Origin of the sequence: Brevundimonas sp. NPDC046655 (assembly GCF_044901625.1) — a bacterium.
Lineage (GTDB): Bacteria > Pseudomonadota > Alphaproteobacteria > Caulobacterales > Caulobacteraceae > Brevundimonas.
In genome coordinates, this window is the sequence record NZ_JBJDPV010000004.1 from 275,577 (window position 1) to 377,054 (window position 101,478).

Consider the following 101,478-nt stretch of genomic DNA (forward strand, 5'->3'; position numbering starts at 1 on the left):
CCCTCGCGCTCGCTGGGCTCGACGCCCTCGATCGAGTGGCCGTAGAGCTCCAGCTTGTGACCGACCAGTTCGAAGCCCAGACGCTTGGCGATCTCGGTCTTCAGGCGCTCGATCTCGGCGTCGAAGAACTCGATGACCTCGCCGGTCTTGGTGTCGATCAGGTGGTCGTGGTGATCGTCGCCCGCCTCTTCATAGCGGCTGCGGCCGTCGCCGAAGTCGTGCTTCTCGACCACCCCCGCCTCTTCGAACAGGCGCACGGTGCGATAGACGGTGGCGATTGAGATATGCGGATCGATGGCCGAGGCACGGCGATACAGCTCCTCGACGTCAGGGTGATCCTCGGCCTGCGACAGCACGCGGGCGATCACGCGCCGCTGCTCGGTCATACGCATGCCGCGGTCGGCGCAAAGTTTCTCGATCCGGTCCATGGGCCGGAGGATAGGCTGAGCCGTCGCCTTATGGAAGCTATCGAGAAAAGTTCAGCGCCAGCACCAGGGCGTCCTCGCGACTTCCATCCGCACGCGCATAATATCCGCGACGACGCCCCGCCTCGGTGAACCCCGTCCTGGCGTAGAGGGCGCGGGCGGCGACATTGTCCTCGGCCACTTCCAGGAACATGCGCTCGGCCCCCAGCGCCGCCGCTCGGACCACGGCGGCCTCGACCAGACGTCGGCCGAGCCCGCCGCGCCTTGCGGATGGCCGCACGGCCAGGGTCAGGATCTCCGCCTCGTCGGCGACCACGCGGATCAGGATGAAGCCGTCGGGCTCCTCGACCGCAAAGACACCGGGCGAGGCCAGCAGGGCTGACAGTGAGGCGGCGTCCCACGGCGTCTCGAAGGCCTCGGCGTGGAGGGTGGCGAGGGCCTCGATCACGAGGCGCCAGTCATGATGCGGCGGGTGGGCGCGGCTGGCCCGGCAAGCGACTGGGCGGGGTGGCGTCGGGCGCGCGCAGATAGAGCGGGCGGGGCAGGGCCGTCGTCGGATCGGCGGCGGCGGTCAGGCTAGCCAGGGCCTCAGGCGTCGGCGCCGCCAACGGCGTAACCACTGCCCCCGCGAGGCGATCGGGGAAGGCCTCCGCCAACACCGGAGCCCCGGATCCGACCAGGGCCGGCGCATTCCCGGCTGCAGCCTGAAGAATACGGTCCACCGCGACGTCCAGCGGCAGGGCCTCAGCCTCATCCAAGGGGACCCCGTCGCAGAACAGCCGCGCGTAGACCTGCCCTCGACGAGCGTCGATGACCGCAGCGACCAACCCCTCAGTCGGGGCCGAGACGGCCAGAGCGTCCAGGGTCGAGACGCCGACGACCGGACGATCCAGCGCCGCGCCCAGGCCCTGGGCGAAGGCCAGACCGACGCGCAGGCCGGTGAAGGAGCCCGGCCCCACGGTGACGCCGATCCGGTCCAGCGCGCCGAAGCCGCCGCCCGCATCCGCTACAGCGTCGCGGGCCATGCCGGCCAAACGCTCCTGATGGCCCTTGGCCATCAGCTCGGTGCGCAGGCCCAGCACGCGCCCGTCCTCGACCACCCCGGCCGAACAGGCGCCCAGCGCCGTATCCACGATCAGAACTCTCATCGCGGCCTTCCTATCGGGGTGATCAGGCCGACGCCAGCGCCTCGACCACCCGCGTCACCGCCTGACGCAGCGCCGGGTCCGCGATGCGGTGAAAGGCCTGGGCCAGGGCGCGGCCGTCCACCGTCGCGGTCAGGTCGCGCAGACCCCCCACCGGGTCGTCGCCTCGCGTCGGAAAGAATTCGGCGACGGAACAGCCCAGAGCCGTCGCCACCTGATGCAGGCGCGAGGCCGAAACACGGTTGGCGCCCTTTTCGTACTTCTGAACCTGCTGGAAGCTGACCCCTAGTTGGGCGGCCAGCGCCGTCTGCGACAGACCCAGGGCGGATCGGCGCGCCGCCATCCGCGCGCCCACGACGGCGTCGATGTCCTGGGTGCGGCGAGGCATGAACGGCGTCTCCCTGATCCTGAAGGGAGAGTTTCACAGGACGCCATGAAACACAACTGTTTCGTTTCATCACTCATCCAGGCGGGCGACGACCGCGCCGACCGCACGGGTCAGGGCCCGCGGGATCCGCTCGATCGTCAGCAGGGCGCCGGCGCCGCGCACCACCAGCTCGGTCTCGTCCGAGCGCACATAGAGCCGCGCCCGCAGCGAGCCGTCCGCCATCTCGATGACGCAGCCCTGATCGCGGCGCGGCCATCGCCCCGGCGCATATTCCAGCACCGTGCCCGCCGCCGCCCAGGGCGTCAGATCGTCGGTGGACAGTTGAAGCCGCCGCCGCTCCTGCGTCGCCGCCGCCTTGAAGGCGCGCCCGCGAGACTCAAGGCCGGTTGCAGACGGCCCCGGCCGCGGGGCGGGGGCGGCGCCGACCAGAAGGGCCAGATCCTCGGGCGTGGCGTCGAGGGCGGCGGTCAGGCGCCGCTGGACGTCCGGGCGGAACAGGCCGGGGCGCTTGCCCGCCTCGTACAGGCCCCAACCCTGGCTGGTCATGCCGATCCTCGTGCCGGCCTCGACCTGGCTCAGGCCGCGTTCGCGGCGCAGGGCGGACAGGGCTTCGCCGAGGGCGCGCCCCTCGGCTCCGGCGTCATCATCGGATGTGAAACGGGCCATGCGGCGATCATGCCCCACGGCCCGTTCGGACGATAGTGTTTCATGTGAAACAACATCTTTGTGGAGGCGCGGTCAAAAGGCTCCGCCTTCTCGACCCGACGCGGCTTTGTGCAGGGCCGCGGTCGTCGGCCCCTCGGGACCTCCCGACCCGACGCGGCCTGGCGCTTCGCGCGCGCCCCACCTGCGCTCAAGCAGCGAGCCGCCGCGTGGCGAGCGATAGCGCCCCTTGCCTAGATGACCTGCTCCACGCTGGTCACCTCGGGGATGTAGTGGCGCATCATCTGTTCGACGCCCGCCTTCAAGGTGGCCGAGGAGGAGGGACAGCCCGAGCAGGCGCCGCGCATGCGCAGGCGCAGGACGCCGGTCTCTTCGTCGAAATGGTCGAACAGGATGTCGCCGCCGTCCTGGGCCACGGCCGGGCGGATGCGGCTGTCCAGCAGACCCTTGATCTCGGCGACGATCTCGGTGTCCTCGCCGGCGTCCTCCGCCGTCGCCGGGGCGCCGCGCGTCAACGGCGCGCCCGAGACGAAATGATCCATGATGACCGACAGGATGGGCGCCTTCATCGCGCTCCAGTCCGGGGCCTGAACGCCGCGCGTCACCGAGACATAGTCGGCGCCGAAGAAGACGCCCTCGACGCCTTCCAACTGGAACAGGGCCTCGGCCAGGGGCGAGGCCGTCGCTTCGTCGATGGTGCGGTATTCCAGCACGCCTTCCGGCGCCACGTCGCGGCCCGGCAGGAATTTCAGGACATGGGGATTCGGCGTGGGTTCGGTCTGGATGAACATGGCCGGGAGATGGACCTCGACAGAGAAGTTCGCAAGCCTTCTCCCTCCCCTTCATGGGGAGGGTGGTCGGCGCGAAGCGTCGATCGGGTGGGGAGGGCAAGGTGATGCTGGGCGTGGCTTCTGATTTGCCGAGCGCCCCCACCCGGCCTCGCCCTACGGGCTCAGCCACCCTCCCCATGAAGGGGAGGGAGAAACGCAGCATCGTCGCTCAAGCAGCGAGGCTCCGCGAGCCGAGCGATAGCGACCCTTAGAATTATGCCAGGTCTTCGATGTCCGCCTCGGTCAGTTCGCCCGGCACGATGGTCACGGGCAGCTTGCGGCCTGTGAAGGCGCCGCCCTGTTTCAGCACGGCCGAAACCAGGGGGCCTGGCCCGCGCGAGCCGGATCCCGCCGCCAGGACCAGGATCTTGATGTCGGGGTCGGCGCCGACGGTCTTGCGGATGGCGCCCTGGGGGTCGCCTTCCTCAATGATGAAGATGGGCGGGGCGCCGGACTTCTCGGCGGCTTCCTCTCCCAGACGGTTCAGCAGGGCCTCGGCCTCCTCGCGCTGCTGACGGCGGATTTCGTCGCGGACGCCGGACCAGTGTTCATCCGAGCCGCCGGGCAGGGCGCGCAGCAGCACCACGCGCCCGCCGGTCGACTTGGCCCGGCGGGCGGCGTAGCCGAGGGCCGCGCCGAACTCGGGGCTGTCGTCCACGACGACGAGGAACTTCCTGGGCATGAGGTCTTGCGCCTTGCGGATCTCTGAACAGCGGCGACCACCTAACGCCAAGCCGCCCCAAACGCCAAGGCCCGCCCGCCTCGTCGCGAACGACGAAACGAGCGGGCCTCTTCAGGCAGACATCACGCGACTGCGCTCAAGCAGCGAGCCGCCGCACGGCGAGCGATAGCGCCCCTTGGGAAGCCTTAGCTTCCCAGAACCTCTCTGATGGCCCCGTTGGCGATGGTCAGCTTGGCGAAGGTCCAGCCCGTGCCCGAGGTCTCGATCTCGTCGACCGACCCGCGCAGGGATTCGACCTGACCGATGCGGGCGCCGATCCAGGCGTCAACGGCCGTCTCGGCGGCTTCCTCGCTGGCGCCCGCCGTCTCGGCCGAGGCCTTGGCCACGGCGCGGGTCAGCTGCTGCTGCTCGGCCATCAGGTCCTGGATCAGTCGGCGCACGGCCAGACGATCGAAGTGATCGCCCGACGGGATCGAGCCCGCCGCCACGCGCAGGCGGTCGAAGTCGAAGGCGGCGCCGACCTGGTGATAGAGACGCGCCATGGCCGGCGCGCTCCAGCCCAGTTCATTGGCCAGATCGCCGATGTCGGCCGTGGCCACCATGGGCCGCAGCAGGGCGATGTCGCGGGCCAGGTCTTCCGGGGCGCCCAGGCCGACGAAGGTGGCGACGCGGGCTTCGAACTGCTGCTGCTCGAAGCGCGACAGCACAGCCGGACCCGCGGCGCGCAGGGCGTCGGCGGCCGGCTGATAGGCGGCGATCATGCCGCCGACCGTGGTTTCCGTGCGGGCGGCGCGGCGGGCCAGCCAGTAGGTCTGGCGACGCAGGACCTTGGCGATCTCCTGACAGAGGGCCGTCTGGGCCTCGGCCGGGATCTTCAGGTCCAGGGCCGACACCGCCTTCCAGGCCTGATCCAGGCGGAAGACCTGACGCGCCGTCTCGAAGGCCGTGACCATGGCCGCGGTGTCGCATTCCGCCGCCGCCCGCAGGCGGTCAGGGAAGGTCGGCCCGGCCATGTTGACGATCTCATTCGACAGCACGGTGGCGATGATGTCGCGACGCAGGCGGTGGCCCTTCATGTCCTCCTCGAACTTCGCCAGCGGAGCCGGGAAGTAGTGGACCAGCAGGCGCTCGAAGAAGGCGTCGTCCGGCGCCGAGGAGCCGACGATCTCGTCGAACAGCTCCAGCTTGGAATAGGCCGTCAGCACCGCCAGTTCCGGACGGGTCAGGGCCGCGCCCTGCAGCTTCATCTCGGCCATGCGGGCGTCGTCGGGCAGGTATTCCACCGCGCGGTTCAGCTTACCCAGGGCGGTCAGGTGCTGCATGAAGGTCTGCTGGGCGTCCAGCGCCTCGGCGCCTTCGGCCTGTTGCAGGGTCAGGGCCAGGGTCTGGTCATAGTTGTGGGCCAGGACCTTGAGGCCGACCTCGTCGGTCATCGATTTCAGCAGGGCGTTGCGGTCCTCGGCCTTGAGATGACCCGAGGCGATGGCGCCGCCGGTGAGGATCTTGATGTTCACCTCATGGTCGGACGAGTCCACGCCGGCCGAGTTGTCGATGGCGTCGGTGTTCAGGCGCATGCCCGCGCGCGCCGCCTCGATGCGGCCCAGCTGGGTCGCGCCCAGGTTGGCGCCTTCGCCGAGAACCGATGCCCGCACCTCGCCGCCGTTGATGCGGATGGCGTCGTTGGCCTTGTCGCCGGCCTGGGCGTTGGTCTCGCCCGCGCCCTTGATGTAGGTGCCGATGCCGCCGAAGTAGAGCAGCTCTGCGCGCGCCTTGAGGATGGCCTGCATCAGGGTGGTGGGGTCGACCGTGTCGGCCTCGATATCCAGCAGTTCCTTGATCTGCGGCGTCAGGGTGATGGTCTTGGCGGAACGAGAGAAGACGCCGCCGCCTTCCGAAATCAGGCTCTTGTCATAGTCCTGCCAGCTGGTGCGCGGCGTCTCGAACAGGCGCTGGCGCTCGCCGAACGACTTGGCCGTGTCCGGATTGGGGTCGATGAAGATGTCGCGGTGATCGAAGGCGGCGACGAGCTTGATCGCCTTGGACAGCAGCATGCCGTTGCCGAAGACGTCGCCGGACATGTCGCCTACGCCGACCACGGTGAAGGGCTCGGACTGGATGTCCTTGCCCATCTCGCGGAAGTGGCGCTTGACCGCCTCCCAGGCGCCGCGCGCCGTGATGCCCATCTCCTTGTGGTCGTAGCCGGCCGAGCCGCCCGAAGCGAAGGCGTCGTCCAGCCAGAAGCCATAGGACTGGCTCACGCCGTTGGCGATGTCCGAGAAGGTCGCCGTGCCCTTGTCGGCGGCCACGACCAGATAGGGATCGTCGCCTTCCCAGGCCACGACATTGGCCGGACGCACCGGGGCGCCTTCGCCCACGATGTTGTCGGTGATGTCCAGCAGGCCGGACAGGAAGGTCTTGTAGGCGCGGATAGCCTCGGCCTGGACCGCGTCGCGGTCGCCGCCGACCGGCAGCTGCTTGGGATAGAAGCCGCCCTTGGAGCCGACCGGCACGATGACCGAGTTCTTGACCTGCTGGGCCTTCACCAGACCCAGGACCTCGGTGCGGAAGTCGTCGCGACGGTCCGACCAGCGCAGACCGCCGCGCGCGACGGGGCCGAAACGCAGGTGAACGCCCTCGATGTGCGGGGCCCAGACGAAGATTTCGCGGAAGGGCTTGGGCAGGGGCAGATCCTCAAGCTCGCGCGAGGCGATCTTGATCGAGATGTGCGGCTTGGCCACGCCCTCGGCGTCGACCTGATAGAAGTTGGTGCGCTTGACCGCGCCGATCAGCAGGGCGATGCGGCGCAACACCCGGTCGTGATCCAGACTCTTCACGTCCTGCAGCAGGGCGAGGATCTTGTCGTTCAGTTCGGCCACCAGGGCTTCGCGCTCGGCGACCGTGCCGCCGTGGGCCGGATCGAACTTGGCCTTGAACAGCGACAGGATCGCGCGCGCGACGGTCGGATATTCGCGCAGGGCCGTTTCCTGCACCGCCTGCGACGGGTCCAGGCCGGTCTGCTGACGATAGCGGGCGAGGGTGCGGATCAGGGCCGCATCGCGCCAGTCGACGCCCAGCTCCAGCACCAGACGGTTGAAGCCGTCGCTCTCGGTGCGGCCGGTCCAGACCGCCGAGAAGGCGGCCTCGAACGGAGCCTTGATGTCGGCGAAGGTCAGAGCCTCGCCGCGCGGATCTTCCAGCAGGAAGTCGTGGATGTAGATGGGGGCGTCGCCGGTCGTGCGGACGACATGGTCCGACTCCTCCAGCGTCTTCAGGCCCATGTCGGCCAGAATCGGCAGGACGTCCGACAGCGGCACGGCCGAGCCGCGACGATAGAGTTTGAAACGGAACTGCAGCGAGGTCTCGTCCGCCGTGCGGAAGGCGCGGACAGCCACCGGCTCGGAATGGACGCCGTCGCCCATCGAACCGTCGTTCAGGCGGTCGAACTGCTCCAGATCGGCCACGGCCTCGGCGGCGTCGTAGCGATCACGATAGGAGACGCCGAAGCTGTCGGCCCATTTGGCGCTGGTCGGCCCGACAGCGACCTCATCCACGTCGGCGGCGCGCAGGGCGGTCTCGAAGCGGTCGATCCAGCTGCGGCCGGCCTCGGCCACCTCGGCTTCCAGGGCCTTGGGATCGGGGTTCAGGTGGGCGCCCGGCTCGACGCCGATGATGTAGTGGACGCGCGTCAGCGGCTGGTCCGTCAGCTGCGGATACCAGGCCGAGACCCGACCGCCCCAGGCCTTGGCCAGGATGCCGCCGATGCGCTGGCGCAGGCCGGCGTCGAAGCGTTCACGCGGGATGAAGCACAGAACCGAGACGAAACGATCGAACGGATCGCGGCGCGAGAACAGACGGATGCGCGGGCGGTCGTAGAGGTGCAGGATGCCGAGCGCGGTATCCAGCAGCTCGTCCTCGCTGATCTGGAACAGCTCGTCGCGGGGATAGTTCTCGAGGATGTTCTTCAGGCGCTTGTAGTTGTGGCTGCCGGGGGTCTTGCCCGCGCGTTCCAGCGCATTGGCGACCTTGCGCCGGATCAGCGGCACCTCCTTGGCCATCTTGTCATAGGCCTCGGCGGTGAACAGGCCGACGAAGCGCGTCTCGCCCGAGGCCTTGCCGTCCGCGCCGTAACGCTTGACCCCGACGTAGTCCATGTAGGCGCGGCGATGCACGCGCGAGCGCATGTTGGCCTTGGCCACGGTGACCGGCTCGCTCTCATTCAGCTGGCGCTGCATGGCCGGGGTCAGGACGGCGGGCTCGGAAGCGCGGCGCAGCACCCGGCGCTCGGGATCGTTCAGAATGCCCAGGCCCTGATCCGACACCTCCAGCGGGGCCTCGGCCGCATAGCCGCCGTCGGCGCTGCGGGGATAGGCGTAGTCGCGGGCGCCCAGGAAGACGAAGTGGTCGCTCTTGGCCCAACGCAGGAAGGCGATGTTCTCTTCCAGCACGGCCGGATCGACGCCGGCGGGCGGCGCGGCCTCCAACTGCTCGACGGCGTCGCGCATCAGTTGAACCATGGCGGCGTGATCGGTCACGGCGGCGCGCACATCGGCCATGGCCTGGGCCAGGCCTTCGCCCAGGGCGTCGCGGCGCTCCTGGGGCAGGGGGTCGATGACGACGATGATCAGGGAGTCGCGACGGCCAGCCTCAAGCTCGACGATCGGGTGGAAAAGGGCCCGCACCGTTACCCCGGCGTCGGCCAGTTCGCCGAGCACGCTGTCGACAAGGAAGGGGGCGTCGTCCTGCAAGATCAGGACGCTGTCATAACCGGTCGGGGCGCCGTCGGCGCCGACCAGGGGGCTGACGGTGACGCGGGCGGGTTCTCCGGCCTTGCGGGTCAGGGCCGCGCGCCAGGCCGAAGCCAGCAGGGCGGCCAGATCGTCGCCGCCCAGTTCAGGGGTCTCGTCAGCGGCGTAGTCGTCGAAGGCCTGGGCCAGGAACGACTTTTCTGCGGCGCCCGGCGGGCCGTCGACAATCCGCGCGTAAGCCGCTTCCAGCGCCTCCAGTACAGCTGGCGTGGCGGAAACTGTGCGCGGAGCGGCGGACATGGTGTGGTCTCGAACAGCACGGCCTGAGGCCGCAGGGATTTGACCGCGCCACCTTAGCGCCGCTGGCGAAACTGGCTAGGCCGGCTGAGGCGGCTAAGACCCTGAATTTCAGTGTGCAGCGCACCATGTTGCGCCAGAGGCCCACAGTTGGGCGAATTTCGGTCGCTCAAGCCTAAAACACGACAACAACCGCCCCAATTCGGCCCGGATCAGACGAAGCATCATACCGAAAACATGGGCCTGAAAAGAACAAGGCCGTCGAGCGAAACGCTCGACGGCCTGCTTGGGTCCGGCGCAGGAGGGGGAGGGAGCGCCGGTCCTCTGGACTTCGCGGCCGGAGGGGGGAGGGGGGCCGCGTCGTCTGATTGGACAGATAGTCGGCGGTTGTGGCGGATCAAGGGCAGGATCAGCCTTCATTCCGATCTTTTTGGTGCGGCGGCTTGCCACGCCTCCACAGACGCGTGAACCAGGCGTCCTCTCCGTCCGGCCGCGCCACAGCCTTGCGCGGGGCGTAGGGCTCGCCGTCGCCGGACAGCAGGACCGCCATCCAGCGCGAGCCCTTGAACTCGGCCAGGATGGCCATGGCCATGACCGCCAACGGGGTCGACAGGAACATGCCCGGCACGCCCCACATCTTGCCCCACAGGGCCAGGGCCAGCAGGACCACCACGGGGTCGATGTTCTGATTGTCGCCCTGCATGCGCGGCTGGATCATGTTGCCGACCACGAACAGCAGGGCCTGCAGGCCCACCAGCAGGATCAGGGCCGGCCAGTAGCTCTCGAACTGCACCAGGGCGAACAGGGGCGGAGCGCAACCGGCGATGGCGCCGCCCAGCACCGGAATAAAACCGACGATGAAGATGACGAAGGTCCAGAACTCGGCGTTCTGAAGCCCCACGGCCCGCATCAAGGCCCAGGCGACGGCGCAGATCATGGCCCCCGTCACGGCCTGGACCCACAGATAACCCTCGACCCCGCCGCGCACCCGGCTGAACACCTCCAGCGCCTCATTGCGCGCGCCGCGATCGGGGAACATGGCCACGATCTTCTTGCGGAAGCCCGCCTGCGAGGCCAGCAGGAAGCCCAGATAGACCATGACGAAGAAGGCGCCCGAGGCCACGCCCTGGGCCTGCAGGGCCGCCTGGGTCAGCCAGCCACGCAGGTCGATTCCCGCGATCAGCTCGTTCAGCGTCGGCGGATCTGACACCCCGACCAGGCCGCTGACGTCGGCGATGATGTGATCCAGCCGCGGACCGATGCTCGCCGACACCCCTGACGCATCAGTGAAGAAGCTCGCCGCCCCGTCGACGATGATCCAGATCGACAGCAGGAAGCCCAGCACCACGACGGTCAGGGCCGCCGCGCCGGCGAAGCGCGGAGGCACAGGCGTGCGGTGCTCGATGGCCCGCTTCACCCCGTCGATCATGATCAACAGGAAGATGGCCATGGCCAGGGGCGTCAGAATGTCCCTCAGCCAGTAGAGCGCCGCCCCGCCCGCCACGACGGCGATCAGGACCAGGGCGTTGCGCGCGACCGAAGAGGTCGGAACCGTAATGGGCAGTTTCATGAGCGTGACTGTCGGCGGCGTCGGGGAGAGCGTCAATCGCTGTAAAGCCGCACGGTTCCGCCTTGCGGCCCCGCCCCTGTCAGATAACCATGCGGTCAGACGCTGGAGACCGCCCGACATGACCGACGCCCCCGCCGCCCTCTTCCTCGGCCAGTCCTTCGAGGGCGCCGCTGAAAACCTGCTGTTCAAGCGCGCCAACCGCCACGGCGTGGTGGCCGGCACCACCGGCACGGGCAAGACCGTGACCCTGCAGATCATGGCCCAGGGCTTTTCCGACGCGGGCGTCCCCGTCTTCTGCGCCGACGTGAAGGGCGACCTGTCGGGCATCAGCCAGGCGGGCAATGTCGAAAAGTTCGCCGAGCGCGCCGGCAAGATGGGTCTGAGCCTGACCGGCAAGGCGGCGCCGGTCGTCTTCTGGGACCTGTACGGCGTCAAGGGCCACCCGATCCGCGCCACCGTTTCCGACGTCGGTCCGACCCTGCTGGCCCGGATGCTGGAGTTGAATGACGTGCAGGAGGGAGTCCTGACCGTCGCCTTCCACGTCGCCGACAAGGAAGGCCTGCTGCTGCTGGACCTCGAGGACCTGCGCGCCCTGCTGGCCTATGTCGGCGAGAACGCCCAGACCATCGGCCGCGAGGTCGGCAATGTCTCGCCCACCTCCATCGCCGCCATCCAGCGCGCCCTGCTGCAGCTGGAGCAACAGGGCGGGACCGCCTTCTTCGGCGAGCCGGCCCTGCGGCTGGAGGACATGATGCGCACCTCGCTGGACGGGCGGGGCCAGGTCAATGTGCTGGACTCCACCCGGCTGATGAACAGCCCGCGCCTGTATGCCGCCTTCCTGTTGTGGCTGCTGTCGGAGCTGTTCGAGCAGCTGCCCGAGATCGGCGACCCGGAGAAGCCGCGCCTGGTCTTCTTCTTCGACGAGGCCCACCTGCTGTTCAACGACGCGCCCAGGGGCCTGCTGGAAAAAGTCGAGCAGGTGGTGCGCCTGATCCGCTCCAAGGGGGTCGGGGTCTATTTCGTCACCCAGAACCCGGCCGATATTCCTGACACCGTCCTGGCCCAGCTGGGCAACCGGGTGCAGCACGCCCTGCGGGCCTATACCCCGGCCGAACAGAAGGGGCTGCGCGCCGCCGCCCAGAGCTTCCGCACCAATCCCGCCTTCGACACGGCCGAGGCCATTCAGGCCCTGGGGGTGGGCGAGGCCCTAGTCTCGACCCTGGACGACAAGGGCGCCCCGACCGTGGTGGCCCAGACCAGGATCCGTCCGCCGGACTCCCGTCTCGGCCCCGCCACCGACGCCGAACGCGCCGCCGTCATGGCCGCCAGCCCGGTGCGCGGGACCTATGACACGGCGGTCAACCGCGAGTCCGCCGAAGAGGTTCTGAAGGCCCGCCGCGCCCAGGCCGAGCGCATCGAAGCTGAAACCGCCAACGCCGCCGCCGAGGCCAAGGCGGCGGAGAAGGCCGCCCGTTCGGCCCCCGCCCCGGCGCGCGAACGCGCCGCTTCCCGTCCCCGCGCCTCATCCCGCCAGACGCCGATGGAGGCCCTGACCAAGTCCGTCCTGCGCACCGCCGGCTCGACCATCACCCGCGAACTGCTGCGCGGCGTGCTGGGAAGTTTGAAGCGACGGTAGGGACCAACCGACGACCGATCGGATTCGGCCGGAGCCCGCCCCTCCGCCCTCTGTCACCCCGGACGGCCCGAAGGGACGATCCGGGGTCCAGGCGCCGAAACCCATGGCGGGATCGCGGACGCCTCAACCGCCTGGGTTCCGGGCTCGCTGCGCGCCCCGGAATGACGGCTGAGGGTGGAAAGCGGCAACACCGACTCATGAGGCCCCCTCATCAGCCTCATTGGCGTCTCTGAGACGCCTGCGCCTCTGTCTCTCGCGCCGTCGTCGCTCACGAGCTTCGAACCGCTGGATCCAAAAATATCCTCTCCAGCCGAAGAGCAAGCACCAAGGCGCTCCCCAGATCACACTAATGGCGATCGTGGCTGATGTAGCTCCGAAAAGCAGCATTGGCACCAACCCCACTGAGACTATGAGGACGAGCCAGTTTCCCACACGGTAAAACTCATGATCGAACTCTCGGTCCAGCCAGCGAACGATCGGGTGATGGTGGGGTGTAGTTTTGGGCACCTAGAAACGGGACATTGAAAGTAGTCTATCGTCAAGTTCCGCAATGGGTCGTGAAGCGAAGTTCGCTTAAGGGTGGAACGCGGGCGCAGGGTTAGGCGGACTCGAATGCGTCAAAGGCCGCAGCCTCCAGGCTGCCGTCGCCCTCCGATACAGTTTTCCCATCCTCACCAATCAGCCGATAGCTCTGCTGTGTAGCGCCGAGGCTAGCGGCCCCATCGAGGGCTAACAGCATTGTGTAGAAGGCATCCGTCAGAGCTTGTTCCAGAGCGGAAACGACCTTTTCGCGCTGAGCTTCTGAAAGGGCAGCCTCGGCCAAGAGGTAGCCGACCGCCGAGCCTGAATTCGCGGTTGCGTAGCTGAGCGCAAGCGCATCGCGTGTTGCCTTCGCCCCGTTAACAAAATCCACGACCTGCATCGGTCCTCCAATGAAAACGGAACGCCGACCAACACAAAGCAGACGGCACCAACGTCAGCAACGGGTCGATAGCAGACGCTGACCTCCCCGCCTCACCCCTTCGGCGCTAGCCGCCACATCCTGAGCGGATGCCGCACCGCCCCGGCTTCCTGACCCGCCGCGTCGCCGCGGCCGATGTAGAGGTCGGCGCGGACGGGGCCGCGGATGGCCGAGCCGGTGTCGAGGGCCATGACCAGGCCGCGATAGCTGGCGCGGGCGCCGATCAGATTGCCGCCGTCAGCCTCGATCCAGACGGCCTCGCCATAGGTCCAGCGCGACGGGTCCACGGCCACGGAACGGCGCGCGGGCAGGGGGACGCCGGCGGCGCCGGTCGCCTCCTTGCCGTCGTCGGGGCTGACGGTGAAGAAGATATAGCGCGGGTTCAACGCCATGACCGCACGCGCCTCGGCGCCGCGATGGGCTGACAGCCAGCCGCGAATGGCGTCGCCCGAGGTTCCGTTGGCGGACAGCAGGCCCCGCTCGGCCATCGGCCGGGCGATGCCGACGAAGGGCTTGCCGTTGTCGGCGGCGTAGGCGGCGCGCAGGCGGGCGCCGTCCGGGAAGCTCAGGGTCCCCGAGCCCTGGATCTGCAGAAAGAAGAGGTCCTCGGCCTTCATCCAGGCCAGGGCGGTCGACTGGGCGGATCCCGCCTCGATGGCGGCGCGGTCGCCGACCTCGGACAGGTTGGCCGGGCGGCTGAGCACGGGGGCGTCGAACTCGGCGTCCGGCGCGCGGCGGGCCGGATATTCCGGCGCGAAATAGGCCGTCAGCAGGCCGGCGCGGCCGTCGTCGGTGCGGGCTTCGGTGGCGACGAAATTCGTCTCGAGGAAGGCGCGGGCGTCGCTGGGGCTGGCCCGGCGCGCGGCCAGGTCGCGGGCGCGGGCGCAGACCGCTTCGGCCGCCCCGCCCCGGGCGCGGACGCAGCCGGCGACATAGGCGTTGAAGGCGGCCAGGTGGTCTTCTTCGGCCCAGCCGGGCAGGGCGGTCAGGCTCAACCCCTCGACCGAGGCCGGTGGCGTGATCGGTCCCGGGCCAGGAGCGGGTCTCGTCGGCGGCGCGACCGGCGGGGTCGAGGCGCAAGCCGCCGCGAACAGCAGCAGGGACAGAGCGCCCAGCCGGGCCGCGCCCGACCGAGCGAACGGCAGGGCGGGCGGCGCGGCGACGACGTGCATCAGGCGTTGGCCGGCTCGACGCGGGCCAGGGCCCAGTTGGGATCGGCGGCGCCCAGGGCGCGCTCGAAGGTCCACAGTTCGGCGGTGCGGCGCTCGTCGGTCGTCGCCTCGCCCTCGGCGGGGGTCACGATGCTGCGCATCTCGGCCAGGAAGCGGACCTTGGCGACGGCGCGGTCGTCCTTGACCGTGGCCAGTTCCAGATCGGCGCGGGGCGGATGCAGGAACTCGGCCTGCTCGCGCTCGCCGCGCGCTTCACGGGCGGCGATGCCGGCCTCGAACGAGGTCATGACCGAGGGGGTCAGCAGGGGGCGCAGGGCCTCGCGGTCGCCCGAGGCGTAGCCGCGCACGATGGTCTCATAGGCCTGACGCGCGCCCTCGATGAAGCGTGCGGGGTCGAAGCCGGGGTCGCGCGCCTTCAGCCCCGCCACGGCGGCGGCTGTCGCGGCGTCCAGCCCCGGCGCGGCCGGGCTGGGCGCGGCGCCGCTCACGGGCGAGGCCTGAGGCAGGCGGGCGTCTTCCTGCGGCTGGCGCCCGACCTTCTTGCCCAGGACGTTATAGAGCATGAACAGCAGCACCGCGGCGACGATGGCGAACATGACGATCTGGAATTGGACGGGCACGGGCTTCACCTGATTGGCGCGCGCCCATCAGGGGGCGAGGGGCGCGCATCTGTTGCTGTGAGGATTAGGGGGCGATCCCGCCGGGCGCAAGGCGGGCGGCGTCCGGAACGCCGGTCTCGCCGTTGCGGCCAATAGCCTCGCCGTGGTAGTCGCGGGGCCCTTCACCCCGGGCCCGGAGCGGTCCGGCGTCCCACGATTTCAGACTGACGGCTTACCTTCATGACCGACGCCACCGCCCCCGCCGACACCGCCGCCAACGGCCAGACCGAGCCGATGGAAGGTCAGGGCCAGCCCGCCGGTCCCGGCTTCCGCATCCTGGCGCAATACGTCCGCGACCTGTCCTTCGAAAACCCGCGCGCGCCCGACAGCCTGCGCATCGAGGGCAAGCCCGCCATCGACATGGGCGTGGAAATGAACGCCGCCGGTCGCCCGGACGGCCTGTTCGAGCTGGACCTCAAGCTGTCGGTCAAGGCCACGGGCGAGGACAAGGCTCCGGTGTTTCACGTGGAACTCGTCTACGGCGGCCTGTTCGCCCTGAGCGGCGTCTCGCCCCAGGATATCGAACCCATGCTGCTGATCGAGTGCCCGCGCTACCTCTTCCCCTTCGCGCGCCAGGTCATCGCCCAGGCCACCTCGGACGGCGGCTTCTACCCGCCCTTCATGGTCGACCCGATCGACTTCGCCGCCATCTATGTCGCCCGCCAGCAGCAGATCGCCAGCGGCCCGGCCGACGCCGGCCAGGCATGATAACTTTAAGGCCGCTAACGCGAGGCGCGCGGCGCCTCGCTGCTTGAGCGGAAGATTTGGGGGCGTCCTGAGGGGCGTCCCCTTTTCTATGCGGAAAGGGGACTGTGATGCTGAAAGTCATCGCCGAGGACTTCATCAAGCCCGAGCACGTCGAGGCGGTCATGCCGCTGTATCGCGAACTGGTGCGGCTGACGCGCGCGGAACCGCTCTGCGTCGCCTATGATCTGTTTACGGATCGGCGCCAGCCCGGCCACTTCGTCTTCATCGAGGAATGGCCCGATCAGGCGGCGCTGGACGCCCACTGCGCCAGCGAGCATTTCCGCCGCCTTGTGCCGCAGATCGACGCCTTCCAGGAAAAACCCGGGACCTATATCCTGATGGACCCGGCGGTTTAGGCCGCCGCCTCGTCCCTGGCTTCGACCTCGACGGTCACGCCGTAACCGGCCCACAGGCTGTGGTCCTTCAGCGTCGACTTCAGGAAGGCCAGATGCGCCGCCTGCTCAGCCTCGGTTGAGCGGAAGGGCAGGGGGTTGGGCCTTGCGCCGTGACTGACCGAGGCGGCCGCCGCCATCGCCTGCGGGCTGCGGGCTGTGGTCAGGTCCAGCGCCCGCTCCTTGCCGCCGCGCAGCTCCAGATAGACCTCGGCCAACAGGCGGGAGTCGATCAGGGCGCCGTGCAGGGTGCGGTCGACCAACGAGATCTTGAACCGCTTGCACAGGGCGTCCAGCGAGTTGGGCATGCCCGGAAACCGCTTCTGCGCCAACTGAAGCGTGTCGATCCAGCGTTCCTGGGCCGGCGGCTTCTGACCGATGCGGCTGTATTCAAAATCGATGAAGTTGCGGTCGAAGTTGGCGTTGTGCGCGATCAGGGGCGCGTCGCCGATGAACTCCAGCAGATCAGCCGCGATCTCGTGGAATTTCGGCGCGTCCTTGACGTGTTCGTCGGTGATGCCGTGAACCCGGATGGCGTCCGGCGGGATCAGGCGCTCGGGATTGACCAGACGGTGGAAGGTGCGCCCCGTCGGCAGCAGGTCGTGGATCTCGATGCAGCCGACCTCGATCAGACGATCGCCCGTCTTGGGATCGAAGCCGGTGGTTTCGGTGTCGAGAACGATTTCGCGGGCCATGACCCCTTAATGAGGCAAGCCGCATCGCAACGGAAGGGCGGCCTCAGCCTCGGCGCGGAGGCGTCCACGCGGGATCAAGAACTGTCCCCACGATTTGAGCCACCTGTTCGCGGGCCGCGTCCAGACCTCGACCGGTATCGACCAGGAAGTCGGCGCGGCGGCGTTTCTCGGCGTCTGGCGTCTGGCGAGACAGGATGGCTTCGAAACGCTCGCGGGTCATGCCGGGGCGGGCCAGGACGCGCGCCGCCTGAACTTCAGGATCGGCGGTGACCACGACCACGGCGTCGACAAAGGCCTCGCCGCCGGTCTCGAACAGCAGGGGAATGTCGAGCACGGCCAGCCGCACCCCTTCGGCCCGCGCCGCCCCCAGATCCTGAGCCCGGTCCTGGGCCACAAGGGGATGAACAATGGCCTCCAGACGTTTGAAGGCGGTCTCGTCACGACCCAGCGCCTCGGCCAGACGGGCGCGGTCCACGGCGCCGTCGACAACCACGCCGGGGAAGGCCTGACCCAGAGGCTCGACCGCCGCCCCGCCGCGCGCATAAAGGCGATGGACGGCGGCGTCGGCGTCCCACAGCAGGGCGCCTTCATCGGCGAACATCCGCCCCGTGGTGGACTTGCCCATGCCGATCGAGCCGGTCAGGCCGAGGATGATCACGCCGCCTCTCCCAGATGGGCCAGCAGCAAGGCGCGCAGATCCATCGGCGGCGGCGGACGGCGGAACAGGGCGGTGAACGAGGGCGCCGCCTGACCGATCAACATGGCCAGACCGTCCACCGTGGTCAGACCGCGCGCTCGCGCCGCCGCCAGGAAGTCGGTGACGACGGGCTTGTAGGTCATGTCCATGACCACGGTGCCTGACTTTAACGCCGACAGGTCGATGCTCGGCTGAACGCTGAGGGCGTTGATGACCAGATCGGCGGTGGCCAGAGCGGTCTCGTCGGCCACGCTCACCGAGACCCCAAGATCGACGGCCAGAGCCTCGGCCCGGTCGCGCGAACGGTTGAGGATGCGGATGGTGGCGCCGGCCTCGATCAGGGCGCCTGCTCCGGCGCGGGCGGCGCCCCCGGCGCCCAGCATGACCACGACGGCGTCTTTCAGGTTCAGCTCCGGCGCCTGCTCGGCCAGGGCGTAAAGGACGCCGACGCCGTCCGAGCTGTCGGCGCGAACATGGCCATTGTCGAACACGAGGATGTTGGCCGAGCCGGTCGCCTTGGCGGCGTCGCTGACCTCGTCGGCGAGGGCGAAGGCCTGTTCCTTGAAGGGGGCGGTGACATTCAGGCCCTGCACCAGACCGGCGCGCCCGGCGGCGACCAGGACGTCGAACCCGGCGGCGTCTTTCGGCGCGAACGGCACATAGGCGCCGTCGATATCGCCGGCCTCCAGCCAGGCGTTGTGGATCACCGGGCTGAGCGAATGGGTCACCGGCTGGCCGGCGATGCCCGCCAGCATGGCGGCGCCGGTGATGCGGTTCGAGCGGGAAGCGGAAAGGCTCACGAGACGATCACTCCGGCGCGTCGCAGTTCGGCCAGAACCGGCCATAGCGGCAGGCCCAGGACGGTGAAATAGTCGCCCTCGACCGCCTCGAACAGCTGCGAGCCGAGGCCTTCCAGCCGGTAGGAGCCGACACAGGCCAGCAGGGCCTCGCCCTCTGCCGCCAGATAGGCGTCGAGGAAGGCGTCGGAAAAGTCGCGCATCCTCATCTCGACCGTGTCCACGCCCGACCAGACCACCTGACCGTTGCGGGCCAGGGCCGCGCCGGAATGCAGTTGGTGGGTGCGCCCGCGCATGGCGATCAGGCGCTCGCGCGCCGCCGCCAGCGTCGGCGCCTTGGAGATCAGTCCGCCGTCGAAGGCCAGGGTCTGATCGGCGCCCAGAACCCAGGCGTCGGCGTCGTGGCGCGACACGGCCAGGGCCTTGGTCCGGGCCAGTTCGACCGCCAGGGCGACCGGATCGACACCCGGCGTCTTCAGCGCCTCCTCGTCCACATCGGCCACCTGAACCGTGAAGGGCACGCCCGCATCGGTCAGGACCGCGCGTCGCGCCGCGCTCTTGGAGGCCAGGATCAGCCGTTCGCCGTCGTTGTTCACCAGGCAGTCCCCACGCGACGCGTCCGCCGCTCGCTCAGAAGGTTGATGATGGCCGCGGCGGTCTCCTCGACCGAGCGGCGGGTCACGTCGATGGTCGGCCAGCCGCGTCGCTCGAAGGCGCGCCGCGCCTTGACGGTTTCCTCGCGCACGGCGTCGTGGTCGACATAGTCGGAGGCGTGGTGGGCGTTCAGCCCCTCCAGTCGGTTGCGGCGGATCTGAACCAGTCGATCCGGCGACACGGTCAGGCCGATGACCAGGGGATTCTTCAAATTCGTTAGTCGCTCGCCGTCTTCCTGACCCGGAACCAGAGGCACATTGGCGGCGCGGATGCCGCGATTGGCCAGATAGATACAGGTCGGGGTCTTGGACGTCCGGCTGACGCCGCACAGAACCACGTCAGCGTGCTCCAGCTGTTCCAGCGTGCCCTGGCCGTCGTCGTGGGCGATAGCGAAATCCAGGGCGCCGATGCGGTTGAAATAGCCGTGGTCCAGGGCGTGCTGGGCCCCGACGCGGGTCGAGATGTTCGTTCCCAGATAGCCCGACAGGGCGCCGACCAAAGGATCCAGGGCCCCGATCTGCGGCGTCTGCAGGCGACGACAGCCTTCTTCCAGCTGTTCGCGCAGTTCGCGGTCGACCAGGGTGTGCAGCACCACGCCGGGCGCCCCGGCGACTTCCTCCAGCACCCGCTCCATCTGCTTGGACGAGCGAACCAGGGCGTAGATGTGTTCGATGGGAATGACGCCGTCGAACCGGGCGATCACGGCCTTGGCCATGGCGTTCAGGGTCTCGCCGGTGGAATCCGAGACCAGGTGAACGTGGAAATAGGTGGCGAGGCGCGGCGACGGGCGGGCGGGGCTCATGGCTCTGATCGTCTCCTCATCCTTCGGGCCCGGATCGCGTCGGACTCTGTCCCCGAAGCCTGTGCAAAAGCCGGGGCGCCGTTCGACATCGCCTGGGCGCCGACAGGGCGCCGATTGGGCGCCGAATCCTCTAGCAAGCTCCAACGCCGGTCGCGAGCGGGGATCGCGGGCGCCGATCGCGAAACGGCGCCTGGAGTCGTTCATACAGGCGCCGAATTTCTATCCTCACCAGGGGATAAGGCGCCTTGTCCAAATTTGGCGCCCGGCGCCTTTCCCACAACGGCGCCCAGAAGGGACTCCCGTCATACCGGGCCTGAAGCGGGTTATCCCCGCTATGAACACCCCATCGGGCCCTCCCCGGGATTCATTCTTTCGAAAACGGGGAGAAACCTGTCGATCGAAGGGGAATCCGAATTCTATCCCCGCAGTTCAGCGCCCTGCTTCCATCCTCCAATTTTCTATCAATTCTTATTCTTGAATAGGGATTGAGGCTTGGGGGTGTGCATCCTAAAGCCCAGAGCATGAGCACTCCTCTTCTGATCCAGGCTCTCCAGGGCCAGACTACGACCCGACCGCCCGTGTGGTTCATGCGTCAGGCCGGGCGCTACCTGCCGGAGTACCGCGAGCTGCGAGCCAGGGCGCCGGACTTCATCGCCTTCTGCATGAACCCGGAGATGGCGGCCGAGGCGACGCTTCAGCCCATGCGCCGGTTCGGTTTCGACGCCGCCATCGTCTTCGCTGACATCCTGTTGATCCCCGGCGCTCTGGGACAGAAGGTTTGGTTCGAAACCGGCGAAGGTCCGCGCCTGGGCGCCCTGCCGTCGGTGGAACAGATGCGGGAGCTGGCCTCCGGGGCGGGGGAGGCCCTGAAGTCGGTGGGCCAGACCCTTAGCCTGGTGCGCGCTGAACTGGACCCGTCAAAGGCCCTGATCGGGTTCGCCGGGGCGCCCTGGACCGTGGCCACCTATATGCTGGACGGCGAAGCCCGCAGCATCGGCAAGGGCGAACGGGCTCAGGCTCGGACCTACGCCTATGCCGAACCCGAAAAGGTCGAGGCGCTTCTGGAGGTTCTGGTCGAAGCCACCGCCCACTATCTGAAGATGCAGCAGGACTCCGGCGCCCAGGTGCTGAAGATCTTCGAGAGCTGGGCCGAGGGCCTGCCCGACGATCTGTTCGAAAGTCTGGTCCTGAAGCCTCACCAGGCGCTCGTGGCCCGCGCCCGGGCCCTGGGGGTCACCGTGCCGCTCATTGGCTTCCCAAGAGGCTCTGCGGCGCTTGCGGAGCGTTATGCGAGCAGTTGCGACGTTCAGGCCGTGGCGCTGGACACCGCCTGTCCTCTGGAAGTCGGCAAACGGGTTCAGGCCATCAAGCCGATCCAGGGCGCGCTCGATCCCCTCTTGCTGCGCGCGGGCGGTTCCTTGCTGGATCGCCGCGTCGATCAGCTGATGGAGGCCTGGGGCCAGGGTCCTTGGATCTTCAACCTGGGTCACGGCATCCTGCCGGACGTGCCGATCGCCCATGTCGAGCAGGTCCTGCGTCGGATCGGAGCCCAGTGAACATGACCGCCGAGACCCGTCGTCCGAACCGGCGCGTGGCCGTCGTCCTGACCAATCTCGGCGGTCCGGACGGGCCTGACGCGGTCAAACCCTTCCTGTTCAACCTGTTCAACGACCCGGCCATCATCGGTTTGCCGGGCGTCGTCCGCACGCCTCTGGCCCGGCTGATCTCGTCGCGACGCGAGAAGTCGGCCCAGGCCAACTACGCCCGGATGGGCGGCGGCTCGCCTCTGCTGCCCGAGACGCTGAAACAGGCGGCGGCCCTGTCTGAGGCCCTGACCGACGCGGCGCCGGGCGACGAGACCGAGGTCTTCATCGCCATGCGTTACTGGCACCCCTTCACGGAGGATACAGCCAAGGCGGTGGCGGAGTTCCAGCCCGACCATGTCGTCCTGCTGCCCCTCTATCCGCAGTTCTCGACCACCACGACGGCCTCGTCGCTGAAGGCCTGGCGCGAGGCCTACAAGGGGCCGGGCGAGGTCCACGCCGTCTGCTGCTATCCCGACGCCGAGGGCCTGATCGAGGCCCAGGTCCGCCTGATCCGCGAGACCATGGACAAGGCCCAAGGCCGGCCGGTCCGCGTGCTGTTCTCGGCCCACGGCATCCCGGAAAAGCTGGTCGCGGCCGGCGATCCCTATCAGGCCCAGGTCGAGGCCACCGTGGCCGCCGTCGTCGCCCGCATGGGTCTGACCGACTGGGCCATCTGCTATCAGAGCCGGGTCGGGCCGCTGAAATGGCTGGGGCCGTCGACGCCAGAGGCGGTCGAACAGGCGGGCCGGGACGCGGTCGGGGCCGTGGTCGTGCCCATCGCCTTCGTGTCTGAGCATATCGAGACCCTGGTCGAACTGGATCACGAGTACGCCGAACTGGCCGAACAGGTCGGTTGCGCCCCCTATCTGCGCGCGCCCGCCGTGGGGGTGGAGCCCGCCTTCATCGCCGCCCTGGCCCAGGCCGTCGAGGCGGCGCTGGAAACCTCGGGCACAGCGCCGCAGGGCGCGTCCAGGGGTGGACCATGCGCCCACTTGAAAGCCTGCCCAGGCGGTTGTTCAAAGGCGGCCTGACCGGTCGAGGGGGAGCCTCATGGACTATTACAACCTCGCGCGCGGGCTTCACATCCTGGCGGTGATCGCCTGGATGGCCGGGATGCTCTTCCTGCCGCGCCTGTTCGCCTATGACGCCGAGCAGAACGCCAGGCCCGAGCCGCTGCGGGGCGAGATGCAGGCCTTGCTGCGCACCTGGCAGACGCGCCTGCTGCGCATCATCATCAACCCGGCCATGATCCTGGCCTTCATCTTCGGCGGCTGGCTCTTGTGGCTGCGCAGCGGGGAGGGCGCGGACTGGTCCTTTGCCCACCAGCCCTGGATGGTGACCAAGCTGACGGGGGTCGTCCTGCTGGCGGCCTGGCACGGCTTCCTCGCCGGTCAGAGGAAGAAGATCGCCGCCGGGACCTCGAAATATTCGGGTCGTTTCTGGCGCATGACCAACGAGATTCCCTTTGTTCTGGCCATCATCATGGTTCTGTCCGTGACCTTGGAGTGGACGTTTTAGAGCGCTAGCGTTCGCGACGCGGTCGCTTGCTGTTTGAGCGCGAGTTCTTTTGAAAGGGCTGTGCTTGACGCGGTCGGCCCTTTCGTGGTTCCGCTCATGGTGAACCGTTCGGCGTGATCCCATTGCGATCCGCAGGGCGGTCCCTCTCTTCTTGCGACGCCTGCCGGTTTGTTCCTGCGGGACCCCGTCGCCCTCCCTCTGGCCGCAAGGCCGCGACATCGACAGACGAACCGCCCTCGACGCCTCTCGCGTCCGAGCGCGTGAGCGAGCACGCCATGACCGACACGCCCGAAAACAACGACCAGGCTCCGGAAGTCGTTGAAACTGTTGCGGAACGTCCGCGCAAGACGCTGACCCTGGGCGGCTCGAAGGCCGCTGCAGAGCCCGCGCCGGAACCCGAAGTCGAGATCGAAGCGGTCGCGGAAATCGTCAACGACGACACCGGCGTCGACACCACGGCCGACGACGAGGACGAGGACGGCGAGCCGATTGTCCCCAACGGCCGCATCACCCTGCAGGAACTGAATGAGAAGACGCCGGAAGACCTGGTCGCCTTCGCCGAGGGCCTGGACATCGAGAACGCCGGCAACCTGCGCAAGCAGGACCTGTTGTTCGCCATCCTGAAGACCCTGGCCGACGAAGAGGTCGAGATCATCGCCTCAGGCGTGCTGGAGATCCTGCCGGACGGCTTCGGCTTCCTGCGCAGCCCCGACGCCAACTACCTGCCGGGTCCGGACGACGTCTATGTCTCGCCGTCGCAGATCCGCCGCTTCGGTCTGCGCTCGGGCGATACGGTCCACGGCGCCGTGCGCGGCCCGCGTGAGGGCGAGCGCTACTTCGCCCTGCTCAAGGTCGATACGATCAACTTCGAAGATCCGGAGATGGTTAAGACCAAGGTCCTGTTCGACAACCTGACGCCGCTCTATCCCGAAGAGCGCCTGCACATGGAAATCCAGGACCCGACGCTGAAGGACCGTTCGGGCCGGGTCATCGACATCGTCGCCCCGCTCGGCAAGGGCCAGCGTTGCCTGATCGTCGCCCCGCCGCGCGTCGGCAAGACGGTCATGCTGCAGAACATCGCCAAGTCGATCGAGAAGAACCATCCGGAGGTCTTCCTGATCGTCCTGCTGATCGACGAACGGCCCGAAGAAGTCACCGACATGCAGCGCACGGTGAAGGGCGAGGTCGTCGCCTCGACCTTCGACGAGCCGGCCACCCGCCACGTCGCCGTGGCCGAAATGGTCATTGAGAAGGCCAAGCGTCTGGTCGAGCACAAGAAGGATGTCGTCATCCTGCTGGACTCCATCACCCGCCTGGGCCGCGCCTACAACGCCACCGTCCCGTCGTCGGGCAAGGTCCTGACCGGCGGCGTCGACGCCAACGCCCTGCAACGGCCCAAGCGCTTCTTCGGCGCCGCGCGCAACGTGGAGCAGGGCGGCTCGCTGACCATCATCGCCACGGCCCTGATCGACACCGGCAGCCGCATGGACGAAGTCATCTTCGAAGAGTTCAAGGGCACGGGCAACTCGGAAATCGTCCTGGACCGCAAGGTGGCGGATAAGCGCATCTTCCCGGCCATCGACGTGCTCAAGTCCGGCACCCGCAAGGAAGACCTCATCACGCCGAAGGATCAGCTGGCCAAGACCTATGTCCTGCGCCGCATCCTCAACCCCATGGGCCCGCAGGACGCGATCGAGTTCCTGCTCGACAAGCTGCGCCAGTCCAAGAACAACGGCGACTTCTTCCAGTCCATGAACACTTAAATTCCGGCCTTACCGCCGCCCGCACGGCGGGCGGCTGCTTGAGGGCATGTTTCACGTGAAACACGCGAGGGCGTCATGAAGCTGAACATCGAGATCGACTGCACCCCGGCCGAGGCCCGCGCCTTCCTCGGTCTGCCGGACGTGACGCCGCTCAACGACCATCTGGTCGCCGAGATGCAGAAGCGGATGGACGCCAACATGGCGGCCATGCAGCCCGACGAACTGATGAAGACTTGGACCAGTTTCGGGGTTCAGGCCCAGGACCAGTTCCGTCGTCTGATGGAAGCCGCTGTCACGGGCGCGCCCAAGGGCTGACGACTTGAGTTCCAACACCGACACCATCTTCGCCCTGGCCACTCCGCCGGGGCGGGGCGCCATCGCCATCCTGCGCCTGTCCGGGCCGGGCGTGGACGGGGCCCTGACCGCGCTCGGGGCAGGGGGGCTGACCCCGCGTCTGGCGTCGCTGCGGACGCTTCGCCACGACGGCGAGATGGTGGATCAGGCCCTGGTCCTGCGCTTCCCCGGCCCCAATTCCTACACCGGCGAGGACTCGGCCGAACTGCATCTGCACGGCGGTCGGGCTGTGATCGAGGCCGCCAGTCGCGCCCTGATCGCCCTGGACGTTCGCCCCGCCGAACCGGGCGAGTTCACCCGTCGCGCCTTCCAGAACGGCCGCATGGACCTGGCCCAGGCCGAGGCCGTGGCCGATCTGATCGACGCGGAGACGACCGCCCAGAAGTCACAGGCCCTGGGCCAACTGGACGGCGCCCTCAGCGCCGCCTACGCCGGTTTCCGCCGCGACCTGCTGAAGGCCCTGTCCCTGGTCGAGACGGAGATCGACTTCCCCGACGAGGAGGTGCCCGACAATCTGGCGCGCACCGCCGGCCCGGTTCTGGACCAGCTGGCCGCCGATCTGCGCGCCGCCCTGGTCGATTCCGATCGCGGCCGGCGGGTGCGCGAGGGCTATCGCATCGTCCTGATCGGCGAGACCAATGCCGGCAAGTCGTCGCTGTTCAACGCCCTGACGGCGCGCGAGGCGGCGATCGTCACCCCCATCGCCGGCACCACCCGCGACGTCCTCGACGCCGAACTGATGATCGGCGGCTACGCCGTCACCCTGTCCGACACCGCCGGTCTGCGCGACAGCGACGACCTGGTCGAGGCCGAGGGCATCCGCCGGGCGCGGCTGCGGGCGCAAGAAGCGGACCTGAGGCTCTGGGTTCGGGCGCCGGGCGTGGGGCAGGATGGGGGGCAGGGGGATGATCCCGCCGCCGCGTTTGCGCGGGCCGACGACCTGCAGATTCTCAACAAGGCCGACCTCGCCGCTGCCGCGCCCGACGACCGCCTCGAAGCCCTGACCGTCAGCACCACAACCGGGCAGGGGCTGTCCGAACTACACGACTGGATCGCCGCTCGGCTCGCTCGCGACCTGTCGGGCGCCGACTTCCCGGCGGTGACGCGCGAGCGCCATCGGCGCCGTCTGGTCGAGGCCCTGGCGGCGGTCGAGGCCGGGCGCCGCGCGCTCGACCTGGCGCCGGAAATGGCGGGCGACGACCTGCGCCGGGCGGCGGACGCTCTGGCCCGCGTCACCGGCGCCATCGGGGTCGAGGACATCCTGGGCGAGGTCTTCTCGACCTTCTGCATCGGTAAGTAGCCGCAGAACTTCGGTGTTTCACGTGAAACATCGGTGTCGGGGCTGTGGCGATATCGGGCTGGATGGACTATGTCCTCGGCCATGACTTCCTCCCCCTCCAACACCTTCGACGTCATTGTCATCGGCGGCGGTCATGCCGGCTGTGAAGCCGCAGCCGCTTCCGCGCGCGCCGGCGCCCGCACCCTGTTGTTGACCCAGAAGCTGGAGACCATCGGCGAGATGAGCTGCAACCCAGCCATCGGCGGCCTGGGCAAGGGCCATCTGGTGCGCGAGATTGACGCCCTCGACGGCGTCATGGGCCTTCTGGCCGACGTCTCGGGCATCCAGTTCCGCCTGCTGAACCGCTCCAAGGGCGCCGCCGTGCGTGGCCCGCGCAGCCAGATCGACCGTCGTCTGTATCGTGAGGCCATGCAGGCCGAACTGGCTCAGACGCCGAACCTGACCCTGATGGCGGGCACGGCCGAGGCTCTGATCCTGAACAGCGACCGCGTGGTCGGCGTGACGACGGGCGAGGGGATTGAGCTGCGCGCCGGGGCCGTGGTTCTGACGACCGGCACCTTCCTCAACGGCGTCATCCATCGTGGCGAGGAACGCATCGCCGCCGGTCGTTTCGGCGAGGCGCCTTCGACGGGTCTGGCCGCCGACCTCTATGGCTCGGGCCTGATGATGGGCCGCCTGAAGACCGGCACGCCCGCGCGTCTGGACGGCCGGACCATCGCCTGGGACCGTCTGGAGATGCAGGCGGCGGACGACGAGCCCGTGCCTTTCAGCTTCATGACCGACAAGATCGAGGTGCCGCAGATCGCCTGTGGCGTCACCCATACGACCGAAGACACCCACCGCATCATCGCCGAAAATCTGGGCGAAAGCGCCGTTTATGGCGGCAGGCTGTCGGGGCGCGGCCCGCGTTACTGCCCCTCGATCGAGGACAAGGTGGTCCGCTTCGCCGACAAGACCAGCCACCAGGTCTTCCTGGAGCCCGAGGGTCTGGACGACCCGACCGTGTATCCCAACGGCATTTCGACCTCGGTGTCCGACGCCACTCAGATGGCCTTCCTGCGGACCATGCCCGGCCTGGAAGCCGTCGAGGTCTTCCGCTTTGGCTACGCCATCGAATACGACTATGTCGATCCGCGCGAACTGACCCCGGCGCTGGAGGTCAAGAAACGGCCCGGTCTCTATCTCGCCGGTCAGATCAACGGGACGACCGGCTATGAGGAGGCGGGGGCGCAAGGCCTGATCGCGGGCCTCAACGCCGCCCGCGCCGCCGCCGGGTCGGACCCCATCATCCTGGGCCGCGACCAGGCCTATATCGGCGTCATGATCGACGACCTGGTGACGCGCGGCGTGACCGAGCCCTATCGCATGTTCACCAGCCGGGCCGAGTACCGCCTGACGCTTCGCGCCGACAACGCTGATCAGCGGCTGACGCCGATCGGCATTGCGGCCGGGATCGTCGGCGCAGATCGCGCGAAAGTATGGCTGGACAAGGCCGAGCAGTTGGACCGGGCGAACCGTGTTTCACGTGAAACCCGGTTCACGCCCAAGGAGGCGGGCGCCCTGGGCATCACCGTCAACGCCGACGGCCAGCGCCGTTCGATCCGCGACCTGCTGTCCTTCCCGAATGTGACCCTGAATCAGTTCGTCGCCGTGCGACCCGAGATCGCCGACTGGTCGCCCGCCGTGCGCGAACAGGTCGAGATTGACGCCGTCTATGCCGGCTATCTGGATCGCCAGGCGTCCGAGGCCGAGGCCCTGCGCCGGGAGGAGGGCCTGTCCTTGCCCGAGGGCCTCGACTACGCCGCTATCGGCGGCCTGTCGAACGAGGTCCGCGAGAAGCTGAGTCTGGTTCAGCCGCGCACCCTGGGGCAGGCGGGCCGCATCGAGGGCATGACGCCGGGCGCCCTGACGGCTCTGCTGGCCCATGTGAAGAAGGCGACGTCGCTCGCCGCAGAAGTCGAGACCATTGTCGCGTGAGCCTGGATCCCGTCGCCGCCTTCCGCGCCCACACTGGCGCCAGTGAAACCCAGATCGCCGATCTGACCGTCTTCCTCGGCATGCTGACCGAGGCCAATGAAGTGATGAACCTCGTCGGTCCGGACACCATCCCCGACTTCTGGAACCGCCACGCCTGGGACAGCGCCCAGTTGCTGAGCCTGGCGCCCGAGGCGAAGACCTGGGCCGATCTGGGGGCCGGCGCCGGCTTCCCGGGCGTGGTCCTGGCCATCCTGTTGAAGGGGCGACCGGGCGCCCATGTCTGGCTGATCGACAGCCTGGGAAAGCGTTGCCGCTTCCTGCAGACTATTGTCGACGCCCTCGACTTGCCGGCGACGGTGATCAACGGCCGGGCCGAGGAGCAGAGGGTCGAGGTCGAGATTGTCACCGCCCGAGCCGTGGCGGCGATGGAGAAATTGCTGGGTTATGCACAACCCTACTTCCAACGCGGTGCACAAGGCCTGTTTCTGAAGGGCGAGAAGGCGGAAGTCGAGTTGAAAGAGGCGGCCAAGCTCTGGCATTTTGAGAGTGACCTTTCCGTCTCGCGCAGCGACCCGCGCGGCCGTATCGTTTCTGTCCGGAGTCTGCGCCGTGCCCGTTGATCACCAGAAACAGACCCGCGTCCTGGCCGTCTCGAACCAGAAGGGCGGGGTGGGCAAGACCACGACCGCCATCAACCTGGGCACCGCCCTAGCCGCCATCGGCGAAAAGGTGCTGATCGTCGACATGGACCCCCAGGGCAATGCCTCGACGGGTTTGGGTGTTCCACGTGAAACACGCCGAGCGACCATCTATGACGTCATCGTCGACGGCCGACCCATCGACCTGTCGGCGGTGGAGACCTCGGTTCCGGGCCTGTTCATCGTTCCCGCCGACGCCGACATGTCGGGCGTCGAGATCGAGCTGAGCCAGGCGGATCGCCGTTCCTATCGCCTGCGCGACGCCCTGGCGGCCCAGGGCGGAAACGGTCATTCCCGGTATGACTATGTCCTGATCGACTGCCCGCCGTCGCTGAACCTGCTGACGCTGAACGCCATGGCCGCCGCCGACGCGGTGCTGGTGCCGCTGCAGTGCGAGTTCTTCGCCCTGGAGGGCCTGACCCAGCTGATGCGGACCATCGACATGGTCAAGCAGAGCCTCAATCCGGCGCTGGAGATCCAGGGTCTGGTCCTGACCATGTACGACCGCCGCAACGCCCTGTCGGGCCAGGTGGCGGCCGATGTGCGCGCCCACTTCGGCGACAAGGTCTATGACAGCGTCATTCCCCGCAACGTGCGGGTGTCCGAGGCGCCGTCCTTCGGCAAGCCGGTGCTGATCTATGATCTGAAATGCACCGGCAGCCAGGCCTATCTGAAGCTGGCGCGGGAACTTGTGGCCCGTGAACGCCAGCGTCGTCAGGCGCTCGCCGCCTGATCGGCGGCTTTATCGATTAAGTAGAACGGGATCAGCATCTTGTCCGAACGTCAACGTGGTCTGGGGCGCGGCCTGTCGGCCCTTCTGGGAGAAAACGTCGCCGAGAGCGCGCCGGTGGACGGCGGCGTTCAGCCGACGGGCGTGCGCGCCGTGCCGATCGAGAGCCTCAAGCCCAATCCCGACCAGCCGCGCAAGCATTTCAGCGCCGAGAACCTGGAGGAACTGACCGCCTCGATCCGTGACAAGGGGGTGCTGCAGCCCATCCTGGTCCGCCCCCAGCCGGGCGAGGACGGCATGTGGCAGATCATCGCCGGCGAGCGTCGCTGGCGCGCGGCCCAGGCGGCCCGCCTCAAGGCCGTGCCGATCATCGAACGGGCCATGGACGACGTGGAGGTGATGGAGGTCGCCATCATCGAGAACGTCCAGCGCGCCGATCTGAACCCGGTCGAAGAGGCCCTGGCCTACGGCTCGCTGATGTCGCGTTTCGGCCGCACCCAGGACGCCCTGGCCGGCGTGGTCGGCAAGAGCCGCAGCCATGTGGCCAACACCATTCGCCTGCTGCAACTGCCCGACAGTGTGCTGGACCATGTGATGGAGAACCGGCTTTCGGCCGGTCACGCCCGCGCCCTGATCACCGCCCCCAACCCCGAGGCCCTGGCTGAGCAGGTCCTGGCCAAGGGTCTGAACGTGCGTCAGACCGAGGCCCTGGCCCGCCGCTCCGCCGAGGGCCCCAAGCCGTCGAAGGTCAAGCCGGCCCTGAGCGGGGAGGGCGCCGCCGACGTCGCCGCCCTGGAGCAGGATCTGGCCGACGCCCTGGGCTTGAAGGTCCTGCTGAGCGACAAGGGCGGCAAGGGCGAGATCACCATCAAATACGGCACGCTCGAACAACTTGACGACCTGTGCCGCCGCCTGATGCGAGGCTGACGGGCCTTTTGGGTCAGGTCGTGCTAGGGTGCGGCCATGACTGAACCGACCGACAAGACCAGCGCCACCGAAGCCCTGAAACGCGCCCTCGCGGCCAAGAAGGCCGGGACCCAGGCGGGACCGGCCGGAACCAAGGGCGGGGCGCGCGGGGCGGAAAAGGTGATGCAGCGTCAGGCTGCGGCGGCGAACAAGCCCGCCTTCCGCAAGGCGTCGAAGCGGGGCTGATTTAGAAGGCCTAGCCTAGTGACGGCTCCCTTCTTCCCTTGGGGGAGAAGAAAACAGGCGTTTGATTAAAGCCCGATGCGCCGTGCGCGGGCGGCGATTTCCAGCAGCAGGCGCTCCGCGATCAGGGCCTCGGGCATCCCCGTGGTCTTGGTGGCGACGTCGGCGGTGTTGACGCTGTCCTGCACCTCGTCGAGCAGTTCCAGGCGCCAGCTGCGGGCCTGGCGCAGGATCTCGGCCTCCTGTTTCCAGAAGACGCCGGCGGCCTTGGCGGCCTCCTTGGGACCGGCGCCCGAGGCCAGAAGGACGTTGATGCGGCGCAGCTTGCCCAGATGGATGGCGGCCATGCGCACGGCCATGACGGCGCTTTCGCCCTCGGCCAGGGCGCGGCGCAGGCCGGATTGCGCCGGGGCGGGGCGGCCGCCGAAGGCCTGAAGCGCGGCGTCGGACAGGGAGGCGTCGGGCTCGACGCCCAGATGCTCTTCCAGTTCGGGCGTGTCGATGGTGCGGCCCGAACCGGGGCCGATGTAGAGGACCAGCCGTTCGATCTCCTGACGCATCAGGCCGCGTTCGCGCGGCAGGCGGGCGACGAAGCGCTCCAGGGCGTCGGCGGTCAGGCCCACCTTGTCCGCGCCCAGGGCCTCGCGCGTCATGCGGGCCACGTCGCCGACCTCGTCCTCGTAGCAGGCGATGCCGACGGCGCCGGCGGCCTTCTCGGCGGCCTTGCGCAGGGCGGATTCACGTCCCAGCGCCCCGGCCTCGACGACCAGCATGGCGTCGGGATTATAGCCGCCCTCGGCGTGGATCGTCAGGGCGGCGGCGATGGCCTTGTCGACGCTGGCCTTGCCGTCCGACAGGCGGATGCGCACCAGGCGGCGTCCGCCGATCATGGAGAGGGCGGTCAGGGCCTCTTCCAGCTTGACCGCGTCGCCGTCGATGTCGGCTTCGGTCAGGAAGGTGACGTTGAACGGGTCGTTCAGGTCGGGCGTGATGGCCTTGCACAGGGTCAGGGCGCGTTCGGACACGCCCGAGCGATCCTTGCCGTGGATGACGGCGGCGCGGATGTGGCTGTCCGGCGCCTTCAGGAAGCGGTCGACCTCGGGCCGCTTGGCCAGGATCACGCGGCCACTCCCTCGGCCAGGCCCTTCAGAACAGGCCTCACTGGCCTGCCAGGGCGCGCATCATGTCCAGCCGGATCAGGCGCGCCAGATCGGCGGCGGCCCGGTCCTCGCCGTCCTGCTGGGCGGCGATGGCGGCGTAGGGCTGGTCGGCGGCCGCGTAGGTGGTGGTCGTGGTCTGCGAGCCTTTGATCGGGGCGCCGCCGCTGACCGGGGTCAGGGTCCAGTCGGCCTTGACCGTCAGCTCATAGCGGCTGGCGGTGTCGTCGATGCGCCGGCCCAGGGGGCGACGTTCCTGCTGGACCTCGGTCGTCAGACGATAGAGGGGCTGGGCCGAGCCGTCGCGGCCGAAGGCGTCCTCCAGCTGCTCGCGCAGCCGGTAGCCCAGGCGGTTGTCGGGCGTGGTCACGGCGATGCGCGACAGGCCCGCGCCCACGCCCATCTCGCCATACATGGGCGTGAAGCCGCAGCCTGACAGCAGGGCGGCGCCGGCGACGGCGATCAGGGCGAGGGCGCGACGCATCAGCCGGCCACCAGATTGACGATACGGTCGGGCACCACGATCACCTTGCGGACGCTGAGGTTGTTGGCGGCAAGGTAGGCCTGAACCGTCGGATTGGCGAGAGCGGCGGCCTCGGCCGTCGCATTGTCCGACCCGCGCGGCAGGACGACCTCGCCGCGGCGCTTGCCGCCGATCTGGACGGGCAGGGTGACCTCGTCGTCGGCGGCCAGGGCCGCGTCAAACACGGGCCAGGGGGCGTCCAGAACCATGCCCTCTTCGCCCAGGCGCGCCCAGGCTTCTTCGGCCAGGTGAGGCGTGAACGGGGCGATCAGACGGGCAAGCGTGCTGAGCGCGGTCTTCTTCGCCTCGGCTCCGGCCTTGTCGTGCTGACGGATGGTCGCCAGGAAGGCGTAGAGCTTGGCGATGGCCGAGTTGAAGCGGAAGCCTTCAACGCCCTCGCTGACGGCCTTGATGGCCTTGTGCGTCTCGCGGATCAGGCTGGAGTCGACATCGGCGTTGGCGGGGGCTGCGGCGTCAAAGCCGTCGAACTCGGTCCAGACGCGCTGGACGAAGCGGCTGGCGCCCTCGACGCCGCCGGCCGACCACTGCACGTCGCGCTCGGGCGGGCTGTCGGACAGGACGAACAGACGTCCGGCGTCGACGCCATAGGCCTCGATGATGTCCTGGGGCGCGACCACGTTCTTCTTGGACTTGGACATCTTCTCGATGTCGCCGATGGTCAGGGCGGCGCCGTTGGACAGGCGGGTGGCCACGCGCTGGCCGTTCACGGTCTCGATGCGGACGTCCGAGGGCTCGACCCAACGCGGCTTGCCGCTGGCTTCATGGCCTTCGTAGTAGGTCTCGTGGACCACCATGCCCTGGGTGAACAGGCCGGCGAAGGGCTCCTTGACGTCCATCAGGCCCGCGTCCGACAGGGCGCGGGTGATGAAACGGGCGTAGAGCAGGTGCAGGACCGCGTGCTCGATGCCGCCGATATACTGATCGACCGGCAGCCACTTGGTCGCGGCGGCCTTGTTGATCGGGGCGTCGGCCTTGGGATCGGCGAAACGGGCGAAGTACCAGCTGGAATCGACGAAGGTGTCGAGGGTGTCGGTCTCGCGACGGGCTTCGCCGCCGCAGGTGGGGCAGGCGACGTGCTTCCAGGTCGGGTGACGGTCCAGCGGGTTGCCGGGCACGTCGAAGGTCACGTCCTTGGGCAGTTCGACCGGCAGTTGGTCGGCCGGAACCGCGACCGGGCCGCAGGTCTCGCAGTGGATGATGGGGATGGGGCAACCCCAGTAGCGCTGGCGGCTGACGCCCCAGTCGCGCAGGCGATAGATGGTCTTGGCCTCGCCCTGACCTGCGGCCTCGACGCGGGCGATGGCCTCGGCCTTGGCGGTCTCGATGTCCAGGCCGTTCAGGAAGTCCGAATGGAAGATGGAGCCGGGGCCGGTGTAGGCCTCGTCGCCCACGGCGAAGTCGTCGCCGGCGCCTTCGGGACGAACGACCGGGATCACCGGCAGGTCGTACTTGCGGGCGAAGTCGAGGTCGCGCTGGTCGTGGGCCGGGCAGGCGAAGACGGCGCCCGTGCCGTATTCCGACAGGATGAAGTTGGCGATCCAGACCGGGATCTCGGCGCCGGTGAAGGGGTGGAGGACCTTCAGGCCGGTGTCCCAGCCGATCTTTTCGGCCTGTTCGATCTCGGCCTGCGAGGCGCCGCCCTTGCGGCACTCGGCGACGAAGGCGGCGACCTCGGGATCAGCCTCGGCCAGCTGTTTCGAGATCGGATGATCGGGGGCTAGGCCGACGAAGCTGGCGCCGAACAGGGTGTCGGGGCGCGTGGTGTAGACCTCGACCGCCTCATGGCCGGCAGGCGCGGCGCCGGGCGCAAAGGCCCACTTCATCTGCAGACCCTTGGACCGGCCGATCCAGTTTTCCTGCATCAGGCGGACCTTGTCGGGCCAGCGGCCTTCCAGTTCGGACAGGCCGTCGATCAGATCGTCCGCATGCTGAGTAATGCGCAGGAACCATTGGTTCAGCTTGCGCTTCTCGACCAGCGCGCCCGAGCGCCAGCCGCGGCCGTCGATGACCTGTTCGTTGGCCAGGACCGTGTTGTCGACGGGATCCCAGTTGACCACCCCGTCCTTGCGATAGACCAGGCCGCGTTTGTAGAGCTCCTGGAACCAGGCCTGCTGCTTGCCGTAATAGGCCGGGTCGCAGGTGGCGAACTCGCGGCTCCAGTCCAGGGACAGGCCCAGCAGCTTCAGCTGGTCGCGCATGGCGGCGATGTTGGACCAGGTCCAGTCGCCGGGGTGGACGCCGCGCTCCATGGCCGCATTCTCGGCCGGCATCCCGAAGGCGTCCCAGCCCATCGGATGCAGGACGTCGAAGCCCTGCGCCCGCTTGTGACGCGCCACCACGTCGCCCATCACATAATTGCGGGCGTGGCCCATGTGGATGTTGCCCGACGGATAGGGGAACATCTCGAGCACGTAGTACTTCGGACGGCCGGTGTCGTCGTTGGACACGGAGAAGGCGTCAGCGGCCGCCCAGCGGGCCTGCTGGCGGGGTTCGGCGGTCTTGGGCTCGTAACGAGTGGCCACGGCGTATCCTGAGGTATCGCCTCAGGCGCGAAGCTTGAGGCGGCCCTGAGGTCTGCGTTGGGGAGCGAAAGCGGAGAGGCGGCTCTTAGCGAGCCGCGTTGGCGAGATTAAGTTGGCGCGCCTTGGTCAGGATGGCGTTTTCCAGATCGGTTTCCGTCTGGGCCGCGACCGGGGCGGCGGTCCAGGCGCCGGCGGCGTCCTTGACTTCCTTGGTCACCGACACGTTCAGGGCGTCGGCGCGCAGGCGACGATCGAGGATGAAGACGGTGGCCTTGAAGCGCTCGTTCGGCGCCTGCGGATTGACGTACCAGTCGTAATTCACCACGCCGCCCCACGGGTCGGCGTTGGTCAGGGGCATGAAGGACAGGGTGTCCAGGGTGGCGCGCCACAGGTAGGCGTTCACGCCGATGCCGAGCTGGGCGTCGGCCTTGGGGGCCTTATCCTTGCCGCCGACGAAAGGCAGGCTGGAGCAGCCGCCCAGCAGCAGTCCCGACGCGATCAGGGCGACCGCAGCGCCGCGAACAAATGCCATTCCGAGGTCTCCGTAAAGGTTCGTGGCCAAGCGTGGTGCGAACCTCGGGCGCGCGCCCGTAAAATCCGCGCACGTCTGCGCCGCAGCTACGCTCTATAACACGGGCGAAAGGGGCGATGACAAGGCGAACCCGTGTTCAAGGGGCGCTAAGTCGACTTATTGGCGTGGTGTCAGCGCCACAGGACTCGCAAGAGTCGTGCGGAACGACCTGTGGATGACTACGTTTCGTTGACCGGGTGGACCGGCGGTGTCTAATCGCTGTGGTCTCGAGCTTCGGCTCGGGTTCAGGAAACAAGGATCGGCGTTCAAGTCGGTCTCAAGGGTTGGAAGATGCGTTTCGTTGCGATCATCGCTGCGACTGTGGGCGCCCTGGCTATCGCCGGGACGGCTCATGACGCCTCGGCCCAGGCCCGCCGGGCTCCGGCCGTGTCCCTGACCGAAGCCGCCCAGACCTCGCATACGACCGCGACGCCGCCACGCCGCGGCCTGCGCTGGAACGACAGCGGCCGCTGGGGCCTGAACTTCAACCTGAACCAGCCTGTCGGCCGCGAGACTGACTGGGGCGACGTCGAGGCGGGCGCCTATTATCGTCTCAGCCCGCGCCTGCGCGTCGGCGCCGCCGCCAACCTGGCCTCGCCCGAGGTCGATCCGGCCCGCGCCCCTGAAAGCGCCGCCGATCGCCGCGCCGCGCCGCGCGTCCGTCTGGAAACCATCTTCAAGTTCTGATCGGGTCCGGCTCTAGGATCTGAAAGCGGTCTGCACGGCGTCCACGCCGGCGATGCCGTACGCGCCAGATTCCAGCAAATCAGCGGCATTGGCCGCGCTGATCCCGCCCAGGGCGTAGGCGGGGCAGGGGGCGAGCGCCGCCAGAGCCTTGAACCCTTCGATCCCCAGCGCGGGCTTGCCGGCCGAGGCGCCGCCCGCCGGGAAGACGGGCGACAGCACCAGGGCGTCCAGATCGCGCGCGGTCGTCGCCGCCTCCAGCGAATGCGCCGCACCGGTCAGCAGCCAGTCGGGGCGTCGTCCCGACAGGGCGTAGGCCGCCGACAGCGCCCGTTCCGGCAGATGCACCCCGTCGGCGCCGATCCGCTCCGCCAGATCAGCGTCCAGTCCGACCAGCAGGCGCGCGCCCGCTTCTCTGGTCGCCGCCCGCAGCCGCAGGCCGGTTTCCAGCGCGTCCGCCGCGCCGAAATGGCGGAAGACGACGCCGGCCCCGGCAGGCAGGCGGGCCGCCGTTTCCCAAGGCCGGGGCGTTCGCGTCGGGTCGGTGAAGAAGAGCAACGGGGGCAGGGGACGTTTCGGCGGGCTGACAGCCGCCGCCGCACGGGCTAGAGCCGTCGCCGTCTGCCACAGCGTGCGCGCGTCCTCGGACAGGGTCATGACCGCCTCTAATCCCGCTTCCGCCGTTCCGTCCATCCACGATCGCTTCGCCGCCGTGCGGGAACGCGTCCGGCAAGCCTGCATCGAGGCCGGTCGCGATCCAGCCTCCGTTACGCTGACCGCCGTGTCCAAGACGCAAGGCTCCGAGGCGCTGGAGGCGGCCCTGGCGACCGGCCAGCGCGTCTTCGGCGAGAACCGGGTGCAGGAGGCGCAAAGCCACTGGGCCGAGCGCCGCGCCGCATTGCCCGATCTGGAACTGCGCCTGATCGGCCCGCTGCAGACCAACAAGGCGGTCGAGGCGGTCGACCTGTTCGACGTCATCGAGACCCTGGACCGCGAGAAGCTGGCGGCGGCTCTGGCGGCGGCGATGCAGAAAGCCGGGCGTCGTCCCCGCGTCCTGGTCCAGGTCAACACCGGCGCCGAACCGCAGAAGGCGGGGGTCTTGCCTGACGAAGCCGACGCCCTGATCGCCGCCGCGCGTGACGTCCACGGCCTGAGCGTCGAGGGTCTGATGTGCATCCCGCCCGCCGACGAAGCGCCCGAACCGCATTTCAGGCTGTTGGCCGAAGTCGCCGCCCGAAACGGCCTGTCGATCCTGTCGATGGGCATGAGCGGCGACTACGAAACCGCCATTCGCCTCGGCGCGACCCATGTCCGGGTCGGTTCGGCCCTGTTCGGGGAACGAAATACGCCCCTAAAGCCCTCTTGAAGCGATGAAATAGCGGAGCACCCTTGGCGAACCCCTCAAGCCTCGCCATTCTCTAGCCATGGCGACCCCCAAGACGATCCTGATCATCGACGACGACGACGACCTGCGCGAGGCGTTGGCCGAGCAACTGGCCCTGCACGAGGAGTTTCGTCCCGTCCAGGCCTCCACCGCCACCGACGGGGTGCGTCAGGCGCGCGAGGTTCGCGCCGACCTGATCCTGCTGGACGTCGACCTGCCCGACATGGACGGCCGCGAGGCCTGTCGTCTGATCCGCAAGGCGGGCGTCTCGACCCCGGTCATCATGCTGACGGCTCAGTCGTCGGATTCCGACGCCATCCTGGGTCTGGATTCCGGGGCCAACGACTACGTCACCAAGCCCTTCCGCTTCGCCGTCCTGCTGGCGCGCATCCGCGCCCATCTGCGCAGCCACGAGCAGTCCGAGGACGCCGTCTTCCAGATCGGTCCCTACGAGTTCCGCCCGGCGTCGAAGATGATGCTGGACGACAAGGGCAAGAAGGTCCGGCTGACCGAGAAGGAAACCAACATCCTCAAGTACCTCTATCGCGCCGGGGCCAAGCCCGTGTCGCGCGAGGAGCTGCTGACCGAGGTCTGGGGCTACAACGCCGGCGTCACCACCCATACCCTGGAAACCCACATCTATCGGCTGCGTCAGAAGATCGAGCCCGAGCCGGGTCAGGCGCGCCTGCTGCTGACCGACGCGGGCGGCTACCGCCTCCAGCCCTGACCTTGGCCTGACGAACTGATGAGCGAGCGTCGTCCGACCCCGCCTCTGGTGGCGCTTCGGGCCTTCGACGCCGCCGCCCGGCTCGGCAGCTTCCGCGAGGCCGCCGAGGAGCTGGGCGTCACCCCCGGCGCCGTCAGCCGCCACATCAAGGCGCTGGAGATGCGGCTGGGCCTGCGCCTGTTCGACCGCTTCAACCGCTCCGTGGCCCTGACCGCCGACGGGCGCCGTCTGGCGCAAGGGGTGGCTGACGCCTTCGAGCGTCTGGAAAGCGCGCTGGAGGCCGTGCGGCCGGGCCGTAGCCGCCAGCTGAGGATCTCGGCCTTGCCGTCGCTGGCGGGCAAGTGGCTGTCGCCGCGCCTGCACCGTTTCAGCGAGGACAATCCCGACCTCGACCTGATCGTCTTCGCCGAGGACCGCATCGCCGACCTGTCCAACGGCGAGGCCGACGTGGCCCTGCGTTACGGCGAGGGACCCTATCCCGGCCAGACGGCGCGGCGGTTGATGAGCGAACGCCTGATTCCGGTCTGCGCCCCGTCGCTGGCGGCGGCGCGGACCATGCGCGCGCCCGCCGACCTGCTGGACGCGGTTCTGATCCATGAATCCTGGCACGACCTGCCCTTCGCCGACCGCATGGGCTGGAAGGCCTGGTTCGAGAGCGCGGGGGTTGCGGACCCCCGCGTCCAGCACCTGCGCGGCCCCGTCTTCAGCCACAGCCATCTGGCGCTGGAGGCTGCCCTGTCGGGCCGCGGCGTGGCCCTGACTTCGGCGCCGCTCGCCGCCGACGACCTGAAGGAGGGGCGACTGATCCAGCCGGTCGATCACGCCCTGACCAACAACCTGGCCTATTGGGCCGTGGTCCTGCCTGAGCGCGCCGACGAGCCCAAGCTGCGGCGCTTCCTCAACTGGATCGAGGCCGAGGCCCACGCCGATCCCATCGAGTGATTGAAACTCACGCGACCTAGCCTAACCGTGGTTTGTCCACAGCCGGCCGATGGACCATGTTCTGCGCATTCGGATCTCCCCGCCGAAAGGACCCAGACATGAAACTCGTGCATCCCCGCGCCGACGCCTCGTTTGAAGCCGTCGTCGTCTTCACCGGCAGCGTCACCCTGATCCTGCTGGGCGTTCTGGCTGGCGCCAAGCTGCTCGGCGCCGCCTAAAACCGAGCCGGGCTGAGTTCAGCTCAACGCGGGCGCCATTCGCTGAGAAGGGCGCCCGTGGCTCCGTCCTCGAAGGCCAGCCGGTCCAGCCGCAGCGCGGCGACGCAGACCGGCCGGCTCTCGGCGTCCTTCTGGGCGCATTTCACGGCCTTGCCGTCGGCGAAGGTCGTCAGCCGTCCCTCCAGTCGCAGCGCATAGCCGCCCGGCGCCGGCGTGGCTGCTGCGCCCTTTTCTCCCCGAATGACATGGGCGTAGGCCTGACCCTGGCGTCGGCCCAGGCGTGAGCCGTCGGCTTCGATCACGGCCGCCAGCCCCGCCGTGCGTTCCGGCGGGACCACCACAGGCGGCGCCTCGGCGGGCTTGGCGGATTTTGACGCCTCGGCTTCGACCTTGGCCGCTTCGGGCTGCATTGCGGGCGCAACGACAGGCGTCGCAGTCGCTGTTGCGGGGCAGGCGTCCAGTCCGCTCCATGGCCGTGCGATCCAGAAGCCTTCGACGGCGTCCCATTGATCCAGACCCGCTTCCAGCGCGGGCCCGGCGCCGCTGGCCAGAACCCTGGCCTTCAGGTCCTCGGGCGTGACCGTCAGGGTCAGGCCGCCGTCAGGGTTGCGCATCAGGCGCGGCAGGCCGGACACCGAAGAGTCGGCGTCGCGGATCATCCCGCCGCAGCCGAAGGGCAGGCGAACCGACACGGTGCGGCCGCTCAGGGCGGCGTCGCGGTCACGGCCCTCGGCCAGGGCCGAACCGGCCTCCGTCAGGGCGGCCAGAAGGGCGGCGCGGTTCAAGGTGGAGTCGATCACGACCGTCGGCGAGGGCGCGGCGGGTTCCGGCGACGGCTCGGGCTCGGGCGGGCGCTGACACCAGACCAGCAGCGGCAGGGCGGCGAGGACAGCGACGGGCGCGACGAGACGGGTCGTTGTGATCGGCATGGAACCAGCCTAACACGAGAAACGCTGAAGGGCGCCCCCGGCCGAAAGACGGCATCCGCAGCGGGGGCGAGGGCCGGGGAGGGTCCGCGCGCGCGTGACGCTGGATCAGATCATCGCACTCATCGTCCTGGTCGCCGTGGTCGGCCTGATGATCCACGGGCGGATGCGGTCCGACGTGGTGGCGCTCAGCGGGGCGGCGGCGCTGCTGCTGCTCGGCGTGGTGCGCCCGGTCGAGGTCCAGAGCGCCTTCGCCAGCCCCGCGGTCATCGCCCTGGCCGGGCTGTTCGTCATCGCCTACGCCATCGAGCTTTCGGGCCTGCTGGGCCTGATGATCCGCAAGGCCACAGCCCTGTGTCGACGTTTCGGCGCGGTCGGCATCTGGGCGGTGATCGGCCTGTGCGGCTCGGTCGGCGGCTTTCTGAACAATACGCCGGTGGTGGTTCTGGCCGCGCCCGTGGTGCGCGACATGGCCAAGTCGCTGAAGCTGTCGCCCAAGCGTTTCCTGATGCCGCTCAGCCATGTGACCGTCCTGGGCGGTCTTCTCACCCTGATCGGCACCTCGACCAACCTGCTCGTCAACGACATGGCGCGCAATGCAGGCCAGCCGGTGTTCAGTCTGTTCGAGATCACGCCCGTCGGCCTGGTCATCGCCCTGGTCGGCGGGTTGTGGCTCTACTTCTTTGGCGCCCGCCAACTGGGCCGCTCGGCCACGGCTGAGGAAGAGGCCGAGGCTGAACGTGAGCGCCAGCAGGCCGAGGCCTTGGCCTTGGCGGAGGCTCAGGCGGGCGGACGTCGGCTGCGTCTCGGTCGCTGGCGCCTGCCCTTCGCCTGGCCGTCCTTGATGCATTTGGGTGAAAGCCGCAACCAGCGCGACGGCACCGGCGACGCCCACCTGGGCGACGTCGAGATGTACGCCTCGGCCGATCGGCCCTTGCAGTGGCGGCGCGCCCTGATCGCCCTGACGGTGTTCGTGATGGTGGTGGCGGCGGCGGGGCTGGGGATCGCGCCCATCGCGGCGGCGGCCTTCGCCGGGGCGGTGGCCCTGATCCTGCTGGGCGTGCTGACGCCGGACGAAGCCTATTCAGGGCTGAAGCCCGACATCCTGCTGCTCATCGCCGGCATGGTGGTGGTCGGCACAGCGATCGAGGTGACGGGTCTGGCCGCTCAGGGCGCGGGCCTGCTGATCGAGGTGATCCGTCCGTTCGGGCCGCTGGGCGCCCTGATCGTCCTCTACGGCGTGACCCTGTTCGCGACCGAGCTTCTGTCCAACGCCACGGTGGCGGTGCTGGTGACCCCGATCGCCGTGGCCCTTGCCGAGAGCCTGGGGGTCGATCCGCGCCCCTTCCTGGTGGCGGTGATGATGGCCGCCTCGGCCGCCTTCGCCACCCCCTTCGGCTATCAGACCAATGTGCTGGTCTATCAGATGGCCGGCTACAGCTACCTGGACTTCGTGCGGGTCGGTCTGCCCCTGAACCTGATCACCTGGGCGGCGGCCATGGTCGCCATCCCCATCTTTTTCCCGTTCTAGGGCCTGTGTTGGAGCGTCAGACGTCCAGATCCATGACGACCGGAGCGTGGTCGCTGGGCCGTTCCCATTCGCGCACCGTGTCCAGGATGCGCGCGCTGCCCTTGACCACGGCGGGCGTCAGGCCCGGCGAGGTCCACAGATGGTCCAGCCGCAGGCCGCGGTTCGACACGCGGAAGTCCTTGGCGCGATAGCTCCACCAACTGGCCAGCTTGACCGGGTCCGGGATCTGGTCGCGCACCACGTCGGCGAAACCGCCGGCGTCCTGAAGCCGGCGCAGGGTCTCGATCTCCCCCGGCGTGTGACTGACCACCTTGAGCATGAACTTGTGGTTGAAGACGTCGTTGTCGCCCGGCGCGATGTTGAAGTCGCCCGCCAGGACCAGGGGCCGCTGCTGGTCGCGGGTCTTCATCTCGGCGGTCAGGCGTTCATAGAAGTCCATCTTGTGATCGAACTTCGGGTTCAGCTTGCGGTCGGGAATGTCGCCGCCGGCCGGGATGTAGAAGTTCTGCACCTCGACCCCGCCGATCAGGCCCGAGACGCAGCGGCCGTGACCCTCGCGACAGACGTCGAGGGCGGCGCCTTCGCCGTCGAGGATGGGCAGCTTGCTGGCGATGGCCACGCCGTGCCAGCCCTTCTGGCCGCGGATCTTCAGATAGGGCAGGCCCATCTGCTCAAAGGCCTCGCGGGGAAACTGGTCCTCGGTGCACTTGATCTCCTGCAGGCACAGGACGTCGGGCGCGTATTCGGCGACGAAGCGGGCGATCTGGTCGACGCGCAGGCGGACCGAGTTGATGTTCCAGGTGACGATGCGAAGGGTCATGGCCCGGCCTTAGCACGGCCAAAAGCGCGGATGGGCCATGAAAAAAGCGCCCGGAACGGGTCCGGGCGCTGTTCAGTTCGTCTCTCTCGCCGCCGGGAGGGGATGATTCCATGGCGGACAGAACGGCCGCCGCCGTTCTGTGGTTAGAATGTCACACGAGCGAAAAAAGTCAAATCAAGAAAAAGCGTCAAGGCTGTGCCAGCCGCGTGACGCCCGCCCTAGTTGCGGCTGGGACGACGCGTGGGATCGCGCAGCTGGAACAGGCTGGCGGCCAGGCCCGAGGCGGGCTGCAGCGAGGTCAGCTGGATGCGGGTGCGCGAGCCTTGTGCGTCGGTGATGCTCCATTCCTGCAGGCGCAGCGGCGAGCCGGCGAAGGCCAGGATGACCGAGCCTTCATTGGGCTTGGAGGCGTCGCGGGCGGTGATGGCGAAGGCGCCGGACGCCATGCGGGTGACGCGATCGACGCGCACGCCCTGATCCAGCCGGACCTCGCGCGCCAGGAAGGTCGATAGCGGCGTGGCCCGCAGCGGCACCTGGCGGAAGACGTTCAGGCGCGGGTCGTAGCGCTTGACGTTGTTCCCGTCGGCCACGACCAGCAGGCCCGCCGGCTCGCTGTATTCGAAACGCATCTTGCCGGGGCGCTGCAGCCAGAACTTGCCGGAGCGCTGCTGGCCGCCGGGGCCAGTCTCGACGAAGTTGCCCTGCGCCGCCGTCAGGGCGGTCAGATAGGCCTGGGCCTGACGCAGGGTGGCCTGATCCTCGGCCGACAGATTGGACTGGGCCGAGGCGGGCGCGGCGGCGATGATCGCCAATGCGGCGGCGCTGAAGCCGAAGGCGCGGCGTGAAAGGGTCATGTCTTGTCTTCTCCCGTTCGGGATGGTGATCGGATGGTCATCAAGCCGCAGGCAGACGGCGACCCCATGACGCCAGCCTGACCATATTTCGGCGGCCCGATGAAGCGTCGTTCATTGTTTTTGGGGTCCTATCGTTCGCGACGCGGTCGCTCACGGCTCGAGGACATGGGCGCTTCAACGGGCGCAAGTCGTGCGTGGTTCCGTTCGTCAGCACCCGCTTCGGCGCTGAAGCAGCGAGCGACCGCGTCGCGAGCGATAGCGCTCGGCGGCGACGCCGTCGCTTCGGCCGCGAGGCCGATCACACCATGGGCGGCGGGCCGGCGAGAATGTCGCGCTTGCCGGCGTGGTTGGCGGGGCTGACGACGCCTTCCTGCTCCATGCGCTCGATCAGGGTGGCGGCGCGGTTGTAGCCGATCTGCAGGCGGCGCTGGATGTAGGAGGTCGAGGCCTTGCGGTCGCGGGTGACCACGGCCACGGCCCGGTCGTAGAGGTCGTCGCCCGACATGCCGTCGCCGTCGCCGCCCATGGCCCCGTCGCCGTCGCCGTCCGGCTCGTCGGTGATCAGGTCCAGATAGTCGGGCTCGGCCTGGAGGCGCAGGTGTTTGCACACCTCCTCGACCTCGTTGTCGCCGACGAAGGGGCCGTGCAGGCGCGTGATGCGGCCGCCGCCGGCCATGTAGAGCATGTCGCCCTGACCCAGCAGCTGTTCGCCGCCCTGTTCGCCCAGGATGGTGCGGCTGTCGATCTTGGACGTGACCTGGAAGGAGATCCGGGTCGGGAAGTTGGCCTTGATGGTGCCGGTGATGACGTCCACCGACGGGCGCTGGGTGGCCATGATCAGGTGGATGCCCGCGGCGCGGGCCATCTGGGCCAGACGCTGGACGGCGCCTTCCACGTCCTTGCCGGCGACCAGCATCAGGTCGGCCATCTCGTCCATGACCACGACCAGATAGGGCATGGGCTCGGGGCGGATCTTCTCGCTCTCGTAGACCGGGCGGCCCTGCTCGTCGAAGCCGGTCTGGACGGTGCGTTCGAAATGCTCGCCCTTTTCCTGCGCCTCGCGGGCGCGCTCGTTGTAGCTGGCGACGTTGCGGACGCCGAGCTTGGACATCCGGCGATAGCGGTCCTCCATCTCGCGCACGGTCCACTTCAAGGCCACGACCGCCTTCTTGGGATCGGTCACGACCGGCGCCAGCAGGTGCGGAATGCCGTCGTAGACCGACAGCTCCAGCATCTTGGGGTCGATCATGATGAAGCGGCATTCGGCCGGCGTGTGGCGATAGAGGATCGACAGAATCATGGCGTTGACCCCGACCGACTTGCCCGAGCCGGTGGTGCCGGCGATCAGCAGGTGGGGCATCCGCGCCAGGTCGGCCACATAGGGCTCGCCGCCGATGGTTTCGCCGAGCGCCAGCGGCAGCAGATGGCTCTTCTTGTCGTATTCGCCGGAGGCCAGCAGGTCGCGCAGGAAGACGGTCTCGCGCTTGGCGTTGGGCAGTTCGATGCCTATGGCGTTGCGGCCCTGCACGACCGAGATGCGGCAGGCGCGGGCCGACATGGAGCGGGCGATGTCGTCGGCCAGGGCCACGACCCGGCCGTGCTTCACGCCGGGCGCCGGCACCAGTTCATAGAGGGTGACGACGGGGCCGGGGCGGATCTGGTCGATCACGCCGCGCACGCCGAACTCCTGCAGCACGCCTTCCAGCATCTTGGCGTTCTGCTTCAGCGACTCCTCGTCCACGGCGCCGCCGCGCTGGCCGGGCTTGGTGAGGATGCCGAGCGAGGGCAGGTCGAAGCCTTCGCCGGGCTCGAAGTCGAAGGTCTGCTGGTCGGCGGTGTCGCGCGGCTTGGGCGCCTTGACCGCCGCCACGCGCGGCTCGACCGCTTTCGGCGCGCGGGCCGAGGGTGGCGCGATCGGCGCGGCGGGGGCGGCGTCCTCCCACGGCGGGGCGTAGGCGGCGGGCTCGTCATCGGCGTAGGGGTCGGCCGCATAGGGGTTGTCGTCGGCCGCGGGCCCGGCGGCGGGCAGGGCGTCCGGTTCGAAATCGGGCTCGGCTTCCGGCAGGCGGTGGCGCGGCTTGCGGACCGGGGCGGCGGCTTCGGCCACGATGCGGGCGTCGCCCTTGAGCCCGGCTTTTGAAGGCGTCTTGACCTTGGCGGGGCGATCCGCGCGATGGGCGGCGTGCTTCTCGGCGGCCCAGCCGGCGGTGTCGGTGAAGTCGCGCAGGCGCAGGCCCACGGCGTAGCCCAGGCCCCAGAGGCCCAGGATCAGGAACAGGCCGCCGGCGATCCAGCGCCCGGCCGGGATGTGCAGGGCGGCCAGCCCTTGCGCCGACAGGCCGGTCACGCCGTCGCCCCACAGACCGCCCAGGCCGGCGGCCAGCGGCCATTTGGCGGGCGCCGCCAGGGCGGAAAGAGCGGCGGACAGCAGCAGGACCCCCGCGATGGCGCAGAAGACCTTGAAGGCGGTGGGCTGCAACCGGTGCTGCAGGGCGTCGCCGATGGCGACCGCCAGCCCGAAGGCGATCAGCAGCAGGACGGCGGGCCAGGCGGCCAGCCCCAGGGACTGCATCATCAGGTCGGCGAAGGTCGCCCCGGCTCCGCCCAGCCAGTTGGTCGCGCCCTGCGTCGAGGCGGCGTTCAGACTGGGATCCGCGGGGTTCCACGAGATCATGGCCACCAGCAGCAGGCTGGCCAGCAGGGCTTGCAGGACACCGCGGAACCGTACGGCGAAGGGCGCCGCCCAGACGATGCGGGCGGTGGACCAGGCGCGTTGGCCGAGCGCGAGGGCGACGGACATGAAGGCGAACCTCAGAAGACTAGGCCTCCCTTGTCGCGCGACAGGGTTAAGGGGCTGTTTACCAGGCGACGATCCGGTCGCCGCGACCTCTCGCCCCGCTCGTCGCCTCTGGACGCGGGCGGCCATCGGCGCGACACAGGCGGCATGGCTCAGACGGACTACGACATCATCATCGCGGGCGCGGGACTGGCGGGGGCGACGTTCGCCCTGGCGGCGGCCCAGGGCGGACTGAAGCCGGTGCTGGTCGATCCCCAGCCGTTCGACGCCCAGCTGGCGCCGACCTTCGACGGGCGCTCGACCGCCATCGCCTATTCGACCTTCCGGATGCTGGACGCGCTCGGTCTGGGCGGGAGCCTTCGCCCCCACGCCTGCCGCATGGATCGCATTCTGGTGACGGACGGCAAGCGGCCGGGCGCCGCCAGCCGCCCGCCGTCGCCGGCCTATATCCGCTTCGACGCCGATGAGATCGGCGACCGCAACGGCGGCGAGCCCCTGGGCTATATGCTGGAGAACCGCCGCATCCGCACGGCTCTGGCCGAGGCCGTGACGGCCGCCGGGATCGAGGTGCGGGCGCCCGCCAGCGTGGCCGGGGTCAAGGTTGGTCCGGGTCTGGCGACCGTGAAACTGAAGGACGGAGAGACCATCAGGGCGCCTCTGGTCGTGGGCGCCGAAGGGCGCGGCTCGACCGTGCGCCGGGCGGCAGGCATCGACACCTTCGGCTGGGGCTATGGCCAGAGCGGCGTGGTGGCGACGGTCAGGCTGGGCCGCGATCATGGCAATGTCGCCCATGAGTATTTCCTGCCGGACGGCCCCTTCGCCGTCCTGCCCCTGACCGAGCAGCGCGCCAGTCTGGTCTGGACCGAGAGCACGCGCCGGGCCGAGGCCCTGAAGGCGGCCTCGGACGAGGCTTTCCACGCCCACCTGATGCGCCGCTTCGGCGAGTTCCTGGACGGGGTGGAAGTGGTCGGACCGCGCTTCGTCTATCCTCTGTCGCTGCAACTGGCCGAGAAGCTGACCGCGCCGCGCATCGCCATCCTCGGCGACGCCGCCCACGGGGTGCACCCGGTGGCGGGGCAGGGGCTGAACATGGGGCTGAAGGACGCCGCCGCTCTGGCCGAGGTGCTGACGGACGCCGTGCGCATCGGTGAGGACATCGGTTCGGAGCTGGTGCTGGAGCGCTACGCCCGTTGGCGTCGCTTCGACAACGCGGCCCTGGCGGCGGGCTTCGACGGCTTCGTGCGGCTCTTCTCCAATGACTTGGCGCCGGTGCGGATGGCCCGCGATCTGGGCATGGCGGCGGTCAACCGCATCGCCCCCCTGCGCCGCGCCTTCATGCACGAGGCCGGGGGCGCGACAGGGGATCTGCCTCGCCTCTTGCGAGGCGAGAGCCTCTAAAGCGAAGAGGCCCTATCGCTCGCGCCGCGGGCGCTTGCTGCTTGAGGGCTCTCCTCCCCATCTCATGGGGAGGTGGATCGGCGGCGCAGCCGACGAGACGGAGGGGCCCGGTCGAGCGTGGCGCCGCCGACCCCTCCACCGCTACGCGGTCCCCCTCCCCACGAGTGGGGAGGAAAGATCACCTAGTCGTGGGTGTGCAGCAGGACGTCGGCGTCGTCGCGGCGGTCGGCCTCCTCCACCGCGCAGCGCAGGGCCGAGGCGCGGGTCTGGAACAGGCCGAAGAAGAGGCCGTCCGAGGAGGCCAGGCGCCAGACCCGGCCCAGGGGGCGGATTTCAAACAGGACAGGCGCGGCGGTCATGCGCGCGGCTCGATGTGATGCAGGCGGTCGGCCTGGCGCTGAAGTTGGCGGGCGATGCGCAGGGCGGCCTCGCGGTCCTTGAAGGGGCGGGTGGCGCAGTCGTCCAGGGTGACGCACCAGCCGCCGTCGCGGGCGACGACGCCATAGGCGCGGCAGCGGTGAGGCGCGGCCAGGGATTGGGCGGGCCGCGCGTCGGGATAGCCGCTCATCATCGCGGGCGGCCCTGGTTGCGGGGCGTGCAGCCGAGATAGAGGGCCAGAACGGTCTGGGTCATGCGCCAGACCGTGGGCGGAGCGGCAGGCTTCAGGGACTGGTTCAGCAGGGCGCGGCGGCTCATGGGGGTCTCCTTCATGAGGCGAAGAAGACACCCGGGCGGCGTAAGGGCGCGATGAGGAAAGCGGGTCGCCGCCTAAGGGCAGCGTAAGCCGTCAGTCCAGCGAGCGGGCGTCCTCGGCCAGCATGATCGGCACGCCGTCGCGGATGGGGAAGGCCAGCTTGGCGCCGGCCGAGACCAGTTCGTTGCGCTCGCGGTCATAGGTCAGGCGGCCGCGCGTGACGGGGCAGACCAGGACCTCCAGCAGACGGGGATCGACCGAGACGGGGGTGTTGAAGGCGTCGCTCATGATCTTTTTTAGTTTCCTATCGCTCGCGCCACGGGCGCTCGCTGCTTGAGGAAGTTGGGCCCTATGGTTCGCGACGCGGTCGCTCACTGTTTGAGGGCGTTTTGCGCCCTGAGGTTCGCCGCGCGGCGGCTCGCTGTTGGAGGGGTTCTAAGCCGCTGTTGGCTGGCGCGCTACTGCATCGCCGGGCCGTCGTCGTCGTCGTTGGCGGCGGCTTCGATGCGCAGGAGGGCGGTCAGGGCCTCGGCGCGGGCGTCAAGGGTCTCGGCTTCCAGCAGGGCCTGCTTTTCGGGGGCCTCGAAGGGCAGGGCCATGGCCAGGCTGTTGATCAGGGCCTCTTGCGGCGCGGCCTCGGCGGTGTCCCAGTCCACGTTCAGGCCCCGGTGCTCCAGATAGGGGCGCAGGGCGTCGAGGAAGCCGTGACGGTCGAAATCAGCGGCGGGATCGGGGGCGCGCAGATCGGCTTCGAACGGCGCGAAGTCGGCGCGGACCTGACGATAGGGCGTCTTGACCTGCAGCTCGCTGGCCACGTTGAAGCGGCAAATCCCGGTCAGGGTGATCAGATAGCGGCCGTCCGAGGTCTCGTTGAAGCTGGTGATGCGCCCGGCGCAGCCGACGCGGGCCAGCGGCGGCTGGACGCCCAGACCGCCTATGGGCTGGATCAGGCCGATGACCCGGTCCCCGGCCATGGCGTCATCGACCATGTTCAGGTAGCGCGGCTCGAAGACATTCAGCGGCAGCTGGCCGCGCGACAGCAGGATCGACCCCGGCAGGGGGAAGACCGGGATCACCTGGGGCAGCTCGATCGCCTTGATATAGCCCTGGGCCATCGCCGGTCTCCGATCAGGCGAACAGGATGGAGGACAGGCGACGGCGACCGTCGCGGGCGACCTCGCTGGTGGCGCCGGCGGCCTCGAACACGGTCAGAAGCTGCTTGCGCGCCGCCTGGTCGTTCCACTCGCGGTCGGCCTTGACGATGGCCAGGAGTTGATCGACGGCGCCGTTCAGATCGCCCGTCGAAGCCAGGGCCAGGGACAGGTCATAGCGGGCCTGATGGTCGTTGGGATCGGCGGCGATCTTCGCTTCCAATTCGGCGTTGGCGCCCGTGGGCGCGGCTGCGGCCAGGGCCAGCTGGGCGCGCACGCTCTGGACCATGGGGTCGGTGGAGTCCGCGGGCGCCATGGCGATGGTCTGGCGCGCCTGCTCGGCGTCGTCCTCGGCCAGATAGACGCGGGCCATGCCGGCGATAGCCTTCTGGTTGTCCGGCTCCATGGTCAGGACGTGGGCGAAGGCTTGCGCTGCGCCGCCGAGGTCGTTGAGGGCCAGGGATTCCTCGCCCAGCGACAGCAGCTGCTCGACGTCGGTGTTGACCCCGGCGCCGCCGGTCAGCTTGTCGATGAAGGCCTTGATCTGGCTGTCGGGAATGGCGCCCTGGAAGCCGTCGACCGGCTGGCCGTTGACGAAGGCGTAGACCGTCGGGATCGACTGGACCCGCAGCTGGCCCGCATAGGCCGGGTTCGCATCCACATCGATCTTGACCATCTTCACCGCGCCGGCGGCGCCGCGCACGGCCTTCTCCAGAGCGGGGCCGAGGGTGCGGCACGGACCGCACCAGGTGGCCCAGAAGTCGACGATGACCGGCTGATGCTTCGAGGCCTCGACGACGTCGGCCATGAAGCTGGCGTCGGTGCCGTCCTTGATCAGGTCGTCGGAAAGCTTGGGATCGGCGAAGGTCATGATCGGGTCCGCATCAGGGTCGAAGAATCGTAACGGATCAGATGGCGTCGGGATGCCTCCTCATCAAGCGCCAAGTGACGAAGCTGAGACGTCTGGCCGCAAGGGGCCGCTCGGTTGATAAAAAATAGAGTCCAATTCGTCTGAATCGTCTGAAATCGACCGCCGCGCGGCCGGGTTTCAGGGCGGCCATAGCAGAGCGCTGCGCCAGAAGAGGTCGTGGCGCGGTCACGGCCTCGAGGCAGGTAGAGGCGACAGGGCGGTCGATCCGGTCAGGGCCAGACCGACGCCGCCCACGGCGAGGGCTTTCCACAACAGTCGCATACACCGCCTCCCCTTGAGGGTCTGGGCCACGAACATCGCTCGCGGCGCGCGCGCAGGACGAAATAACGACGATACTAGACGGGGCAGCAGGGCGATTCCGGGAAACGCGGCGCTCCGCAAGGGGAAGCCGAAAGACGCCGAGAGGGAGCGTCGATTTGACAATCGGGATTTATACAACATATTGCGCAATATATTTCAGGATTGAATCGATGATGACGTCACGCGCTCTTGTCTCCCTGTTGGCGTTGGTGATGCTGACCCCCGCGTCCGTCCGGGCGCAGACCCTGGATCAGGGGGCGCAAAGAGAGGTGGTGGCGCGCCTGGAGACGGCGCTGAAGCAGAACTACGTCTTTCCCGACCGCATCCCCGCCATCTCGGCCGAACTGGACCGGCGGGTTCAGGCCGGGCCGATCGAGGCCAGGCCGTTCGCCGAGAGCCTGTCACAGGGTCTGGTCAAGGCCAGCGAGGACCTGCACTTCAGCGTGGCCTTTGATCCCGACGAGGTCGCCGCCGATCGTCAGGCCAAGGCGGGCGGGGAGAGCAGCACCCAGGCGCGACGCGACATCGAGCGCGCGGCCAATTTCGGTTTCCGCGACGCGCGAAGGCTGGACGGGGACCTGGCCTATGTCCGCTTCGACTTCTTCGCCGACCCGCAATACGGCCAGGAGGCGGCGGTGGGGGCCATGCGCTTCGCCGAAGGGGCCAAGGGTCTGATCTTCGATCTGCGCTACAACAATGGCGGGGTTCTGGAGATGGCCCAGTTCCTGATGAGCTACCTCTATCCGGCGGGCAAGGATCAGCTGTTCTTCGACTACAACTACAATGAAAAAGGGGTTCAGGTGGCGCGCAGCCAGTGGAATCTGCCCGCCGTGTCGGGCCGGCGGTCGGCCGACCTGCCGGTCGTGGTCCTGACCGGCTCGACCTCCTTTTCCTCGGCGGAGTGGATGGCGTTCTCGCTGCAGCGCCTCGGCCGGGCGACCGTGATCGGCGAGCAGACCGGCGGCGGCGCCCATCCCGTCACCCGCGTGCCGATCGACGACCGCTTCATGCTGCAGGTGCCGTTCGGCCAGATTCGCGATCCGATCAAGGGTCAGGATTTCGAGGGGGTCGGGGTGACCCCCGACCTGATCGTCCCGGCCTCGGACGCCCTACTGGCGGCGCAGAAATTCCTGCTGCAGAGCCGGGCGGAGGCCGGGGATGCGGACGCCAAATGGGCGCTGGTTCCGGTCGAATGGGCGATGACGGGCCAGAGGCCCAGCGCCCGTGATCTGGATGAGGCGGCGGGGACCTATGAGGGGCGGGCCCTGGTGCGCACGTCCGGCGGCCTGGCCTATCACTGGCGCGAGCGCTTTGTTCTGGCGCTGGACCCGATCGGCAAGGATCTGTTTGCGGTCCAGGGCACGGATGACTACCGCTTTCGTCTGGTGCGGACGAACGGCGCCGTGGTCGGGCTGGAACGGGTGTGGAAGTCCGGCGAAACGGCCGCCTATCGTCGCCTGAATTGAGGAGCCGTCAGGCGAATGATCGAGTTGAACCGGACCTATCTGGGCCGCCTCAGCGAGCAGTTGAGCGAATTGATCGAGCAGCAGTCGGCCGAGGTGTTCAAGCGCGCCGGCCTGGTCATTCCGGTCAAGTCGTCTTCGCTGTTGAGCGCCATCGCCATGCTGGGCCCGGTCTCGGTCGCCGATCTGGGGCGGGCGCTGGACCGTTCGCACCAGCTGCTGCAGCAGAAGGTCCCCAAGCTGGTGACCCTGGGACTGGTCAGCCGCCAGCCCGATCCCGCCGATCAGAGGGTGAACCTGATCGCGATCACGGAACGGGGGCGCGATCAGCTGGCCCTGCTCGACAGCCTGGATGGCGCGTTCGAGCGGGCCTACGCCGAGATGGAGCAGGACGCCGGCCCCGTGTTCGACGCGATCAAGCGCGCCATCCAGTCCCTGCAGGCCCGGCCTCTGGCCGCGCGCATGGACGTCTAAAGGCTCAGTCCAGGGCGTCGAAATCCACCACCAGGGGCGCGCGGTCCAGCAGGCTCAGGAGGCGGCGGAAGTCGGCCTGAGACAGGGCGGTGGTGGCGGTGTTGGTCAGGGGGTGGAAGTTGACCACGTCGGCCTCCCACAGGCGCTGGTCCAGGACGAAGGTCACGCGGCGATCCCCATCGTTGATCAGGCCCAGCGCCGTGACCGAGCCGGGGCGGACGCCGAGGGTCTGCCACATCAGCACCTCGTTGCCGAAGGACAGGCGGTCCGAGCCGAGGGTCCTGTGGGCGCGCTTCAGGTCGATGACCGTGTCCTGGGCCGCCGAGATCAGCCACAGCCGGCCCTTCTTGTCCTTGAGGAAGAGGTTCTTGGTGTGGAGGCCGGGCAGGTCGGCCTTGAGCTCCAGACCTTCCTCCACCCGGAAGACGGCGGGGTGGTCGTGGGTGGTTTGATTGATCCCGCTTTCAGCCATCCAGGCCAGCAGGCGGGGGCGGTCGTAGGCGGGGACGAAATCAGCGGCAGTTTCGCAGACGGGCAGTTCGGAAGCGGTGTCGGTCATCTCGGCCTTGTCGGACGGGCGGCGGGGGCGATAGGGGAGAAAGACGATATCGTTACCCCCTGTTCGACCTGTTTGGGAGCCCGCGTCTTGGAACTGGAATGCTATCCGATGACCGCTCGGCCGTGCGACCTGGTGCCGGGCCGCCAGTCGCGCAACTGGATGGACGCCTTCGCCAGCCGGCACCCCTATCGCTGTCTGCCGCTGAACATGGCCAACACCACGGGGTGGGAGATCCTCTGTCCCTTCGGCTTCACCGCCGAGTGGAACGGCGGGCCGGCCCAGTCCGACATCAAGATCACGCCCGACCGGCACCAGCCGGAGATGGACCACTTCGTCACCTCGCACTTCTCGCGCGGGGTGCTGACCATGCACCCCCAGTACCTGTTCCGTACGCCGCCCGGATGGGGGATGCTGGCGCAAGGCTCGCCGAACCACGTCAAGGACGGCATCCAGCCCCTGACCGGCCTGATCGAGACCGACTGGCTGCCCTTCCCCTTCACCATGAACTGGATCTTCACCCGGCCGGGCAAGGTGCGGTTCGAGAAGGGCGAGCCCTTCTGCTTCATCCTGCCGATCGAGCATCGCAAGGTGGAGGCCTTTGAACCGGTGATCCGTTCGCTGGAATCCAATCCCGGCATGAGAGGCCAGTTCGACGCCTGGAACCGGGCGCGCACCGACTTCAACACCCGCCTGGCCTCGGGCGATCCGGACGCGGCCAAGGAGGCCTGGCAGCGCTTCTACTTCAAGGGCGAGGTGCCGGAGGACCTGGGCTCGGCGCCGGCCACCCACGCCAACAAGCGGCGCCTCAAGACGCCTCGCGTCGGCTAGCGCCGACGCGAGGGTCTTTCTTGAGGGGGCCTATCGCGCTTCGCGCTACTTGAGGCCGTGATCAGAAGTAGAAGCGCCCGCCTCATCGACTGAGGCGGGCGTTTTTAGTTCAGGCTCTATTGCTCTGCGCTCAAGCAGCGAGCCGCCGCGCGGCGAGCGATAGCGCCCTCTTACCTAGAGACAGGTCGCATCACGCGCGGGCCGAGGTTGTTGATGACCTCGCGGGCGTCGAAGGCGTTGACGTCGCCGGCGGGCTTGGGTCCGCGACCCATGACGATCTCGGCCGTGGCCTCGTAGCGGTCGACCTGACGGATGTCGCGGTCGCGACCCCAGTAGGGATCCCAGGTGCTCCAGTAGCCGCGCTGGTAGAAGCGCCACGACGGACCCCAGTAGGGGCCGTAGCGGTCGTAGTAGAAGGGATCGGGCGTCGTATAGAAGCGGGTGTCGCGGTCGGTGGCGCGGGTCACGGTGGCGAACCAGTCGTAGCCGTTCTCGACCGTCAGCTCGGCCGAGCGCAGCAGCAGGGACATTTCGACCTGATCGCGCGAGGTGACCGAGTTGCCCGAGAAGCTGACGGCGTAGCGATTGGCTTCCAGACGCTGCTCGGCGTAGCCGCCGCGCTGGCCGTTGAGGCCCGCCGGCTGATAGGGGGTGGCGGTGGCGCAGGCGCCCAGGGCCAGGGCCCCGGCGAGGGCGACCAGAACCGACGTCTTACGAAGATTTCTCATGGGAGGTTCTCCTTGAGCGTTCACTGAACGTCCTTGGTGCTGAACGACAGGTGAACAGCCAAGTTCCTGAGGCTGCGACACAGACGCCTATCCGTGCAATCTGGTGACGATCAGGATCGCCGCAAGGATCAGCAGGGCGCCGACGAAGATGCCGAAGCCGCGCTTGAAGCGGGGCTGGTTCATCCGGTTGGCCAGGGCGGCGCCGCCGAGGCCGTAGGCGCTCATCGACAGGACGTCCATGCCGATGGTGGCCAGGGCGAACAGGGCCAGCTGGGGCGCGACCGGGCGGTTCACGTCTAGAAAGGGCGGCAGGACGGCGGTGAAGAAGAGGATGGCCTTGGGATTGGCGATCTGGACGGTGAAGCCGTCGATCAGGGCGCTGCGGCCTCGCCTGACCTCGACATGATCCGGTTCAGCGGCGGTGGCGAAGGCGCCGCGCAGGGCCTTGATCCCCAGCCAGGCGACATAGAGGGCGCCGAGGACGGCGATAATGCGAAAGACCTGGGGGAAGGCGGCGACCAGGGCGCCGAGACCCAGGGCGGCGGCGCCGAACCAGACAAGGGTGGCGGCGTTCATGCCGACCACGCCGATCAGGGCCGAGGCGCGGCCCTTCTCCATGCCCGTCGCCACGGCGAACAGGTTGGCCGGGCCCGGGGTGATGGCCATGACGGCCATGACGCCCAGGAAGGCGGCGTAGAGATGCGGATCGACAGGAAGCGCGGCCATGGCGTCCCCTTTCCGGCGGGGGACGGGTCAGGTCAAGCCTTGTCGGACGGGATCAGGCCTCGGCGGGCGGCGCGGGCGGCGCCGGGGGCGCCAGCGGGGCGTCGAAGGCCTCTTGGACCTCTTCGATGGCGTCCAGCGACTGGCCGACGGCGTAGTCGGCCATGAGGCCGTAGGTCACCATCTGGTCGGGATCGGGCTGGGCCCAGGCGCTGTTGACCGCCAGGCCCTGAACCAGGGGGGCGACGCCGGCCATGGCCTCGGTCACGACGGCTTCGATGTCCACATCGGCGAGGGCCTGCTGGGCGATCAGGTTCGCCTGTTGCGCGGCGACGCCGGTGAAGGCGGTCACGTGGGGCTGGTACTCGGACCACAGGGCGGCGATGCGCAGGCCCTTGGCCGTATCGCCCAGAGATGCGTCCGCCTCGATGGCTTCGGCGCGTTCGCCGAACTCCTCCATCTTCTTCTCGAAGGCGGCGGCGGCGGTTTCCAGCTGGACCTCGGCGGCGGTCCTGGCCTCCTGCGCCACGGCGGCGGAGACGGGCAGCAGGGCGAGGGCGGCGGCGAGCGACAGGGCGCGGATCATCAGGGGCCTCCTTGAGCGGACGCCGCAAGGTCTGCCGAACGCCGCCCGGCCTCAAGTGAAATCGCGGTAAGGCTGGGGCGGCCTCGACCTGAGGCCGGACCGCCCCCCGTTCTGACCTCAGTTGGGCGTCGCGACGACCGTGGCGGCCGGAGCGGCGGCCGCCGCCGTGATCGCCTGCTGGACCGCGACGCGGATCTGCGGGGCGATGCCGCGAATGGCCTGGCCGACCTTGCTGCGGGCGTCGGTCAGCTGCTGGCGTTCGGCTTCGTCGGTGGACGCCGCCAGTTGACCGTCGAGGAAGGTCTCAAAGGCCGAGGCGAAGGCGTCGAAATCGGGCTGGTAGCTGGCCAGGATGGCGTCGGCGGCGGCCATGCGCTTGGCTTCGTCGCCGCCGTCGGGGCCGTCGACCACGGCGCTCAGTTCGGTCTGCAGGCTTTCCATGCGAGCCTGGAAGGCGGCGGCCTTGCCCTCCATCTCGAGCTCGGCGGGGGACTTGGGCTTGGCGGGGGCGGCGGCCTCGGCGGGGGCGGCGGGGGCGGCGGGGGCGGCGTCCTGGGCGAAGGCGGGCGCGGCGAAGGCGAGCGTCGCCGCGGCGGCGGCGAGGGTCAGACGCAGGGACATGTAAGGAAGGCTCCGGCAGGGCGGGAGTGCGATACTCGCCGCAAGACAAGACCGAGGGTTCGGTTGAAGGCGAAGTTGGCCTTGTCAGACGCCGAGAGCAAGCGTCAGCATGGGGGCATGAAACGATCTTTTCTTCTGCTTGGCCTGTCTGTTGCGGCGGGTCTGTTGTCCGGGGGGACGCCGACGGGCGCCCAGACAGGCAGCCCGGCGCGCGCCTATGCGACGTCCGGCGACTGCGCCGGGCGGCCCGCGACCACGGTGCGGATGGCGCCCGGCCTGTGCCTGGGTCTGGTCTGGCAGGGCGCGGGAAGCGAGGGGCCGAGGATGCCGCGCGGCCTGATGCAACTGGCCGACGGCGACTGGCTGGTCACCGACCTGGGCGGCTGGGAGGCGGGCAAGGGGGCGGTCTGGCGCCTGTCGTTCGCGGCGGACGGCGCGGCGCAATGGCGGCGTCTGGCGCGGGGCCTGTCGATGCCGCACACGGTGGCGCGCGGGCCGGACGGGCGCATCTATGTGTCCGAGATGAACCGCATCCTGACCCTGGACCCCGAGGCGGCGGATCCGGCGGCCAGCGTGCGCACCGTGATCGGCGACCTGCCGGACAATCGGCTGCACGACAACCGTCACCCCCTGTCGAGCTTCGTCTTCGACGGCAACGGCGACCTGCTCGTCAATGTCGGGGCGCCGAGCGACCGCTGTCTGGACGCGGCGGGCAAGCCGAAGACGGATGCGCGCGGGGCTTGCGTCGAGAGCGCGGCGACGGCCCAGGTGCGGCGTCACGCCTATCTGGGCGCCCATCAGGGGGAGGGGCGCTGGGCCGAGGAGAGCAGCGTCTTCGCCAGCGGGCTGAGGAACTCCATCGCCCTGGTGCGCCATCCGTCGGGGACGGTGCTGCAGGCCGAGAACTCGGTCGATCTGCCCACGCCCGAGCATCCGTTCGACGAGGTCAATGTGCTGCGGCAGGGCGGGCATTACGGCTGGCCCTATTGCTTGGACTTGGAAACGCCCTTGCCGGGCTGGCCCGCCCGTCAGGCGCGCTGCGGCGAGCGGGATCGGCCCGTCGCCCTGCTGCCGCCGCACGCGGCGCCGCTGGACATGATCTATTACGAGGGGGCGATGTTCCCGGAACTGCGCGGGCGGCTGCTGATGACCTGGCACGGCTATCGGCGCACGGCGGGACGGATCACGGCGGTGGAGACGGATGCGCAAGGCGTGCCGCTGACCGATGTGGGCGGGCGTTACGCCGTCTATCCGCGTGGATCGCTGGCCTATCCGGCCGGGGCGCCGAGCGTGAAGGGGAAGGTTCTGACGCCGGGCTGGGATCGCGTGGCCGGGCGTCAGCCGCGCGGCTCGCCGGTGGTCATGGCGGTGGCCGCCGACGGCTCGATCTGGGTCACGGATGACCGCAGCCGGGCGATCCTGAGGATCGCCCGGCCCTAGGCTTTGGTCTTTAGGTTTTAGCCCTTGGTGCGGGCGTCGCGCTTGGCCAGGACGCGCAGGCGCAGGGCGTTCAGCTTGATGAAGCCGGCGGCGTCCTTGTGGTCATAGGCCTGGACGCCTTCCTCGAAGGTCACCAGGTCCTGGTCATAGAGGCTGTAGGGGCTCTCGCGGCCGATGACCGTGGCGCTGCCCTTGTAGAGCTTGACCTTGACCGTGCCCGAGACCTTCTCCTGGCTCTTGTCGACGGCGGCCTGCAGCATCTCGCGCTCGGGCGAGAACCAGAAGCCGTTGTAGACGAGGTGGGCGTACTTGACCGCCAGTTCGTCCTTCAGGTGCATGGCGCCGCGGTCCAGGGTGATGGACTCGATGCCGCGGTGGGCGGCCAGCAGGATGGTCCCGCCCGGGGTCTCGTAGACGCCGCGCGACTTCATGCCGACGAAGCGGTTCTCCACCAGGTCCAGACGGCCGATGCCGTTATCGTGGCCGTACTGGTTCAGGGCGGTCAGCAGGGTGGCGGGCGACATGGCCTCGCCGTTGATCGAGACGGCGTCGCCCTTCTCGAAACCGATCTCGATGACCGTGGCCACGTCAGGGGCGGCTTCCGGCGAGATGGTGCGCTGGTGCACGAACTCGGGGGCCTCGACGGCCGGGTCTTCCAGCACCTTGCCCTCGGACGAGGAGTGCAGAAGGTTGGCGTCGACCGAGAAGGGGGCCTCGCCGCGCTTGTCCTTGGAGATCGGGATCTGGTGCTTTTCGGCGAAGTCCAGCAGGGCCTCGCGCGAACGGAACTCCCACTCGCGCCAGGGGGCGATGACGTGGATGTCGGGGTTGAGGGCGTAGTAGCCCAGCTCGAAGCGGACCTGGTCGTTGCCCTTGCCGGTGGCGCCGTGACAGACGGCGTCGGCGCCCAGCTGGCGGGCGATCTCGATCTGGCGCTTGGCGATCAGCGGACGCGCGATCGAGGTGCCGAGCAGGTACTGGCCTTCATAGAGGGCGTTGGCGCGGAACATGGGGAAGACGAAGTCGCGCACGAACTCTTCGCGCAGGTCGTCGATGAAGATGTTCTCGGGCTTGATGCCCAGCTTCAGCGCCTTTTCCTTGGCGGGAGCCAGCTCTTCGCCCTGGCCCAGGTCGGCGGTGAAGGTGATGACCTCGGCGCCGTATTCCTCCTGCAGCCACTTCAGGATGATCGACGTGTCCAGCCCGCCCGAATAGGCGAGGACGACTTTCTTGGGGGCGGGCGAGGTCATCGGTCGAAACTTCCTTTCGGGAAAACGCGGGGAGGCGTGTCTGGCGCGCTTAAAGGACCAGACGCCGCCTGATGCAAGGGCATGATTGTGTTGCGGGCCCCGGATGTGAAAAGGGCGCCGCGACCGAAGCCGCGACGCCCTTTCTCATTCAGGCGACTGCGGGGCTCAGACGAGGGCCTTCAGCTTGTCGACCAGATCGGTCTTTTCCCAGCTGAAGCCGCCGTCGGCGTCGGGCGTGCGGCCGAAGTGGCCATAGGCGGCGCTGCGGCGATAGATGGGCTTGTTCAGGCCCAGGTGCTCGCGGATGGCGCGCGGCGAGGCGCCGCCGATCAGCTTGGGCAGTTCGGCTTCCAGCACCGCCTCGTCGATCTTGCCCGTGCCGTGCAGGTCGACGTGGACCGACAGGGGCTTGGACACGCCGATGGCGTAGGAAATCTGGATGGTGCAGCGGTCGGCCAGGCCGGCGGCGACCACGTTCTTGGCCAGGTAGCGGCAGGCGTAGGCGGCCGAGCGGTCGACCTTGGTCGGGTCCTTGCCCGAGAAGGCGCCGCCGCCGTGCGGGGCCGCGCCCCCGTAGGTGTCGACGATGATCTTGCGCCCGGTCACCCCGGCGTCGCCGTCGGGCCCGCCGATCACGAAGGTGCCGGTCGGGTTGATGTGCCACTCGGTCTCGTTGGTGATGAAGCCCTGCGGCAGCACCTTCTCGACATAGGGTTTGACGATGGCGGCGACCTGATCCTGGCTGAGGCCGTCCTTGTGCTGGGTCGAGACCACGATCGAGGCAGCGCGCACCGGGCGGCCGTTTTCGTAGAAGAGCGTCACCTGGCTCTTGGCGTCGGGCTCCAGGCCCGGCTCCTGGCCCGAATGGCGGGCCTCGGCCAGGGCCTTCAGGATGTTGTGGCTGTATTGCAGGGTGGCCGGCATCAGCTCGGGCGTCTCGTTCGAGGCGTAGCCGAACATGATGCCCTGGTCCCCCGCGCCCTCGTCCTTGTCCTCGCCGGCGTCGACGCCCTGGGCGATGTGGGCCGACTGCGGGTGCAGGTTGTTCTCGAAGCGGAAGGTCTTCCAGTGGAAGCCGTCCTGCTCATAGCCGATGTCGCGCACCACGCCGCGCACCGTGTCCTCGATCTCCTGCTCGACGCCGGGGGCCCAGTTGCCTTCCGTGTCCATGATGCCCTCGCCGCGGATCTCGCCGGCCAGAACCACCAGATTGGTCGTCGTCAGGGTCTCGCACGCCACGCGCGCCTCGGGGTCCTTGGACAGGAACAGATCGACGATGGAGTCGGAGATCTGGTCCGCGACCTTGTCGGGGTGGCCTTCCGAGACGCTCTCGGAGGTGAACAGAAACGACGAACGGGCCAAGGCAGGCTCCTGCAAGACGGTGAGGCCGACAGACATATAAAGATATGCTTATACCTTCAAGTGCGCTGTCGCTGCGTCAGGCGAAGTCCAGGCGCGTCTCTCCGCTCGGCGGGATCTTCACGGTGCGGACGACGTCGGCGTGGCGGACGCGCGTTTCGTCGCCCGGCGCGCCGCGCAGCACCACCTCGGTCGGCCGCCCCTCGGCCCAGGCGACATCGAGGCCGAAGCCGCCGCGCGCCCGGACGCCGCGCAGCCAGCCCTTCGGCCAGGCGGAGGGCAGGGCGGGCAGGATCTCGATCTCGCCCGGGCGCGACTGGACGATCATTTCCGCCATGCCGTTGGTTCCGCCGAAATTGCCGTCGATCTGGAAGGGCGGATGGGCGTCGAACAGATTGGGGTAGGTGCGTTCCGGGCCCAGCAGCAGCCTGAGTACGCGGTGGGTCCGGTCGCCGTCGCCCAGGCGCGCCCACAGGTTGATGCGCCAGCCGATGGCCCAGCCGGTCGACAGGTCGCCGCGCTGCTCCAACGAGGTCCGGGCGGCCAGGGCGAGATCAGGGGTGTCGCGGCGCGAGATCTGCCAGCTGGGGAAGAGGGCGTAGAGGTGCGAGACGTGGCGGTGGTGCGGCTCGGGCGCCGCCATGTCCCAGTCCTCCAGCCATTCCTGCAACTGGCCAGCCTTGCCGATGCGGTCGGCGGGCAGGCGGGCGCGGGCGGCCAGCACCTCACGGCGGAAAGCGGCGTCCTTGCGCAGGATCTGCGAGGCCTCGGCGACATGGGCGAACAGGTCACGCAGGATCTGGCTGTCCATGGCGGGGCCGGCGCAGACCGCGGCCCCGAACGGGTGCAGGTTCTCCGGCGACAGCGACGGACAGGTGACCAGGCCCGAGCCGTCCGGGTGCTCGACCAGGGTGTCGAGGAAGAACTGGGCCGCCCCCTTCATCACCGGATAGACCTCGGCCAGATAGGCCTTGTCGCGGCCGTAGTCATAGTGGTCCCACAGGTGTTCGCACAGCCAGGCGCCGCCCATGGGCCACAGACCGAAGCGGGCTCCGTCGATGGGGGCGGTGGCGCGCCACAGGTCGGTGTTGTGATGGCAGACCCAGCCGCGCGCGCCGTAGTTGACGCGGGCGGTGACGGCGCCGGTCTCGGCCATCTGCTTGACCATGGCGATCAGGGGCTCGACGCACTCCTGCATGGCCAGGGGCTCGGCGGGCCAGTAGTTCATCTCGGTGTTGATGTTGATCGTGTATTTCGAGCCCCACGGCGGGCTGGTCTTGTCGTTCCACAGGCCCTGAAGATTGGCCGGCTGGGTCCCCGGGCGCGAACAGGCCAGCAGCAGGTAGCGGCCGTACTGGAAGTAGAGGGCGGCCAGGGCCGGATCGTCGAGGGTGGCGGAGTTGGCGACCCGCTGGTCGGTCGGTCTTTGCGCGGCCTCGGTGGTCCCGACGGCGAAACCGACGCGTCGGAACAGGGGCTGGTAGTCCGCCAGATGGCGCGCCTTCAGCCGGTCGAAATCCGCATCCAGCCTCGCCCGGGCGGCCAGGGTCCGGGCGCGCGGATCGCCGCTGACGTCCCTGGGGCCCACGTGGCTGGTGGCCATGGCGATCAGGATCAGGGCCTCGTCGGCGCCTTCGACGCGCAGGGCGCCGTCCTTGCCGAACGCGCGCCCGCCGCGCGGCAGGATGCGAACCCGTGTCTCGAAGCTCAAGGCGGCGGGGATGTCGAACTGGGAGCCGTTGCGGCCGGTCAGGACCAGATCCCCGTCCTCGACGGCGGCGTCGCCCGCCTGGGGCGTCTCGAAGCCGGCGTCGAAGCTCAGCGCGCCCGGGCGGTCGGCGGTCAGCCGCACGACGATGACGTCGTCGGGGCGTGAAGCGAACACTTCGCGGCGATAGCCGACGCCGTCCAGGCGGTACTCCGTCGTGGCCAGGGCCTGATCCAGATCCAGCTCACGCCGATAGCCGCTCGCGCCCGATCGGACGCCGAAGGTCAGGAGCAGGTCGCCGATGGTCTGATAGCTCATCTGCCGGATCGGCCGGGCCATCATCCGGGCCTGGGCCAGGGCCTGGGCCTCCGGATAGCGGCCCTCGAAGATCAGGCGGCGCACCTCCGGCAGGGCCTTGAGCGCGTCGGGGCTGGAGGGATCATAGGGGCCGCCGGCCCACAGGCTGTCCTCGTTCAGCTGCAGCCGCTCGCGGGCGACCCCGCCGAAGACCATGGCGCCCAGCCGGCCGTTGCCGACCGGCAGGGCCTCGACCCAGGCCTCGGCCGGACTGCGATACCAGAGCTTGGGCTCGGCCTCGTCGCCGATGCGCGGCAGGGGAACGACGGTCGGCTGGGCCAGAACCATCGGCCCTGCGCCCGCGAAGGCCGCCGTGGCCGCGGCGCCCATCAGCAGTCGCCGTCGATTGAACCCTGCCGCACCCGCCTTGAACGTCGTCATTCCCGCCTCCCCACCTTCTCGGATCAATTAGTAGTATGATACGATGAAACAGAGCGGCGCAATACGGCGCGCACGCAGGCTGGCCCCAGGCGATCGGGTCGAAAACGATTCAGGCTGTCTGAAGAGAGTGGTGCCGCTTAGGTGACTCGAACACCTGACCCCATCATTACGAATGATGTGCTCTACCGGCTGAGCTAAAGCGGCTCCGGTCGGCGGCCTGACGAGTGTCAGTGGCCGCGCGAGGTCGGGTCTTTATACGGGTCCGACGGACTTGCCAAGCGCTGTCAGCACGGAGTTTTCATCCGGGGCGTCGGCGGTGCGGATTTCGGTGAAGCTGAAGGCCGTCAGCGGGGCTGCAGCGGCGGCGGAAATGCAGACGGCGAGCCGGTTTGCGGCGATCTCGGGTGTCGCGATGCGGGCGAAGGCGCGGGCGGCGCGGGGGGAATGCAGCAGGACGGCGTCGAAATCGGCGGGCGTGTCGGCGTCGGTCTCCTCGGCGGCGTAGACCGGCAGGCGTCGGACGGCGCGTTCGGGCAGGAGAGCAGGCAGGTCGCCGGCGGGCTCGCGGGCGCCGGGGGCGAGGATCAGGCCCTGGATCGGGCTGGCGGCGATGAGGCGGGCGAGGGCGTGGATGTCGCCGGCGGCCGAGCGGGCGTCGGTGAAGTCGGCCTCGCGGGCGGCCTCGGCGGTGGCGTCGCCGACCGCGAAGACGGGAAGGTCGCGCAAGGCCGGCGTCAGGGCGGCGAAGGCGGAGACGCCGTTGGGGCTGGTGAAGGCCAGGGCCGCGACCGAGGCGAAGTCAGGCGCGGCGTCGAGGGCGTCGGGCAGGGGGCGGATGGCCAGCAGGGGGGCGACCACAGGCTCGAAGCCGAGCGCCGTCAGCCGGGCGGCGGTGCGCGCGGCGCCGGGCTGGGCGCGGGTGATCCAGATGCGGCGGATCGGCCGCATGGCCTAGAGGTCGATCTTCTGGTCGCCGGCCTCGGCCTGGACCTCGCCACCGAGACGCAGGCCGAGGGCGCGAGCGTGGTCGAGGGCGGTTGAGGACGAAACGCCCGAGATTTCCCCGACGCGGCGCCAACGGGCCGAGCCGTCGGGGCTGAGCATTTCCGTGGTCAGGCGCAGGGTCCCGTTCTCGATCAGGGCGTAGGCGCCGATGGCGGTGCGGCACGAGCCTTCCAGCGCGGTCATGGCGCCGCGCTCGGCGGCGACGGCCAGGGCGGTCAGGTCGTGGTTGAGGACGCGGGTCCAGTCGGCGGATGCGTCGCCCTCGCGCGTCTGGATGGCCAGGGCGCCCTGGCCCGGGGCGGGCAGGAAGGCGTCGAGCGACAGACGCTCGCGGATGACCTCGGAGAAGCCGAGACGGTTCAGGCCCGAGCAGGCCAGGAGGATGGCGTCGAAGTCGCCGTCCTTGAGCCGTTTCAGCCGGGTGTCGACATTGCCGCGCAGCATCTCGATCTGCAGGTCGGGGCGCAGGGCCAGGGCTTGCGCTTGCCGCCGCAGCGAGGCGGTGCCCAGACGGGCGCCGTGGGGCAGATCGGCGAAGCTGGCGAAATGCTCGCTGATGAAGCCGTCGCGGGCGTCTTCGCGCTCGGGGACGGCGGCGATGGCCAGCCCCTCGGGCTGTTCGGCGGGGACGTCCTTCATCGAGTGGACGGCGACGTCGACGCGGCCGTCGAGCAGGGCCTCCTCGATCTCCTTGGTGAACAGGGCCTTGCCGCCGACTTCCAGCAGACGGCGGTCCTGAATCCGGTCGCCGGTGGTCACGATCTCGACCAGGGGGACCAGGGTTTCGATGTCGGCCTCGGCGACGCCCAGCGCGCGCCCGATGGCGCGCTGCATCATGCCGGACTGGGCCAGGGCCAGCCTGGAGCGGCGGGTGCCGATGCGGAGAAGCGGGGTCATGAGGTCGCGCAGCCGTTGCGAAAGGGGAACCGGGCCGCTACCTCGACCCGATGAACACTGGCGCGGACTATAGCAGCGGAACGACGGGGGCAACCGAACGGCGGTCGGACGGATTGACCGTGCTGGGTCTGGAGACCAGCTGCGACGAGACCGCCGCCTCGGTGGTGCGCCTGTCGGCGGCCGGGGCCGAGGTCCTGTCCAGCGTCATTCACAGCCAGATCGACGAGCACGCGGCTTTCGGCGGGGTGGTGCCGGAAATCGCCGCGCGCAGCCATGTCGAGATGATCGACGGCGTCGCCCGCCGGGCCATGAGCGAGGCCGGGATCGACTATGCGGCGCTGGACGGGGTGGCGGCGACCGCCGGGCCGGGGCTGGTCGGCGGGGTCATGGTGGGGCTGAGCTACGGCAAGGCCGTGGCCTTGGCGCGCGACCTGCCGCTGATCGCGGTCAATCACCTGGAAGGCCATGCGGTGTCGGCGCGGCTGGGGGCGGAGACGAGCTATCCCTTCCTGCTGCTGCTGGTCTCGGGCGGGCATTGTCAGTTGCTGGAGGTGCGCGGCATCGGCGACATGAGCCGGCTGGGCACGACCATCGACGACGCGGCGGGCGAGGCCTTCGACAAGATCGCCAAGGCCATGGGGCTGGGCTACCCCGGCGGGCCGGCGCTGGAAAAACTGGCGGCGTCCGGGGACGGATCGCGCTTCGACCTGCCGCGCGCCCTGCTGGGACGCAAGGACTGCGACTTCTCCTTCTCGGGCCTGAAGACGGCGGCCTCGCGGCTGGCCCAGACCTGTACGAGCGAGCAGGACAAGGCCGATCTGGCCGATGCGGTGCAGAAGGCCATCGCGCGCCAGCTGGCCGAGCGGACCGAGCGGGCCATGCTGGCCTATGCGGAACAGCATGAGGCTTTGCACTTCGTTGTCGCGGGCGGGGTGGCGGCCAACAAGACGATCCGGCGCACGCTGGAGGATCTGGCGACGAAGCACGGCTTCAGCTTCCTGGCGCCGCCCATGGTCTATTGCACCGACAACGCGGCCATGATCGCCTTGGCGGGGGCGGAGCGGCTGGAAAAAGGCCTGACCTCGGACATCGATGTCGCCGCCCGGCCGCGATGGCCTCTGGACGAGGCGCGCGCGAACGCCGATCCTGTGCACAAGAAAATGGGCCGCAAGGGCGCCAAGGCTTGAGGGCCTGGCGTTCGGGCGGTGGTCGGGGGACCGGAGAAGACATGGAATTTCATACGGCAGGCGTGATTGGCGGCGGCGCATGGGGCACGGCCCTGGCGCAGAGCGCGGCGGCGGCGGGCCTGGCGGTCGTCCTGCAGGCGCGTGAGCCCGAGGTCATCGAAAGCATCCGCGCGCGGCGGGTCAACGACGCCTTCCTGCCGGGGATCGAGCTGGACTCGGCCATCAACGTCACCTCGAACCTGGCCGATCTGGCTGACTGCGATCTGATTCTGGCGGTGCCGCCGGCCCAGCATATGCGGGCGACGCTGACGGCTTTTGCACCCTATGCCCGGCCCGGTCTGCCCATCGTCCTGTGCGCCAAGGGCGTCGAGCGCGGCTCGCTGAAGCTGATGACCGAGGTGCTGGCCGAGACCATCCCCTCGGCGACCCCTGCCGTCCTGTCGGGCCCCAGCTTCGCCGCCGAGGTGGCGCGCGGCCTGCCCAGCGCCGTCACCATCGCCTGCGAGGACGAGGACATGGCGGTCGCCCTGGCCACGGCCCTGTCGGGGCCGGTATTCCGCCCCTATCTGGCCGACGACCTGATCGGGGCCGAGACGGGCGGGGCGTTGAAGAACGTCCTGGCCATCGCCTGCGGCATCGTCGAGGGCCGCGAACTGGGCCGCAGCGCCCACGCCGCCGTCATCACGCGCGGTTTCGCCGAGATCGTCCGCGTGGCCCAGGCCCTGGGCGGCAAGGCCGAGACGGTCGCCGGCCTGTGCGGTCTGGGCGATCTGGTCCTGACCTGCTCCAGCCCGCAGTCGCGCAACATGAGCCTGGGCCTCGCCCTGGGGCAGGGGATGAGCGTGGAGCAGGCCCTGGCCGGCAAGCGGTCGGTGGCCGAGGGCTATGAGAGCGCGCCCGCGGTGCGCGAGCTGACCCGCAAGCTGGGCGTCGAGACCCCCATCTGCGAGGCGGTCGCCGCCGTCCTGGCGGGCGAGACCACGGTGGACGCGGCCATCGAGGCCCTGCTGACCCGACCGCTCAAGCCCGAACGCGAATAGTGTCTGAAGCCGAGGAAGCGGCGCCGGAAGAGCGCAAGCGCGTCTGGAAGACGCCGCCGAACGTGCCCCTGTGCGCCGAGGCCGACATCGCCGACCCCGGCTCGCGCGGCTTTGTGCTGCAGATCGGCGAGGCCTTCTTCCACGGTTTCGTGGTGAAGAAGGACGGCGCGGTGGCCGGTTGGGTCGACCGCTGCCCGCACGCGGGCTTCCCCATCGCCATGGAGCTGGACCGCTATCTGACGCCGGACGGCGCGCTGATCATGTGCGGCTGGCACGGGGCGGTGTTCGAGCCGCTGTCGGGCGCCTGCGTCGGCGGCCCCTGCGCGGGCGGCAAGCTGACGCCCTGGCCGGTTGAGGCGCGCGGCGGGATCATCCGCACGGCTTGAGGTGATCTAGACCGCGCCTCCCATCTCCGCCGTCATCCTCGGGCTTGACCCGAGGATCGAGCCGTCGGCTCCGCTTCGGCGAGAGGGAAACTCGCCCGTAATCAACTTGACGCCGGCTGCGTGCGGGACGCCCGATCCTCGGGTCAAGCCCGAGGATGACGGGAGGAGGTTACGGGGGTAGAGCGGGCGCCGTCGCTATTCCTTCGGGACGATCTTCGGGTCCTTGGTGAAGGCGTCGTCGACCTCTTCCTCGGTGATCCGCTTGGACGGGTCGCCGGGCTGGTTGAGGTTCTGTTCCTCTGTGCCGTCGCCCATCATGCCGGGATGGGAATCGGTCTTTTTCGGGTCTTGCTCGGCCATGTCGGGCTCCTTGCTGGACTACAGCAAGCAACACGGGCCGTGCATCGCCGTTCCATCACGGCGGCTTGACTAGGTCTTCAGGCGCCTGGCGTTGGCCACGGCGGCGGCGTGGATCGGCGACAGGGCCTGGGCCTGAAGCTTCAGCATAGACTCGCCCATGGTCCAGCTGTCGGAAAGGGCGCGCGACCAGACGCCCATGCCCCAGGCGGCCTGCAGGGCCGCGGCGCCCGCCAGGCTGTCGGCGCCGGCCAGCCGCGCCAGATGGGCCGAGGCCTCAAGACCCTCGCGGTCGGCGATGCGGCGGCCCTGATCGGCCAGATCGAGGGCGCCCGCCGCCACAGCCCCCGCCGAGGCCGTCAGGGCCTCGACCTTTTCCACGCCCATCCGCCCCAGTTCGGCGTGATCCGCGTTCAGGGGATCGGCCAGGGCCTCGCCCATGATGGCCAGACGGCGGGCGATGACCTGGGCCGAGGCCTCGGCGGTCTCCTGTCCGGCGCGGGCGGTGCGGGCGGCGCGAGCAATGGGGTTCATGCGGCGAGCCTGGGCCTGTTCCGCTCGCGGGGCAAGCGGATCAGGCCCCTTAGCTTCAGGGCAGGACTTCGGCGGCGAAGGCCGAAACGTCCTGGATCAGCGCCGGGACGGAGGCGTCGATGATGCGCTGGCCCTTCTCGGGGCTGGCCTGGGCCGGGTCCGAGCCGATGCGGCCGTCAGGGAAGCGGGCGCGGTAGTCGAGCGCGTCGCGGATCGGGCCCATGGGGGCGATCTTGGGGCTGTAGTCGGCGATCTTGATGTGGTCGGGATAGGCGGCCTGGGTCACCGCGATCTCGGACGGAGTGGCGTGGGCGCCGTGGCCGACCGGGAAGATCTCCTCGCACAGCTTGTGCACGCCGGGCAGGTCCCACCAGTTGCGCAGCTTCAGGACAAACGGAGGTTGCTCCTCGACGAAGGACCACTCGGCGTAGATTTCCGAGAAGGTGGCCTCGATGGTGGCGACGTTGCCGCCGTGGCCGTTGAGGAAATAGATGCGCTCGAAGCCATGACGGGCCAGCGACGACACCCAGTCGGTGATCGCGGCCATGAAGGTCGAGGGGCGCAGGCTGATGGTGCCGGGGAAGGCCAGGTGATGCTGGGCCATGCCGATGTTGAAGGTCGGGGCGATGATCAGGCGCTGGTCGCCCTTCTCGGCGGCGTGGGCGATGATCTCGGGACAGAGCCAGTCGGTGCCCAGCAGGCCGGTCGGGCCGTGCTGCTCGTTGGAGCCGATCGGCACGATGACGGTCTTGGACAGGGCGGCGCCGTCCTTCAGGCGCGCGTCGATTTCGGGCCAGGACGACAGGTGGATCAGCATGGGGGAACTCCGCGAGGGGGGCAGAAAGACCTCGGCGCTTTACGACGATCCGGCGAAAGGGCCAAACGCCGCGCGCGGGTTGGCGCCTAGGTTGGAGCGAAGGCGCGGATGAAGCGGCGGGCCGTCTCGCGGGCGCGACCCGGGACGTCGTCTTGATGCGGGTGCGGCAGGCCCAGGACCGACCGCAGGTGGCCGTGGCCCAGGACCATGCCGGCGAACATCTCGGCGGCGGCGGCGGGATCGGGCACGGACAACAGGCCCAGTCGTTCCTGCTCGGCCAGCCAGGCGGCGATGCGGCGCACGCTCTCGCCCGGTCCGGCGTCGTAGATGGCGCGGGCCAGTTCAGGGGCCTGGGGCGACATCAGGGCCACGCCGCGCAGGGAGGCGCCCTTGCCCTCGCTGCAGATCTTGCGGATCAGGGTCTCGGCGATGGCGCTCAGAACCTCTTCGGGCGCGGCTCCGGATTTCAGCGGCGCCGTCACCGCGTCCGAGCGCCGGGCGGCCAGGGCGCGGGCGATGTCGAGCTTGCTCGGAAAGCGGTTGTAGAGGGTCTGTTTCGACACGCCGGCGCGCCGGGCGATCTCGGTCATCGAGGCGCCCGCGCCCTTTTCCACGAACAGGTCCGAGGCGGCCTGGAGGATGGCTTCGCTCTTGTGTTCGTCGACCTGACCGGGGGCGCGGGGCATCAGTGGACCTCGGACGGGCCGGCCGAGGGATCGGGCTTGCCGGGCTTGGACAGCAGGGTGACAAAGGCGGCGCAGGCGCAGGCCACCGCCAGCAGGGCGAAGGCGTCGCCGAAGGCCAGGGTCGTCGCCTGCTTCTGCAGCATGCCGTAGAAGGCCTTCATCGCGGCGGCCTGGGGGTCGATGGAGGCCGAGAAGCGCTGGGCCATGCCGGCGATCATGTTGCGCGCCGCCGTGTCAGACTGGTTGATGGCGCTGGTCAGCTCGACCATGTGCAGGGCGGAGTTCTGGGTCAGGGAGGTGTTGAGAATGGCCAGGCCGAAGGCGCCGCCGACGTTGCGCGACAGGTTCACCAGGCCCGAGGCGTTCTTGACCATGTGCGGCGGCAGGGTGGACATGGTCACCTGCTGCGAGGCGATCATGGCGATCATGACGCCGCAGCCGCGCACGGCCTGAACCCCGGCGAACTCCCAGAAGCCCCAGTCTCCGGTCACCAGTCTCGCGTCCCACATGCCCCAGGCGCACAGCATGAAGCCGAGGAACATCAGGATGCGGGGGTCGACGGCGCGCACCAGCCGCCCGGCGAAGGGGGCGGTGAGGAACATGGCCAGCCCCGAGACGACCATGGTGGTGCCGACCTCGGCCGCCGAATATTCGCGCACCCGGCCGAGGAAAAGGGGCAGCAGGAAGGTGCCGCCGAACAGGGCCGCGCCGACGATGAAGGTCATGACGACCCCGACGACGAAGTTGCGGTTGGCGAAGGCGCGCAGCTCGACGATCGGGTTGAAGTAGGTCAGCGAGCGCCAGATGAAGGCCGGGCCGCAGATGGCCGCGACCAGGCTGAGCAGCAGGATGTGGTCGTCGGCGAACCAGTCATTTTTAGCCCCTTCCTCCAGCACGAATTGCAGGCTCATGAGGAAGGCCGCCATCAGGCCCAGCCCCCACCAGTCGAAGCCCTTGGCCAGCGACGGGTCGCCCTTGTCGAAATGGGCGTAGCGGCTGACCAGGAAGAGGACGAGCACGCCGGGGAAGACGTTGATGAAGAAGAGCCAGCGCCAGCTGAGCGCCTCGGTCAGGTGGCCGCCCAGGGTCGGGCCGACGGTCGGGGCCAGGGTGACGATCAGACCCATGATGACGCTGGCGGTGACGCGCTTCTCGGGCGGGAAGGCGGTGAAGGCCACGGCGAAGACGGTCGGGATCATGGCCCCGCCGAGGAAGCCCTGCAGCGCGCGGAAGAAGATCATCATCTCGACCGAGGACGACAGGCCCACGACCACGCTCATGATCAGGAAGCCGGTGCAGGAGGCCAGGAACAGCTTCTGCGTGCCCCACAGCCGCGACAGGTATCCCGACAGGGGGATCATCACGACCTCGGGGATCAGATAGGCGGTCTGGATCCAGCTGATCTCGTCGGCCGAGGCGCCGACCCCGGCCTGAATCTGGGGCAGGGAGGCGGCGACGATCTGGATGTCCAGAATGGCCATGAACTGGCCGATGACCATGCCGGCGAAGCCGAGTAGAAGGACGGTCCAGTTGATCTCCGGCTTGGCGGTCTCGGGCTGGACCTCCGCGACGCCGTCGGCCGGGAGGACGCCGTCTCTCACCGGCCCGCGTCCAGAGAGGCGGTCTCGACCTCGCCCAGATGGGCGTCGGCGAAGGCGGCGCCGCCCTGGCTCTTAAGATCGACCTTGACCTCGACCGACAGGCCGGGACGCAGGGTGACGGGCTCGCCCGAGGCGCGGCGGTCGACGACGATGCGGACCGGGACGCGCTGGGTGATCTTGGTGAAGTTTCCGGTGGCGTTCTCGACCGGGATCAGGGCGAACTCAGAGCCGGTGGCCGGGGCGAAGCTGTCGACGCGGCCGACGATGGCCTGACCGGGGAAGGCGTCGGCCTTGATCTCGACCGTCTGGCCCAGACGCATACGGCCGACCTGGGTCTCCTTGAAGTTGGCCACCACATAGGTGTCCTGCACCGGCACGATGGACATCATCTGCCCGCCCGCCTGCACCACCTGGCCGACGCGCACGCCGCGAGCGCCGACGACGCCGGCGACGGGGGCGCGGATGACGGTGCGGTCGAGCGTCAGCTGGGCCTGCTCGACCAGGGCGCGGGCCTGCTCGACGGCGGCGACGCTCTGGCTGCGGGTCGAGCCGAGGACGGCGGCGGTGCGCTGTTCGGCGGTCAGGGCGGCCTGGGCCTGGGCGACCGAGGCGCGGGCGGTTTCAGCGGTGGCGCGCTGGGTCTCGATGCGCTGCTGCGACACCCAGCCCTGCTCGGCCAGCTTGCCGTAGCGATCGACCTCGGCGCGGGCCAGCTTGGCCTGGGCGTCGGCCTGGGTCACGGCGGCGGCGCGAGCGGCGATATTGGCCTGTTCCTGCTCGGCGCGGGCGTCGACATTGGCCACGGCGGCGGTCAGGGCCGACAGATTGGCCTGGGCCTGTGCCAGCGCCGCCCTGGCGTCGGCGTCGTCCAGACGGGCCAGGACCTGACCGGCCTCGACGCGCTGGTTGTCCCTGACCAGGACCTCGATCACCGAGCCGCTGATGCGGGGGCTGACCGACACGGTGTCGGCCTGGACGAAGGCGTTGTCGGTCGCCTCCCAGCGTTGCTTGCCCTGCCACCAGACCACGCCGCCGGCGATCAGGGCGAGGCCGACGACGCCGCCGACGATCAGGGGCAGGCGTTTCTTGAGAGTGGCGGGGAGGGCCATGGGGAGACAGCTCGCTTCGATTTCGGCGCGTAAAATGGACAGAAGCGTCCATAAATCAAGAGGCGCCTGCGCGATTTTGTCGCACTGTGTCGATTCCGTTCGGTTGACGCCGCGCGCGGGGAAGGCGAAGCGGAGGCATGACCGTCCGCCAGCGTCCCCCGTCCAAGGCTGTCCGCGCCGCCCTCAGCCCGCCGCCCGGCAAGCGCTCGCGTGCGCCGAAAAAGGCGCCGGTCGGGGCCGTGATCGGCTGGCCGCCGGACGAGGATCGGGTGGAGGAGATCTTCGTCCGCCTGTCGGGGGTCATGCCGGACCCCAAGACCGAGCTGGATTTCGTCAATCCCTACACCCTGGTGGTCGCCGTCGCCCTGTCGGCCCAGGCGACCGACGTGGGGGTCAACAAGGCGACCAAGGCCCTGTTCGCCGTGGCCGACACGCCGCAGAAGATGCTGGCGCTAGGAGAGGAGGGGCTGATCCCCCTGATCGCCTCGATCGGCCTCTATCGCACCAAGGCGAGGAACGTCATCGCCGCGGCCCGGATGCTGGTCGAGCAGCACGGCGGCGAGGTGCCGCTGAACCGCGCCGACCTTCAGGCCCTGCCGGGCGTGGGGCGCAAGACGGCCAGCGTGGTGCTGAACGAACTGGGCATTGAGCCGGCCATTGCCGTGGACACCCACGTCTTCCGCGTCTCGCACCGGCTGGGGCTGGCCAACGCCGCGACGCCCGACAAGGTCGAGCTCCAGTTGCACAAGGTGGTGCCCGAGGCCTGGCTGCCTAAGGCCCACCACTGGCTGATCCTGCACGGCCGCTACACCTGCCTGGCGCAGCGACCCAAGTGCGGGGCCTGCGTCATCGCGGACCTGTGTCCGTCGCGGTCGGCCTTCGTCGGGGTCTAGAGGCCCAGCCGGTCCGCCACCGCGCGGCCGAAGCGGGCGCCGGCCTCGGGCGCGGCGCCGAGATAGAAGTCGGGCTCGATCAGTTCGGCCTCCATCAGCAGCCACTGGCCGTCGGCGTCGGGGACCATGTCGATGCGGGCGTAGAGCAGGGGCTCTTCGATGGCCGCCAGCGTCCGTTCGGCCAGAGCGAGCGCGCCCTCGGGGGCCTGATCCAGCCGTTGATACTGGCCGCCGTACTGGACCTGGATGCGGAACTCGTCGGCGTGGGGCGGGCGCTTGTTGACCACGTGGCTCAGTTCGCCGCCGAAGAAGAGGAGGGAGGTCTCGCCAGCCGTGGCGATGGTCGGCAGGAAGGGCTGGATCATGGCCCCGCCGGTCGGAGCGTCGGTCAGCACCTCTTCCAGCAGGTCCCCCGCCGCGACCTTGAGCGTGCGCCAGGCGCCGCCGGACACGGTGGGCTTGACGATCAGCTGTTCGGCGCCGGTGGCGGCGAAGGCGGCCTCGACCACGGCGGGGCTGGCGTGGTCGGTCCAGATGGTCGGCGGGATGGCCACGCCCTTTTCCGCCAGCCGGGCCAGGTAGCGCTTGTCCGAGTTCCAGCGCAGGACTTCCGCCGGATTGGCCAGGGGCGCGCCCGCCTCGGCCCAGGTCGCGCAGGCCTGCATCCAGGCCGCGTGATCGCGGTGGTAGCCCCAGACGATCAGGGGCAGGACCAGGGGAAAGTCCATCAGGCCGTGGGCGCTGTCGACATGATCGGTCCAGGGCGTCGGACGCGCCTTGATCCCCGCCGTGGCCAGGGCCGCCGCCAGTCGGTCCAGCACGCCCGGCCATTGCCCGGCGTAGGAGGGGTCGGCGGGGTCGGGGGTCAGGACGGCGACTTCGGTCATGCGATTGCTCCTCGGAGGCGACCTGCATAGGCTGTTTTCGGCGGCGTCGAAAAGCCCGGCGCTGGCGTCGCGGCCCTTGTCCCGCTATGGGGCGCGCATGACCCAGAACGCCATCTCCACAGCCCGCTTCGACGTCTGCGCCGTCGGCAACGCCATCGTCGACGTGCTGAGCCCGTGCGAGCCCGCCTTCCTCGAGGCCCAGGGCCTGACGCCCGGCTCGATGCAGCTGGTGGACGAGGCCCAGAGCGCGGCCCTCTATGACGCCATGGCGGCGGGGGTCGAGGCCTCGGGCGGGTCGGCCGGCAACACGGTGGCGGGCGTCGGCTCGTTCGGCGGTCGCGCGGCCTATATCGGCAAGGTCGCGAAAGACACGCTCGGCGAGGTCTTCACCCACGACATCCGCGCCGCCCACGTCCACTTCGACACCCCGGTGCTGGAAGGCGGCGCGGGCTCGGGCTTCGGCACCGGCCGCTGCCTGATCAACGTCACGCCCGACGGCCAGCGCACCATGTGCACCTTCCTCGGCGCGGCCAACCAGCTGACGGTCGCTGACATCGACGCCGAGCTGATCGGCGCCAGCGAGATCGTCTATCTGGAAGGCTATCTGTTCGACCCGGCCCCGGCCCGCGCCGCCTTCGAGGCCGCCGCCGCCGCCGCCCACGCGGCGGGCCGCAAGGTCGCCATCACCCTGTCGGACAGCTTCGTCGTGCACCGCTGGCGCGCCGAACTGCTGGCCTTCATCGAGGCCTCGGCCGACATTGTCCTGGCCAATGAAGGCGAACTGCACGCCCTGTTCGAGACCGAGGACTTCGATCACGCCGCCGCCCACCTGGGCCGCATCGTCGAGGTCGCCGCCGTGACGCGCGGCGAAAAGGGCTCGGTCATCTTCCGCAGCAAAGAACGGGTCGAGGTCGCCGCCTTCCCGGTCGACAAGGTGGTCGACACCACGGGCGCGGGCGACCAGTACGCCGCCGGCGTCCTGCTGGGTCTCGCGCGCGGCCTGTCGCTGGCCGAAGCCGGCGCCCTGGGGTCGCTGGCCGCCTCGGAAGTCATCGCCCACTGGGGCCCGCGTCCGATGGTCAAGCTGGAGGCCCTGGCCGGCGAGCACGGGCTCAAGCTCTGATCGCGATCAAGGGCTGTGCGCGGGGGGCGCTTGCCGTTCCCCGTCGCGCCGCGTAATCGGCGGACCATGTTCGGCCTCGCCAATCCCGACCGCTTCATGCGCTTCACCCGCCCGGTCACGCCGGTGCTGTGGGGGCTGGCGCTTGTCCTGCTGGCGGTCGGAACCTGGCTCAGCTTCACCGCGCCCGCCGACTATCAGCAGGGCGACACGGTGCGGATCATGTTCATCCATGTGCCCGCCGCGACCCTGGGGCTGGGGGCCTATGCGGCCCTGGGCGTCTCCAGCTTCTTCGCCCTGGTCTTCCGCCATCCGCTGGCCGACGCCGCCGCCCGCGCCGCCGCGCTGCCGGGCGCGGTGCTGACGGGTCTGGCCCTGATCACCGGCTCCTTGTGGGGCCAGCCCATGTGGGGGACCTGGTGGGTGTGGGACGCACGGCTGACCAGCGTGCTGGTGCTGTTCCTGTTTTACCTCGGCTACATGGCCCTGCGCGCCTCGATCGACGATGAGGCCAAGGCCGGACGCGCCGCTGCGGTCCTGGGTCTGGTCGGGCTGATCAACCTGCCCATCGTCAAGTTCTCGGTCGACTGGTGGAACACCCTGCATCAGCCGGCCTCGCTGCTGCGCGCGGGCGGGACCAGTCTGGACCCGGCCTATCTGGCGCCCCTGCTGACCATGATGGCGGCCTATGGGATGCTGTTCGGAGCCGTCTGGCTGACCTCGATCCGCACCGAGGTGCGCCGTCGCCGCGTCCTTTCCCTGCGCGCCCGCGCGGCGCAAGAAGCCTGATTGGAAGCCTAAGGAGCCGCCGATGCTGGATCTCGACATGAGCCCCTATGGCGTCTTCGTCTGGTCGTCCTGGGCCATCAGCGCCGTGGCGCTCGCCGCCATTTCGCTGCGCGCCCTGGTCGCCGCCCGGCGCTGGAAGCGAGAGCTGACCCGGCTGGAAGAGGCCCGCAAATGAACCGCTGGTTCGCCCTGATCCCGATTGCGGCCCTGGCGGCGCTGGGGATCTTCATGATGATCCAGCTGGGCCACCTGTCCGGCGCGCCGGGCGAGGGGCGCGAGTACAAGCCTGACGCCCTGGTCGGCCAGCCCATCCCCGAGACCGTCCTGCCCATCCTGCAGGGCGAGGTCGAGACCGATCAGCGGCTGGACCTGAAGACGGCGGGCGTGGGCAAGCCGATGATCGTCAACCTGTTCGCCAGCTGGTGCGCGCCCTGCCGTCTGGAACACCCGCAGCTGATGAAGCTGAAGGCGCAGGGCATCAACGTCGTCGGCGTGGCCTACAAGGACGATCGGGTCGCCACCCGCGCCTTCCTCGATGAGCTGGGCGACCCCTATGCCCTGGTCTTGGTGGACCGCGAGGGGCGGGCGGGGCTGGACCTGGGGGTCTCAGGCGTGCCGGAGAGCTTTGCGGTGGACGCCTATGGGACCATCGTCGCCAAGTCGTCGGGGCCGGTGCTGACCGACGCGGACTTGCAGAAGCTGGTGGACGCCCTGAAGGCGCCGGTTCGCTAAAGCCCGCCCGCCCAAAACAGGGTGAATCGCGCATTAACCATATCTAGAGCCTTTGGGCGGATCGTCGGGTCATGTCCGCGATTCCTTCAGACCGCCCGGCCTTCCCGCCTCCCGCAGGCGGCGCGGCCCATGCGCTGAGAACCTCCCAATCCGCCTTCTTCCGCGCGGCCATGGGCATGAGCGCGCCGACGCCCGCCGCCGCTCCGGTCGAGACGCGGGCGGACACGCCGGTGCGGTCGGTGTCGACGCAGGAAGCCCCGTCGACCGCGCGCTATCAGCGGCCGGGCTCCTTGCTGGATATCCGGGTCTAGGCCTTCGCGGCGTCCTTGAGCGGGATGATCACCGCCTCGATCGTAACCGCGTCAGCCGCTGGTTCGACGACCTTCTTCTTCTTTTTCGGCTTGGCGCTGTCCAGCGCCTTCTTGGCCGCCTTTTCGGCCTTGCGGGCCTCCTTGGCCGCCTTCTTGGCGATCTTGGCTTCGGCCCTGGCCTGTTCGGGGGCGGCGTCGGCGGCGTCGGTCAGGCTGGTGAGCAGGTCGAGGAAGCCCCCGCGTTTGGCCTTGGGCAGCAGGGCCAGGATGCGCTTGTCGGCGGCCTCGACGCGGGGGCGGGCGGCCTCGAGCGCGGCCTGACCGGCCTCTGACAGGCGAACTGCCTTGGCGCGGGCGTCCAGCGCCGAGCGTTCGCGTTCCAGCAAGCCCTTGGTCGTCATGCGGGCGACCAGATCGGCCAGGGTCGAGCGGTCGATGCCCGTGGCCTTGACCAGATCGGTCTGGGTCAGGCCCGAACGCACCGAGACCGCCTCCAGCACCGCGAACTGGCGCTGGGTCAGGCCGTCGGGGCCAGCCTCTTCGGCGTAGATGTCGAGCGCCAACTGCAGCACCCGGTGCATCAGGTGGCTGGGCGATTCCGCCAGCCCGCCCTTGATCTTCGCCTGCTTGCCTGACTTGACCATCGTCTTCGATCCTCGTTCCGACCGCGAGGAGAGGGCCGGACATGGCGTGACAGCTAACAGCCGCGCTTTACGCTTTGACGACGGAAAGCCTGACGGTTTGAAGACATTTTGTCTGGGCCTACCGCGCTTTGCGCTCATTCCTGTCGGCCTATCGTGCTTCGCACTACTTGAGGCCCTGAGGCGCAGGAGGGTTCCCGCGCCTCTTACAGTCCCGTGTCGGGCGAGATGGGGCCGGGCTCCTCGTCCTTGATCATGTTCTTCATGATCAGCGGCACCTGGCACAGGCCGAAGATGGAGGCGGCGATCCACAGGACGCCGCGGAAGCCGGTCCAGACGCCGTTGGGGTCGGGGGTTCCCAGGTTCAGCGCCGACCAGATGGCGTTGACGGCGGCGGGGCTGCGGAAGACCTCGTTGGCCACGGCGACGCAGAGGAAATAGATCCCGTAGCGGAAGGTGAGCGTGCGCCAGGCCGCGTCCGTCACCTTGATGGCCGAGCCGAGAAGGGCCTTGAACGGGGACTTGTTCAACGGCAGCGAGCCGAGAAGCACGGCGGCCAGCAGGCCGTTCTGCACCGTCAGCTTCAGCTTCACGAACAGGTCGTCGTCGGTGAGGATGGTCAGGGCGCCGAAGACCAGGGCGAAGCCGCCGGTGATCAGGGGCATGGGGGCAAGACGCCGCTCCAGAACGAAGCCGACGGCCAGGGCGATGGCCGAGGCGATGACCAGGACCCAGGTGGCCTTGATCATGTCGCGGGTGATGAAATAGGCGGCCATGAAGGCGATCAGGGCGCCGAAATCGACGGCCTGACGAATCCACTGCGGGCGTTTGGTTTCGACGGCTTCACTCATACGCTTTAGTCCTCAAGCCCGACCAGTGATCGGGAAAACGCGCGCGCGTCGAAGGCTTGCAGGTCGTCGACGCCCTCGCCGACGCCGATCAGCTTGATCGGGGCGTCCGAGGCCTGGGCCACGGGGACCAGGACCCCGCCGCGCGCCGTGCCGTCCAGCTTGGTCATGACCACGCCCGAGACATAGGCGGTGCGACCGAAGATCTTTTCCTGCTCCAGGGCGTTGCGGCCCACGGTGGCGTCCAGCACCAGCAGGGTCTCGTGCGGGGCGTCGGCGTCGACCTTCTTGAGCACGCGGACGATCTTCAGCAGTTCGTCCATCAGGGTCGACTTGTTCTGCAAGCGACCGGCGGTGTCGATCAGGACCACGTCGAAGCCCTCGGCCTTGGCTTTCGTATAGGCGTCGAAGGCCAGCCCGGCGGCGTCGGCGCCGTCGCGGCGGCTCTCGAAATCGGCCCCTGCGCGTTCGGCCCAGACCTTTAGCTGTTCGCGGGCGGCGGCGCGGAAGGTGTCGCCGGCGACGATCATCACCTTGGCGCCCCTGGCCGTCAGGTCAGACGCGATCTTGCCGAGGGTCGTGGTCTTGCCCGAGCCGTTCACGCCCACGAAGAGGACGACATAGGGCTTGGGTCCGCTGAGGGGGTCAAAGCTGGCCTGACGCGGCAGCAACTCGGCGGCCACGGCCTCCGCCAGGGCCTCCTTGATCTCGCGCTCGTCGGAGCTCTTGCCGAAGCGTAAGGCGCGGAAGCGTTCGACGATGCGGGCCGAGGCGGCGGGGCCCAGGTCGCTCTCGATCAGGTGTTCTTCCAGACGCTCCAGCGCCTCTTCGGACAGGGGCTCCTTCACGAAGGTCGAGACGACCTGATCGGTCATCTGTTTCGAAGACCGGGACAGACCCGCGCTCAGTCGCTGGAACCAGCCTTTTTTGGGCATATCGCTCATGCTGCGAGCCTTAGCCGACAGCGGTTCTCAGGTCACTACAAACCGCTAGTCCTTTGGCTTCACCGCGCAACCCTATATTGATCCACCAGCCCTAGGGTTCTGGAGCCCGCATGGCGGGATGAGCGGAAAGATTGATGGCGAAGTCCGAGACGCATTCCTTCCACACCCCGCGCGCCCACGGCTTCGTGCGCGTCGCCGCCGCGACCCCGGTGGTCCATGTCGCCGACCCGGCCGCCAACGCCGAGGAGCACGCAGCCCTGATCCGCCAGGCCGGGGAGCAGGGCGTGGACCTGCTGGTCTTTCCCGAACTGTCGCTGAGCGGCTACGCCATCGACGACCTGCTGATGCAGGCGGCTCTGCTGGAAGAGGTCGAGCGTCAGATCGGGCGTCTGGCCGAGGTCGCGGACGAGGCGGGCGTGATCGCGGTCATCGGCGCGCCGCTCCGCAACGGCGACGCCCTGTTCAACTGCGCGGTCGTGCTGGGCGGCGGCGAAGTGCTCGGCGTCGTGCCCAAGACCTATCTGCCCAACTACCGCGAATATTACGAGAAGCGCTGGTTCGCGCCGGCCGCCAGCCGGTCCGAGGACGCTGTCGTCCTGAACGGTACGAGCGTCGATTTCGCGCCGGGTCTGATCTTCGAGGCGACCAACCGTCCGGGCTTCGTCTTCGCGGTCGAGATCTGCGAGGACTTCTGGGCGCCGCAGCCGCCGTCGACGCGGGCGGCGTTGGCCGGGGCGCGCATCCTGTGCAACCTGTCGGCCTCCAACATCGTCATCGGCAAGGCGGACGAGCGGGCCCTGCTGTGCGCTAGCCAGTCGGCGCGCACCCTGTCGGCCTATGTCTTCGCCGCCTCGGGCTGGGGCGAGAGCACGACGGACCTGGCCTGGGACGGTCAGGCGACCATCCACGAACTGGGCGGCAAGCTCGCCGAGGGCGAGCGGTTCGCGCTGGAGAGCCATCTGACGGTGGCCGACGTGGACGTCGACCGCATCGGGCTGGATCGCCTGCGCAACGGCACCTTCGCCGACTGCGCCCGGCTGGAAGGCGAGGCTGCGACCGTGGTCCCGTTCGAGGCGGAGCAGGGGCCGGGCGACGCCCTGATCCGTCCGCTGGACCGTTTCCCGTTCGTGCCGGACGACGCGGCGCGTCTGGATCAGGACTGCTTCGAGGCCTTCAATATTCAGGTTCAGGGCCTGATGCGGCGCATGACGGCGACCGGGGCGAAGACCCTGGTGATCGGCGTCTCGGGCGGGTTGGATTCGACCCAGGCCCTGCTGGTGGCCTGTCGCGCCTTTGACCGGCTGGCGCTGCCGCGCACGGGGATTCTGGCCTTCACCGTGCCGGGGTTTGCGACGTCGGACGGCACCAGGTCCAATGCCTGGAAGCTGATGCGGGCGCTGCAGGTGACGGGGGCCGAGATCGACATCCGGCCCGCCGCCGAACAGATGCTGCGTGACATCGGCCATCCCTTCTCGAATGGCGAACCGGTGCATGACATCACCTTCGAGAACGTCCAGGCGGGCCTGCGCACCGACTACCTGTTCCGACTGGCCAATCAGAACCACGGCTTCGTCCTGGGCACCGGCGACCTGTCGGAGCTGGCCCTCGGCTGGTGCACCTATGGCGTCGGCGACCACATGAGCCACTACAACGTCAACGGCGGGGTGGCGAAGACCCTGATCCAGCATCTGATCCGCTGGGTGGCCGAACGGGGCCTGGTGGGCGAGGCGGCGACGCCCACGCTTCACGCCATTCTCGCCACCGAGATTTCGCCGGAACTGGTCCCGGCGGGCGCCGACGGGGCGATCCAGTCGACGCAGAGCATCGTCGGCCCCTACGCCCTGAACGACTTCTTCCTGTTCTACATCAGCCGGTTCGGCCTGAAGCCGTCCAAGGTCGCCTGGCTGGCGCATCAGGCCTGGGGCGATGCGACGACGGGGAACTGGCCCGCCGGTCTGCCGGAGGCGGAGCGGGTCGCCTATGACCTGCCCACCATCAAGGCCTGGCTGAGGAAGTTCCTGATCCGCTTCTTCCAGACCAGCCAGTTCAAGCGTTCTGCCGTGCCGAACGGGCCCAAGGTGGTGACGGGCGGGTCGCTGTCGCCGCGCGGCGACTGGCGGGCGCCGTCGGACTCGTCGGCGAGAGTCTGGCTCGACGAACTCGACAATAACGTCCCCGATTGAGTAGGACCGTCGCCCCGGCTTTCGGCCGGGATGACGAGAAAGAGACGACCATGACCGACGACGTGACCAAGGACTCCAACGGCAACATCCTGGCCGACGGCGACAGCGTGACCCTGATCAAGGACCTGAAGGTCAAGGGCTCGGGCGGTGTGACGCTGAAGCGCGGGACCCTGGTCAAGAATATCCGCCTGACCGGCGACCCCGACGAGATCGAGGCCAATGTCGAGAAGGTGCGCGGCCTCGTGCTGCGGACGGAGTTTGTGAAGAAGGCCTAGGACTAGAGCGATCCCTCTTGCCGTCACCCCGGAAGCCCGCGCGGGGCTGTCCGGGGCCCAGACGGTTGAGATCAACACGGGCCATGCCGGTTTGCACAACCGCCTGGGTTCCGGGTTCGGCTTCGCCGCCCCGGAATGACTGCGGATATTAGCTAACGTTCGCCAGAAACTCGAAGATCGCCGCCCGCGCCTCGGGCTCGTCCAGCATGGGGGCGTGGCCGATCCCGGGAACCGCGACATAGGCCATGGACGGCGCCGCCGCGCGCATCCGGCTGGCGATGTCCGCGCTGAGCAGGTCCGAGGTTCCGCCGCGCACCAGCAGGGTCGGGCGCCCGGTCGCCAGGGCCATAAAGGCCGGCCACAGGTCGGGGACCAGGGCCGCGGCCCCTGCCGCCCGGATCGGGACCGAGATGTCAGGGTCGTAGTTCAGCACCGGCCGACCGTCCTCGCCCTCGCGGAAGATGCGGCGGGCGAAGGCGTCCCAGTCGGCGTCGCCGTTGAGGGGGAACGCGACGGCGTTGATGTCGCGGGCGTAGGCGGCGGCGTCGGCCCAGTTGCGGATCTCGATCTTGCGGCCGGTGTATTCGGCGATGCGGGCCAGACCTTCGGACGCCACCTCCGGCCCGATGTCGTTGAGAACGGCGGCGGCGACGCCCTGAGGCTTGATGGCGGTCAGGGCCATGGTGATGAGCCCGCCCATGGAGGTGCCGAGGAAGACCGCCTTTTCGATCCCCGTCTGCTCCATCAGGGCGATCACGTCGCGGGCATAGACGTCGGGCGTGTAGGTCATGGGGTCGGATGCACGGTCGGACAGGCCGCGTCCGCGCACGTCGACGGCCAGCACCCGGCGGCCGGTCTGGGCGATCAATCCGGCGATGACGCCGAAGTCGGCGCTGTTGCGGGTCAGGCCGTGGATGGCGATGACGGGCAGCTTGGCCGGGCCCTCGGCGGGGGCGTAGTCGCGGGCGTAGAGGCTCAGGCCGTCCGGCGAGGTCCAGCGACGCTCGACGTAGCGATCTGCGAAGGGCGAGGCATGGGCGGGCATGGGCGTCTTCTCCGGCGGCTTCTTCTGACCTTGGCGGCAGAGTAATTCACCGGATGAAGAATTGCGATCAGGTCGAGAGGATGGCCGTGACGAATTGATCCAGGTCGCCGCCTTCGGGGAAGCGGTGACCGACGACGCCCGCGCGGCGCGCCGCCTCCATGTCCGAGGGCTGGTCGCCGATCATCAGCGAGCGGGCCGGGTCCAGGTCGTGCTCGGTCATGGCGCGCAGCAGCATGCCCGGATTGGGCTTGCGGTCGGGATGGTCGGGGTGGCGATAGCGTTCGTCCACGGCCTCGGCGTGGTGGGGGGCGGCGTAGACGGCGTCGATGCGGGCGCCGCTTTCGGCCAGCCGCTGGACCACCAGGGCGTTGAAGCCGTGCATGGTCTCTTCGCTGAACAGGCCGCGCGCCACACCCGACTGGTTGGTGACGATGACGACGACATAACCCGCGTCATTCAGCCGCTTCACCGCCTCGGCGGCGCCGGGGATCAGCACCAGCTGGTCGGGGCGGTGCGGATAGCCGCAGTCGACGATCAGGACGCCGTCGCGGTCGAGAAAGGCGGCGGGTCGCTTCATGGGGCGGCTCATGCAGGGTCCGTCAGCAGGGCCGAGAAGGCGCTCATCAGGTGATAGAGGGTCGAGGCGGGCGCCGAAGCGTCCTGCGGCCGGCCCTCGGCGTCATAGCTGTCGACCCAGAGGCCGGGCGTCGCCGTGGCCAGATGGGTGGCGAAGACGCCGTCGATCAGGCGCAGGGCCTGGTCGGTGCGACCGCGCAGGAGGAGGGTGCGCAGGGCCTCGGTCTGAGCCCAGAGGCGCCGACCGCCGTCGCGGACCACGCCGATGCGGTCGACCTCGCGGATCATCATGCCCTGGGCGTCGAGGCCGTTGGTCAGGGCCGAGGCCAACAGGGCCTGAGCCGGTCGTTCGTGGCCGTCGAGGCCCAGGCGGCGGGCCTGCTCCAGCAGCCAGACCCACTCCAGGTGATGGCCGGGCTCGATGACCTGACCGGCGCCGCCGGGCGCGATGGCCCAGTCCGCAGTGAAGAACTCGCCTAGCATCAGGTGTTCGCGGTCGAAGAAGCGGGCGGCGAACAGGTCCAGCACGCGGCGCGCCGCCGTCTCGAAGGCGGGCTCAGGGGCGATCGCCTGCCAGGCCAGCAGGGCCTCCAGCATGTGCATGTGCGGATTCTGGCGACGGGGCAGGACCGGGGGCAGGGCTTCATGCCAGCCGCCGTAGGCCGGATCGGCCATCCCCGCCTCGATGGCGGCGAGGGTCGAAAGCGCGAGGGGCAGGGCGCGTTCGTCCTTCAGCACGCGATGAGCGGCGGCCAGGGCGAACAGGACGAAGGCCAGGTCGTAGAGGTCGGGCGTAGGATCGATCACGGCGCCCGCATCGTCAACGGCGCGCACCCACAGGTCGTCGTCCCGGCGGTGGTCGCGGATCAGGGCGTCCAGCCCGCGTCGGGCGATGGCTTCGCCCCCATTTTCCTCTTCTGGCCAGCCGAGGGCGGCGGCTTCGCAAAAGACATAGACCTGGCGCGCCTGCACCCGCGTGCGGCGGGGGACGCGGGTAATCGGGCGGCCGTCGAAATCCAGCTTCTCGAAAAAACGGCCCTCGGCGTCGATCCCGGCCGACGCCCACAGCGGCAGGGCCTGGTGGAACAGCCAGTCACGGACCCGGTTCTGTGCGTTCGAAAGCGTCATGGTCAGCCGGGCTTAGGCAGGGTTGCCAGTTTTGCCAAGCATGGCTTTCGTTGCAACCGGCAACGCGAAGTGACCCTCGCGGGTTTGTCGAGAGCCCCCGGGCTTTGGTAGGAGGCGCTCAAGATAGTTGATCCGCCTTCGCGCCCGCCCGCCGAACCCGAGTTCCGCCTGCGCGGCCCCTACCGAGAGAGCGACCCTTCATGACCATTCCCTTCATCGACCTTCAGGCCCAGCGGCTTCGCCTCGGCGGCAAGATCGAGGCTGCCGTTCAGGAGGCCGTCGTCGGCGGCGCCTGGGTCATGGGCCCGCAGGTGCGCCAGTTCGAGGCCGATCTGGCCGCCTTCGGCGCCGCGAAGCACGCCCTGGGCTGCGCCAACGGCACCGACGCCCTGGCCCTGCCGCTGATGGCCTGGGGCATCGGTCGCGGCGACGCCGTCTTCGTGCCCAGCTTCACCTTCGCCGCCACCGCCGAGGTGGTGCCCTGGTTCGACGCCGAGCCGGTCTTCATCGACGTGGACGCGACCACCTACAACATGAGCCCCGCCCATCTGGAGGCGGCCATCGAGGCGACGCTGAAGGAAGGCCGTCTGACGCCGCGCGTGGTCATCGCCGTCGACCTGTTCGGCCAGCCCGCCGACTACCCGGCCATCAAGGCCATCTGCGACAAATACGGCCTGAAGCTGATCTCGGACTCGGCGCAAGGGTTCGGCTGCACCATCGACGGCGAGCATCCGCTGAAGTGGGCCGACATCACCACCACCAGCTTCTTCCCGGCCAAGCCGCTGGGCTGCTACGGCGACGGCGGGGCGGTGCTGACCAATGACGACGACCTGGCCCAGTTGATCGATTCCATCCGCGTGCACGGCAAGGCGGTGGCGATCGACCTGAAGGACAAGACCTTTGACCACGACCCCAAATACCTGAACATGCGCATCGGCCTGAACAGCCGTCTGGACACCATCCAGGCCGCAGTCCTGATCGAGAAGCTGAAGGTCTTTGGGCAAGAGATCGAGTGGCGCAACGCCGCCGCCGCTCGCTACAACGAGGGTCTGCGGCCTCACGTCGCCGCCGTGCCGGACGTGCCGGCGGGCAATGTCTCGAACTGGGCGCAATATACGATCGAGCACGAGGACCGCGACGGCCTGGCCGCGCACCTGAAGGCCGAGGGCATCCCCACGGCGGTCTATTATCCGATCCCGCTGCATCTGCAGCCCGCCTACGCCCACTATCCGCGCGGCCCGCAGGGCCTGCCGGTGACGGAACGCCTGATGGAACGCGTCATCAGCCTGCCGATGCACTCGGATCTGGACGAAGCGACGCAGGATCGCATCATCGCCGCCGTCGCCAGCTTCAAGGCCTGATCTTCATGACCCAGCACACTTCCCCCAATTTTGGGCCCCTCAAGATCGGCGTCGCCGGCGCCGGCGTCATGGGCCGCAACCACGCCCGCGTCCTGTCCGAACTGCGCGACGTCGAGCTGACGACCGTCTTTGATCCCGACGCCGTGACGGCCGAGGGCGTGGCCGAGGCTTACGGCGCGACCGCTGTGACGACCGCTCAGGCCTTTGTCGCCGCCGGTCTGGACGCCGCCGTCATCGCCACGCCGAACCGCTTCCACGCCGAGCTGGGCGTGGCCCTGCTGAACGCGGGCGTGCATGTCCTGGTCGAAAAGCCCATCGCGGCCACGACCGCCGACGCCCAGGCCATGATCGACGCGGCCAAGGCCAACAACCGCGTCCTGATGGTCGGCCATGTCGAGCGGTTCAACCCGGCGGTGGACACGGTCAAGCGCGCCATCGACGGCGACGAGATCATCTCCATCCAGATCACCCGCGTCGGCCCCTTCCCGCCGCGCATGGGCGAGGTGGGCGTGGTCATCGATCTGGCGGTGCACGACATCGACATCATCCGCCACCTGACGGGCTCCGAGGTTGTCGAGGTCCAGTCGCTGCTGGGCCACACCCACGCCTCGCGCGAGGACTCGGCCCTGCTGCAGTTCCGCATGGCCAATGACGTGATCGCTCACATCACGACCAACTGGGTCACGCCCTACAAGACCCGCACCTTGCAGGTCGCCACCAAGAACCGCTTCATTGTCGCCGACCTGATCACCCGTCAGGTGACGGAGTATTTCGGCCAGCAGCCGGATGGTTCCTACTCGACGCGGATGCTGAACTCGTGGCCCGCCGAGCCGCTCAAGAAGGAGCACGAGGCCTTCGTCCACGCCATCCGCAGCGGTGAGACTGCGGCGGTTTCGGGCGAAGACGGTTTGCGCAATCTGGAAGTCGCCCTGCGCTGCCTGGGCGAGCCCTAGGCGTTCGGCGCGCCGCCGGGCCGGAAGGTCAGGCGGCAATGCAGGCGGCCGTGAGCATAGTCCATGGTCGCCGACCCGGCGAGCGTCGTGCGGATGCTGGTGTCGATCAGGCGCGAGCCGAAGCCTGTGCGCGTCGGCGGCTCGACCTCTGGGCCGCCGTGCTCGATCCAGTCCAGCGAGACCAGGCCGTCGTCGTCGAGGCCGCTCCAACGGACCTCGACCCAGCCCGCCGCCTCGTTGGGACATTTCAGCGGACCGTATTTGGCGGCGTTGGTGACCAGTTCATGCAGGATCAGGCCCATGGACAGGGACTGTTCGGCGCCCAGGGTCACGTCCGGCCCTGTCATGCGCAGGCGATCCTCGGCGTAGGGGCGAAATTCCTGAACCAGAAGATCGCTTAACCGCGCCTTTTCCCAACCGTTGGCGGTCAGAAGGTTGTGGGTGTCGGACAGGGCGATCAGCCTCGCCTCGAACAGGCGCATGAAGTCCTCGACGCTGCTGGAGCGGCGCGCGGTCAGGGCGGCGATCGACTGGATGGTGGCCAGGGTGTTCTTCACCCGGTGGTTCAGCTCATTGATCAGCAGGCGCTGGCGATGCTCGCTGGTGGCCAGGGCGGCGAAGGCCTGATGGCGGTCGGTGACGTCGGTGATGACCCCGGCCAGCTTGATCGGCTTGCCCGACCGCGAGCGGATCAGCCGACCCCGCACCTGAAGCCACCGGCCGCTGTCGCGGATCTGATATTCTGCGGCGTAGTCGCCCTCTCCCCTGAGGGCGCGCTCCAGGGTTTCCGTTCGGCGGGCCATGTCCTCGGGCTTCAGCTTGCGGGGAAGGTCGCGCGCCGAAAAGGGCTCGCCGCGGGCCAGGCCGAGGTATTTGCGCGCCCGGCCGGACAGCCAGAGGTCCTGCCGTGGAAGGGCCAGCTCCCAGTAGCCGACCCCGCCCGCGTCGATGATGGCGATCAGCTTGTCACGCTGGTCCACCATGGCGACCGCCAGGGCCAGAAACAGGATGAGGATCGTCACCCCGGCGACGCCGACGGCCAGCAGCAGAGGCGGGGCCCCGGGCGGGTCGAGCGTGGCGGCGGTCTGGCTCGGCGCGACCGTCAGGGCCGCCATGGCCACATGGTGCATCCCGACCACGGCCATGCCCAGGACCAGGGCCGCCGTCAGCCGCCACAGCCGTGAACGGTCCTGATTGACTGCGAACAAGGCGGCGATCGAGGCCAGAAGAGCGACAGCCGCCGACACGGCGACCAGTCCGGGCGCATAGGTCAGAGCGGCCGACGTCTGCAGGGCCGCCATGCCGACATAGTGCATGGCGCAGATGCTGGCGCCCATGACCAGGCCCGCCAGGATCATGCGAGGAGGGTTTGCGCGTCCTGCCGCGATGAGGAAGGCGAGGCTGGATCCGGCGACCGCCAGAAGGAAGGAGATGATGGTCAGCGTCAGGTCGTAGCGGACCGGCGAACCGGCGTCGAAGCCCAGCATGGCGATGAAATGCATCGACCAGACGCCGCCGCCCATGGCCGTCGCCGCTGTGCCCAGCCAGGCCAGGCGCTCGCCGCCCTGGTGGGACCGCACCTGCTGAAACAGGTCCAGGGCCGTCCAGGCGGCGAAGACGGCGACCAGAAAGGACAGGCCGTCGAAGACGGAAACCCCGTGAAGGTGCACTGTCCAGCCTCCCTCGATCTGACCGTGCCCGGACTATGGTTACTGGAGCGCCGTTATCCTGTCCTTGTCCAGCACCGGAAACGGGTGAGGCTCAGGCCTTCACCATCTGCATGCCAAGCCATTCGGCGATCAGGGCGGGCTTGTCGCCGCCCTCGATCTCGACGGTGAGTTCGTGCTTCAGCAGCCAGCGGGTCACGCCGTCCTGGGCGCCCTTGTCCTCGGCGGACAGCAGCTTGAAGCGGCCTCGCACCTTCGATCCGGCCGGAACGGGAGCGAGGAAGCGCAGCTTGTCGAAGCCGTAGTTGACCCCCATGACCACGCCGTCCAGCGGCGCGACGGCGTCATAGCTCATGGCCGAGGCCAGGCTGAGGGTCAGGAAGCCGTGAGCAATGGTCCCGCCGAAAGGCGTCGCCCTGGCCCGTTCCGGGTCGACGTGGATGAACTGCTCGTCCTCGGTGATGCGGGCGAAGGCGTCGATGCGGGCCTGATCGACCTCTATCCAGCGGCTGACGCCGACCTCTTGGCCGACCAGGGATGGCAGATCGCTCGGCTTTGTCATCGGGCCCCTCCGTTTGATGCAGCCTTGCCTGCGTCGCGGACGGGCGCAAGAGGCCGCGTCAGGCCTTGAAGCGGTCCTCGATGACGGCGCTGAACAGGCCCGGATCGACGTTGCCGCCGGACAGGACGATCCCGGTGGTCAGGCCCCTGGCTGCGACCTTGCCCGACAGAAGCGCGGCCAGGGACACGGCGCCGCCCGGCTCGATGACCAGTTTCAGCCAGCGGAAGGCGAAACGCATGGCCTCGGCCACCTCGGCGTCGGTGACGGTCGCGGCGCCCGACAGGCATCGGTTGATCGGCCAGGTCAGTTCGCCCGGCATGGGGGCCATCAGGGCGTCGCAGATGGAGGGAGCGCCTTGCGGGTGGGCGGTGCGTTCGCCGGCCTCCAGCGAGCGGCGGGTGTCGTCGAAGGCTTCGGGCTCGACGACGATGACGCGGGTCTGGGGGCTCTGTTCGGCCATGACCAGATTGAGCCCGGCGATCAAGCCGCCGCCCGAGGCGCCGCAGAGCAGCTGGTCCATTTCGATCCCGGCCTGCTCCAGCATCTCCAGCCCGACCGTGCCCTGGCCCTCGATGATGAAGGGGTCATCGAAAGGCGGGACCAGGATGGAGCCGCGTTCAGCCGCGATCTCGGCGCCGATGGCCTCGCGGCTTTCGGTCCAGCGATCGTAGAAGCGCACCTCGCCGCCGAAGGCGCGAACGCCCTCGACCTTCACCGTCGGGCTGTCCGAGGGCATGACGATCAGGGCGCGGGTTCCCACCGCCTGCGCCGCCGCCGCCACGCCCTGGGCGTGGTTGCCCGAGGAATAGGCCACGACGCCGCGCGTCTTCTCCGCGTCCGTCAGGCGGCTGATGCGGTTGTAGGCCCCGCGAAACTTGAAGGCGCCCGCGACCTGCAGCGTCTCGGCCTTCATCAGGACGCGGCCGCCGACGGCTGCGTTCAGGGCCGGATGCTCGATCAGCGGCGTGCGCACGGCGGCGGGGGCGATCTGGCGGGCGGCGTCGAGGACGCCGGAGAAGGAGGGCGTGTGCATGAGTTTCCTCTTACGCTCAGCCTGCGCCTCTGCATAACTCTCCTGATGCAAGCGAACATGATCCTCGCCATCGACCAGGGCACGACCTCGACGCGGGCCATCGCCTTTGAGGTGTCGCCCGAGGGGGCGTTCCATTCCGTCGCGGTCAGCCAGATCGAGCTGGCGCAGCATTTCCCGCAGTCGGGCTGGGTCGAGCATGACGCGGCGGAGATCTGGCGCGCGACGCTGCAGACCTGTCGCGAGGTTGTGCGAAAGGCGGGGGGCGTGGGCCGCTTCGCCGCCGTGGGCATCACCAATCAGCGCGAGACCGCGGTGCTGTGGGATGCGACGACCGGCGAGCCGCTGCACCGGGCCGTCGTCTGGCAGGACCGGCGCACGGCGGACGTGACCACGCGGCTGGCGGCGGACGGGCATGAGGCGGCGGTGCAGGCCGCGACCGGCCTGATCCTCGACCCCTATTTCTCGGCCTCGAAATACGCCTGGCTGCTGGACGCCGTGCCGGGCGCGCGCGAGCGGGCGGTCAAGGGCGAGGTCAAGCTCGGCACCATCGACGCCTGGTTGATCTGGAAGCTGACGGGCGGCGCCAGCCACGTCACCGACGCCACCAACGCCAGCCGCACCAGCCTGATGGACCTGAAGACGCTGCAGTGGCGGTCTGATCTTTGCGACCTGTTCGATGTGCCGATTGAGGCCCTGCCCGAGATTCGGGGCTGCGCCGATCATCTGGGCGACTGCGACGCCAGCCTGTTCGGACGGGCCCTGCCCATTCACGGATCGGCGGGGGATCAGCAGGCGGCCCTGGTCGGGCATGGGGCGCTGGCGGCGGGCGACGCCAAGATCACCTATGGCACCGGGGCCTTTCTGGTCGCCAATGTCGGGGATCAGCCGGTGGTCTCGACCTCGCGGCTGCTGGGGACGCTCGGATATGCCGCCGATGGTCAGGTCGCCTACGCCCTGGAAGGCTCCATCTTCTCGGCGGGGTCGGCGATCCAGTGGCTGCGCGACGGGCTGAAGGTCATCTCGGACTCGCGCCAGTCCGAGGCCATGGCCCAGACCCTGAAGGACAATGGCGGGGTCTATCTGGTGCCGGGCTTCACCGGTCTGGGCGCGCCCTGGTGGCAGCCCGAGGCGAGGGGGACGGTCATCGGCCTGACCCGCGACAGCGGCCCGGCCCACTTCGTCCGCGCGGCGCTGGAGAGCCTGGCCTATCAGACGCGCGATCTGCTGGACGCCCTGAAGAAGGACGGGGCGCCGTCGCTGACGCGGTTGAAGGTCGATGGGGGCGTCACCGCCAACGCCTTCGCCATGCAGTTCGTCGCCGACATCTGCCAGGTCGAGGTCGAACGTCCGGCCTTTCAGGAGATGACGGCCATGGGGGCGGCGCGGCTGGCGGCCTTCGGCGTCGGCCTTACCAGCGAGCTGTGGACCGCGCCGCTTGAGGCCCCCGCCGTCTGGCGCCCGCGGATGGGCGACGAGGAACGGGCGCGGCTGCTGAAGGGCTGGCGCGGGGCGGTGAAGGCCGCCATCATCGCCGCTGAATGATCGCACGCGCGCCGCAGAGCGCCGGCGAGGGAGACGAACCATGACCGACAGTCTGGATGCGCAATCGGCCTTTTCCGGCACGCGCGAGGTGGACGAGCGCTATCGCCTCGACGAGGCGGCGCTCGATGCCTGGCTGACCGCAAACGTCGAGGGCTACGCCGGGCCGCTGACGATCCGCCAGTTCAAGGGCGGCCAGTCGAACCCCACCTATGAACTGACCACGCCGGGGCGGGCCTATGTGCTGCGTCGCAAGCCCCCGGGCCTGCTGCTGGCCAGCGCCCACGCCGTGGACCGCGAGTTCACCGTCATCTCGGCCCTCCATGCGCAAGGATTTCCGGTGGCGCGGCCCTATGTTCTGTGTACGGACGAAGACGTCATCGGCTCGATCTTCTATGTCATGGACAAGGTCGAGGGCCGGGTTTTCTGGGACCTGAAGCTGCCGGGTCTGGCTCCCGCCGAGCGCCGCGCCATCTATGAGGCGCAGACGGATACGCTGGCGGCGCTGCACGCCTTTGAGCCCGCCGCCATCGGTCTGGGCGACTATGGTAAGCCGGGCAACTATTTCGCCCGCCAGGTCGGACGGTGGACCAAGCAGTATCGGGCTTCAGAGATCGCGCCCATCCCGGCCATGGACCGGCTGATCGCCTTCCTGCCCGACAGCCTGCCGCCCGAGGGGCCGACGCGGATCGTCCACGGCGACTTTCGCCTCGACAACATGATCCTTGATCCGGTCGAGGCGCGCGTGCGGGCGGTGCTGGACTGGGAGCTGTCGACCCTGGGCGATCCCATGGCCGACTTCTCCTATCTGCTGATCGCCTGGGTCATTCCGGCGTCTTTGCGCAACGGACTGGCCGGGGCGGAGCTGAAAGAACTGGGCATTCCCTCGGTCGAGGAGACGGTTGAGCGCTACGCCGCAAAGACCGGCACGGCGCCGCCGCAGAACCTCGACTGGCTGTTCGCCTACAACCTGTTCCGGCTGGCGGCCATCTGTCAGGGAATCGCCGGTCGGGTGCGCGACGGCACCGCCGCCAGCGCCCACGCCAGGACCATGGCGGCCCAGGTCGGACCCCTGTCGGAGGCGGCCTGGAGCTTCGCCAGGAAGGCCGGCGCGTGAAGCTTGGCGATAATTAAAACAGTTTTTGTTGCGGTTGGATTTGTGAAACGGCGCCGGAAGCCCTACCTTCCGGTCTGGAGCATTGATCAAGATGTCTGACAGCCAAAGATTCCCCGTCGCCGCCCACGCCCTGGCCTATCTGGCCCACAAGGGCGCCTATTCGGCTGCGGACGCCGCGCCCAGCGCCGTTCTGGCCGCCTCGGTGCCGACCAATCCGGTGGTCATTCGCCGGGTCACGGCCCTGCTGGCCAAGGCCGGGCTGATCGCCACCCGCCCCGGCGCCTCGGGCGGATCCTGGCTGCTGCGCCAGCCCGAGACCATCTGTCTGGACGAGGTGCTGAAGGCGGTGAACGGCTGCGCCCATCTGGGTTCGACTCCCGCAGGGGCCAAGGGCTGTCCGGTGGGCGAGCACATCCCGCGTCAGGTGGCCAAGGCCCTGACCGCCGCCGATCAGGCCGCGGGCGCGGCCCTGTCCAAGATCACCATCGCCGACCTGCTGGAGGCCGACCCGGCCTCGCTGCGCGACTTCGCGCCGCATTCGTCCTGCCCCGTCGCCGCCTGACGCGCGTCGCTTGGGGGAGCATCGCCGAACCATCCTGATCACGGGGGCCAGCGCCGGCATCGGCGCGGCGCTTGCCCGTGTTTGCGCCGCGCGAGGATACGACCTGATCCTGACCGCCCGGCGCGAGGGGCCGTTGCAGGCCCTGGCCGAAGACCTGACGGCGCGGTACGGCGTGAGCGCCAGCATTCTCGTCGCTGATCTGGCCGAACCGGGCGCGCCCGCCGCTCTGGTCGAGGCGATGGCGGCGCGCGGGCTGAGCGCCGACGGCTTGATCAACAACGCCGGCTTCAGCCGCACCACGGGCTTCCTGGCCACCGATCCCGCCGACCACGCCGCCATGATCCGCGTCATGCTGACGGCGCCGGTTGAGCTGTCGCGCCTTCTGCTGCCGGGCATGGCGGCGCGCGGCTGGGGCCGGGTGCTGAACGTGGCCTCGCTGGCCGGACAGATGCCGGCGACCGGTGGGGACACCCTGTACGGCCCGATCAAGAGCTTCCTGATCAAGGCCTCGCAGGGCCTGTGGCTGGAGACCCAGGGGACGGGGGTCCATGTCACGGCGCTCTGCCCCGGCTACACCTATACCGAGTTCCACGACGTCAACGGCTCGCGCGAACAGGTCTCGAGCGCCTATCCGAAATGGATGTGGATGGAGGCCGACCGCGTGGCTCGGATCGGCTGGGACGCGGTCGAGGCCAATCGCCCGCGCGTCACGCCGGGCGTCGCCAATAATGTGCTGGCGGCGCTGGGCGGTCTGCTGCCCGACAGCCTGGCGCTGAAGATGGTCGGCGGTCACGCCAGACGGCTGGACCGGCTTTAGCTAACCTTCTTCCGTCATCCCGGATAAGCGCTTCGCGCTTTCCGGGATGAGGCGCTTGAGGTGTTAGTGACCGCCGGCGGGGTAGGGCGCCGTCACGCCGATGCTGAACATGCCGGGGATGGCTTCGCCCAGACCGGCGATGATGAACTGGATGGCCAGGGCGCACAGGATCAGGCCGAGCACGCGGACCACGATGGCCATGCCGACGTCGCCGAGAATGCGGCTGATCGGGCCCGTGCAGGCGAAGCAGATGAAGGTGACGACGCAGGCGCCGACCATGGCGATCAGCGACGAGGCCGTGCCCGCCGCGCCCAGCTTCTCGGCTTCACCGGCGTTGATGATGATGGCCGAGATGGCGCCGGGGCCGATCATCAGGGGAATGGCGAAGGGCACGATCAGGCGCTTGAAGCGGCGCTTGGCGTAGCCGCGCACGTCCTTGGCGTCGGTCACGGCGTCGGCGTCGGCGAAGATCTTGAGGAAGTCCTCGCGCGCCATGTCGAGGCCGAGCAGCAGCAGCAGGATGCCGCCGGCGATGCGGAAGGCGGCCAGGGAGATGCCGAAGAACTGCAGCAGGCCGAGGCCCGTGAAGAAGAAGAAGCCCAGGAAGACCGCCGCGAAGGCGCAGATCATGGCGGAGACGGTGATGCGCTGACGCAGCGAGGCCCCGGCGGTGGCGGCGGCGAAGATCGGCACATTGCCGATGGGGTCCAGCAAGGCGAACAGCGCCACGAACAGGTTGACCCCCAGATCGACCGCGTTCATTGCTTGCCCCCGCCTTAAATCCCGCCGCGCGACCCGCGACCCTTGGTCTCACCTATCGGGGCATCCGCGCGCGCCTGCAACCCGCCGAGAGCCGGAAATGTCCGAAGCCCATCCAAATCGCCCGTTTGATCCCCGCGTCATCTGCGCCCTGGACGTGCCGACGACGGACGAGGCCCGCGCCCTGGTCGAGCGGATCGGCGACGCGGTCGGTTTCTACAAGGTCGGGCTGCAGCTGTTCGCCTCGGACGGCATGGGCCTGGCGCGCGAGCTGAAGGCGGCGGGGGCTCAGGTCTTCCTCGACTGGAAGCTGCACGACATCGGCGCGACGGTGGAGAAGGCGACGGCGGTTCTGGCCAATGCGGGCTGCGACCTGCTGACCGTTCACGCCCGGCCGCAGGTGATGGCGGCGGCGGCGCGCGGGGCGGCGGGCTCGGATCTGAAGATCCTGGGCGTCACGGTCCTGACCAGCCTGACCGAGGAGGACCTGAAGGCGGACGACCACAGCCTGTCGGCGGCGGATCTGGTCGAACTTCGGGTGCGGCAGGCTCTGGAGGCCGGGATCCACGGCGTGGTCTCCAGCCCGCACGAGGCGGCGCGCGTGCGCGAGATCGCCCTGGCGGCGGGCCGCGAGAACTTCCTGATCGTGACGCCGGGCGTGCGGCCGACCGGCGCGGCCCTGGACGATCAGGCCCGGGCGGCCACCCCGGCCAGCGCCCTGCAAGCCGGCGCCACCCATCTGGTGGTCGGACGTCCGATCACCGCCGGGGCTGATCCGCGCGCGGCGGCTCAAGCCATTTCGGCCGAGATCGCGCTGATCTGATCGCGCGCAACCTGTTGATCCACGTGAAACAAAAAGGGCGGCCTCCTCGCGGGGGCCGCCCTTTGTCGTGATCAGCCCCGCTCACCGGGCTCCTGCATATAGGGCCGCTCGCTCGACGACCGGTGATGGTGCGGCGGCGGAGGGGGCGGGGGAGGCGGCGCGTCGGGCACGGCGTAGTAGCCCTGGTCGAAGTTCACGATCGGAGGCGCGGCCTCGACGCGCGGCGGGGCGACATGGACCTGGGGCCGGGCGACCTCGACCTGGGCCGGGGCGACGCGGACATCGGCGGGCGCCACATAGACGGGCGGCGGGGCGACATGGACGCGCGCCGGTTCGACATAGACCGGAGCCGGCTGCACATAGACCGGCGGGGATTCCACATAGACGGGCGGCTGCGAGACATAGACCGGAGGCTGGCTGACATAGACCGGCTCGGGACGATAGTGGACCGGCTGAGGCGGCGGGCCGCAGCGGCAGTCAGAGGCGTAGCCGCCGCCCTGATAGCCCTGCTGATAGTAGTTTTGCTGAACCTGGCCGCGGGCCCAGGGGTAGCGGCCATAGCCGTCGACGACATAGCCGAAGGGCATGGAGCGGGACACGCCGCTGTAGGCGTAGCCGCCGTGGCGGATCGGCTGCTGTTGCGGGGCGACGACGACGGGCGGGCGGTGACCGGCGCCGCCGTAACCGTAGCCGTAGCCATAGGCCTCGACCGGGCCGTAGCCGCCCTGCCAGCCGGTGTCGCTGTAATAGGTCTGGACCCGGCTTTCGACGATGGGGCCGCGATGGGCATAGGCCTGCTGGGCGTAGCCGGAGGCGGCGTTATGGCGCACCTGGCGCTGATGGGCCTCGGCGGTTCCGGCGGCCAGCAGGGCCGCGCCGACGGCGATGTATGCGACTGCCTTCATGGCCACGCTCCTTGTTTCAGCCGCAAAGGTTAATGCGGTTTCGGCCGAAGCGTTCACTATTCTCCCCTCGGGCGAACGGAGTCCGGCTCAGAAGTCGACGGCCAGGCCCTTCTTCTCCCAGTCGCCGTAACGGGTCGGCTCGGGGCCGCGCGGGCCGCCGTGCTCGGTATCCAGCACCGGCGCTTCGGCCGCCTTGCGACGTTCGGCCGCTTCCATGAGGGCGCGACGCGCGATCGCGTTCAGGGGCCGCTCAGGCGTGGCGTGGGGCACATCGGCGTTGAAGGCGGGGGCGCCTTCTTCGGCGGCGTCGTCGTCTGCGGGGGGCGGGGTGGGCTGTTCGGTCACAGGGGGACTGCCTTGAGGGCGAGGATACAGGGCCTCACATAGACGTTCAGGACTTCTTCGCCACCCCTGACGACGCCCGGACCCGATGAACCATCTCAAGACCTTCGCCCTGCTGGCCGTGATGACCGCCCTGTTCATGGGGATCGGCTATCTGATCGGCGGCGCGACCGGCATGATGATCGCCCTGCTCGTGGCGGCGGGGATGAATCTGTTCAGCTACTGGAACGCCGACAAGATCGTGCTGAAGATGTACAAGGCGCAGCCGGTGGATGAGACCCATCCCAACGCCGTGGTCCGCGCCTATGTCGCGGACATCAGGCAGATGGCGGCCGACGCGGGGCTGCCGCAGCCGACCATCACCATCATTCCCAACGACCAACCCAACGCCTTCGCCACGGGCCGCAATCCGCAGAACGCCGCCGTGGCCGCCACCAGCGGTCTGCTGGACATGCTGACGCGCGAGGAGGTGAGGGGGGTGATGGCGCACGAACTGGCCCATGTGAAGAACCGCGACACCCTGACAATGACGGTGACGGCGACGGTGGCGGGCGCCATCGCCATGCTGGCCAACTTCGCCATGTTCTTCGGCGGCGGCGACGATCGCGAGCGGCCGGGCGGCATGATCGGGACCATCGCCCTGATGCTTCTGGCGCCCATGGCGGCGGGTCTGGTGCAGATGGCCATCAGCCGCGCCCGTGAATACGAGGCGGACCGCGTCGGGGCTGAGATCGCCAACGACCCCCAGGCGCTCGCTTCGGCGCTGCAAAAGATCGAGGCCTATGCGCGGGGGGCGGTGAACGCCCCGGCCGAACGCAATCCGGCCACGGCCCATATGTTCATCATCAATCCGCTGAACGGCAAGGGCGCCGACAACCTGTTCTCGACCCACCCGGCCACCGGCAACCGCGTCCGCGCCCTGATGGAGATGGGGGCGAAGATGGGCATGAGCCGACGCCCGGCGGCGGCTCCCGTCGCAGCCGCCCCGTCGGGCGGCGCGCCCCGGACCAGCGTGCCGACCACGCCCTCGGCGCCGAGCGCGTCGCGCGGTCCCTGGGGCTGATCGACTTTGCGCCTTCGGGCGTAAACGGTTAGAGCGCGCGCATGACCGACAAGTCCGAACCCGCCGATCTGCCCGCCTTCGACAGCGACCGCCCCGAGTGGGCCCAGGCTCACGGCCCGCTGCGCTCGTTCGGGCGCATCAAGTCGCGGCCGATCAAGGCGCGTCAGGCGGCCCTGTTCGACACCCTGATGCCTCGGATCGCCGTGCCGGACCCTGCCAAGGGCCCGATTGACCCGGTCGCCCTGATGCCCGAAGCGAAGGAAGTCTGGCTCGAAATTGGCTTCGGCGGCGGCGAGCATCTGGCCGAACAGGCGACGCGCAACCCTGAGGCCCTGATGATCGGCTGCGAGCCCTTCCTCAACGGCGTGGCCTCGGCGCTGCGTCATGTGGAGGAGGGCGGTCTGAAGAACGTGCGGCTGCACGCCGACGACGCCCGCGCCGTGATGACGGCCCTGCCGGACGCCTCGCTGGACCGGGTGATGATCCTCTTCCCCGACCCCTGGCACAAGGCGCGCCATAACAAGCGCCGCTTCCTGCAGGACGAGACGGCGGTGGAGATCGCCCGCCTGCTGAAGCCCGGCGGTCGCGTGCGTTTCGTCACCGACTGGCTGGACTATGCCGAATGGGCCCTGGAGCGGCTGGATCGCACGCCTGGCCTGACGCGGATCATGGCCGAGGGCGAAGACTGGTTCGCGGTCCCGGCCGACCACGTCGTCACTCGCTATGAGGAAAAGAAGCTGGGCGACACTACGCCGATCTTCCTTGAGTTCCGGCGCGCCTGAACGGTCTGAAGTCCGGTACTGAGGCGTCGGGCGTTACGGGAAATTACGCAAGGGATATTCCGCAGGCGCCGCTTCGCCTGCCGTTTACCCGTATCAACGATTTTCGCTGAAATTTCGTCAGGGGAGGCGCGTCGTCGCTCGCCTTCTGACGGGACCTCCGCGCGGCCGCCCCGGGCCGTCGGCGACGCCTGACCTTTTTCAAGCTTGATCCATCGTGTCGGCGCGCGCCGGTGCGCGTGCAGTAACAGGACTAATCCCGGTGAATCTGGACAACGTAAGAATTTCGCGGAAGCTGGCGGGCGCCTTCGCCCTGATCGTGGCGGTGATCATCGCGCTCGGCGTGGTGGTCTTCATGCAGGTGAGCGCGCTGGAGAAGGCCAAGGAGACGGTGGCTCTGGCCGAGGCGGTCACCGCCAAGACCAGCCAGCTCAAGCGTGCGGTGGACCAGCAGGAAAGCGCCGTCCTGGCCTATATCCTGACCGGAAAGCCGGATCACCTGGAGCGGATCGAGCGGCACAAGGGCGGCTTCCGTGACGGCGTCGCTGAAATGAGAGCTATGACCGCGCATCTTCCGGGCGCCGGCCAGCGTATCGATGATCTGGTGAAGGCCGTGAGCGCCTATCAGGCTGCAGTCATTGATCCCGAGGTGCGTCTGGCCAGCCGTCCGGAAACGCGGGCGGAGGCCATGGCGCTGACGGAAAGCGCGATCCCCGACCAGTTCATGGAACCCGTCGACGCGGCCTTTGATGCGATCGTTGAGGCCCAGGCCAATCGCAAGAAGGCGGCGGTCGAGGATCAGAGCCAGGCCTTCGCCGCCACCAAGGTCGCCTTGGGCGTCGGCATCCTTTCGGCTCTGGCCCTGTCGATCCTGTTCGGTCTGGGGCTGGCCAAGATGATCGCCACGCCGATCGCGGCCATGACCTCGGCCATGCGCCGTCTGGCCGGCGGCGACAAGACCATCATCGTGCCCGCCGTGGGCCGCAAGGACGAGGTCGGCGAAATGGCCGGCGCCCTGCTGGCCTTCAAGGACGCGGCCATCGCCAACGAGCGTCTGGAAGCGGAAGCGGCGGCCCAGCGCGCCGCCGCCGAGGAGGAGCGTGCGCGCGTCGAGGCCGAGAAGGCCCGCACCGCCGAGGAGGACCGCATCGCCGTGACGGCCCTGGGCCAGGGTCTGCAGGCCATGGCCAACGGCGATCTGACCCACCGCATGACCGCCCAGGTGGCGGCGCGCTCGGAGCAGCTGAAGACCGACTTCAACACCGCCATCGCCCAACTGGAGCAGGCCGTGGCCGTGGTCGTCGACAACGTGGCGGCCATCCGTTCGGGTTCGAGCGAGATCAGCCAGGCCTCCGACGACCTGTCGCGCCGCACCGAGCAGCAGGCGGCCTCGCTGGAGGAAACCGCCGCCGCCCTGGACCAGATCACCGCCACGGTGAACCGCACCGCGGACGGCGCACGGCAAGCCTCGGGCGTGGTCCAGTCGGCCCGCGGCGACGCCGAGAAGAGCGGCGTCATCGTCCGCGACGCGGTCGAGGCGATGAA

At 69.0% G+C, this 101,478-nt stretch carries 106 protein-coding genes and 1 tRNA gene (1 of these 107 cut by a window edge); 45 read left to right on the plus strand and 62 right to left on the minus strand.

What is annotated here, in order from left to right; genetic code table 11:
* From ACI2KI_RS13015 to ACI2KI_RS13055, 9 genes are all read right to left on the minus strand, one after another.
* Positions 1–428: the 5' portion of a Fur family transcriptional regulator gene (locus ACI2KI_RS13015; protein ID WP_404620677.1), read on the minus strand. The gene continues 49 nt to the left of window position 1, outside the view; the window shows 428 of its 477 coding nt (coding positions 1–428); its start codon is at positions 426–428; its stop codon lies off the left edge, out of view.
* 37 nt (positions 429–465) lie between these two features.
* A complete protein-coding gene (gene rimI, locus ACI2KI_RS13020; protein ID WP_404620679.1) occupies positions 466–873 on the minus strand; it encodes a ribosomal protein S18-alanine N-acetyltransferase in 408 nt (135 codons plus the stop codon).
* Between the two features lie 10 nt (positions 874–883).
* A complete protein-coding gene (tsaB, locus tag ACI2KI_RS13025; protein WP_404620681.1) occupies positions 884–1,573 on the minus strand; it encodes a tRNA (adenosine(37)-N6)-threonylcarbamoyltransferase complex dimerization subunit type 1 TsaB in 690 nt (229 codons plus the stop codon).
* Between the two features lie 22 nt (positions 1,574–1,595).
* Positions 1,596–1,958 carry a helix-turn-helix domain-containing protein gene (locus ACI2KI_RS13030; protein ID WP_404620683.1) on the minus strand — a complete coding sequence of 121 codons (363 nt, stop codon included), beginning with the start codon at positions 1,956–1,958 and terminating at the stop codon, positions 1,596–1,598.
* Between the two features lie 69 nt (positions 1,959–2,027).
* A complete protein-coding gene (locus tag ACI2KI_RS13035) occupies positions 2,028–2,624 on the minus strand; it encodes a helix-turn-helix domain-containing protein (protein ID WP_404620685.1) in 597 nt (198 codons plus the stop codon).
* Positions 2,625–2,854: 230 nt separating this feature from the next.
* Entirely contained in the window at positions 2,855–3,412 is a 558-nt protein-coding gene (locus ACI2KI_RS13040; RefSeq protein WP_404620687.1) for a NifU family protein, read from the minus strand.
* A 253-nt stretch (positions 3,413–3,665) separates the two neighbouring features.
* A complete protein-coding gene (locus ACI2KI_RS13045) occupies positions 3,666–4,133 on the minus strand; it encodes a universal stress protein (RefSeq protein ID WP_312063835.1) in 468 nt (155 codons plus the stop codon).
* A 185-nt stretch (positions 4,134–4,318) separates the two neighbouring features.
* Positions 4,319–9,178 (minus strand): NAD-glutamate dehydrogenase, encoded by a 4,860-nt coding sequence (locus ACI2KI_RS13050; protein WP_404620689.1) that lies wholly within the window; start codon positions 9,176–9,178, stop codon positions 4,319–4,321.
* 406 nt (positions 9,179–9,584) lie between these two features.
* Positions 9,585–10,745: an AI-2E family transporter gene (locus ACI2KI_RS13055; RefSeq protein ID WP_404620691.1), complete on the minus strand. Its 1,161-nt coding sequence runs from the start codon at positions 10,743–10,745 to the stop codon at positions 9,585–9,587.
* Between the two features lie 118 nt (positions 10,746–10,863).
* Between ACI2KI_RS13055 and ACI2KI_RS13060 the strand changes: the two genes are divergently transcribed.
* Positions 10,864–12,381, plus strand: coding sequence for a helicase HerA-like domain-containing protein (locus ACI2KI_RS13060; protein WP_404620693.1), 1,518 nt, complete (start codon positions 10,864–10,866; stop codon positions 12,379–12,381).
* Positions 12,382–12,979: 598 nt separating this feature from the next.
* Here the strand turns inward: ACI2KI_RS13060 and ACI2KI_RS13065 are convergent.
* The 3 genes from ACI2KI_RS13065 to timA all read right to left on the minus strand — a co-directional run bounded on the left by ACI2KI_RS13065 (position 12,980) and on the right by timA (position 15,134).
* On the minus strand, positions 12,980–13,303 hold the full coding sequence (locus ACI2KI_RS13065; RefSeq protein WP_404620695.1) for a hypothetical protein: 324 nt from the start codon (positions 13,301–13,303) through the stop codon (positions 12,980–12,982).
* A 92-nt stretch (positions 13,304–13,395) separates the two neighbouring features.
* On the minus strand, positions 13,396–14,514 hold the full coding sequence (locus ACI2KI_RS13070) for an MltA domain-containing protein (protein ID WP_404620697.1): 1,119 nt from the start codon (positions 14,512–14,514) through the stop codon (positions 13,396–13,398).
* Complete coding sequence (timA, locus tag ACI2KI_RS13075; RefSeq protein ID WP_404620699.1) at positions 14,514–15,134, minus strand: TIM44-related membrane protein TimA; 621 nt, start codon at positions 15,132–15,134, stop codon at positions 14,514–14,516. The genes ACI2KI_RS13070 and timA overlap by 1 nt, the downstream gene beginning before the upstream one ends.
* Positions 15,135–15,353: 219 nt before the next feature.
* Between timA and secB the strand changes: the two genes are divergently transcribed.
* Both secB and ACI2KI_RS13085 read left to right on the plus strand, forming a co-directional pair.
* Positions 15,354–15,881 (plus strand): protein-export chaperone SecB, encoded by a 528-nt coding sequence (gene secB, locus ACI2KI_RS13080; RefSeq protein ID WP_390183200.1) that lies wholly within the window; start codon positions 15,354–15,356, stop codon positions 15,879–15,881.
* A gap of 107 nt (positions 15,882–15,988) precedes the next feature.
* Positions 15,989–16,276 carry a putative quinol monooxygenase gene (locus ACI2KI_RS13085; RefSeq protein ID WP_404620701.1) on the plus strand — a complete coding sequence of 96 codons (288 nt, stop codon included), beginning with the start codon at positions 15,989–15,991 and terminating at the stop codon, positions 16,274–16,276.
* Here ACI2KI_RS13085 and dnaQ read toward each other — a convergent pair.
* The 5 genes from dnaQ to ACI2KI_RS13110 are packed head-to-tail and all read right to left on the minus strand — an operon-like array spanning position 16,273 to position 19,957.
* On the minus strand, positions 16,273–17,007 hold the full coding sequence (gene dnaQ / locus ACI2KI_RS13090) for a DNA polymerase III subunit epsilon (RefSeq protein WP_404620703.1): 735 nt from the start codon (positions 17,005–17,007) through the stop codon (positions 16,273–16,275). The genes ACI2KI_RS13085 and dnaQ overlap by 4 nt on opposite strands.
* A gap of 43 nt (positions 17,008–17,050) precedes the next feature.
* Positions 17,051–17,665, minus strand: a complete 615-nt coding sequence (gene coaE, locus ACI2KI_RS13095) for a dephospho-CoA kinase (RefSeq protein ID WP_404620705.1) — start codon at positions 17,663–17,665, stop codon at positions 17,051–17,053.
* Entirely contained in the window at positions 17,662–18,459 is a 798-nt protein-coding gene (locus tag ACI2KI_RS13100) for a shikimate dehydrogenase family protein (RefSeq protein ID WP_404620869.1), read from the minus strand. Before ACI2KI_RS13100 ends, coaE begins: the two co-directional genes overlap by 4 nt.
* A 41-nt stretch (positions 18,460–18,500) precedes the next feature.
* Positions 18,501–19,100, minus strand: a complete 600-nt coding sequence (locus tag ACI2KI_RS13105; RefSeq protein WP_404620871.1) for a Maf family protein — start codon at positions 19,098–19,100, stop codon at positions 18,501–18,503.
* Positions 19,094–19,957, minus strand: a complete 864-nt coding sequence (locus ACI2KI_RS13110; RefSeq protein ID WP_404620707.1) for a pyruvate, water dikinase regulatory protein — start codon at positions 19,955–19,957, stop codon at positions 19,094–19,096. Before ACI2KI_RS13110 ends, ACI2KI_RS13105 begins: the two co-directional genes overlap by 7 nt.
* A gap of 521 nt (positions 19,958–20,478) precedes the next feature.
* Here ACI2KI_RS13110 and hemE point away from each other — a divergent pair.
* The 11 genes from hemE (at position 20,479) to ACI2KI_RS13165 (ending at position 31,035) form a co-directional block, all read left to right on the plus strand.
* Positions 20,479–21,513 (plus strand): uroporphyrinogen decarboxylase, encoded by a 1,035-nt coding sequence (gene hemE / locus ACI2KI_RS13115; protein ID WP_404620709.1) that lies wholly within the window; start codon positions 20,479–20,481, stop codon positions 21,511–21,513.
* Positions 21,514–21,515: 2 nt separating this feature from the next.
* The gene (gene hemH, locus ACI2KI_RS13120) at positions 21,516–22,574 is read left to right on the plus strand and encodes a ferrochelatase (RefSeq protein WP_404620711.1); all 1,059 of its coding nucleotides are present in this window, start codon (positions 21,516–21,518) and stop codon (positions 22,572–22,574) included.
* Between the two features lie 19 nt (positions 22,575–22,593).
* Positions 22,594–23,061, plus strand: a complete 468-nt coding sequence (locus tag ACI2KI_RS13125; RefSeq protein ID WP_404620713.1) for a CopD family protein — start codon at positions 22,594–22,596, stop codon at positions 23,059–23,061.
* Between the two features lie 275 nt (positions 23,062–23,336).
* The gene (gene rho, locus ACI2KI_RS13130; RefSeq protein ID WP_312065094.1) at positions 23,337–24,824 is read left to right on the plus strand and encodes a transcription termination factor Rho; all 1,488 of its coding nucleotides are present in this window, start codon (positions 23,337–23,339) and stop codon (positions 24,822–24,824) included.
* A gap of 75 nt (positions 24,825–24,899) precedes the next feature.
* A complete protein-coding gene (locus tag ACI2KI_RS13135; protein WP_105564219.1) occupies positions 24,900–25,139 on the plus strand; it encodes a DUF6489 family protein in 240 nt (79 codons plus the stop codon).
* 4 nt (positions 25,140–25,143) lie between these two features.
* Entirely contained in the window at positions 25,144–26,478 is a 1,335-nt protein-coding gene (gene mnmE, locus ACI2KI_RS13140) for a tRNA uridine-5-carboxymethylaminomethyl(34) synthesis GTPase MnmE (RefSeq protein ID WP_404620715.1), read from the plus strand.
* An 81-nt stretch (positions 26,479–26,559) separates the two neighbouring features.
* The gene (gene mnmG / locus ACI2KI_RS13145) at positions 26,560–28,455 is read left to right on the plus strand and encodes a tRNA uridine-5-carboxymethylaminomethyl(34) synthesis enzyme MnmG (protein WP_404620717.1); all 1,896 of its coding nucleotides are present in this window, start codon (positions 26,560–26,562) and stop codon (positions 28,453–28,455) included.
* Positions 28,452–29,075: a 16S rRNA (guanine(527)-N(7))-methyltransferase RsmG gene (rsmG, locus tag ACI2KI_RS13150; RefSeq protein ID WP_404620719.1), complete on the plus strand. Its 624-nt coding sequence runs from the start codon at positions 28,452–28,454 to the stop codon at positions 29,073–29,075. Before mnmG ends, rsmG begins: the two co-directional genes overlap by 4 nt.
* Positions 29,065–29,886 carry a ParA family protein gene (locus tag ACI2KI_RS13155; RefSeq protein WP_292084837.1) on the plus strand — a complete coding sequence of 274 codons (822 nt, stop codon included), beginning with the start codon at positions 29,065–29,067 and terminating at the stop codon, positions 29,884–29,886. Before rsmG ends, ACI2KI_RS13155 begins: the two co-directional genes overlap by 11 nt.
* 39 nt (positions 29,887–29,925) lie before the next feature.
* Entirely contained in the window at positions 29,926–30,810 is an 885-nt protein-coding gene (locus ACI2KI_RS13160) for a ParB/RepB/Spo0J family partition protein (RefSeq protein ID WP_404620722.1), read from the plus strand.
* 36 nt (positions 30,811–30,846) lie between these two features.
* Entirely contained in the window at positions 30,847–31,035 is a 189-nt protein-coding gene (locus ACI2KI_RS13165) for a hypothetical protein (protein WP_292084835.1), read from the plus strand.
* Positions 31,036–31,100: 65 nt separating this feature from the next.
* Here the strand turns inward: ACI2KI_RS13165 and holA are convergent, their stop codons facing one another.
* The 4 genes from holA to ACI2KI_RS13185 form a co-directional block, all read right to left on the minus strand.
* Positions 31,101–32,153, minus strand: a complete 1,053-nt coding sequence (holA, locus tag ACI2KI_RS13170; RefSeq protein WP_404620724.1) for a DNA polymerase III subunit delta — start codon at positions 32,151–32,153, stop codon at positions 31,101–31,103.
* A gap of 37 nt (positions 32,154–32,190) precedes the next feature.
* The gene (gene lptE / locus ACI2KI_RS13175; protein WP_404620726.1) at positions 32,191–32,673 is read right to left on the minus strand and encodes an LPS assembly lipoprotein LptE; all 483 of its coding nucleotides are present in this window, start codon (positions 32,671–32,673) and stop codon (positions 32,191–32,193) included.
* Positions 32,673–35,255 (minus strand): leucine--tRNA ligase, encoded by a 2,583-nt coding sequence (gene leuS / locus ACI2KI_RS13180; protein ID WP_404620727.1) that lies wholly within the window; start codon positions 35,253–35,255, stop codon positions 32,673–32,675. Before leuS ends, lptE begins: the two co-directional genes overlap by 1 nt.
* 85 nt (positions 35,256–35,340) lie before the next feature.
* Positions 35,341–35,787, minus strand: coding sequence for a DUF3576 domain-containing protein (locus ACI2KI_RS13185; RefSeq protein ID WP_292084829.1), 447 nt, complete (start codon positions 35,785–35,787; stop codon positions 35,341–35,343).
* 330 nt (positions 35,788–36,117) lie between these two features.
* Here ACI2KI_RS13185 and ACI2KI_RS13190 point away from each other — a divergent pair, with 330 nt between their 5' ends.
* Complete coding sequence (locus tag ACI2KI_RS13190; RefSeq protein ID WP_313101055.1) at positions 36,118–36,513, plus strand: NtrZ family periplasmic regulatory protein; 396 nt, start codon at positions 36,118–36,120, stop codon at positions 36,511–36,513.
* 12 nt (positions 36,514–36,525) lie between these two features.
* Here ACI2KI_RS13190 and ACI2KI_RS13195 read toward each other — a convergent pair whose 3' ends face one another.
* Positions 36,526–37,167 (minus strand): thiamine phosphate synthase, encoded by a 642-nt coding sequence (locus ACI2KI_RS13195; RefSeq protein ID WP_404620728.1) that lies wholly within the window; start codon positions 37,165–37,167, stop codon positions 36,526–36,528.
* Between ACI2KI_RS13195 and ACI2KI_RS13200 the strand changes: the two genes are divergently transcribed.
* From ACI2KI_RS13200 to gcvA, 3 genes are read left to right on the plus strand one after another with little or no spacing between them, the layout of a single operon-like run.
* Positions 37,166–37,876 (plus strand): YggS family pyridoxal phosphate-dependent enzyme, encoded by a 711-nt coding sequence (locus ACI2KI_RS13200; protein WP_404620730.1) that lies wholly within the window; start codon positions 37,166–37,168, stop codon positions 37,874–37,876. The genes ACI2KI_RS13195 and ACI2KI_RS13200 overlap by 2 nt on opposite strands.
* Positions 37,877–37,934: 58 nt before the next feature.
* Positions 37,935–38,621 (plus strand): response regulator transcription factor, encoded by a 687-nt coding sequence (locus tag ACI2KI_RS13205; RefSeq protein WP_114818220.1) that lies wholly within the window; start codon positions 37,935–37,937, stop codon positions 38,619–38,621.
* Positions 38,622–38,639: 18 nt separating this feature from the next.
* Positions 38,640–39,563 (plus strand): transcriptional regulator GcvA, encoded by a 924-nt coding sequence (gene gcvA / locus ACI2KI_RS13210; protein ID WP_404620732.1) that lies wholly within the window; start codon positions 38,640–38,642, stop codon positions 39,561–39,563.
* Between the two features lie 241 nt (positions 39,564–39,804).
* Here the strand turns inward: gcvA and ACI2KI_RS13215 are convergent, their stop codons facing one another.
* Positions 39,805–40,710, minus strand: a complete 906-nt coding sequence (locus ACI2KI_RS13215) for a hypothetical protein (protein ID WP_404620734.1) — start codon at positions 40,708–40,710, stop codon at positions 39,805–39,807.
* A 94-nt stretch (positions 40,711–40,804) separates the two neighbouring features.
* On the opposite strand from ACI2KI_RS13215, the gene ACI2KI_RS13220 reads away from it, so the two are divergent.
* A complete protein-coding gene (locus tag ACI2KI_RS13220; RefSeq protein ID WP_404620736.1) occupies positions 40,805–42,238 on the plus strand; it encodes an SLC13 family permease in 1,434 nt (477 codons plus the stop codon).
* 16 nt (positions 42,239–42,254) lie between these two features.
* Here ACI2KI_RS13220 and xth read toward each other — a convergent pair whose 3' ends face one another.
* The 3 genes from xth to ACI2KI_RS13235 all read right to left on the minus strand — a co-directional run bounded on the left by xth (position 42,255) and on the right by ACI2KI_RS13235 (position 46,712).
* On the minus strand, positions 42,255–43,058 hold the full coding sequence (gene xth / locus ACI2KI_RS13225; RefSeq protein WP_404620738.1) for an exodeoxyribonuclease III: 804 nt from the start codon (positions 43,056–43,058) through the stop codon (positions 42,255–42,257).
* 218 nt (positions 43,059–43,276) lie between these two features.
* Entirely contained in the window at positions 43,277–43,912 is a 636-nt protein-coding gene (locus ACI2KI_RS13230; protein ID WP_404620740.1) for an outer membrane lipoprotein carrier protein LolA, read from the minus strand.
* A 298-nt stretch (positions 43,913–44,210) separates the two neighbouring features.
* Positions 44,211–46,712, minus strand: coding sequence for a DNA translocase FtsK 4TM domain-containing protein (locus ACI2KI_RS13235; protein ID WP_404620742.1), 2,502 nt, complete (start codon positions 46,710–46,712; stop codon positions 44,211–44,213).
* 144 nt (positions 46,713–46,856) lie between these two features.
* Here ACI2KI_RS13235 and ACI2KI_RS13240 point away from each other — a divergent pair, with 144 nt between their 5' ends.
* Positions 46,857–48,107, plus strand: a complete 1,251-nt coding sequence (locus ACI2KI_RS13240) for a UbiH/UbiF/VisC/COQ6 family ubiquinone biosynthesis hydroxylase (protein ID WP_404620744.1) — start codon at positions 46,857–46,859, stop codon at positions 48,105–48,107.
* Between the two features lie 182 nt (positions 48,108–48,289).
* Here the strand turns inward: ACI2KI_RS13240 and ACI2KI_RS13245 are convergent, their stop codons facing one another.
* From ACI2KI_RS13245 to ACI2KI_RS13270, 6 genes are all read right to left on the minus strand, one after another.
* Entirely contained in the window at positions 48,290–48,466 is a 177-nt protein-coding gene (locus ACI2KI_RS13245; protein WP_404620746.1) for a hypothetical protein, read from the minus strand.
* Complete coding sequence (locus ACI2KI_RS13250) at positions 48,463–48,675, minus strand: hypothetical protein (protein ID WP_404620748.1); 213 nt, start codon at positions 48,673–48,675, stop codon at positions 48,463–48,465. Before ACI2KI_RS13250 ends, ACI2KI_RS13245 begins: the two co-directional genes overlap by 4 nt.
* Positions 48,675–48,803 carry a hypothetical protein gene (locus tag ACI2KI_RS13255; RefSeq protein WP_296178511.1) on the minus strand — a complete coding sequence of 43 codons (129 nt, stop codon included), beginning with the start codon at positions 48,801–48,803 and terminating at the stop codon, positions 48,675–48,677. Before ACI2KI_RS13255 ends, ACI2KI_RS13250 begins: the two co-directional genes overlap by 1 nt.
* A 91-nt stretch (positions 48,804–48,894) precedes the next feature.
* Entirely contained in the window at positions 48,895–49,089 is a 195-nt protein-coding gene (locus tag ACI2KI_RS13260) for a Trm112 family protein (RefSeq protein WP_404620750.1), read from the minus strand.
* A gap of 170 nt (positions 49,090–49,259) precedes the next feature.
* On the minus strand, positions 49,260–49,916 hold the full coding sequence (locus ACI2KI_RS13265) for an LON peptidase substrate-binding domain-containing protein (protein ID WP_404620752.1): 657 nt from the start codon (positions 49,914–49,916) through the stop codon (positions 49,260–49,262).
* A gap of 13 nt (positions 49,917–49,929) precedes the next feature.
* Positions 49,930–50,823 (minus strand): tetratricopeptide repeat protein, encoded by an 894-nt coding sequence (locus tag ACI2KI_RS13270; protein WP_404620754.1) that lies wholly within the window; start codon positions 50,821–50,823, stop codon positions 49,930–49,932.
* A 530-nt stretch (positions 50,824–51,353) separates the two neighbouring features.
* Here ACI2KI_RS13270 and ACI2KI_RS13275 point away from each other — a divergent pair.
* Complete coding sequence (locus ACI2KI_RS13275; RefSeq protein WP_404620756.1) at positions 51,354–52,649, plus strand: S41 family peptidase; 1,296 nt, start codon at positions 51,354–51,356, stop codon at positions 52,647–52,649.
* Between the two features lie 15 nt (positions 52,650–52,664).
* Positions 52,665–53,120 carry a MarR family winged helix-turn-helix transcriptional regulator gene (locus ACI2KI_RS13280; RefSeq protein WP_404620758.1) on the plus strand — a complete coding sequence of 152 codons (456 nt, stop codon included), beginning with the start codon at positions 52,665–52,667 and terminating at the stop codon, positions 53,118–53,120.
* Between the two features lie 4 nt (positions 53,121–53,124).
* Here ACI2KI_RS13280 and ACI2KI_RS13285 read toward each other — a convergent pair whose 3' ends face one another.
* Positions 53,125–53,679 carry a prolyl-tRNA synthetase associated domain-containing protein gene (locus ACI2KI_RS13285; RefSeq protein WP_404620760.1) on the minus strand — a complete coding sequence of 185 codons (555 nt, stop codon included), beginning with the start codon at positions 53,677–53,679 and terminating at the stop codon, positions 53,125–53,127.
* An 87-nt stretch (positions 53,680–53,766) separates the two neighbouring features.
* On the opposite strand from ACI2KI_RS13285, the gene ACI2KI_RS13290 reads away from it, so the two are divergent.
* A complete protein-coding gene (locus ACI2KI_RS13290; RefSeq protein WP_292084801.1) occupies positions 53,767–54,507 on the plus strand; it encodes a DUF6065 family protein in 741 nt (246 codons plus the stop codon).
* Between the two features lie 170 nt (positions 54,508–54,677).
* Here the strand turns inward: ACI2KI_RS13290 and ACI2KI_RS13295 are convergent, their stop codons facing one another.
* From ACI2KI_RS13295 to ACI2KI_RS13310, 4 genes are all read right to left on the minus strand, one after another.
* Positions 54,678–55,235 carry a CC0125/CC1285 family lipoprotein gene (locus ACI2KI_RS13295; protein WP_404620762.1) on the minus strand — a complete coding sequence of 186 codons (558 nt, stop codon included), beginning with the start codon at positions 55,233–55,235 and terminating at the stop codon, positions 54,678–54,680.
* An 87-nt stretch (positions 55,236–55,322) separates the two neighbouring features.
* Entirely contained in the window at positions 55,323–55,961 is a 639-nt protein-coding gene (locus ACI2KI_RS13300; RefSeq protein WP_404620764.1) for a LysE family translocator, read from the minus strand.
* A gap of 52 nt (positions 55,962–56,013) precedes the next feature.
* Positions 56,014–56,544: a hypothetical protein gene (locus tag ACI2KI_RS13305; protein WP_404620766.1), complete on the minus strand. Its 531-nt coding sequence runs from the start codon at positions 56,542–56,544 to the stop codon at positions 56,014–56,016.
* 117 nt (positions 56,545–56,661) lie between these two features.
* A complete protein-coding gene (locus ACI2KI_RS13310; RefSeq protein WP_404620768.1) occupies positions 56,662–57,165 on the minus strand; it encodes a hypothetical protein in 504 nt (167 codons plus the stop codon).
* A gap of 117 nt (positions 57,166–57,282) precedes the next feature.
* Here ACI2KI_RS13310 and ACI2KI_RS13315 point away from each other — a divergent pair, with 117 nt between their 5' ends.
* Positions 57,283–58,605, plus strand: coding sequence for a PQQ-dependent sugar dehydrogenase (locus ACI2KI_RS13315; protein WP_404620770.1), 1,323 nt, complete (start codon positions 57,283–57,285; stop codon positions 58,603–58,605).
* A gap of 17 nt (positions 58,606–58,622) precedes the next feature.
* Here the strand turns inward: ACI2KI_RS13315 and ACI2KI_RS13320 are convergent, their stop codons facing one another.
* From ACI2KI_RS13320 to hemC, 6 genes are all read right to left on the minus strand, one after another.
* Positions 58,623–59,855, minus strand: coding sequence for an argininosuccinate synthase (locus ACI2KI_RS13320; protein WP_404620772.1), 1,233 nt, complete (start codon positions 59,853–59,855; stop codon positions 58,623–58,625).
* 165 nt (positions 59,856–60,020) lie between these two features.
* Entirely contained in the window at positions 60,021–61,217 is a 1,197-nt protein-coding gene (gene metK, locus ACI2KI_RS13325) for a methionine adenosyltransferase (RefSeq protein ID WP_404620774.1), read from the minus strand.
* A gap of 76 nt (positions 61,218–61,293) precedes the next feature.
* Positions 61,294–63,660: a glycosyl hydrolase family 95 catalytic domain-containing protein gene (locus ACI2KI_RS13330; RefSeq protein ID WP_404620776.1), complete on the minus strand. Its 2,367-nt coding sequence runs from the start codon at positions 63,658–63,660 to the stop codon at positions 61,294–61,296.
* 128 nt (positions 63,661–63,788) lie between these two features.
* Positions 63,789–63,864 (minus strand) — tRNA-Thr (locus ACI2KI_RS13335).
* Positions 63,865–63,912: 48 nt separating this feature from the next.
* Positions 63,913–64,608, minus strand: coding sequence for a uroporphyrinogen-III synthase (locus ACI2KI_RS13340; RefSeq protein ID WP_404620778.1), 696 nt, complete (start codon positions 64,606–64,608; stop codon positions 63,913–63,915).
* Between the two features lie 3 nt (positions 64,609–64,611).
* Entirely contained in the window at positions 64,612–65,562 is a 951-nt protein-coding gene (hemC, locus tag ACI2KI_RS13345; protein WP_404620780.1) for a hydroxymethylbilane synthase, read from the minus strand.
* 50 nt (positions 65,563–65,612) lie between these two features.
* On the opposite strand from hemC, the gene tsaD reads away from it, so the two are divergent.
* Genes tsaD through ACI2KI_RS13360 form a run of 3 tightly spaced genes read left to right on the plus strand, consistent with a single transcriptional unit; the run spans position 65,613 to position 68,175 of the window.
* Entirely contained in the window at positions 65,613–66,749 is a 1,137-nt protein-coding gene (gene tsaD / locus ACI2KI_RS13350) for a tRNA (adenosine(37)-N6)-threonylcarbamoyltransferase complex transferase subunit TsaD (protein ID WP_404620782.1), read from the plus strand.
* Positions 66,750–66,790: 41 nt separating this feature from the next.
* Positions 66,791–67,789: an NAD(P)H-dependent glycerol-3-phosphate dehydrogenase gene (locus tag ACI2KI_RS13355; RefSeq protein ID WP_404620784.1), complete on the plus strand. Its 999-nt coding sequence runs from the start codon at positions 66,791–66,793 to the stop codon at positions 67,787–67,789.
* The gene (locus tag ACI2KI_RS13360) at positions 67,789–68,175 is read left to right on the plus strand and encodes a Rieske (2Fe-2S) protein (RefSeq protein WP_404620786.1); all 387 of its coding nucleotides are present in this window, start codon (positions 67,789–67,791) and stop codon (positions 68,173–68,175) included. The genes ACI2KI_RS13355 and ACI2KI_RS13360 overlap by 1 nt, the downstream gene beginning before the upstream one ends.
* A 195-nt stretch (positions 68,176–68,370) precedes the next feature.
* Here the strand turns inward: ACI2KI_RS13360 and ACI2KI_RS13365 are convergent, their stop codons facing one another.
* The 6 genes from ACI2KI_RS13365 to ACI2KI_RS13390 all read right to left on the minus strand — a co-directional run bounded on the left by ACI2KI_RS13365 (position 68,371) and on the right by ACI2KI_RS13390 (position 73,279).
* On the minus strand, positions 68,371–68,535 hold the full coding sequence (locus ACI2KI_RS13365; protein WP_404620788.1) for a hypothetical protein: 165 nt from the start codon (positions 68,533–68,535) through the stop codon (positions 68,371–68,373).
* Between the two features lie 69 nt (positions 68,536–68,604).
* Entirely contained in the window at positions 68,605–69,066 is a 462-nt protein-coding gene (locus tag ACI2KI_RS13370; RefSeq protein WP_404620790.1) for a phasin family protein, read from the minus strand.
* A gap of 55 nt (positions 69,067–69,121) precedes the next feature.
* The gene (locus tag ACI2KI_RS13375; RefSeq protein ID WP_404620792.1) at positions 69,122–69,883 is read right to left on the minus strand and encodes a creatininase family protein; all 762 of its coding nucleotides are present in this window, start codon (positions 69,881–69,883) and stop codon (positions 69,122–69,124) included.
* An 86-nt stretch (positions 69,884–69,969) separates the two neighbouring features.
* A complete protein-coding gene (locus ACI2KI_RS13380) occupies positions 69,970–70,569 on the minus strand; it encodes a TetR/AcrR family transcriptional regulator (protein ID WP_404620794.1) in 600 nt (199 codons plus the stop codon).
* Positions 70,569–72,170: a DHA2 family efflux MFS transporter permease subunit gene (locus ACI2KI_RS13385; protein WP_404620796.1), complete on the minus strand. Its 1,602-nt coding sequence runs from the start codon at positions 72,168–72,170 to the stop codon at positions 70,569–70,571. Before ACI2KI_RS13385 ends, ACI2KI_RS13380 begins: the two co-directional genes overlap by 1 nt.
* A complete protein-coding gene (locus ACI2KI_RS13390; protein ID WP_404620799.1) occupies positions 72,167–73,279 on the minus strand; it encodes an HlyD family secretion protein in 1,113 nt (370 codons plus the stop codon). The genes ACI2KI_RS13385 and ACI2KI_RS13390 overlap by 4 nt, the downstream gene beginning before the upstream one ends.
* A gap of 137 nt (positions 73,280–73,416) precedes the next feature.
* Between ACI2KI_RS13390 and nth the strand changes: the two genes are divergently transcribed.
* The gene (gene nth, locus ACI2KI_RS13395; RefSeq protein ID WP_404620801.1) at positions 73,417–74,172 is read left to right on the plus strand and encodes an endonuclease III; all 756 of its coding nucleotides are present in this window, start codon (positions 73,417–73,419) and stop codon (positions 74,170–74,172) included.
* Here nth and ACI2KI_RS13400 read toward each other — a convergent pair.
* Complete coding sequence (locus tag ACI2KI_RS13400; RefSeq protein WP_404620803.1) at positions 74,169–75,059, minus strand: RimK family alpha-L-glutamate ligase; 891 nt, start codon at positions 75,057–75,059, stop codon at positions 74,169–74,171. The genes nth and ACI2KI_RS13400 overlap by 4 nt on opposite strands.
* Before the next feature lie 97 nt (positions 75,060–75,156).
* Here ACI2KI_RS13400 and ACI2KI_RS13405 point away from each other — a divergent pair, with 97 nt between their 5' ends.
* The 5 genes from ACI2KI_RS13405 to ACI2KI_RS13425 all read left to right on the plus strand — a co-directional run bounded on the left by ACI2KI_RS13405 (position 75,157) and on the right by ACI2KI_RS13425 (position 78,011).
* Positions 75,157–76,182 carry an adenosine kinase gene (locus ACI2KI_RS13405; RefSeq protein WP_404620805.1) on the plus strand — a complete coding sequence of 342 codons (1,026 nt, stop codon included), beginning with the start codon at positions 75,157–75,159 and terminating at the stop codon, positions 76,180–76,182.
* 66 nt (positions 76,183–76,248) lie between these two features.
* Complete coding sequence (locus ACI2KI_RS13410; protein WP_404620807.1) at positions 76,249–76,968, plus strand: heme ABC transporter permease; 720 nt, start codon at positions 76,249–76,251, stop codon at positions 76,966–76,968.
* 22 nt (positions 76,969–76,990) lie between these two features.
* Positions 76,991–77,143 (plus strand): heme exporter protein CcmD, encoded by a 153-nt coding sequence (gene ccmD / locus ACI2KI_RS13415; protein ID WP_404620809.1) that lies wholly within the window; start codon positions 76,991–76,993, stop codon positions 77,141–77,143.
* Complete coding sequence (locus ACI2KI_RS13420) at positions 77,140–77,700, plus strand: DsbE family thiol:disulfide interchange protein (RefSeq protein ID WP_404620811.1); 561 nt, start codon at positions 77,140–77,142, stop codon at positions 77,698–77,700. Before ccmD ends, ACI2KI_RS13420 begins: the two co-directional genes overlap by 4 nt.
* Before the next feature lie 71 nt (positions 77,701–77,771).
* Positions 77,772–78,011: a hypothetical protein gene (locus tag ACI2KI_RS13425; protein ID WP_312064452.1), complete on the plus strand. Its 240-nt coding sequence runs from the start codon at positions 77,772–77,774 to the stop codon at positions 78,009–78,011.
* Here the strand turns inward: ACI2KI_RS13425 and ACI2KI_RS13430 are convergent.
* From ACI2KI_RS13430 to ftsY, 3 genes are all read right to left on the minus strand, one after another.
* Positions 78,008–78,655: a MarR family winged helix-turn-helix transcriptional regulator gene (locus tag ACI2KI_RS13430; RefSeq protein ID WP_404620813.1), complete on the minus strand. Its 648-nt coding sequence runs from the start codon at positions 78,653–78,655 to the stop codon at positions 78,008–78,010. The genes ACI2KI_RS13425 and ACI2KI_RS13430 overlap by 4 nt on opposite strands.
* A gap of 203 nt (positions 78,656–78,858) precedes the next feature.
* Positions 78,859–79,503 (minus strand): inner membrane-spanning protein YciB, encoded by a 645-nt coding sequence (locus tag ACI2KI_RS13435; RefSeq protein WP_404620815.1) that lies wholly within the window; start codon positions 79,501–79,503, stop codon positions 78,859–78,861.
* Positions 79,504–79,508: 5 nt separating this feature from the next.
* Positions 79,509–80,444 carry a signal recognition particle-docking protein FtsY gene (ftsY, locus tag ACI2KI_RS13440; RefSeq protein WP_404620817.1) on the minus strand — a complete coding sequence of 312 codons (936 nt, stop codon included), beginning with the start codon at positions 80,442–80,444 and terminating at the stop codon, positions 79,509–79,511.
* Between the two features lie 134 nt (positions 80,445–80,578).
* Between ftsY and ACI2KI_RS13445 the strand changes: the two genes are divergently transcribed.
* Both ACI2KI_RS13445 and ACI2KI_RS13450 read left to right on the plus strand, forming a co-directional pair.
* Positions 80,579–82,627: an NAD(+) synthase gene (locus ACI2KI_RS13445; RefSeq protein WP_404620819.1), complete on the plus strand. Its 2,049-nt coding sequence runs from the start codon at positions 80,579–80,581 to the stop codon at positions 82,625–82,627.
* Positions 82,628–82,677: 50 nt separating this feature from the next.
* A complete protein-coding gene (locus ACI2KI_RS13450) occupies positions 82,678–82,902 on the plus strand; it encodes an alkylphosphonate utilization protein (RefSeq protein ID WP_017506643.1) in 225 nt (74 codons plus the stop codon).
* A 148-nt stretch (positions 82,903–83,050) separates the two neighbouring features.
* Here ACI2KI_RS13450 and ACI2KI_RS13455 read toward each other — a convergent pair whose 3' ends face one another.
* The 3 genes from ACI2KI_RS13455 to ACI2KI_RS13465 all read right to left on the minus strand — a co-directional run bounded on the left by ACI2KI_RS13455 (position 83,051) and on the right by ACI2KI_RS13465 (position 85,651).
* The gene (locus ACI2KI_RS13455; protein WP_404620822.1) at positions 83,051–83,947 is read right to left on the minus strand and encodes an alpha/beta fold hydrolase; all 897 of its coding nucleotides are present in this window, start codon (positions 83,945–83,947) and stop codon (positions 83,051–83,053) included.
* A 67-nt stretch (positions 83,948–84,014) separates the two neighbouring features.
* On the minus strand, positions 84,015–84,524 hold the full coding sequence (locus ACI2KI_RS13460; RefSeq protein ID WP_404620824.1) for a D-glycero-alpha-D-manno-heptose-1,7-bisphosphate 7-phosphatase: 510 nt from the start codon (positions 84,522–84,524) through the stop codon (positions 84,015–84,017).
* A gap of 8 nt (positions 84,525–84,532) precedes the next feature.
* On the minus strand, positions 84,533–85,651 hold the full coding sequence (locus ACI2KI_RS13465) for an AGE family epimerase/isomerase (protein WP_404620826.1): 1,119 nt from the start codon (positions 85,649–85,651) through the stop codon (positions 84,533–84,535).
* Between the two features lie 200 nt (positions 85,652–85,851).
* On the opposite strand from ACI2KI_RS13465, the gene ACI2KI_RS13470 reads away from it, so the two are divergent.
* A complete protein-coding gene (locus ACI2KI_RS13470) occupies positions 85,852–87,012 on the plus strand; it encodes a DegT/DnrJ/EryC1/StrS family aminotransferase (RefSeq protein WP_404620828.1) in 1,161 nt (386 codons plus the stop codon).
* A gap of 5 nt (positions 87,013–87,017) precedes the next feature.
* Positions 87,018–87,965, plus strand: coding sequence for a Gfo/Idh/MocA family oxidoreductase (locus ACI2KI_RS13475; RefSeq protein ID WP_404620830.1), 948 nt, complete (start codon positions 87,018–87,020; stop codon positions 87,963–87,965).
* Here ACI2KI_RS13475 and ACI2KI_RS13480 read toward each other — a convergent pair.
* The 3 genes from ACI2KI_RS13480 to ACI2KI_RS13490 form a co-directional block, all read right to left on the minus strand.
* Positions 87,962–89,635 carry an MHYT domain-containing protein gene (locus ACI2KI_RS13480; protein WP_404620832.1) on the minus strand — a complete coding sequence of 558 codons (1,674 nt, stop codon included), beginning with the start codon at positions 89,633–89,635 and terminating at the stop codon, positions 87,962–87,964. The genes ACI2KI_RS13475 and ACI2KI_RS13480 overlap by 4 nt on opposite strands.
* A 91-nt stretch (positions 89,636–89,726) precedes the next feature.
* Positions 89,727–90,194 carry a MaoC family dehydratase gene (locus ACI2KI_RS13485; protein ID WP_404620834.1) on the minus strand — a complete coding sequence of 156 codons (468 nt, stop codon included), beginning with the start codon at positions 90,192–90,194 and terminating at the stop codon, positions 89,727–89,729.
* Between the two features lie 58 nt (positions 90,195–90,252).
* Entirely contained in the window at positions 90,253–91,227 is a 975-nt protein-coding gene (locus tag ACI2KI_RS13490; protein ID WP_404620836.1) for a threonine/serine dehydratase, read from the minus strand.
* A 57-nt stretch (positions 91,228–91,284) separates the two neighbouring features.
* On the opposite strand from ACI2KI_RS13490, the gene glpK reads away from it, so the two are divergent.
* The 4 genes from glpK (at position 91,285) to ACI2KI_RS13510 (ending at position 95,262) form a co-directional block, all read left to right on the plus strand.
* Positions 91,285–92,769, plus strand: coding sequence for a glycerol kinase GlpK (gene glpK / locus ACI2KI_RS13495; protein WP_404620838.1), 1,485 nt, complete (start codon positions 91,285–91,287; stop codon positions 92,767–92,769).
* Positions 92,770–92,809: 40 nt separating this feature from the next.
* Positions 92,810–93,883 carry a phosphotransferase family protein gene (locus ACI2KI_RS13500; protein ID WP_404620840.1) on the plus strand — a complete coding sequence of 358 codons (1,074 nt, stop codon included), beginning with the start codon at positions 92,810–92,812 and terminating at the stop codon, positions 93,881–93,883.
* Positions 93,884–93,974: 91 nt separating this feature from the next.
* Entirely contained in the window at positions 93,975–94,445 is a 471-nt protein-coding gene (locus tag ACI2KI_RS13505; RefSeq protein WP_292031913.1) for an Rrf2 family transcriptional regulator, read from the plus strand.
* A 10-nt stretch (positions 94,446–94,455) separates the two neighbouring features.
* Positions 94,456–95,262 (plus strand): SDR family NAD(P)-dependent oxidoreductase, encoded by an 807-nt coding sequence (locus tag ACI2KI_RS13510; protein ID WP_404620842.1) that lies wholly within the window; start codon positions 94,456–94,458, stop codon positions 95,260–95,262.
* 63 nt (positions 95,263–95,325) lie between these two features.
* Here the strand turns inward: ACI2KI_RS13510 and ACI2KI_RS13515 are convergent, their stop codons facing one another.
* A complete protein-coding gene (locus tag ACI2KI_RS13515; protein ID WP_292084741.1) occupies positions 95,326–96,024 on the minus strand; it encodes a MarC family protein in 699 nt (232 codons plus the stop codon).
* A gap of 97 nt (positions 96,025–96,121) precedes the next feature.
* Here ACI2KI_RS13515 and pyrF point away from each other — a divergent pair, with 97 nt between their 5' ends.
* Positions 96,122–96,844: an orotidine-5'-phosphate decarboxylase gene (pyrF, locus tag ACI2KI_RS13520; RefSeq protein ID WP_404620845.1), complete on the plus strand. Its 723-nt coding sequence runs from the start codon at positions 96,122–96,124 to the stop codon at positions 96,842–96,844.
* Between the two features lie 71 nt (positions 96,845–96,915).
* On the opposite strand, the gene ACI2KI_RS13525 is transcribed toward pyrF, so the two are convergent.
* Both ACI2KI_RS13525 and ACI2KI_RS13530 read right to left on the minus strand, forming a co-directional pair.
* Entirely contained in the window at positions 96,916–97,749 is an 834-nt protein-coding gene (locus tag ACI2KI_RS13525) for a hypothetical protein (protein ID WP_404620847.1), read from the minus strand.
* Positions 97,750–97,836: 87 nt separating this feature from the next.
* Positions 97,837–98,094, minus strand: coding sequence for a DUF1674 domain-containing protein (locus ACI2KI_RS13530; protein WP_312064417.1), 258 nt, complete (start codon positions 98,092–98,094; stop codon positions 97,837–97,839).
* An 85-nt stretch (positions 98,095–98,179) separates the two neighbouring features.
* Between ACI2KI_RS13530 and htpX the strand changes: the two genes are divergently transcribed.
* The 3 genes from htpX to ACI2KI_RS13545 all read left to right on the plus strand — a co-directional run.
* The gene (gene htpX, locus ACI2KI_RS13535; RefSeq protein WP_404620849.1) at positions 98,180–99,154 is read left to right on the plus strand and encodes a zinc metalloprotease HtpX; all 975 of its coding nucleotides are present in this window, start codon (positions 98,180–98,182) and stop codon (positions 99,152–99,154) included.
* A gap of 41 nt (positions 99,155–99,195) precedes the next feature.
* Positions 99,196–99,936 (plus strand): tRNA (guanosine(46)-N7)-methyltransferase TrmB, encoded by a 741-nt coding sequence (trmB, locus tag ACI2KI_RS13540; protein ID WP_404620851.1) that lies wholly within the window; start codon positions 99,196–99,198, stop codon positions 99,934–99,936.
* Positions 99,937–100,195: 259 nt separating this feature from the next.
* Positions 100,196–101,478, plus strand: a 1,283-nt coding sequence (locus tag ACI2KI_RS13545) for a CHASE3 domain-containing protein (RefSeq protein ID WP_404620853.1), incomplete at its 3' end; no start/stop codon positions are given.

What these genes read in the sequence shown, in the direction of transcription:
- ACI2KI_RS13500 (WP_404620840.1), top strand. Translation starts at nt 92,810, where the DNA reads ATGACCGACAGTCTGGATGCGCAATCGGCCTTTTCCGGCACGCGCGAG.
- ACI2KI_RS13245 (WP_404620746.1), bottom strand. Translation starts at nt 48,466, where the DNA reads ATGACCGCCGCGCCTGTCCTGTTTGAAATCCGCCCCCTGGGCCGGGTC.
- lptE (WP_404620726.1), bottom strand. Translation starts at nt 32,673, where the DNA reads ATGCGTCGCGCCCTCGCCCTGATCGCCGTCGCCGGCGCCGCCCTGCTG.
- ACI2KI_RS13375 (WP_404620792.1), bottom strand. Translation starts at nt 69,883, where the DNA reads ATGCTGATCCACCTGTCGTCCTGGCCCGAAATCGACGCGCGCCTGAAG.
- ACI2KI_RS13355 (WP_404620784.1), top strand. Translation starts at nt 66,791, where the DNA reads ATGGAATTTCATACGGCAGGCGTGATTGGCGGCGGCGCATGGGGCACG.
- ACI2KI_RS13420 (WP_404620811.1), top strand. Translation starts at nt 77,140, where the DNA reads ATGAACCGCTGGTTCGCCCTGATCCCGATTGCGGCCCTGGCGGCGCTG.
- gcvA (WP_404620732.1), top strand. Translation starts at nt 38,640, where the DNA reads ATGAGCGAGCGTCGTCCGACCCCGCCTCTGGTGGCGCTTCGGGCCTTC.
- ACI2KI_RS13205 (WP_114818220.1), top strand. Translation starts at nt 37,935, where the DNA reads ATGGCGACCCCCAAGACGATCCTGATCATCGACGACGACGACGACCTG.
- xth (WP_404620738.1), bottom strand. Translation starts at nt 43,058, where the DNA reads ATGACCCTTCGCATCGTCACCTGGAACATCAACTCGGTCCGCCTGCGC.
- ACI2KI_RS13425 (WP_312064452.1), top strand. Translation starts at nt 77,772, where the DNA reads ATGTCCGCGATTCCTTCAGACCGCCCGGCCTTCCCGCCTCCCGCAGGC.
- ACI2KI_RS13505 (WP_292031913.1), top strand. Translation starts at nt 93,975, where the DNA reads ATGTCTGACAGCCAAAGATTCCCCGTCGCCGCCCACGCCCTGGCCTAT.
- tsaB (WP_404620681.1), bottom strand. Translation starts at nt 1,573, where the DNA reads ATGAGAGTTCTGATCGTGGATACGGCGCTGGGCGCCTGTTCGGCCGGG.
- ACI2KI_RS13085 (WP_404620701.1), top strand. Translation starts at nt 15,989, where the DNA reads ATGCTGAAAGTCATCGCCGAGGACTTCATCAAGCCCGAGCACGTCGAG.
- ACI2KI_RS13285 (WP_404620760.1), bottom strand. Translation starts at nt 53,679, where the DNA reads ATGACCGACACCGCTTCCGAACTGCCCGTCTGCGAAACTGCCGCTGAT.
- ACI2KI_RS13515 (WP_292084741.1), bottom strand. Translation starts at nt 96,024, where the DNA reads ATGAACGCGGTCGATCTGGGGGTCAACCTGTTCGTGGCGCTGTTCGCC.
- ACI2KI_RS13400 (WP_404620803.1), bottom strand. Translation starts at nt 75,059, where the DNA reads ATGACCGAAGTCGCCGTCCTGACCCCCGACCCCGCCGACCCCTCCTAC.
- ACI2KI_RS13330 (WP_404620776.1), bottom strand. Translation starts at nt 63,660, where the DNA reads ATGACGACGTTCAAGGCGGGTGCGGCAGGGTTCAATCGACGGCGACTG.
- ACI2KI_RS13260 (WP_404620750.1), bottom strand. Translation starts at nt 49,089, where the DNA reads ATGAGCGACGCCTTCAACACCCCCGTCTCGGTCGATCCCCGTCTGCTG.
- ACI2KI_RS13525 (WP_404620847.1), bottom strand. Translation starts at nt 97,749, where the DNA reads ATGAAGGCAGTCGCATACATCGCCGTCGGCGCGGCCCTGCTGGCCGCC.
- ACI2KI_RS13045 (WP_312063835.1), bottom strand. Translation starts at nt 4,133, where the DNA reads ATGCCCAGGAAGTTCCTCGTCGTCGTGGACGACAGCCCCGAGTTCGGC.
- ACI2KI_RS13310 (WP_404620768.1), bottom strand. Translation starts at nt 57,165, where the DNA reads ATGTCCCTGCGTCTGACCCTCGCCGCCGCCGCGGCGACGCTCGCCTTC.
- ACI2KI_RS13340 (WP_404620778.1), bottom strand. Translation starts at nt 64,608, where the DNA reads ATGCGGCCGATCCGCCGCATCTGGATCACCCGCGCCCAGCCCGGCGCC.
- ACI2KI_RS13100 (WP_404620869.1), bottom strand. Translation starts at nt 18,459, where the DNA reads ATGCTGGCGGGCATCGCCGGCCAGCCGGTGACCCATTCGCTCAGCCCG.
- ACI2KI_RS13485 (WP_404620834.1), bottom strand. Translation starts at nt 90,194, where the DNA reads ATGACAAAGCCGAGCGATCTGCCATCCCTGGTCGGCCAAGAGGTCGGC.
- hemE (WP_404620709.1), top strand. Translation starts at nt 20,479, where the DNA reads ATGAGCACTCCTCTTCTGATCCAGGCTCTCCAGGGCCAGACTACGACC.
- ACI2KI_RS13070 (WP_404620697.1), bottom strand. Translation starts at nt 14,514, where the DNA reads ATGCACGTCGTCGCCGCGCCGCCCGCCCTGCCGTTCGCTCGGTCGGGC.
- ACI2KI_RS13040 (WP_404620687.1), bottom strand. Translation starts at nt 3,412, where the DNA reads ATGTTCATCCAGACCGAACCCACGCCGAATCCCCATGTCCTGAAATTC.
- dnaQ (WP_404620703.1), bottom strand. Translation starts at nt 17,007, where the DNA reads ATGGCCCGCGAAATCGTTCTCGACACCGAAACCACCGGCTTCGATCCC.
- hemH (WP_404620711.1), top strand. Translation starts at nt 21,516, where the DNA reads ATGACCGCCGAGACCCGTCGTCCGAACCGGCGCGTGGCCGTCGTCCTG.
- ACI2KI_RS13235 (WP_404620742.1), bottom strand. Translation starts at nt 46,712, where the DNA reads ATGTCCGTCGCCCTCGCGCTCGGCCAACGCGCCTGGTCCACCGCCCGC.
- ACI2KI_RS13125 (WP_404620713.1), top strand. Translation starts at nt 22,594, where the DNA reads ATGGACTATTACAACCTCGCGCGCGGGCTTCACATCCTGGCGGTGATC.
- ACI2KI_RS13365 (WP_404620788.1), bottom strand. Translation starts at nt 68,535, where the DNA reads ATGGCCGAGCAAGACCCGAAAAAGACCGATTCCCATCCCGGCATGATG.
- ACI2KI_RS13445 (WP_404620819.1), top strand. Translation starts at nt 80,579, where the DNA reads ATGGCGAAGTCCGAGACGCATTCCTTCCACACCCCGCGCGCCCACGGC.
- ACI2KI_RS13050 (WP_404620689.1), bottom strand. Translation starts at nt 9,178, where the DNA reads ATGTCCGCCGCTCCGCGCACAGTTTCCGCCACGCCAGCTGTACTGGAG.
- ACI2KI_RS13055 (WP_404620691.1), bottom strand. Translation starts at nt 10,745, where the DNA reads ATGAAACTGCCCATTACGGTTCCGACCTCTTCGGTCGCGCGCAACGCC.
- ACI2KI_RS13470 (WP_404620828.1), top strand. Translation starts at nt 85,852, where the DNA reads ATGACCATTCCCTTCATCGACCTTCAGGCCCAGCGGCTTCGCCTCGGC.
- hemC (WP_404620780.1), bottom strand. Translation starts at nt 65,562, where the DNA reads ATGACCCCGCTTCTCCGCATCGGCACCCGCCGCTCCAGGCTGGCCCTG.
- ACI2KI_RS13370 (WP_404620790.1), bottom strand. Translation starts at nt 69,066, where the DNA reads ATGAACCCCATTGCTCGCGCCGCCCGCACCGCCCGCGCCGGACAGGAG.
- ACI2KI_RS13300 (WP_404620764.1), bottom strand. Translation starts at nt 55,961, where the DNA reads ATGGCCGCGCTTCCTGTCGATCCGCATCTCTACGCCGCCTTCCTGGGC.
- ACI2KI_RS13030 (WP_404620683.1), bottom strand. Translation starts at nt 1,958, where the DNA reads ATGCCTCGCCGCACCCAGGACATCGACGCCGTCGTGGGCGCGCGGATG.
- ACI2KI_RS13230 (WP_404620740.1), bottom strand. Translation starts at nt 43,912, where the DNA reads ATGACCCTTTCACGCCGCGCCTTCGGCTTCAGCGCCGCCGCATTGGCG.
- ACI2KI_RS13320 (WP_404620772.1), bottom strand. Translation starts at nt 59,855, where the DNA reads ATGACCTCGCCCGCCCCCAAGAAAGTCGTCCTCGCCTATTCGGGCGGG.
- ACI2KI_RS13460 (WP_404620824.1), bottom strand. Translation starts at nt 84,524, where the DNA reads ATGAAGCGACCCGCCGCCTTTCTCGACCGCGACGGCGTCCTGATCGTC.
- ACI2KI_RS13165 (WP_292084835.1), top strand. Translation starts at nt 30,847, where the DNA reads ATGACTGAACCGACCGACAAGACCAGCGCCACCGAAGCCCTGAAACGC.
- ACI2KI_RS13475 (WP_404620830.1), top strand. Translation starts at nt 87,018, where the DNA reads ATGACCCAGCACACTTCCCCCAATTTTGGGCCCCTCAAGATCGGCGTC.
- ACI2KI_RS13430 (WP_404620813.1), bottom strand. Translation starts at nt 78,655, where the DNA reads ATGGTCAAGTCAGGCAAGCAGGCGAAGATCAAGGGCGGGCTGGCGGAA.
- pyrF (WP_404620845.1), top strand. Translation starts at nt 96,122, where the DNA reads ATGTCCGAAGCCCATCCAAATCGCCCGTTTGATCCCCGCGTCATCTGC.
- ACI2KI_RS13200 (WP_404620730.1), top strand. Translation starts at nt 37,166, where the DNA reads ATGACCGCCTCTAATCCCGCTTCCGCCGTTCCGTCCATCCACGATCGC.
- ACI2KI_RS13190 (WP_313101055.1), top strand. Translation starts at nt 36,118, where the DNA reads ATGCGTTTCGTTGCGATCATCGCTGCGACTGTGGGCGCCCTGGCTATC.
- ACI2KI_RS13390 (WP_404620799.1), bottom strand. Translation starts at nt 73,279, where the DNA reads ATGGCCCTCCCCGCCACTCTCAAGAAACGCCTGCCCCTGATCGTCGGC.
- ACI2KI_RS13280 (WP_404620758.1), top strand. Translation starts at nt 52,665, where the DNA reads ATGATCGAGTTGAACCGGACCTATCTGGGCCGCCTCAGCGAGCAGTTG.
- ACI2KI_RS13275 (WP_404620756.1), top strand. Translation starts at nt 51,354, where the DNA reads ATGATGACGTCACGCGCTCTTGTCTCCCTGTTGGCGTTGGTGATGCTG.
- secB (WP_390183200.1), top strand. Translation starts at nt 15,354, where the DNA reads ATGACCGACGCCACCGCCCCCGCCGACACCGCCGCCAACGGCCAGACC.
- ACI2KI_RS13060 (WP_404620693.1), top strand. Translation starts at nt 10,864, where the DNA reads ATGACCGACGCCCCCGCCGCCCTCTTCCTCGGCCAGTCCTTCGAGGGC.
- ACI2KI_RS13065 (WP_404620695.1), bottom strand. Translation starts at nt 13,303, where the DNA reads ATGCAGGTCGTGGATTTTGTTAACGGGGCGAAGGCAACACGCGATGCG.
- ftsY (WP_404620817.1), bottom strand. Translation starts at nt 80,444, where the DNA reads ATGAGCGATATGCCCAAAAAAGGCTGGTTCCAGCGACTGAGCGCGGGT.
- ACI2KI_RS13450 (WP_017506643.1), top strand. Translation starts at nt 82,678, where the DNA reads ATGACCGACGACGTGACCAAGGACTCCAACGGCAACATCCTGGCCGAC.
- ACI2KI_RS13455 (WP_404620822.1), bottom strand. Translation starts at nt 83,947, where the DNA reads ATGCCCGCCCATGCCTCGCCCTTCGCAGATCGCTACGTCGAGCGTCGC.
- ACI2KI_RS13135 (WP_105564219.1), top strand. Translation starts at nt 24,900, where the DNA reads ATGAAGCTGAACATCGAGATCGACTGCACCCCGGCCGAGGCCCGCGCC.
- ACI2KI_RS13185 (WP_292084829.1), bottom strand. Translation starts at nt 35,787, where the DNA reads ATGGCATTTGTTCGCGGCGCTGCGGTCGCCCTGATCGCGTCGGGACTG.
- ACI2KI_RS13195 (WP_404620728.1), bottom strand. Translation starts at nt 37,167, where the DNA reads ATGACCCTGTCCGAGGACGCGCGCACGCTGTGGCAGACGGCGACGGCT.
- ACI2KI_RS13305 (WP_404620766.1), bottom strand. Translation starts at nt 56,544, where the DNA reads ATGATCCGCGCCCTGTCGCTCGCCGCCGCCCTCGCCCTGCTGCCCGTC.
- ACI2KI_RS13490 (WP_404620836.1), bottom strand. Translation starts at nt 91,227, where the DNA reads ATGCACACGCCCTCCTTCTCCGGCGTCCTCGACGCCGCCCGCCAGATC.
- ACI2KI_RS13265 (WP_404620752.1), bottom strand. Translation starts at nt 49,916, where the DNA reads ATGGCCCAGGGCTATATCAAGGCGATCGAGCTGCCCCAGGTGATCCCG.
- glpK (WP_404620838.1), top strand. Translation starts at nt 91,285, where the DNA reads ATGATCCTCGCCATCGACCAGGGCACGACCTCGACGCGGGCCATCGCC.
- mnmG (WP_404620717.1), top strand. Translation starts at nt 26,560, where the DNA reads ATGACTTCCTCCCCCTCCAACACCTTCGACGTCATTGTCATCGGCGGC.
- ACI2KI_RS13315 (WP_404620770.1), top strand. Translation starts at nt 57,283, where the DNA reads ATGAAACGATCTTTTCTTCTGCTTGGCCTGTCTGTTGCGGCGGGTCTG.
- ACI2KI_RS13240 (WP_404620744.1), top strand. Translation starts at nt 46,857, where the DNA reads ATGGCTCAGACGGACTACGACATCATCATCGCGGGCGCGGGACTGGCG.
- trmB (WP_404620851.1), top strand. Translation starts at nt 99,196, where the DNA reads ATGACCGACAAGTCCGAACCCGCCGATCTGCCCGCCTTCGACAGCGAC.
- ACI2KI_RS13295 (WP_404620762.1), bottom strand. Translation starts at nt 55,235, where the DNA reads ATGAGAAATCTTCGTAAGACGTCGGTTCTGGTCGCCCTCGCCGGGGCC.
- rho (WP_312065094.1), top strand. Translation starts at nt 23,337, where the DNA reads ATGACCGACACGCCCGAAAACAACGACCAGGCTCCGGAAGTCGTTGAA.
- ACI2KI_RS13435 (WP_404620815.1), bottom strand. Translation starts at nt 79,503, where the DNA reads ATGAGTGAAGCCGTCGAAACCAAACGCCCGCAGTGGATTCGTCAGGCC.
- tsaD (WP_404620782.1), top strand. Translation starts at nt 65,613, where the DNA reads ATGAACACTGGCGCGGACTATAGCAGCGGAACGACGGGGGCAACCGAA.
- ACI2KI_RS13405 (WP_404620805.1), top strand. Translation starts at nt 75,157, where the DNA reads ATGACCCAGAACGCCATCTCCACAGCCCGCTTCGACGTCTGCGCCGTC.
- ACI2KI_RS13215 (WP_404620734.1), bottom strand. Translation starts at nt 40,710, where the DNA reads ATGCCGATCACAACGACCCGTCTCGTCGCGCCCGTCGCTGTCCTCGCC.
- ACI2KI_RS13035 (WP_404620685.1), bottom strand. Translation starts at nt 2,624, where the DNA reads ATGGCCCGTTTCACATCCGATGATGACGCCGGAGCCGAGGGGCGCGCC.
- ACI2KI_RS13110 (WP_404620707.1), bottom strand. Translation starts at nt 19,957, where the DNA reads ATGAGCCCCGCCCGCCCGTCGCCGCGCCTCGCCACCTATTTCCACGTT.
- ACI2KI_RS13250 (WP_404620748.1), bottom strand. Translation starts at nt 48,675, where the DNA reads ATGAGCGGCTATCCCGACGCGCGGCCCGCCCAATCCCTGGCCGCGCCT.
- ACI2KI_RS13410 (WP_404620807.1), top strand. Translation starts at nt 76,249, where the DNA reads ATGTTCGGCCTCGCCAATCCCGACCGCTTCATGCGCTTCACCCGCCCG.
- nth (WP_404620801.1), top strand. Translation starts at nt 73,417, where the DNA reads ATGACCGTCCGCCAGCGTCCCCCGTCCAAGGCTGTCCGCGCCGCCCTC.
- ACI2KI_RS13465 (WP_404620826.1), bottom strand. Translation starts at nt 85,651, where the DNA reads ATGACGCTTTCGAACGCACAGAACCGGGTCCGTGACTGGCTGTTCCAC.
- ACI2KI_RS13380 (WP_404620794.1), bottom strand. Translation starts at nt 70,569, where the DNA reads ATGCCCCGCGCCCCCGGTCAGGTCGACGAACACAAGAGCGAAGCCATC.
- ccmD (WP_404620809.1), top strand. Translation starts at nt 76,991, where the DNA reads ATGCTGGATCTCGACATGAGCCCCTATGGCGTCTTCGTCTGGTCGTCC.
- htpX (WP_404620849.1), top strand. Translation starts at nt 98,180, where the DNA reads ATGAACCATCTCAAGACCTTCGCCCTGCTGGCCGTGATGACCGCCCTG.
- ACI2KI_RS13255 (WP_296178511.1), bottom strand. Translation starts at nt 48,803, where the DNA reads ATGAGCCGCCGCGCCCTGCTGAACCAGTCCCTGAAGCCTGCCGCTCCG.
- ACI2KI_RS13270 (WP_404620754.1), bottom strand. Translation starts at nt 50,823, where the DNA reads ATGACCTTCGCCGATCCCAAGCTTTCCGACGACCTGATCAAGGACGGC.